Source organism: Paenibacillus sp. S-38, from assembly GCF_049942825.1.
GTDB lineage: Bacteria > Bacillota > Bacilli > Paenibacillales > NBRC-103111 > Paenibacillus_G.
In genome coordinates this window covers 4933245-5048587 of the sequence record NZ_CP187970.1, presented here as the reverse complement: position 1 = coordinate 5048587, position 115343 = coordinate 4933245, and the positions used below count along the sequence as shown (strand labels likewise).

102 protein-coding genes, 4 pseudogenes and 1 riboswitch (2 of these 107 cut by a window edge) are annotated in these 115343 nt (G+C 59.7%); of the genes and pseudogenes, 86 read left to right on the top strand and 20 right to left on the bottom strand.

The genetic code is table 11. The features are described 5' to 3' along the window. The 12 genes from ACP26L_RS22130 to ACP26L_RS22075 form a co-directional block, all read left to right on the top strand. Positions 1-72, top strand: the end of a protein-coding gene (locus tag ACP26L_RS22130; protein WP_426446415.1) for a carbohydrate ABC transporter permease. The gene continues 852 nt to the left of window position 1, outside the view; the window shows 72 of its 924 coding nt (coding positions 853-924); the start codon falls outside the window, past its left edge; the stop codon is at positions 70-72. An 18-nt stretch (positions 73-90) separates the two neighbouring features. After that, entirely contained in the window at positions 91-951 is an 861-nt protein-coding gene (locus tag ACP26L_RS22125; protein ID WP_426446413.1) for a carbohydrate ABC transporter permease, read from the top strand. Positions 952-1002: 51 nt separating this feature from the next. Continuing rightward, positions 1003-2493: an alpha-N-arabinofuranosidase gene (locus ACP26L_RS22120; RefSeq protein WP_426446411.1), complete on the top strand. Its 1491-nt coding sequence runs from the start codon at positions 1003-1005 to the stop codon at positions 2491-2493. Positions 2494-2665: 172 nt separating this feature from the next. Beyond that, positions 2666-4192: a glycoside hydrolase family 43 protein gene (locus ACP26L_RS22115; protein ID WP_426446409.1), complete on the top strand. Its 1527-nt coding sequence runs from the start codon at positions 2666-2668 to the stop codon at positions 4190-4192. Between the two features lie 346 nt (positions 4193-4538). Continuing rightward, positions 4539-5306 carry a YheC/YheD family protein gene (locus ACP26L_RS22110; RefSeq protein WP_426446408.1) on the top strand — a complete coding sequence of 256 codons (768 nt, stop codon included), beginning with the start codon at positions 4539-4541 and terminating at the stop codon, positions 5304-5306. Positions 5307-5575: 269 nt separating this feature from the next. Next, a complete protein-coding gene (locus ACP26L_RS22105; RefSeq protein ID WP_426446406.1) occupies positions 5576-6025 on the top strand; it encodes an RrF2 family transcriptional regulator in 450 nt (149 codons plus the stop codon). Between the two features lie 189 nt (positions 6026-6214). Beyond that, on the top strand, positions 6215-6871 hold the full coding sequence (locus ACP26L_RS22100) for a nitroreductase family protein (protein WP_426446404.1): 657 nt from the start codon (positions 6215-6217) through the stop codon (positions 6869-6871). 11 nt (positions 6872-6882) lie between these two features. Beyond that, a complete protein-coding gene (locus ACP26L_RS22095; RefSeq protein ID WP_426446402.1) occupies positions 6883-7896 on the top strand; it encodes an LLM class flavin-dependent oxidoreductase in 1014 nt (337 codons plus the stop codon). A 216-nt stretch (positions 7897-8112) separates the two neighbouring features. After that, positions 8113-9099, top strand: a complete 987-nt coding sequence (locus ACP26L_RS22090) for a lipoate--protein ligase (protein ID WP_426455048.1) — start codon at positions 8113-8115, stop codon at positions 9097-9099. A 695-nt stretch (positions 9100-9794) separates the two neighbouring features. Beyond that, positions 9795-10070, top strand: a complete 276-nt coding sequence (locus tag ACP26L_RS22085; protein WP_426446400.1) for a CopG family transcriptional regulator — start codon at positions 9795-9797, stop codon at positions 10068-10070. Further along, positions 10070-11260 (top strand): DNA polymerase III subunit beta, encoded by a 1191-nt coding sequence (dnaN, locus tag ACP26L_RS22080; protein ID WP_426446398.1) that lies wholly within the window; start codon positions 10070-10072, stop codon positions 11258-11260. Before ACP26L_RS22085 ends, dnaN begins: the two co-directional genes overlap by 1 nt. A gap of 376 nt (positions 11261-11636) precedes the next feature. Beyond that, entirely contained in the window at positions 11637-12575 is a 939-nt protein-coding gene (locus ACP26L_RS22075; protein WP_426446397.1) for a sugar-binding transcriptional regulator, read from the top strand. Between the two features lie 406 nt (positions 12576-12981). Here ACP26L_RS22075 and ACP26L_RS22070 read toward each other — a convergent pair whose 3' ends face one another. Together ACP26L_RS22070 and ACP26L_RS22065 are read right to left on the bottom strand one after the other, a co-directional pair. Next, positions 12982-13578, bottom strand: coding sequence for a hypothetical protein (locus ACP26L_RS22070; protein ID WP_426446395.1), 597 nt, complete (start codon positions 13576-13578; stop codon positions 12982-12984). 54 nt (positions 13579-13632) lie between these two features. Next, entirely contained in the window at positions 13633-14391 is a 759-nt protein-coding gene (locus tag ACP26L_RS22065) for an alpha/beta hydrolase (RefSeq protein WP_426446393.1), read from the bottom strand. Positions 14392-15376: 985 nt separating this feature from the next. On the opposite strand from ACP26L_RS22065, the gene deoC reads away from it, so the two are divergent. The 8 genes from deoC (at position 15377) to ACP26L_RS22025 (ending at position 22969) form a co-directional block, all read left to right on the top strand. Next, a complete protein-coding gene (gene deoC, locus ACP26L_RS22060; protein ID WP_426446391.1) occupies positions 15377-16042 on the top strand; it encodes a deoxyribose-phosphate aldolase in 666 nt (221 codons plus the stop codon). 33 nt (positions 16043-16075) lie between these two features. Next, the gene (locus ACP26L_RS22055) at positions 16076-16474 is read left to right on the top strand and encodes a cytidine deaminase (protein WP_426446390.1); all 399 of its coding nucleotides are present in this window, start codon (positions 16076-16078) and stop codon (positions 16472-16474) included. Positions 16475-16633: 159 nt separating this feature from the next. Further along, positions 16634-17812, top strand: a complete 1179-nt coding sequence (locus ACP26L_RS22050) for a NupC/NupG family nucleoside CNT transporter (RefSeq protein ID WP_426446388.1) — start codon at positions 16634-16636, stop codon at positions 17810-17812. A 41-nt stretch (positions 17813-17853) separates the two neighbouring features. Then, positions 17854-19041, top strand: a complete 1188-nt coding sequence (gene deoB / locus ACP26L_RS22045) for a phosphopentomutase (protein ID WP_426446387.1) — start codon at positions 17854-17856, stop codon at positions 19039-19041. A 96-nt stretch (positions 19042-19137) separates the two neighbouring features. Beyond that, complete coding sequence (gene deoD / locus ACP26L_RS22040; RefSeq protein ID WP_013918983.1) at positions 19138-19845, top strand: purine-nucleoside phosphorylase; 708 nt, start codon at positions 19138-19140, stop codon at positions 19843-19845. Positions 19846-19877: 32 nt separating this feature from the next. After that, entirely contained in the window at positions 19878-21179 is a 1302-nt protein-coding gene (locus ACP26L_RS22035) for a pyrimidine-nucleoside phosphorylase (protein ID WP_426446385.1), read from the top strand. A gap of 220 nt (positions 21180-21399) precedes the next feature. Next, a complete protein-coding gene (locus tag ACP26L_RS22030; RefSeq protein WP_426446383.1) occupies positions 21400-21918 on the top strand; it encodes a hypothetical protein in 519 nt (172 codons plus the stop codon). Between the two features lie 268 nt (positions 21919-22186). Then, entirely contained in the window at positions 22187-22969 is a 783-nt protein-coding gene (locus tag ACP26L_RS22025) for an SDR family NAD(P)-dependent oxidoreductase (protein ID WP_426446381.1), read from the top strand. A gap of 76 nt (positions 22970-23045) precedes the next feature. Here the strand turns inward: ACP26L_RS22025 and greA are convergent, their stop codons facing one another. Next, on the bottom strand, positions 23046-23519 hold the full coding sequence (greA, locus tag ACP26L_RS22020) for a transcription elongation factor GreA (protein ID WP_426446380.1): 474 nt from the start codon (positions 23517-23519) through the stop codon (positions 23046-23048). A gap of 224 nt (positions 23520-23743) precedes the next feature. Here greA and ACP26L_RS22015 point away from each other — a divergent pair, with 224 nt between their 5' ends. The 4 genes from ACP26L_RS22015 to htpG all read left to right on the top strand — a co-directional run bounded on the left by ACP26L_RS22015 (position 23744) and on the right by htpG (position 28727). Next, the gene (locus ACP26L_RS22015) at positions 23744-25048 is read left to right on the top strand and encodes a hypothetical protein (protein WP_426455046.1); all 1305 of its coding nucleotides are present in this window, start codon (positions 23744-23746) and stop codon (positions 25046-25048) included. Positions 25049-25191: 143 nt separating this feature from the next. After that, a complete protein-coding gene (locus ACP26L_RS22010) occupies positions 25192-25974 on the top strand; it encodes a squalene/phytoene synthase family protein (RefSeq protein ID WP_426446378.1) in 783 nt (260 codons plus the stop codon). Between the two features lie 301 nt (positions 25975-26275). Then, complete coding sequence (locus ACP26L_RS22005; protein ID WP_426446376.1) at positions 26276-26518, top strand: hypothetical protein; 243 nt, start codon at positions 26276-26278, stop codon at positions 26516-26518. 328 nt (positions 26519-26846) lie between these two features. Next, positions 26847-28727, top strand: coding sequence for a molecular chaperone HtpG (gene htpG, locus ACP26L_RS22000; RefSeq protein ID WP_426446374.1), 1881 nt, complete (start codon positions 26847-26849; stop codon positions 28725-28727). 93 nt (positions 28728-28820) lie between these two features. Here htpG and ACP26L_RS21995 read toward each other — a convergent pair whose 3' ends face one another. Beyond that, positions 28821-30470 carry a stalk domain-containing protein gene (locus tag ACP26L_RS21995; RefSeq protein ID WP_426446373.1) on the bottom strand — a complete coding sequence of 550 codons (1650 nt, stop codon included), beginning with the start codon at positions 30468-30470 and terminating at the stop codon, positions 28821-28823. 217 nt (positions 30471-30687) lie between these two features. Here ACP26L_RS21995 and ACP26L_RS21990 point away from each other — a divergent pair, with 217 nt between their 5' ends. The 5 genes from ACP26L_RS21990 to ACP26L_RS21970 all read left to right on the top strand — a co-directional run bounded on the left by ACP26L_RS21990 (position 30688) and on the right by ACP26L_RS21970 (position 34988). Beyond that, the gene (locus ACP26L_RS21990; protein ID WP_426446371.1) at positions 30688-31062 is read left to right on the top strand and encodes an SMI1/KNR4 family protein; all 375 of its coding nucleotides are present in this window, start codon (positions 30688-30690) and stop codon (positions 31060-31062) included. A 52-nt stretch (positions 31063-31114) separates the two neighbouring features. After that, positions 31115-31831, top strand: coding sequence for an HD domain-containing protein (locus ACP26L_RS21985; RefSeq protein ID WP_426446370.1), 717 nt, complete (start codon positions 31115-31117; stop codon positions 31829-31831). A gap of 455 nt (positions 31832-32286) precedes the next feature. After that, entirely contained in the window at positions 32287-33801 is a 1515-nt protein-coding gene (locus ACP26L_RS21980; RefSeq protein ID WP_426446368.1) for an MDR family MFS transporter, read from the top strand. 171 nt (positions 33802-33972) lie between these two features. Beyond that, positions 33973-34368 carry a hypothetical protein gene (locus tag ACP26L_RS21975; RefSeq protein ID WP_426446367.1) on the top strand — a complete coding sequence of 132 codons (396 nt, stop codon included), beginning with the start codon at positions 33973-33975 and terminating at the stop codon, positions 34366-34368. A gap of 197 nt (positions 34369-34565) precedes the next feature. Next, the gene (locus ACP26L_RS21970) at positions 34566-34988 is read left to right on the top strand and encodes an organic hydroperoxide resistance protein (RefSeq protein WP_426446365.1); all 423 of its coding nucleotides are present in this window, start codon (positions 34566-34568) and stop codon (positions 34986-34988) included. 285 nt (positions 34989-35273) lie between these two features. Here ACP26L_RS21970 and ACP26L_RS21965 read toward each other — a convergent pair whose 3' ends face one another. Next, positions 35274-35636 carry a DUF423 domain-containing protein gene (locus tag ACP26L_RS21965; RefSeq protein WP_426446363.1) on the bottom strand — a complete coding sequence of 121 codons (363 nt, stop codon included), beginning with the start codon at positions 35634-35636 and terminating at the stop codon, positions 35274-35276. Positions 35637-35780: 144 nt separating this feature from the next. Between ACP26L_RS21965 and ACP26L_RS21960 the strand changes: the two genes are divergently transcribed. The 4 genes from ACP26L_RS21960 to ACP26L_RS21945 all read left to right on the top strand — a co-directional run bounded on the left by ACP26L_RS21960 (position 35781) and on the right by ACP26L_RS21945 (position 39267). Next, complete coding sequence (locus tag ACP26L_RS21960; protein WP_426446361.1) at positions 35781-36365, top strand: bifunctional transcriptional activator/DNA repair enzyme AdaA; 585 nt, start codon at positions 35781-35783, stop codon at positions 36363-36365. After that, positions 36362-36949, top strand: coding sequence for a methylated-DNA--[protein]-cysteine S-methyltransferase (locus tag ACP26L_RS21955; RefSeq protein WP_426446359.1), 588 nt, complete (start codon positions 36362-36364; stop codon positions 36947-36949). Before ACP26L_RS21960 ends, ACP26L_RS21955 begins: the two co-directional genes overlap by 4 nt. Next, positions 36915-37829: a DNA-3-methyladenine glycosylase family protein gene (locus tag ACP26L_RS21950; protein WP_426446358.1), complete on the top strand. Its 915-nt coding sequence runs from the start codon at positions 36915-36917 to the stop codon at positions 37827-37829. The genes ACP26L_RS21955 and ACP26L_RS21950 overlap by 35 nt, the downstream gene beginning before the upstream one ends. 247 nt (positions 37830-38076) lie before the next feature. Next, on the top strand, positions 38077-39267 hold the full coding sequence (locus ACP26L_RS21945; RefSeq protein WP_426446356.1) for a serine hydrolase domain-containing protein: 1191 nt from the start codon (positions 38077-38079) through the stop codon (positions 39265-39267). 234 nt (positions 39268-39501) lie between these two features. Here ACP26L_RS21945 and ACP26L_RS21940 read toward each other — a convergent pair whose 3' ends face one another. After that, positions 39502-39909, bottom strand: a complete 408-nt coding sequence (locus ACP26L_RS21940) for a hypothetical protein (protein ID WP_426446354.1) — start codon at positions 39907-39909, stop codon at positions 39502-39504. Between the two features lie 238 nt (positions 39910-40147). Then, entirely contained in the window at positions 40148-41839 is a 1692-nt protein-coding gene (locus tag ACP26L_RS21935; RefSeq protein ID WP_426446352.1) for a DUF2339 domain-containing protein, read from the bottom strand. A gap of 285 nt (positions 41840-42124) precedes the next feature. Then, a riboswitch (cyclic di-AMP (ydaO/yuaA leader) is annotated at positions 42125-42271 on the top strand. Between the two features lie 117 nt (positions 42272-42388). On the opposite strand from ACP26L_RS21935, the gene ACP26L_RS21930 reads away from it, so the two are divergent. From ACP26L_RS21930 to ACP26L_RS21880, 11 genes and pseudogenes are all read left to right on the top strand, one after another. Then, positions 42389-42556 (top strand): hypothetical protein, encoded by a 168-nt coding sequence (locus tag ACP26L_RS21930; RefSeq protein WP_426446350.1) that lies wholly within the window; start codon positions 42389-42391, stop codon positions 42554-42556. A gap of 312 nt (positions 42557-42868) precedes the next feature. Continuing rightward, positions 42869-43570 (top strand): annotated as a pseudogene (locus ACP26L_RS21925) (carbon-nitrogen hydrolase family protein); the annotation flags it as partial. A gap of 27 nt (positions 43571-43597) precedes the next feature. Continuing rightward, entirely contained in the window at positions 43598-44206 is a 609-nt protein-coding gene (locus ACP26L_RS21920) for a GNAT family N-acetyltransferase (RefSeq protein ID WP_426455045.1), read from the top strand. Positions 44207-44367: 161 nt separating this feature from the next. Further along, positions 44368-45948 (top strand): spore germination protein, encoded by a 1581-nt coding sequence (locus ACP26L_RS21915; protein WP_426446349.1) that lies wholly within the window; start codon positions 44368-44370, stop codon positions 45946-45948. Then, entirely contained in the window at positions 45945-47144 is a 1200-nt protein-coding gene (locus ACP26L_RS21910) for a Ger(x)C family spore germination protein (protein WP_426446347.1), read from the top strand. Before ACP26L_RS21915 ends, ACP26L_RS21910 begins: the two co-directional genes overlap by 4 nt. A gap of 7 nt (positions 47145-47151) precedes the next feature. Further along, positions 47152-47406, top strand: coding sequence for a hypothetical protein (locus ACP26L_RS21905; RefSeq protein WP_426446346.1), 255 nt, complete (start codon positions 47152-47154; stop codon positions 47404-47406). Positions 47407-47456: 50 nt separating this feature from the next. Next, complete coding sequence (locus ACP26L_RS21900; protein ID WP_426446344.1) at positions 47457-48548, top strand: GerAB/ArcD/ProY family transporter; 1092 nt, start codon at positions 47457-47459, stop codon at positions 48546-48548. A gap of 188 nt (positions 48549-48736) precedes the next feature. Further along, a complete protein-coding gene (locus ACP26L_RS21895; protein ID WP_426446342.1) occupies positions 48737-49459 on the top strand; it encodes a metallophosphoesterase family protein in 723 nt (240 codons plus the stop codon). 24 nt (positions 49460-49483) lie between these two features. Then, positions 49484-50956, top strand: a complete 1473-nt coding sequence (locus ACP26L_RS21890; RefSeq protein WP_426446340.1) for a peptidoglycan DD-metalloendopeptidase family protein — start codon at positions 49484-49486, stop codon at positions 50954-50956. 22 nt (positions 50957-50978) lie between these two features. Continuing rightward, on the top strand, positions 50979-51887 hold the full coding sequence (locus tag ACP26L_RS21885; RefSeq protein WP_426446338.1) for a virginiamycin B lyase family protein: 909 nt from the start codon (positions 50979-50981) through the stop codon (positions 51885-51887). Further along, positions 51884-53038, top strand: a complete 1155-nt coding sequence (locus ACP26L_RS21880; RefSeq protein WP_426446336.1) for an S-layer homology domain-containing protein — start codon at positions 51884-51886, stop codon at positions 53036-53038. The genes ACP26L_RS21885 and ACP26L_RS21880 overlap by 4 nt, the downstream gene beginning before the upstream one ends. 39 nt (positions 53039-53077) lie before the next feature. On the opposite strand, the gene ACP26L_RS21875 is transcribed toward ACP26L_RS21880, so the two are convergent. Then, the gene (locus tag ACP26L_RS21875) at positions 53078-53398 is read right to left on the bottom strand and encodes a hypothetical protein (RefSeq protein ID WP_426446334.1); all 321 of its coding nucleotides are present in this window, start codon (positions 53396-53398) and stop codon (positions 53078-53080) included. 164 nt (positions 53399-53562) lie between these two features. Between ACP26L_RS21875 and ACP26L_RS21870 the strand changes: the two genes are divergently transcribed. From ACP26L_RS21870 to ACP26L_RS21845, 6 genes are all read left to right on the top strand, one after another. Beyond that, positions 53563-54198: a DUF975 family protein gene (locus tag ACP26L_RS21870; protein ID WP_426455043.1), complete on the top strand. Its 636-nt coding sequence runs from the start codon at positions 53563-53565 to the stop codon at positions 54196-54198. Positions 54199-54389: 191 nt separating this feature from the next. Further along, complete coding sequence (locus ACP26L_RS21865; RefSeq protein ID WP_426446332.1) at positions 54390-55811, top strand: hypothetical protein; 1422 nt, start codon at positions 54390-54392, stop codon at positions 55809-55811. Between the two features lie 137 nt (positions 55812-55948). Further along, positions 55949-57334, top strand: a complete 1386-nt coding sequence (locus ACP26L_RS21860; protein WP_426446330.1) for a WD40/YVTN/BNR-like repeat-containing protein — start codon at positions 55949-55951, stop codon at positions 57332-57334. Between the two features lie 411 nt (positions 57335-57745). Further along, the gene (locus ACP26L_RS21855) at positions 57746-58198 is read left to right on the top strand and encodes a nuclear transport factor 2 family protein (protein WP_426446328.1); all 453 of its coding nucleotides are present in this window, start codon (positions 57746-57748) and stop codon (positions 58196-58198) included. Beyond that, positions 58198-59070, top strand: a complete 873-nt coding sequence (locus ACP26L_RS21850) for an NAD(P)H-binding protein (protein WP_426446326.1) — start codon at positions 58198-58200, stop codon at positions 59068-59070. The genes ACP26L_RS21855 and ACP26L_RS21850 overlap by 1 nt, the downstream gene beginning before the upstream one ends. A gap of 216 nt (positions 59071-59286) precedes the next feature. Further along, the gene (locus ACP26L_RS21845; protein ID WP_426455041.1) at positions 59287-59970 is read left to right on the top strand and encodes an HAD-IA family hydrolase; all 684 of its coding nucleotides are present in this window, start codon (positions 59287-59289) and stop codon (positions 59968-59970) included. A gap of 88 nt (positions 59971-60058) precedes the next feature. Here the strand turns inward: ACP26L_RS21845 and ACP26L_RS21840 are convergent, their stop codons facing one another. After that, entirely contained in the window at positions 60059-60667 is a 609-nt protein-coding gene (locus tag ACP26L_RS21840; RefSeq protein ID WP_426446324.1) for a TetR/AcrR family transcriptional regulator, read from the bottom strand. 157 nt (positions 60668-60824) lie between these two features. Here ACP26L_RS21840 and ACP26L_RS21835 point away from each other — a divergent pair, with 157 nt between their 5' ends. The 9 genes from ACP26L_RS21835 (at position 60825) to ACP26L_RS21795 (ending at position 70390) form a co-directional block, all read left to right on the top strand. Then, on the top strand, positions 60825-62366 hold the full coding sequence (locus tag ACP26L_RS21835; RefSeq protein WP_426446322.1) for an FAD-dependent oxidoreductase: 1542 nt from the start codon (positions 60825-60827) through the stop codon (positions 62364-62366). 413 nt (positions 62367-62779) lie between these two features. Then, a complete protein-coding gene (locus tag ACP26L_RS21830) occupies positions 62780-63493 on the top strand; it encodes a 2OG-Fe(II) oxygenase (RefSeq protein WP_426446320.1) in 714 nt (237 codons plus the stop codon). A 263-nt stretch (positions 63494-63756) separates the two neighbouring features. After that, complete coding sequence (locus tag ACP26L_RS21825; RefSeq protein ID WP_426446318.1) at positions 63757-64920, top strand: type III polyketide synthase; 1164 nt, start codon at positions 63757-63759, stop codon at positions 64918-64920. After that, positions 64913-65653, top strand: a complete 741-nt coding sequence (locus tag ACP26L_RS21820; RefSeq protein ID WP_426446316.1) for a methyltransferase domain-containing protein — start codon at positions 64913-64915, stop codon at positions 65651-65653. Before ACP26L_RS21825 ends, ACP26L_RS21820 begins: the two co-directional genes overlap by 8 nt. Next, entirely contained in the window at positions 65650-66786 is a 1137-nt protein-coding gene (locus ACP26L_RS21815; RefSeq protein WP_426446315.1) for an NAD(P)/FAD-dependent oxidoreductase, read from the top strand. The genes ACP26L_RS21820 and ACP26L_RS21815 overlap by 4 nt, the downstream gene beginning before the upstream one ends. Positions 66787-66897: 111 nt before the next feature. Beyond that, positions 66898-67359: a hypothetical protein gene (locus ACP26L_RS21810; RefSeq protein ID WP_426446313.1), complete on the top strand. Its 462-nt coding sequence runs from the start codon at positions 66898-66900 to the stop codon at positions 67357-67359. 105 nt (positions 67360-67464) lie between these two features. Beyond that, positions 67465-68340, top strand: a complete 876-nt coding sequence (locus ACP26L_RS21805) for a nicotianamine synthase family protein (protein WP_426446311.1) — start codon at positions 67465-67467, stop codon at positions 68338-68340. 278 nt (positions 68341-68618) lie between these two features. Then, complete coding sequence (locus tag ACP26L_RS21800) at positions 68619-69407, top strand: formate/nitrite transporter family protein (RefSeq protein WP_426446309.1); 789 nt, start codon at positions 68619-68621, stop codon at positions 69405-69407. Between the two features lie 59 nt (positions 69408-69466). Then, a complete protein-coding gene (locus ACP26L_RS21795) occupies positions 69467-70390 on the top strand; it encodes an L-lactate dehydrogenase (RefSeq protein ID WP_426446307.1) in 924 nt (307 codons plus the stop codon). Between the two features lie 263 nt (positions 70391-70653). Here ACP26L_RS21795 and ACP26L_RS21790 read toward each other — a convergent pair whose 3' ends face one another. After that, the gene (locus tag ACP26L_RS21790; protein ID WP_426446306.1) at positions 70654-71424 is read right to left on the bottom strand and encodes a hypothetical protein; all 771 of its coding nucleotides are present in this window, start codon (positions 71422-71424) and stop codon (positions 70654-70656) included. A gap of 296 nt (positions 71425-71720) precedes the next feature. Between ACP26L_RS21790 and ACP26L_RS21785 the strand changes: the two genes are divergently transcribed. The 5 genes and pseudogenes from ACP26L_RS21785 to ACP26L_RS21765 form a co-directional block, all read left to right on the top strand. Next, positions 71721-71999, top strand: coding sequence for a barstar family protein (locus ACP26L_RS21785; RefSeq protein WP_426446304.1), 279 nt, complete (start codon positions 71721-71723; stop codon positions 71997-71999). Beyond that, positions 71992-72729, top strand: a complete 738-nt coding sequence (locus tag ACP26L_RS21780) for a copper homeostasis protein CutC (protein ID WP_426446303.1) — start codon at positions 71992-71994, stop codon at positions 72727-72729. The genes ACP26L_RS21785 and ACP26L_RS21780 overlap by 8 nt, the downstream gene beginning before the upstream one ends. Before the next feature lie 496 nt (positions 72730-73225). Then, positions 73226-74194, top strand: a complete 969-nt coding sequence (locus ACP26L_RS21775; protein ID WP_426446301.1) for a ring-cleaving dioxygenase — start codon at positions 73226-73228, stop codon at positions 74192-74194. A 139-nt stretch (positions 74195-74333) separates the two neighbouring features. Further along, the gene (locus ACP26L_RS21770) at positions 74334-74690 is read left to right on the top strand and encodes a DUF4306 domain-containing protein (protein WP_426446299.1); all 357 of its coding nucleotides are present in this window, start codon (positions 74334-74336) and stop codon (positions 74688-74690) included. A gap of 46 nt (positions 74691-74736) precedes the next feature. Next, positions 74737-75009 (top strand): annotated as a pseudogene (locus ACP26L_RS21765) (beta-galactosidase); the annotation flags it as partial. Positions 75010-75146: 137 nt separating this feature from the next. On the opposite strand, the gene ACP26L_RS21760 reads toward ACP26L_RS21765, so the two are convergent. Next, complete coding sequence (locus tag ACP26L_RS21760) at positions 75147-76286, bottom strand: VanZ family protein (RefSeq protein WP_426446298.1); 1140 nt, start codon at positions 76284-76286, stop codon at positions 75147-75149. Positions 76287-76755: 469 nt separating this feature from the next. On the opposite strand from ACP26L_RS21760, the gene hemG reads away from it, so the two are divergent. The 7 genes from hemG to ACP26L_RS21725 all read left to right on the top strand — a co-directional run bounded on the left by hemG (position 76756) and on the right by ACP26L_RS21725 (position 87291). Further along, a complete protein-coding gene (hemG, locus tag ACP26L_RS21755; protein WP_426446296.1) occupies positions 76756-78165 on the top strand; it encodes a protoporphyrinogen oxidase in 1410 nt (469 codons plus the stop codon). 139 nt (positions 78166-78304) lie between these two features. Further along, positions 78305-78871 carry a DinB family protein gene (locus ACP26L_RS21750; RefSeq protein WP_426446294.1) on the top strand — a complete coding sequence of 189 codons (567 nt, stop codon included), beginning with the start codon at positions 78305-78307 and terminating at the stop codon, positions 78869-78871. A 108-nt stretch (positions 78872-78979) separates the two neighbouring features. Then, a complete protein-coding gene (locus ACP26L_RS21745) occupies positions 78980-80353 on the top strand; it encodes a cytochrome P450 (RefSeq protein WP_426446292.1) in 1374 nt (457 codons plus the stop codon). 200 nt (positions 80354-80553) lie between these two features. Beyond that, positions 80554-80949 carry a TerB family tellurite resistance protein gene (locus tag ACP26L_RS21740; RefSeq protein ID WP_426446290.1) on the top strand — a complete coding sequence of 132 codons (396 nt, stop codon included), beginning with the start codon at positions 80554-80556 and terminating at the stop codon, positions 80947-80949. Positions 80950-81102: 153 nt separating this feature from the next. Continuing rightward, on the top strand, positions 81103-82134 hold the full coding sequence (locus ACP26L_RS21735) for a LacI family DNA-binding transcriptional regulator (protein WP_426446288.1): 1032 nt from the start codon (positions 81103-81105) through the stop codon (positions 82132-82134). Positions 82135-82564: 430 nt separating this feature from the next. Then, complete coding sequence (locus tag ACP26L_RS21730) at positions 82565-83572, top strand: cellulase family glycosylhydrolase (protein WP_426446286.1); 1008 nt, start codon at positions 82565-82567, stop codon at positions 83570-83572. A gap of 41 nt (positions 83573-83613) precedes the next feature. Further along, positions 83614-87291: a glycoside hydrolase gene (locus ACP26L_RS21725; protein WP_426446284.1), complete on the top strand. Its 3678-nt coding sequence runs from the start codon at positions 83614-83616 to the stop codon at positions 87289-87291. A gap of 177 nt (positions 87292-87468) precedes the next feature. On the opposite strand, the gene ACP26L_RS21720 is transcribed toward ACP26L_RS21725, so the two are convergent. The 3 genes from ACP26L_RS21720 to ACP26L_RS21710 form a co-directional block, all read right to left on the bottom strand. Beyond that, positions 87469-88116, bottom strand: coding sequence for a hypothetical protein (locus tag ACP26L_RS21720; RefSeq protein ID WP_426446282.1), 648 nt, complete (start codon positions 88114-88116; stop codon positions 87469-87471). Between the two features lie 81 nt (positions 88117-88197). After that, positions 88198-88350 carry a hypothetical protein gene (locus tag ACP26L_RS21715; RefSeq protein ID WP_426446280.1) on the bottom strand — a complete coding sequence of 51 codons (153 nt, stop codon included), beginning with the start codon at positions 88348-88350 and terminating at the stop codon, positions 88198-88200. Positions 88351-88565: 215 nt separating this feature from the next. After that, positions 88566-89591: a lytic polysaccharide monooxygenase gene (locus tag ACP26L_RS21710; protein WP_426446278.1), complete on the bottom strand. Its 1026-nt coding sequence runs from the start codon at positions 89589-89591 to the stop codon at positions 88566-88568. A gap of 440 nt (positions 89592-90031) precedes the next feature. Here ACP26L_RS21710 and ACP26L_RS21705 point away from each other — a divergent pair, with 440 nt between their 5' ends. The 5 genes and pseudogenes from ACP26L_RS21705 (at position 90032) to ACP26L_RS21685 (ending at position 96938) form a co-directional block, all read left to right on the top strand. After that, positions 90032-91843 carry a PrpR N-terminal domain-containing protein gene (locus ACP26L_RS21705; protein WP_426446277.1) on the top strand — a complete coding sequence of 604 codons (1812 nt, stop codon included), beginning with the start codon at positions 90032-90034 and terminating at the stop codon, positions 91841-91843. 128 nt (positions 91844-91971) lie between these two features. Beyond that, positions 91972-92930 (top strand): annotated as a pseudogene (locus ACP26L_RS21700) (2-keto-3-deoxygluconate permease). A gap of 105 nt (positions 92931-93035) precedes the next feature. Further along, a complete protein-coding gene (locus tag ACP26L_RS21695) occupies positions 93036-94349 on the top strand; it encodes a four-carbon acid sugar kinase family protein (protein ID WP_426446275.1) in 1314 nt (437 codons plus the stop codon). Next, the gene (gene pdxA / locus ACP26L_RS21690) at positions 94342-95340 is read left to right on the top strand and encodes a 4-hydroxythreonine-4-phosphate dehydrogenase PdxA (RefSeq protein ID WP_426446273.1); all 999 of its coding nucleotides are present in this window, start codon (positions 94342-94344) and stop codon (positions 95338-95340) included. Before ACP26L_RS21695 ends, pdxA begins: the two co-directional genes overlap by 8 nt. 167 nt (positions 95341-95507) lie before the next feature. Next, positions 95508-96938: a DUF5050 domain-containing protein gene (locus ACP26L_RS21685; protein WP_426446271.1), complete on the top strand. Its 1431-nt coding sequence runs from the start codon at positions 95508-95510 to the stop codon at positions 96936-96938. A gap of 133 nt (positions 96939-97071) precedes the next feature. Here ACP26L_RS21685 and ACP26L_RS21680 read toward each other — a convergent pair whose 3' ends face one another. The 5 genes and pseudogenes from ACP26L_RS21680 to ACP26L_RS21660 form a co-directional block, all read right to left on the bottom strand. Beyond that, entirely contained in the window at positions 97072-97860 is a 789-nt protein-coding gene (locus ACP26L_RS21680; RefSeq protein WP_426446270.1) for an SDR family NAD(P)-dependent oxidoreductase, read from the bottom strand. Between the two features lie 74 nt (positions 97861-97934). Next, positions 97935-98865 (bottom strand): annotated as a pseudogene (locus ACP26L_RS21675) (helix-turn-helix domain-containing protein). Positions 98866-99631: 766 nt separating this feature from the next. Continuing rightward, on the bottom strand, positions 99632-100624 hold the full coding sequence (locus ACP26L_RS21670; RefSeq protein ID WP_426446268.1) for a YiiG family protein: 993 nt from the start codon (positions 100622-100624) through the stop codon (positions 99632-99634). Between the two features lie 1018 nt (positions 100625-101642). Then, the gene (locus ACP26L_RS21665; RefSeq protein ID WP_426446267.1) at positions 101643-102341 is read right to left on the bottom strand and encodes a hypothetical protein; all 699 of its coding nucleotides are present in this window, start codon (positions 102339-102341) and stop codon (positions 101643-101645) included. 124 nt (positions 102342-102465) lie between these two features. Beyond that, positions 102466-103503, bottom strand: coding sequence for a DUF4850 domain-containing protein (locus ACP26L_RS21660; protein WP_426446265.1), 1038 nt, complete (start codon positions 103501-103503; stop codon positions 102466-102468). 179 nt (positions 103504-103682) lie between these two features. Here ACP26L_RS21660 and ACP26L_RS21655 point away from each other — a divergent pair, with 179 nt between their 5' ends. The 3 genes from ACP26L_RS21655 (at position 103683) to ACP26L_RS21645 (ending at position 105502) form a co-directional block, all read left to right on the top strand. Then, on the top strand, positions 103683-103991 hold the full coding sequence (locus tag ACP26L_RS21655; RefSeq protein WP_426446263.1) for a hypothetical protein: 309 nt from the start codon (positions 103683-103685) through the stop codon (positions 103989-103991). Positions 103992-104168: 177 nt separating this feature from the next. Beyond that, positions 104169-105254 carry a stalk domain-containing protein gene (locus ACP26L_RS21650; RefSeq protein WP_426446262.1) on the top strand — a complete coding sequence of 362 codons (1086 nt, stop codon included), beginning with the start codon at positions 104169-104171 and terminating at the stop codon, positions 105252-105254. A gap of 74 nt (positions 105255-105328) precedes the next feature. Beyond that, positions 105329-105502, top strand: a complete 174-nt coding sequence (locus ACP26L_RS21645) for a hypothetical protein (protein ID WP_426446261.1) — start codon at positions 105329-105331, stop codon at positions 105500-105502. A 93-nt stretch (positions 105503-105595) separates the two neighbouring features. Here ACP26L_RS21645 and ACP26L_RS21640 read toward each other — a convergent pair whose 3' ends face one another. Beyond that, complete coding sequence (locus ACP26L_RS21640) at positions 105596-107023, bottom strand: PLP-dependent aminotransferase family protein (protein WP_426446260.1); 1428 nt, start codon at positions 107021-107023, stop codon at positions 105596-105598. Positions 107024-107182: 159 nt separating this feature from the next. On the opposite strand from ACP26L_RS21640, the gene ACP26L_RS21635 reads away from it, so the two are divergent. From ACP26L_RS21635 to ACP26L_RS21605, 7 genes are all read left to right on the top strand, one after another. Continuing rightward, positions 107183-108598: an APC family permease gene (locus ACP26L_RS21635; RefSeq protein WP_426446259.1), complete on the top strand. Its 1416-nt coding sequence runs from the start codon at positions 107183-107185 to the stop codon at positions 108596-108598. A gap of 144 nt (positions 108599-108742) precedes the next feature. Continuing rightward, positions 108743-111064, top strand: coding sequence for an ATP-dependent helicase (locus ACP26L_RS21630; RefSeq protein ID WP_426446258.1), 2322 nt, complete (start codon positions 108743-108745; stop codon positions 111062-111064). 322 nt (positions 111065-111386) lie between these two features. Next, positions 111387-111686 (top strand): DUF2325 domain-containing protein, encoded by a 300-nt coding sequence (locus ACP26L_RS21625; RefSeq protein ID WP_426446257.1) that lies wholly within the window; start codon positions 111387-111389, stop codon positions 111684-111686. Positions 111687-111884: 198 nt separating this feature from the next. Continuing rightward, a complete protein-coding gene (locus ACP26L_RS21620) occupies positions 111885-112253 on the top strand; it encodes a WGxxGxxG-CTERM domain-containing protein (protein WP_426446256.1) in 369 nt (122 codons plus the stop codon). Positions 112254-112479: 226 nt separating this feature from the next. Next, positions 112480-113157 (top strand): SOS response-associated peptidase, encoded by a 678-nt coding sequence (locus ACP26L_RS21615; protein WP_426446255.1) that lies wholly within the window; start codon positions 112480-112482, stop codon positions 113155-113157. A gap of 100 nt (positions 113158-113257) precedes the next feature. Next, positions 113258-113476: a hypothetical protein gene (locus tag ACP26L_RS21610; protein WP_426446254.1), complete on the top strand. Its 219-nt coding sequence runs from the start codon at positions 113258-113260 to the stop codon at positions 113474-113476. Positions 113477-113636: 160 nt separating this feature from the next. Next, positions 113637-115343: the 5' portion of an alpha-keto acid decarboxylase family protein gene (locus ACP26L_RS21605; RefSeq protein ID WP_426446253.1), read on the top strand. 9 nt of this gene lie beyond the right edge of the window; the window shows 1707 of its 1716 coding nt (coding positions 1-1707); its start codon is at positions 113637-113639; its stop codon lies beyond the right edge, outside the window.

The following is a 115343-nucleotide window of genomic DNA, read 5'->3' as shown; positions in this document are numbered from 1 at the left end:
ATCGGCATCATCATTATGGTCATCATTCTCCTGAACTTCCTGCTCTCGAAGCGCTGGGTTCACTATAACTAAGAGGGGGGTACACGTAACATGAGTTCATCAACCGCGGTCAAACGCACGGCGAACGGGGCTGAAATCCTGAACAAAGCGGTCGTCTATGTTCTGCTGACGATCGGCGGACTGTTCATGGCGATCCCGTTCCTGTGGATGCTATCGACATCGCTCAAGGACAAAGGAGCCGTCTTCACTTACCCCCCGCAGTGGATTCCGGAAGATATTATGTGGGAGAACTACCGTACCATTTTTGAAGACGCCCATATGATCCGCGGATTCTTCAATACGATGATGATCATCCTCCCGACCATCGTGATCGGCCTGTTCGTCTGCGCCCTAGCGGGCTATGCGTTCGCGAAGCTCCGCTTCCCGGGCCGGGATAAGCTCTTCATGGTGCTGGTTGTCTCCCTGATGATTCCCGCTGCGGTCATGATGATCCCGGCGTTCATCATGTTCAAGAACTTCGGCTGGACCGATTCCTGGAAGCCGCTGATGATTCCGGGCATGCTGGGCGCCCCGATGGTCATCTTCTTCCTGCGCCAATTCATCAAGCAGCTGCCGGACGAGCTCGAGGATGCGGCCCGGATGGACGGATTGAACCCGCTGGGCGTGTTCCTTAGGATCATCCTGCCGCTGAGCAAGCCGGCGCTGATCACCCAGGCGATCTTGACGTACAACGCAGGCTACAACGACTACCTCGGACCGCTGATCTACCTGAACTCGCCGGAGAAGTATACGCTTCAGATGGAGCTTGCTTCGTTTACATCGTACTATTCCTCCGAATGGACGCTGATCATGGCCGGTTCGGTCGTCGCGCTCATTCCGACGCTGATCCTGTTCGCCTTCGCCCAGCGCTACTTCATCGAAGGGATTGCCCTTACCGGTATCAAGGGGTAACCGGCTTATCCGCCGGCCCCCAGCTTACATATAGAGGAGAGAGAAACCATCATGTCACAAAAGGTAGTCATTCACGCCGACTGGTCCCAAGGGACGATTTCACGCCATATCTACGGACACTTCGCGGAGCACCTGGGCCGCTGCATCTACGAAGGACTATGGGTCGGAGAAGAGTCCCCGATCCCGAACACGAAGGGCATCCGCAACGACGTGGTCGATGCGCTGAAGAAGCTGAACATTCCGAACCTGCGCTGGCCGGGCGGCTGCTTCGCCGACGAGTATCATTGGGAAGACGGCGTAGGTCCGCGCGAGTCCCGCAAGCGGATGATCAACACGCACTGGGGCGGCGTGGTCGAGAACAACCACTTCGGCACGCACGAGTTCTTCCAGCTGTGCGATCTGCTCGAGACCGAGCCGTACATCTGCGGGAACGTCGGCAGCGGCTCCGTGCAGGAGATGTCCGAGTGGGTCGAGTACATGACCTTTGACGGCGAGTCCCCGATGGCCAGCCGCCGCAAGGAGAACGGCCGCGAGAAGCCTTGGAAGCTCAAGTACTTCGGCGTCGGCAACGAGAACTGGGGCTGCGGCGGTAACATGAAGCCGGAGTACTATGCGGACCTGTACCGCCGCTATCAGACCTATGTGCGCCAGTACGGCGACAACAAGCTGTACAAGATCGCCGGCGGCGCCAATGTGGACGACTACCGCTGGACGGAAGTGCTCATGCGTGAAGCCGCACCGCTGATGGACGGCCTCAGCCTGCACAACTACACGATCCCGGGCTCCTGGGAAGAGAAAAAGCCGTCGCTGACCTTCGACGAGAACGACTGGTTCGAGACGATGCAGAAGTCGCTGCGCATGGATGAGCTGATCACGCGCCACAGCACGATCATGGACCGCTATGACCCGCAGAAGCGAGTCGGCCTGATCGTCGACGAGTGGGGCACCTGGTTCCTCGTCGAACCGGGCACGAACCCGGGCTTCCTGTACCAGCAGAACACGATGCGCGACGCGCTCGTAGCCGGCATCCATCTGCATGTGTTCCACAAGCACTGCGACCGCGTCCACATGGCGAATCTGGCCCAGATGGTGAACGTGCTGCAGGCGGTCATCCTGACCGAAGGCAGCCAGATGCTCCTCACGCCGACCTACCATGTCATGGAGATGTTCAAGGTGCACCAGGATGCCGAGCACTTAGCGATCCACGGTGAGTTCGGCACCTACGAGAACAACGGTGTGACACTGCCGCAGGTGACCGTGTCCGCTTCCAAGAAAGACGGCCGCATCCACGTTTCCCTGTGCAACCTGGATCCGAACAACTCGGCGGACCTGAATCTCGAGCTGCGCGGACTCGAAGGCTCCTTCGAGCTGGCTTCCGGCCGTGTGCTTGTCAGCGGAGACATCCACGACCACAACACATTCCAGGAGCCGGCGAAGGTCGCTCCGCGCGAGTTCAAGGAAGTGTCGCTGACGGAGAAGGGGCTGCGCGTCAACCTGCCGGCGGCTTCGGTTGCGATCATCGAGCTCGTAGAGAAAGCGTAAGAGAAGTGATTCAAGGATTGATAATGAATAATGATGAAGCCTGGCGGGCGTGCCCGCCGGGCCTTTATTCAAACTGAAGAATGGATATCTCACCAGGGCCCAGTTTTTAACATACCGTTTATTTTGCAAGTTCAGGCCGATGGTTGGCAGGAAGAAGGGGAGAGACAACAAGATGAATACCAAAGCAGCGGTCAAGGTGCTGATTCCGGTGATGTTGGGGGCGGCGGTCTTCAGTGCGGCGGTGGTCGCGGACAGCGATCAGGGGAAACGTGCGTTTCAGCAAAAGAATGGGGGAGCAGGAGGAGGATCCATGGACATCAAGGCTCGGGAGTTCAAAAATGCATCGGTGCATGATCCTTCCGTCATTAAGGCGGGGGATACGTTCTATGTGTTCGGTTCGCACCTAGCCGCAGCCAAGTCGAACGACCTCGTAAGCTGGGATCTCGTCGCGACAGGCGTAACGGCCGGCAACCCGCTGATTCCGAATGTGAGAGAAGAGCTGAAGGAAACGCTCGAGTGGGCGCAGACGAATACGCTCTGGGCTGCCGATGTCATCCAGCTTGGGGACGGCCGGTTCTATATGTACTATAACGCCTGCAAAGGGGATTCCCCGCGCTCCGCACTCGGTGTGGCGGTGGCGGACCGCATCGAGGGGCCCTACAAGGACCAGGGCATCCTGCTGAGGTCCGGCATGTGGGGCGAGCCGAGCAAGGACGGGACGGTGTATGATGCCAAGATTCATCCGAATGTCGTAGACCCGGATGTGTTCTTCGACAAGGAGGGCAAGCTGTGGATGGTCTACGGCTCCTACTCCGGCGGCATCTTCATCCTGAAGATGGACCCGGCGACCGGCAGGCCGCTCCCGGGACAGGGCTACGGCAAGAAGCTGCTCGGCGGCAACCACTCGCGGATCGAAGGCCCCTACATTCAGTACAGTCCGGAGACAGACTTCTATTATTTGTTCCTCTCTTACGGCGGGCTGGATGCGAACGGAGGCTACAATATCCGCGCCGCCCGCTCTAAGTCGCCGGACGGGCCTTACGTGGACGCGCAAGGGCAGGACATGCTGGAGGCGAAAGCCGATCCGGCGAAGCCGATATTCGACGACCGCTCGGTCGAGCCTTACGGCGTGAAGCTGATGGGCAGCCATCGCTTCACACGGGAGGAAGAGACCCCAGGGGAGGGGCCGGGGCTTGGCTACGTGTCCCCGGGCCACAACTCGACCTACTATGAGGAGAAGACCGGCAGGTACTTCCTGATCTTCCATACCCGCTTCCCGGACCGGGGAGAGCACCACGAGATCCGCGTGCATGAAATGTACATGAATGCACAGGGCTGGCCGGTCGCCTCGCCGCTGCGCTACGCCGGCGAAGGGGCAGCGAATACCGGCAGACTGAAGAAGATCACGGCACAGGAAGCCGCAGGCACGTATCAGCTCGTGAACCACGGCAAGGACATCTCCGCAGAGACGAAAGCTTCGGCGGCCATCGAGCTGGCGAAGAACGGCCGGATTACCGGCGCAGCCTCCGGCACCTTCAAGCTGGGGGAGGACGGACGGGCGGAGCTGACCCTGGACGGCGCAGTCTATCACGGCGTATTCGTAACCGGGTGGAACGAGGCGAAGCAGAAGGAAGTGCTGACCTTCACGGCGCTGTCGGATCAAGGCGTGTCCGTTTGGGGCGTACGCAGCGGCAGGTAGGATAGAAGGGAGCGCTGCGCTTACTTCCTGGCGGATCTCCTTGGGCTGCTGCAGGAGCACCGGGGAGATGAGCTCGGAGCGGCATGCCGATAGGCAGTACAGCATCACTTCCGGTACAGAGGTACCGCTAACCAAACATCCGGCCGCTGAGACATTGCTCAGCCGCCGGATGTTTTTTGCTTTACCGATCCATAGAACCCGCTGTCGCCCGCAGAGGTATGCCGCCGCTTCCGAAATGGTGACATGAACCGGACAAAACATCCACCCCTATGAACCTCATGGCGCATATTACTATAGGAGGCTTCGATAAGATAGAAGACGAGAGCGGAAGGGATGAACGGAAGGTATGATTAGAAAGCGGCAGTGGCATGTTCGAAGCAAGTGGAGAAGACATCTGGGACTGATCGGACAGCGAAGACTCCGGCGGCACATTCCACCTACTTCCCTGCTCAGTCGGAAGACGCTCAAAGCTTACCTGAAGCGGTACCCCGTTGTATATGTCAAGCCGGTCTACGGATCGTTCGGCAACCACATCATGAAGCTTGGCAGGAGAGTAAGGGGGCGGGGCTATATCGTCCGCCGGGAGCAGCGGGCTCAGATCATTCCCGCTAAGCAGGTGGAGCGCGTTGTCATGAGACATGCCCGGTCGAGGGCTTTCTTGATCCAGAAAGGAATCCCGCTCCTGCATCTTGGGGGGCATCCGGTGGATTACCGGCTGATGCTGCTGAAGCCGTTCCGGGATTGGAGAATCATGGGCATCATGGGGAAGGTGGCATCGGGAACGAGGATCGTAACGAATTATAATCACGGCGGCCGGGCGATCCGGTTCCGGGAGTCGCTTCGGCGTGCCGGTTTTACAACCAAGCAGATCGATGCGGTATATGCCGAGATGCGCCGGGTGGGACTTCTCGCCGCACGGCAGTTTGGCAGCAAGCACAAGCACTGCCGGAGGCTTGGCATTGATTTTGCCATCGACACGAACAGACGGATCTGGATTATCGAAGTCAACACGAACCCGTTCTACCAGCTGTTCCGCCACCATGAGAACCGGAAGCTCTACGGAAGAATTCATAAGATCATGCAGCACATCCGCAAATCCCAGCTGAATCGCTGACCCGCCTTGCAGGATGCGGCGGATCGAAGCGGCATGGAAAAAAAGCGTCTCCCGCATCCCCGCCGGGGTATGGGGAGGCGCTTTATTCGTATAATCGAGTGAATAACATTTCAGGGTGAGGCTTGTCTGAAGCCCAAACATATACATATCAGGTCATGCCGGCGGCAAATAAGCCCAGACCGCGGGAATGCGATTCTTGTATAAGCCTGCCCGGTCTGCTACAATGCACTCCATAAGATGCTATTCCAGCTGAGGGGAGCGAAACTGCCGTGAAAAAAGAAAAAAACACCTGTCCCTCGAATTTCCGAACGTTCGGCCTTGCGCTTCAGGCAGTCACCGTGCTGTCCAAATATCCGAACCTGTGTCCAAGCGGCGAGATCGCACAGCATCTGAAGTCCGAAGCGACGCTGCTTCGCCGGATACTGGCCCGGCTTGTGCAGGAGAATATCCTGGAGACGCGGGAAGGACGCGATGGAGGCTACCGGCTGAAGCAGGCTCCGGAGACGATCACCTGTGCGCAGGTGCTGCAGGCGCTGCTCCAGGATGAATCGCTTCATGGGGAGATGCTCGCTTCGACGGGGGACCATCCATTCGGTCAGCGGATGAACGGGATGTTCGCCGAAATGATGACGGAGATCGACCGGAGCATTCTCGGCGTACTCGAGCAGTACACCATCGCCGATCTGGCGGAGAAGACGCTGCTGCCGGAAGGGGATTGACAGCGGAATACCGCAGGATTATACTGTGCATATTAACACACAGTATGTGACGGCCGCGGCCTGGCAGGCTGCATGGCCGGCGGCTGTCTTCTGCTTGCGGAGGAAGGGCGCATTGGCATGAAAGTGCGTTTTTTTGAGTTATACTGTGCAAAAATATGAACAGTTCAATTCGGAGAGGATGGATTCAATATGGAAACAACGGTGGATAAAAAGAATGTTCGGGATTACTACAGCGTGGTGCGGGAGCGCCGTTCCGTGCGGCATTACGACCCATCGGTGAAGATTTCGCGTGAAGAGCTTACGGAGATGCTCGAGGAAGCGGTGCTCGCCCCGTCGAGCTCGAACCTCCAGCCCTGGCGGTTCCTCGTCATTGACGAGCAGCCGCTGAAGGAGAAGCTGCTGCCGATCGCCTATAACCAGCAGCAGGTGGTCGATGCCGCGGCCGTCATTGCGGTGCTCGGCGACAAGAACGCTTATCTTCAGGCCGATGCGATCTACCAATCGGCGGTGGACGCCGGATACATGGATGAAGAGCGCAAGCAGCTGCTCGTGGGCAACGCACTCCGTGGGTATGAACGCATAGGGGAAGAGGGACGCAAAGATGTCGTCCTCATCGACGGGGGCCTCGTTTCCTTGCAGTTCATGCTCTCCGCCAAGGCACGCGGCTATGATACCGTACCGATGGCCGGCTACAACGCGCAGCAGTTCCGCGAAGCGTTCGACATCCCGGATTCGTATGCGACGGTCATGCTCATTGCGGTAGGCAAAGCATCCCAGCCGGGCCATCCCACGACCCGCCTGCCGATCGAGGCCGTTACGTTCTGGAACCGTCTCGAGACGAAGTAAGGGGCGGGGATATGAGCCTGCACTTGAGTGTACTCGACCAATCCCCGATTCCAGAGGGGAGTACGGCCGGGGAGACGCTGGCACAGACCGCCCGCCTCGCGAAGGAGGCCGAACGGCTCGGCTACCGTCGCTTCTGGGTGTCGGAGCACCACGCGGCGGGTAATCTCGCGGGGTCGAGCCCCGAGGTGCTGATCTCGCACCTCGCCGCCGTGACCTCCCGCATCCGCGTCGGCTCCGGCGGCGTGATGCTGCCGCACTACAGCGCCTACAAGGTGGCCGAGAACTTCCGGCTGCTCGAGGCGCTGTATCCCGGCCGGATCGACGTCGGCCTCGGGCGGGCGCCCGGCGGCATGCCGCTGGCGACGAAGGCGCTGCAGGAGGGCCGTGCGGCGGACATCGACCGCTACCCGGAGCAGGTGGCGGATCTGTCCGCCTACCTGCGCGATGCGCTGCCGCCGGGGCACCGCTTCGCCGGGCTGAAGGCCTCGCCGCTGATCCCGTCCGCGCCGCCCCTATGGCTGCTCGGCTCCAGCGAAGAGAGCGCCCGGATCGCCGCGGAGCAGGGAACGGCCTTCGCCTACGCCCACTTCATCAACGGCTATGGGGGGCCGGAGGCGGTGCGTTGGTACCGCGATCACTTCCGCCCGGCGGCTCAAGGGAATCTGCCCCAGGCGCTGGTCGCCGTCTTCACGGTATGCGCCGAGACCGACGAGGAGGCGGAGCGGCTCGCCTCGTCCATGGATCTCAGCTTTCTCTTCCTCGAGAAAGGGGTTCAACGCCCCGGCATCCCGTCGCCGCAGACGGCCGCGAATTATCCGTATACGGCGTACGACCGCATGCGGATCGAAGCGAACCGCAGCAGGATGATCATCGGCTCCGCGGCGACAGTGAAGGCGAAGCTGATCGAGATGAGCGAACGCTACGGCACGGATGAGCTCATGATCGTCACGATCATGCATGACTTCGAAGCCCGGCTGCGGTCGTATCAGCTGCTTGCCGAAGCCTTCGGGCTGCCGCGGGCTTAAGCCGTGCAGCCGGCTCGGAAGCGGGCACGGGAGAGAGCCACCCTGGGCTGAGGGTGGCTCTTTGGGCTGCTGTAAGGTGAGTTCGAGCAGCCGCTTCTTTTCCCGCGCCGGCTGCAGGACGGGCCTCATTCGTTAGTGCGCGTGAAGTTGTGGTATGATAGGTTCACTTCATTTGGTCCGGCCCTGATGGGGAGCCGGCGAAAGGACATGGACACGATGCTGTTTATCGATAACCGCGGCGGGACGGATCCCGCCTTGAATCTGGCTCTCGAGGAGTACGCGCTTCGCCATCTTCCGGCGGAGAACGATTATCTGCTTTTTTACATTAACGAGCCTTCGATCATTATCGGCAAAAACCAGAACACAGCCGAGGAGGTCAACCGGGAGTATGTGGAGGAGAAAGGCATTCATGTCGTACGGCGTCTGTCCGGCGGCGGTGCCGTATACCATGATCTCGGCAACCTGAACTTCAGCTTCATTACCCGGGACGACGGGGCGTCGTTCCACAATTACCGCAAGTTCACCGAACCGGTCATCCGCGCACTGCATGAGCTTGGGGTGGCAGCCGAGCTCAGCGGGCGCAATGACATCCAGGTCGGCGAACGCAAAATCTCAGGCAACGCCCAGTTCGCGACCCGCGGCCGTATGTTCACCCACGGCACCCTGCTGTTCGATTCGCACATGGAGAATGTGGCGTCGGCCCTTAAGGTCAATCCGCTCAAAATCCAGTCCAAGGGCGTCAAATCGGTACGCAGCCGGGTGGCGAACATTTCGGAGTTCCTCAAGGAGCCGATGACCATCGCTGCATTCCGGGCGCATCTGCTCCGGTCGGTCTTCGGCGGGGCCGAGCCCGCGGAGTACAAGCTCTCCGAGGAGCAGTGGGAGGGCGTGCGCCGTCTGGCGGAGGAGCGCTACCGGAGCTGGGAGTGGAATTACGGCCTCTCGCCGGCCTTCAACCTGCACAAGGCCGCCCGCCTGTCCGCAGGCACCTTCGATGTGCGGCTGGATGTGGAGGAAGGCCTGATTCGCGGTGCCGCGATCTATGGCGACTTCTTCGGCGTCGGCGACGCGAAGGAAGTGGAAGCGAAGCTGGTCGGGGTCCGGTACGACCGGGGGGCCCTTCAGGCGGTGCTGGAGGGCATCGACCTGCAGCATTATTTCGGCGCGGTGAGCATGGAGGAGTTTGTGGGGCTGCTGCTGTAAGAGAGGCGGTGGACGCTGAAGCTCCCGTGGCCAAGAGCGTACCGGCATGCGGGGACGAGAGAGGGAAGGCTGCCGTGCTGGCGCGCTAGTAGCTGGGGAAGGTGCCGGCAAGCGTCGCGCGAGTGTCACCAGTGCAGCGCGCAGCCCATGTACAAACCGATAGCGTTCCTCTGGCGTGGGGTGCGAAGCAGGATAGCGGAACTCAGATTCGTTAAGCCGGCAGATCGAGGGGGTCAACCTGAAATAGAGGAACTGAGATTCGCTATTTGGTTGGAAATAATGCAGTAGTGGTGAGTTTCCGGCATATAAGAAATCTGAGTTCCGTTATTTCATGGGAAATACCGGGAAATACTCAGATAAGATACCTGAGTTCCTCTATTTTAATTTGGCTGGCGAAGAAGAGGACTTTCGTGCTCTTCAGGCAGCTCGCGAGAGCTGTCCTCCGATATGCGAAGGAACGACCCAGTTTCATCGAATAAAACTGTTATGTGCCAATGTGTGTGGGGATGCTGCATGCACAGCTCCTGTATGCATAGTTCCTGTAGTAATCCCCGATGATTGCCTACATGTAAGGCCGCCAATATTGGTGGTCTTATTTTTGTGGAAATATTTACAAGAACCTTCCAATTGTGATAAGGTGGGTAAGAGATTTATTTTGATAAAAGTAACTCAAATCAAACTATACGAGGTGACGCATGACGGAATTCTCCGGGAACTATTCGATGAAACTTGGGGAGCCTGAACGGGACGGGCAGCTGTCGATGCGATTTATCAGAGGCGGGCCGCGAAGGGGGGCAGGGAGGAAGGGGATCGGCGAGACAAGGAAAGTTTCGCTGACCTTGACTTCCGAAGCCTGGGAAGAGCTCGACAGGCGCTGCCGGGAAAGAGGAGTTTCCCGCTCGGAGCTGCTGCGTTCCATGATCGAAGCTGCTCTGAGTCCTGGAGATTCCGCAGACAGGAGGGAGGAGTGATGCGGGTTCGAGTCACACAAGGAGCTCTTTACCTTGCTCTCAAGCATGTAGCGGCCGCAGTGGCGGCCAAGCCCCTGCTGTCGGTCCTCTCGGGAATCCGGCTGCATGCCGGAGGGGATGGCCTGGTATTGACGGCCGCGAATGAGGTCTCCAGGCTTCAGTATCAGATTCCTGCGGAGGACCCGGCATTGGCCATTCTTGAGCCGGGCGAAGCCGTGGTTCCCGCACTGAGGTTCACCGGTCTCATCCGATATCTTGAGGATGGGATGGTTACGCTTGAGACGGACGGGAAAGGGACGCTGCAGATCGACTCTTCCGGAACGGTCTGCAAGTTGATTCTGGCTGCCCCCGCTTCGGACTTTCCGCCGGATATCCGGCCGGCTGACTGTGCAGAGCTTCGGATCCCCAATAGGGAGTTGAAGAGAATGGTGAAGCAGGTGGGCTTCGCTGCCGATTCCTCTGAAGCAAGGATGGTGCTTACTGGGATTCTGTGCAGAATCGTTGGCCGCAGGATTTGTTTAACGGCGACCGACGGCATCCGTCTGGCCTTCAGCAGCGGGGAACTGGAGAGCTCGCCGGCGAATGATTTCCCGCCGGGCGTGGTTCCTGCGAAGCCGATCACCGACTACGTGAGAAAACTGGCCGACTCCGGTACAACGAATATCACGATGGGCCGTGGCACGATTGAACTCGAGTCGGAGCGATTCAGCATACAGTCGTCCCTGCTGGCAGGGGCTTATCCTTACGTGGACGGGTTGAAGCCGGAAGCAAGTCCTTACTGCGTGAGGGTGGCCGCGCCCTCTCTTCTGCGTGCTGTAGAGCGGGCCGCTTTGTTATCGGGTGACCGTCATGTTGTAACCATGAGGGTAGGTCTGGAGGGGATTGAGCTGTCCGCCGTCTGCGCTCAGGCAGGCGGCGTTCTTGAGGTACTACCGTGCGGCGAAAACGGCGCAGGCTGCTCGGTACTCCCTTTTGCGGTTTCCTTCGACAGCAGGTACTTGAGGGAGATCCTGTTATACATAGGCAGCGGCAAGGTACAGCTCAGCTTCACGGCTCCCGATCGGCCGATGGTAGTTGAGCCGGCAGACCGGGGGCAGGAAGCGCAAGCTTATTATTACCTGCTGACGCCGGTCCGGACAGCGCAGAGTCTCCCAGACACCGGAGCCAGTGCAATAAAATCCAGCGTCTAGTTGGCGCCATGCCTTTGAGAGATAACCATTTTTTCTCACCGGCAGGTGTATATCCGGCTATTCCCGGCGATACTGCTCTTAAGAACATGCTGTCATGACGATGGCCGGCTTCCTTCGACACTGCACGTGCAGACCGGAGGGGCGGGCTGCCCCGCGGACATCATGTTTTTTTGTCGTATCGGAACGATGGGGGATGTATATGGTTTTCCAAACAATTTTACGATGATCCGGAGGTTCGTGCGTCTTTGCCGCCGTAAGCCGGGAAGTTGTCCGGGTCAAACGGAGTGCGAACTCTCGAAATCCGAATGAAGATCCTGTATAATAGAAGGAGAGAAGGCTTTCATACAACATTCATACGGACAAGTGGGTTGAAGTCATGGATAACGAGAAACAGCGCTTAAGCATCGAAGCGGCCAGATTGTATTATCTGTCCGATTACGGACAGCAGGACATCGCCGTGCGGCTCGGGGTATCCAGGCCGACGGTCTCCAGGCTGCTGCAGTATGCCAAAGATCAAGGGTACGTGCGCATAACGATCGTCGATCCGCTCGAGGATCTGGACGCGATGGGGGACCGGCTCAAGCTGAGATTCGGCCTGGATACCGTCCACGTCTGCTATTCCCCTGTGAATGAATACCGGGAGATCCAGAAGCATATCTCCAAGAAAGCGGCGGAGTACATCCAGGAGACGGTGCAGGACACCGATATTATCGGCGTGACCTGGGGAACGACGATGCACGCGGTCGCCCTCCAGCTTCAGCCGAAGTCGGTAAGAGGCGTGGAGGTCGTCCAGCTAAAAGGGGGCGTCAGCCACTCCCATGTCAACACGTATGCGGCGGAGATCGTGAACCTGTTCGCCGAGGCATTCCATACGATGCCCCGCTACCTGCCCCTTCCGGTCATCTTCGATAACACGGAGGTGAAGCGGATGGTCGAGGAGGACCGCCATATCCAGCGGATCATCGAACTCGGCCGGCAGGCCAACATCGCCGTCTTCACGGTAGGCACGGTGAAGGAAGATGCCCTGCTGTTCCGGCTCGGCTACTTCAACGAGGACGAGCAAAAGCTGCTCCAGCGCACGGCGGCAGGCGATATCTGTTCCCGCTTCTTCGATGCGGAAGGGGAGCTCTGCTCCCGCGAGATCAATGACCGGACGGTCGGGATCGACCTGGCAGACCTGCGGCGCAAGGAGAAGGCCATTCTCGTCGCAGGCGGACAGCGGAAGATCGACGCGATCCGGGCCGCCCTCGTCGGCAAGTATGCGAACATCCTGATTACCGACCAATTTACCGCCCAAGCGCTGCTGGGCGAATAGAAGGTTCAGCCTGCCGCAGAAAGTGCGGGAGGTTTTTTTGTCATGTGCACGCCCCCTGCCACATCCCGCGTTTAAGGGAAATATCGCCTATGTCCGGGAGCAAGCGGAGAGAACGATGCCGGAGGTTTACGAAATGGATACAGCATCTATTATTCTTTCTCCGGTTATTGCAATGGAGCAGCTCGCCAGCCTTAGGCTGGCAGTGTGTGCGCAGCTGACGGTACTTTCGCTTGGAAGACAGAAAAGACCCGACCCTAAACAGAGCGATTCTGCTTACGGCCGGGTTTGGCAGGATTGCGAGAAGCCTATGCTATGTCGGGATGCTGCCAGCTGTCAATGCAGCTGGATGATTTTTGTGAATCCCATAGAAAGGGGGGCTGGGTAAGTCAGTGTTTGCCAGGCAGCATTATTTATTGATGAGCTCACCGTCGCTTAGGATGATGTCTCCGCCCACCAGGGTGTGGAAGCGAATGTACCCGCTGTCATCCTTCTGGACGATCGTATTTAGTTTCGCGTAAGTGTTATTCTCTCTGTCGTATGAGTAAGCAATTAGGTTACTTGTATTTAACTTCTTGTCCATCTTAACTGCTGCTTCCATACGCTGACCCCATTCGCCCTTGTGCTCGAAGCGGACAACCATAAGGTCATTTTTGAACCACCTGCCTAACTGGGCACTAAGAGAGTTCGCTGCGGATGAGGTAGATGACGCAAACAGATTCAAGTCTTTCACTGAATCGGCAGGATCAAATGTGATGCGAACATCCGCGGTTTTGCCATTGGAAGACCATGTGTCAGCATGGATTGTAAGCGGCATCCCTGCTCGTACCCTCATGGCTTTGAGGATATTCAGTGTGACGCTGCCTGGCCTGGTTAAGCTCACCGTCGCGGCAGCCAGACCAGCCGCTTTAGCGGCTTTGACACCTTCGTCCACTGCGGCGTTTGCTTGAGCAGGAGTCACATCGACGGGGGCATTGTTTGCTGTAGTTCCTGCTGAAGCTGCCACATTGACTTTGCCCGGTATAGCGCTCTCGTTAGGCCATACCTTTCCGGTGTCCTTCTACAGGTAATCCTTGGCAAATTCGGCGAACCTAAGCTGCCAGAACTCCCAATCATGGCCGCCGGGAATTTCGTTAAACGTATGTTTGATGCCGTTTGCCGCCAGCGTAGTGCTCATGGATCTGCCGCCGGTCACATAGTCCCATTTGCCCAGGGCGATATGTACCGTTGTGGAATCGTTGTATTCCGCGATGTCCGCCAGCTGCTCGGCTGTCGGGTTAATGCCGTTGCTCCAAATGCCGAATTGCGAGAATTGATCGGGGTGGTTCAAGTAGAACCGGGCGGTTGTGCCGGCACCGGCGCTGAGGCCCGCGTATCCACGACCTGAACGCTCGTTGGAGACATTGTAGTTGGACTCCACGAAAGGCATCACATATTGGAGCACATCCGGCTCGATCTTTGCAAAGCTGTGGCTCCAATCCTGATAGTTCATGGAAACCACGACGAATGGCTCCTTGCCCTGCGCCACCAGATTATCCACCACATTCGGCAGGGCGCCCTCGTTCATCCAGCGCATCTCGTTACCGAACTGGTCGCCCGAATTGCCCATGTTGATATACAGGACGTTATAGGGTCTTTTGCTATTCTTGTCGTAGCCGTTAGGCAGGTAAACGGTCATGCCACGGTTGGTCCCGTCAGAGGCCGGGTATGTAAGGGTCTGAACGATACCCTTCCGTCCGTCCGTTCTCGGAAGCTCAAGACTGCGGTCCCTGTATTTGCATGTGCCCTGTTTTTCCGCATTGTACGGCACATAAACCATACTCGAAAGGCTTCGGATCCCTGTTGCGGAGTTTACCATCGACGGGTTCGCGGGGTCGTCAAGCCTGGAGGTGGTGAGCCCACCGCATGTTTTTACCGGAATCGCCGTGCCGCCCTAGGTCGTACATTTTGACGGTACGCCTGCGCCTGAGCAGCTCGTAGGCAGCATAAGCATGCTCAACACTTGGGATGCCACGAAATTATTTGGCCAGTAACATGGCGGCTTCGAGTGCCATCGAGGCTCCTTTGTCGCGAGCTGGGGGAAATGGCGTGCGTCGCATCGCCGGCTAGAATGATCGGTCCTTTGTGCAAGCTGAACGGTTGCTTGGGGAGAGCATAGATGTGAAAAATAAAAATGCAGTCTCCGCACCCTCATTGATTTTTGTAATCAGGGGCGGTTCGTCCTTGTAGATGTCTAGCATCCTCTTTTTGCGCTCTGCATCGGTAAGATCCTTGAACGCATCTCTGGCAGGCTCTCGCTTGGAGCATACCACTGCCATTCCGCCGTGCTGAGATCCCGTTGATGCTCGGTTTCAAGCATGTTCAGCTCGGGCGATGGTATGCACCTCACTCCTGACTTCGCCGCATGGATATCCATTCCCAGGTTCCCGTTCGTTCGTGTCTGTCTCACTTGATTTGTCCCTGCGCGAAATTTGTCCCCGTTCAGGACAAATGTCCTGGATTCCTCTCACCGGACATGCCAATATAAGCTTCACCCGACTTTGAGCCGCAGGTGCAGCCTGTGATCTTCTCCAGAAGGAGAGGCGAAATGGGGCCTGCTGGTGGGGGACACGATGAATAAAAGAGGGGGCTGCGTCGGATGATAGGAAGGAATGGCCATTTGTTCGCCTTGATATGAACGTAATTTCAATGACATATTTACATATGTTCAAGGTCGTGCTATGATGGGTCCATATTCCAATACCCGGCCCTCGTACAATAGAAGCGCAGAAGAGCGGCGGGATCATCCAAAGGAGAGAAAACTTATGAATTTGGCAGGCATGATCGACCACACGTTGTTGAAAGCGGATGCGACGCAGGCGGAGATCGGGAAGCTGACCGAGGAAGCGAAGAAATATACGTTTGCCTCCGTATGCGTGAATCCGACCTGGGTGGCCTATGCGGCAGAGCAGCTGGCCGGCACCGAAGTCAAGGTCTGCACGGTCATCGGCTTCCCTCTCGGAGCGTCGACTCCGGCAGTAAAGGCATATGAAGCGGCTGACGCGATCGCCAACGGGGCCACGGAAGTGGACATGGTGATCAACATCGGCGCCCTGAAGGACGGGAACAACGAGCTTGTGGAGCGCGACATCCGCGGCGTAGTGGAAGCGGCCAAGGGCAAGGCGCTGGTGAAGGTCATCATTGAGACAAGCCTGCTGACGGACGAGGAGAAGGTGCGCGCATGCGAGCTCTCCGTCAAGGCTGGAGCCGACTTCGTGAAGACGTCCACCGGCTTCTCGACGGGCGGAGCCACACCGGAGGATGTTGCCCTGATGCGTCGTACGGTCGGCGAAGCGACAGGAGTCAAAGCATCCGGCGGCGTGCGCAGCCGCGAAGACATGCTGAAGATGGTGGAAGCGGGCGCGACCCGGATCGGCGCAAGCTCCGGAGTTAAGATCATGGAAGGCGGCCAATCGGCTTCTTCTTATTAATAAGGGCATGAGCGAGTCAAGGAGGCATACCGGGTGAAAGATCAGCTGATTCAAGAAGCATTGGAAGCACGGCAGACGGCGTATGTGCCGTATTCGAACTTCAAAGTGGGTGCAGCCCTGCTGGCCGGCGGGAAGGTGTACCGCGGCTGCAACGTCGAGAATGCGTCGTACGGCCTGACGAACTGCGCGGAGCGGACGGCGGTCTTCAAGATGGTCTCCGAAGGGCACCGTCGGTTCGAGGCCATCGCGATCGTGGCGGACACGGAAGGACCCGTATCCCCATGCGGAGCCTGCCGCCAGGTGCTCGCCGAGTTCTGCGAAGCGGGAACGAAGATTTACTTGACGAACCTGCACGGGAACACGGAGGAGTGGACGATGGAGCGGCTGCTGCCGGGCGCCTTCCGAGGTACGGATATGGACTGGAAGGCCTGAGCCGGACAGGCGGTCAGAACAGCACCAACCACCCGCAAAAAAAGAATGATCCCGCCCGGGATGCTTCTTTTCAGGGCATTGTAAGCGCTTAAAGAAAAGAGTGGGCCCGGACGGGAGATCAGCCAGGGATGAATCATCATATCAGTGGGAGAAAATAACATGAAATATGCCATCGCCCTTCTGGGCCTTCTCGTCGTCTTTGCAATGACCTATGCAGCCTCCAACAACCGCAGCGGCATCCGTTACCGTCCGCTGATCGTCATGGTGGTACTGCAGACCCTGCTTGCTTTTGTCCTGCTCAACACGGGGGTAGGAGAGTTCCTGGTCGGCGGCTTCGCCGGATTGTTCTCACATCTGCTGTCCTACGCGGCGGAGGGGATCAACTTCGTCTTCGGCGGCATAGCCAATGAGGGACAGGGCCCGTTCTTCCTGAACGTGCTGCTGCCGATCGTGTTCATCTCCGCCCTTATCGGGATTCTGCAGTATCTCAAGGTGCTGCCGTTTATTATCAAGTACATCGGACTGGCTCTGAGCAAAATCAACGGGATGGGGCAGCTCGAATCGTATAATGCCGTCGCCTCCGCCATACTTGGCCAGTCCGAGGTCTTCATCTCCGTCAAGAAGCAGATGGGGCTGCTGCCGAAGCACCGGCTCTATACGCTTTGCGCCTCGGCCATGTCCACCGTATCGATGTCCATCGTCGGCGCTTACATGCAGATGATCGATCCGAAATATGTCGTCACGGCCTTGGTCCTCAATCTGTTCGGGGGCTTCATCATCGCTTCGATCCTCAATCCCTACACCGTTACGGCAGCGGAAGATCTGCTCGAGGTGCAGGAGGAGGAGAAGCAGTCGTTCTTCGAGATGCTCGGCGAGTACATCCTCGACGGCTTCAAGGTGGCGATCGTGGTCGGAGCGATGCTCATCGGCTTCGTGGCGCTGATCGCGCTGGTCAACGGCATCTTCCAGGGCATCTTCGGCATCTCGTTCCAGCACCTGCTTGGTTATCTCTTCGCTCCGTTTGCTTTTGTCATGGGCGTGCCGTGGGCGGAGGCCGTCGCAGCGGGGAGCATCATGGCCACCAAGATGGTGTCCAACGAATTCGTGGCGATGCTGGATCTCGGCAAAGCCCAGGGCTTGTCCGCACGCACCACCGGCATCGTGTCCGTCTTCCTCGTCTCCTTCGCGAATTTCTCGTCCATCGGGATCATCGCGGGGGCAGTCAAAGGGCTGCACGAGAAGCAGGGGAACGTAGTCGCCCGCTTCGGACTGAGGCTTCTTTACGGGGCTACGCTCGTCAGTGTATTGTCAGCGGTCATCGCGGGGTTGTATCTTTAAAGCAGACACATATCTTGGAAGTACGAAAGGGGTAGGGGCATTTGAGCTCAACATTCCAAAGGATTCATGTGGTGGTTCTGGACTCCGTGGGCATCGGCGAGGCGCCGGATGCGGCGGCGTTCGATGACGTGGGAGCCGATACGCTGGGCGCCATCGCCCGGACCCGCGGCGGATTGAACATGCCGTACATGGCCGCTCTCGGCCTCTCGAATATCCGGAACATTGAAGGAGTGCCGGCGGCCGCACAGCCGAAGGCGTTCTATGGCCTGATGCAGGAAGCGTCGAGCGGCAAGGACACGATGACCGGCCACTGGGAGATGATGGGCCTGCATATCGCCACGCCGTTCCGCGTGTTCGAGCACGGGTTCCCGGATGAGCTGATTCAGCGGATCGAGGAGCATACGGGGCGCAAGGTGATCGGCAACAAGCCGGCCAGCGGCACCGAGATCATCGACGAGCTGGGAGCGGAGCACATGGAGACCGGCGCGCTGATCGTCTACACCTCGGCGGATTCCGTGCTGCAGATCGCAGCCCATGAGGAGATCGTGCCGCTCGACGAGCTGTATGCGATCTGCAAGTTCTGCCGCGAGATCACGCTCGATGATCCGTACATGCTCGGCCGCATTATCGCCCGCCCGTTCGTCGGACAGCCGGGCAAGTTCTCCCGCACGGCGAACCGCCACGACTATGCGCTGAAGCCGTTCGGCCGCACGACGATGAACGAGCTGCAGGACAGCGGATTCGACGTGATCGCCCTCGGCAAAATCTCCGATATTTTCGACGGGGAAGGGGTTACGAAGGCCGTACGCACCGTGTCCAACATGGACGGGATGGACAAGCTCGTCCAGGTGCTCGGTGAGCCGTTCAAGGGGCTCAGCTTCCTGAACCTCGTCGACTTCGACGCGCTGTTCGGCCACCGCCGCGACCCGCAGGGCTACGGCCAGGCACTGGAGGAGTTCGACGCCCGCCTGCCCGAGGTGTATGCGAAGCTGACGGACGAGGACCTGCTCATCATCACGGCGGACCACGGGAATGATCCGACGTTCAAGGGAACGGACCACACCCGCGAATACGTGCCGTTGCTCGTCTACTCGCCGCGGTTTAAGGATGGCGGCCGCGAGCTTCCGCTGCGCCTGACGTTCGCTGATGTGGGCGCCACGGTGGCCGACAACTTCGGCGTGAAGCTGCCGGACCACGGGAGGAGCTTCCTTGCCGAGCTGCAGGGCTGATCGGGCCGCTGCAGCAAGCAGCGAATCAACATACCTTACCATTACCGGGCGGGGGAGAAGCTCCTTCGCCCTCCGGACTACAGGAGGAAACAGAACATGAGTGTACATATTGGAGCCAAACCGGGCGATATCGCCGAAACCGTACTGATGCCGGGCGATCCGCTCCGCGCGAAATATATTGCGGAGACATATCTCGAGAACATCGTCTGCTACAACGAAGTCCGTGGCATGCTGGGCTTTACGGGAACTTATCAGGGCAAGCGCGTATCCGTACAGGGCTCGGGCATGGGCCTGCCGTCGATGAGCATCTACGCCAATGAGCTCATCACGGAGTACGGCGTGAAGAACCTGATTCGCGTGGGCACCTGCGGCGGCATGCAGGAGCATGTGCGCGTGCGCGATGTCGTGCTCGCTCAGGCGGCGTGCACCGATTCGAGCATGAACCGCCATGTGTTCGGCGGCTACGACTTCGCGCCGGTGGCGAGCTTCCCGCTGCTGCTGGCGGCCTACGAGCGCGGTACGGCCAAGGGCATGAAGCTGCATGTCGGCAATGTGTTCAGCTCCGACTCCTTCTACCGTGACGACAAGTCGGTCGTGCAGAAGCTGATGGCCCACGGCGTGCTGGGCGTAGAGATGGAGACGACCGCCCTCTATACGCTTGCGGCGAAGCATGGAGTGAACGCCCTGACGATTCTGACGGTCAGCGATCACCTGATCACCGGCGAAGAAACGACTGCGGCCGAGCGCCAGTCCACCTTCAACGACATGATGATCGTGGCGCTGGATACGGCGGTTTCCCTGTAAGGATATAGAAGCGGAAGCGAGGAGATACGGCGATGAGAATGGTGGACCTGATTCAGAAGAAGCGGGACGGCAGGGAACTGAGCAAGGAAGAGATTGATTTTATTATACAGGGCTATACTCAAGGGGAGATCCCGGATTACCAGGTCAGCGCGCTGGCCATGGCGATCTTCTTCCGGGATATGACCGACCGGGAGCGGGCGGACCTCACGATGGCGATGGTGCACTCCGGCGAAACGATCGATCTCTCGGCGATCGAAGGCATCAAGGTCGACAAGCACTCCACCGGCGGTGTGGGCGATACGACGACACTGGTCTTGGCTCCTCTGGTGGCGGCCCTGGGCATTCCGGTCGCGAAGATGTCCGGCCGCGGCCTTGGCCACACGGGCGGGACGATCGACAAGCTGGAGGCGATCGCCGGCTTCCACGTCGAGATCTCCAAGGAAGAGTTCGTGAAGCTCGTCAACGAGCACAAGATCGCGGTGATCGGCCAGTCGGGCAACCTGACCCCGGCGGACAAGAAGCTGTATGCCCTGCGCGATGTGACGGCAACCGTCAACTCGATTCCGCTGATCGCAAGCTCGATCATGAGCAAGAAGATCGCGGCGGGGGCGGATGCCATTGTGCTCGACGTCAAAACCGGCGCGGGCGCCTTCATGAAGAGCGTGGATGACGCCAAGGAGCTGGCGCAGGCGATGGTCCGCATCGGCAACAACGTCGGCCGCAAGACGATGGCGGTCATCTCCGACATGAGCCAGCCGCTGGGCCTTGCGATCGGCAACTCGCTCGAGGTCAAGGAAGCGATCGATACGCTGAAGGGCCAGGGGCCGAAGGATCTTGAAGAGCTCTGCTTCGCGCTCGGCCGGCAGATGGTGTTCCTGGCGGGCAAAGCGTCCTCGCTGGAGGAAGCGGAGGAGAAGCTGAAGGAAGTCATCGCAAACGGCAAAGCCCTCGAGAAGTTCCGCGAGTTCATCGCGAACCAGGGCGGCGACCCGACGGTCGTAGACCATCCGGAGAAGCTGCCGCAGGCGGCGCACCTGATCGAGGTGCCTGCGAAGGCGGACGGCGTTGTGGCCGAGATCGTGGCCGACGAGATCGGCACGGCGGCGATGCTGCTCGGCGCCGGCCGGGCGACGAAGGAATCCGAGATCGATCTGGCGGTCGGCCTCATGCTGAACAAGAAGGTAGGCGATGCCGTCAAGGCCGGCGAATCGCTCGTAACGATCCATGCGAACCGCGAGAACGTCCAGGAAGTCATGGATATGATCTACGCCAACATCCGGATCGCGGACCAGGCGGAGGCGCCTGTGCTGATCTACGGGACGGTAACGGAGTAACAGACGCGCATACTGGATAGACTTGGTTCCTGTTAGGGGACCAAGTCATTTTTTTGTTTGTGAAATCCTTGGGATGGACGGATTTACCACCGGATATCCGCAAAAAAAGGATGGCAAACCCGGCCGCAGACCGAATATGATAAGAGTATCCGGAAGTAAATACCGGGGTGACTTCACCACACTATGTAAGCGCTGACAAAAAAGCTGGTTTGTTCAGAGTATGACTACAAAGGATGAGGTGATGGCTGTGGGAACCCGCTTGCTTTCCGAACACATCATCAAGAAGCACGCTCCGCACCTGAAGTATGTCCGAATTCATTCCGGCGGCGGCCATACGGCTGTCATCTATGCCTGGAACGAGGACCTGCAGCTGAGCGAGCAGGAGGCGGTGAGGCTGCGGCGTCTTGCGGCCGGACACCTGTCACCCTATGTAAGCTACAAGGTTAAGCCCTACGACAAGCTGCAGGAGGATGGGATCCCGGCCCTGCAGGAGCTCCCGGAGATTGTGGTGGAGGCGGCCATGTCCCGCAGCGTCCAGCAAAACGAGCTGATCGCGCGGATCAACCGCGTGTTCACCATCGGACAGATTGCGTTCAACCGGTATGACGCGATTCGCAGCACCATCCATTTTGACGTCTACCTGGACCCTGGGGTCACTGCGATCGAGAGGGAGCTCTTCCAGGAATATCTGCACGAGATGATTCCGCTCGGTTCTTCCTTCGAATTGGCGTACCATTAATGGCCCGTGCCAAATACCCGTACGTAATCAATGACGACAGCTCCGGCGAACGCCGGGGCTTTTTCAGCTGCCCGTCCATGGAAGATTCCCTGAGAGAAAAAGGAAATGGAGACGTCCGCAGCGAACTCCTACATGATGTGGGATCTATGCAAGAAGCGGAAGGGCCATGCGAAGGATCTTCTGATTCCTGAGCAGGGTCTCCTTGTTCGCAGCGGCTGGAACAGATTGAATATGGGGCACTTGATCTAGCAGGAAGGGGAGAAGGTATATGGAACTCGGCTTGAAGGGAAAAGCGGCATTGATCACAGGAGGCAGCAAGGGCATCGGCTTGGAGACGGCTGTTCAGCTGGTACAGGAGGGCGCGCAGGTAGCGATATGCGGCCGCAGCGAGGAAGCGCTGAAGGCGGCGGCCGCCCGGATCCTTGAACGGACGGGGGCCGAGGTATTCTACCTGGCTGCCGATGTCACGAGGGAAGAGGACTGCAGGCGGTTCGTCGAAGCGGCGGCCGCACGGTTCGGCCGGCTCGATATCGTAGTCAACAATGCGGGCACGTCCGCGGCGAAGCCGTTCGAGCAAGTCGACGCCGCAGCCTGGCAGCAGGATCTCGATCTGAAGCTGTTCGGCGCGATCCATATCTCGAAGCATGCGATCCCGCATCTGCGCCAGGCCGGAGGCGGGGCGATCGTGAACGTGACGGCGTCCGTCGCGAAGACGCCGCCGGCTTCATCGCTCCCCACCACGGTCAGCCGCGCAGCGGGGATGGCCCTGACGAAGGCGATGAGCAAGGACCTCGGCCCGGACAACATCCGGGTCAATACCGTCTGCATCGGCCTGATCCGCAGCGACCAGATCGAGAAGGGCTGGCAGGCGGCCGCCCCGGAGAAGAGCTGGGAGGAGTACGCCCGCGATCCGAAGCACGGCGTCCCGCTGGGGCGGATCGGCGATACGGAAGAGGCGGCGAAGGTTATCACGTTCCTCGTGTCGGACGCGGCGTCGTATGTTTCCGGGACATCGGTGAATATTGACGGCGGGAAGGCCGGCGCGCTGTAGCAGGTTTCCATGCAAATGAGACATGCCGCCCAATGGCAGCATGTCTCATTTGTTTCACCAGGCCGGAGCAGCCAGCTTAGTCCACACGGATCTCGAGCAGCTCATACGTGATGACGCCCATCGGGGCGTTCACGCTGATCTTGTCCCCGACGGTCCGGTTCATCAGCGACATCCCGAGCGGGCTCTCATAGGAGATCCGGTTCTCCAGCACATCCGCTTCGGAAGGGCCGACGATGCGGTACTGGATTTTCTCGGCGAATTCCACGTCATAGAGCACCACAACGGAGCCCACGTTGACCTTCGACGTGTCGATGTTGTCGGCGATCTTGGCTTTCTTCAGCATCTGCTCCAGGGTAAGAATCCGGGTCTCGAGGAAGGCCTGGTCGTCCTTGGCGGAGTGGTATTCGCTGTTCTCCTTGAGGTCGCCGTAGCTGATCGCCGTCTTCAGACGGGTTGCGAGCTCCTTGCGCTTGACGGTTTTGAGCTCCTCGAGCTCCTGTTCTAATTTGGTGAATCCCTCGCGGGTGAGGATTACTTCTTCGTTGGCCATGTGTGCATCTCCTGAATCGTAAAGTAGTCGTGAGTAATGGAATCCTTTCCCTCCATTGTACACTAAAAAGCACCCTTATGCGAAACCCTTCCCGTAAAAATCCGGTTGGGGCCGCAGCGGTGCGGGAGGCAGACATTTCCTTCTTGCCGCCTTGGGCGATATACTAAAGGAATACATTGATCTGCACGTCCAATCCTGCTGAAGTCGAGGTGACCTTACACGTGATGCATCCGGAGCCTGCCGCATTGATCAGGGACGAGGCCGCCCGTACCGGCCGCGACCAATTCGAACTCCGCTTCGCGGCGCCTGGCGCGCGGGGGCTGGACCTGACCCTGCTGGCCGAAATTCTCACGGCGGTCCAGTACGCCGTCTGGACGCTCGATCCGCGCTGGCTGGCCAGCCACAAGAAAGTGCCCGGCGAAGTCAGCAGCGATAATGCGCTGGAGGCGGCGGCCATCCACACCGGGCCGTATGGCTTTCGGCTGGCATCGCGGCACGAAGCGGACCTGTTCGGGGCCACGCCCGCGACAGGCGCCCTTCAGGCGCTGGCGGAGCTCATGCGGGACAGCTCCGAGGAAGCGCGGCTGCGGGCCGGGCTGAAGCACCTGAGCCCACGGGCAGCGGCTGCCTACGAGCGGCTGCTGGAGCTCCTGCTGCGGACGAGGGCGGTCGTGGTGCTGCGCTGGTCGCCGCCGGGCGGCGACGGGCTTGAGGCCGCACTCCGTCCCGGGGTGCTGGAGTCGGCGTACCGTCTGCTGCAGATGACCAACGAGAGCAAGTCAACCTTCACGGCCAAGGGAACCTTGGCTGCCGTCAATATGAAGCGGGGGACCTTCCAGCTCGACAGCGAGGACGGATTTTCTTATGCGGGGAAGCTCTCCGGAGAGATTAAACAGGATATCAACAAGGGTAATAAGATCGTGGTGCCGATGAAAGCGGACGTGCTGCTGGAGGTGACGACCACCTTCAATATCAGCACGGGAAGCCGGACGGAGGCCTACAGGCTGCTTCAGCTCTACAGCCGCAGCGATGTTCTCGGCGAGGCCCAGCAGCTGCGGTTCAAGGAATCCTTGAGCCGCCTGCAGAAAGCCTACGACAAGGTGGAACGCATCATGCACCGGGAGAGCGGCGGGTACGGCGGAGAGGACCCGTATGACTCGGGGGGTGCGAGCCCTTTTACGCCGGGGGACTGTACGGAACTGCGGGAGCTCATCGGCAGTCTGGAGGAGGAGCGGCTGGCGGACGGCACACCGGTCATCAGCGATACGGCCGGAGCCGCAGTGCTGCAGGAACTGCTCGCGCCCGGCCATCCGATCGCACAGCTCGCCGAGACGGCGGAGAGCACGGCGGCGGGTCTGGGAGGCCATGATTACTACGGCGATGAGCCGGATCTCGATCCGAAGGCGCAGTCGATGCTGGCCAAGGCGGCTGATCTTCTGAGGAAGAGGGAAGCGGAAGCCTATCCCGAGCTCCGCACCCTATTGGAGCGTCTCGGCAGCGTGATTGGGGCGCTGGAGAAGCTTGTGTAGCCCTTCTGGAAGTGAAAATGTTTTCATAATTTGGTATCGGCATGCCCGCGTATGGTATCATAAGAAAAAAGCTATGGCTAGTCATCTGAGCTAGTTCCATTTTGGAGGGAACACCCATTACTAACGTTGTCCTGAATGATGCGATGAGCATGCTGCAAAAAACGAGCAGAACTTTTTATATTCCGATCAGCCGCCTGGACCAGGGACTCCGGGAAGCCGTGACCTCGGCCTATCTCTGTATGCGGGCGATCGACGAGATCGAAGATCATGAGGAGCTGGACCCCAGGGTCAAGTCCGAGCTGCTGTACGGCATGAGGGAAGCCTTCCACGGCCCGGACCTGAAGGAAGCGACGACAAGGCTGCTGGCACCTTACCAAGGCATTCTGCCGGCCGTTACGATGCAGGTTCACGAGTGGGCACTGCTTTGTCCTTCGACCATCGCTTCGACCGTATACAAATACATTGCGATGATGTCGGAGCAGATGGCCGAGTGGGTCGACCGCGAGTGGACGATCCGTACGGAAGCGGACCTCGACCGATATACATACAGCGTAGCCGGCATGGTGGGCGAGATGCTCTCGGAACTCTGGTACTGGTATGACGGCACGAAGTCGGACAGGGACAAGGCGGTGGCCTTCGGGCGCGGGCTTCAGGCGGTGAACATTCTGCGCAACCGCGGGGAGGATCTGGAGCGGGGCGTGGACTTCTTCCCGGAAGGCTGGGACTTCAACGAGATGCTGCAGTACACCCGCCGCAACCTGACGATGGCCGATGCGTATATCGCCGACCTGAAGGACGGTCCGGCGCTCAGCTTCTGCAAGATTCCGCTGGCCTTGGCCCATGCTACGGTGAAGCTCATCGCAGGCGGCGGCAACAAGCTGACGCGGGATGCCGTGCTCAAAATTGTGAACCGGCTTGGCGGGTAACCGGACAAGCTCTGGCACGACAGCGAATGCCAAGTGCAGACGGGAAGGCCTCCGTAAGGGGGCCTTTTTGCTTTGCAGAGAGACCGCCGGTCTCTTAGGGCATCGGATCGCTGCAGCCTGCCGGAGGTAAAAAATGGTGCCTGCATTCTAGTAGGAAAACGCTATCTTTTCCTTGCCTGGGCCATCTCCCCGTGATACACTATGCTACAGATTGGATCATCCGTCCGGCGTGCCGGACTGGCGGACGGCTTCCATCATGTGGTACGGCGGAGTGCGGTACAGAACGGACAGGAGCGAATGCATGAACAAGAATCCACAAGTGATGCGGCAGAGCATCGAGTCTTCAAGGCTGAACATCGAGATGTCGGCCATCCAGCTCATCGACCAGCTGTCGGCCGAGCTGGAGAAGGACTATCCGCACATCGTCCTTGATTCGATCCGGGTCCGGATCGCTCAAGTACAGGAGTGGAGAGCGCGCGCGGATGCGGAGCTCGACAGGCTGCTCGTGCTGTACTGTCCGGAGGCGGGAGAGCCCTCCCGGTAGGATCCCGTTCTCGGGGCGGCTTGTCCCGTGCATGGAGGATCGGACAAGCAGGGCGTTCCACGGCAGACCCATTCGGAATCGGGAAAACCGCCGCAACGGCGGTTTTTTTGATGTGCACGCCGTGTCGGTGCGGTACGCTTTCATGGACTTTGTGTAAACGGCTTGACATCAAAAATTAGAATATGATATATAAAAACAAGAAGTGTTAGCACTCCTTAGTTTTGAGTGCTAATGCCGGAGAGGCACTATCCCTCATCATGCATCTGCCCGCAGCCGCCGCAGGGGCGGAACCCTATCTTTTTTTAGAATCTGAAAGGAGCTTTCTTTCATGGCTGTTAAAGAGTTCAAAGCCGAATCCAAACGACTGCTGGAGATGATGATCAACTCCATCTACACCCAGAGGGAGATCTTCCTCCGGGAACTGATCTCAAACGCCAGCGACGCGATCGACAAGATCTATTACAGGGCGCTGACGGACGACAAGCTTGTATTTGATAAGGAAAACTATTACATAAAGGTGACGGCCGACAAGGACTCCCGCACGCTGACGATCGCCGATACGGGCATCGGCATGACGCAGGACGAACTCGAGACGAACCTCGGCGTTATCGCGAAGAGCGGCTCGCTGGCCTTCAAGAAAGAGAACGAGCTGAAGGACGGCCACAATATCATCGGACAATTCGGCGTAGGCTTCTATTCGGCGTTCATGGTGGCGGACGAGGTGACGGTCGTGAGCCGTGCGCTGGGCAGCGACCAGGCGTATAAATGGCACTCGAAAGGCGCGGACGGCTACACCATCGAGCCGTCCGAGAAGGAGTCCGTGGGCACCGAGATCACCATGAAGATCAAGGAGAACACCGAGGACGACAACTACGACGAGTTCCTCCAGGAGTACCGCCTGAAGGCGATCATCAAGAAGTACTCCGACTTCATCCGCTACCCGGTCAAGATGGACGTCAAAGTCCACAAACCGAAGGAAGGCGAGGAGAACGAGTTCGAGGAGCAGGTGGAAGAGCAGACGGTCAACAGCATGGTGCCGATCTGGCGCAAGAACAAGAGTGAGCTGACAGCCGAGGACTACGAGAACTTCTACCAGGAGAAGCGCTATGGCTTCGACAAGCCGCTGACGCACCTGCACATCAGTGCGGACGGCGCGGTGGTGTACCAGGCGATCCTCTACATTCCGGAGAACCCTCCGTTCGACTACTACACCAAAGAGTACGAGAAGGGGCTTGAGCTGTATTCCAACGGCGTGCTCATCATGAACAAGTGTGCGGACCTGCTGCCCGACTACTTCGGCTTCGTGAAGGGGATGGTCGACTCCGAGGATCTGTCGCTGAACATCTCTCGTGAGATGCTGCAGCATGACCGCCAGCTGAAGCTCATCGCAAAGAACATCAAGAACAAGATCAAGTCGCAGCTTGCTTCTCTGCTCAAGGACGACAGAGAGAAGTACGAGCAGTTCTTCAAGGCGTTCGGCCGCCAGCTGAAGTTCGGCGTCTACAACGACTACGGCATGAACAAGGACGAGCTGCAGGATCTGCTCCTGTTCTACTCTTCCACGGAGAAGAAGCAGGTGTCCCTCGAAGAGTACGTTGCGAGAATGCCGGAAGACCAGAAGTACATCTACTACGCCTCCGGCGAGTCCATCCAGCGCATCGAGCGTCTGCCGCAGACGGAGCTTGTGGCGGACAAGGGCTACGAGATTCTGTACTTCACCGACGACATCGACGAGTTCGCGATCAAGATGATCCGCTCGTACAAGGAGAAGGAATTCCGTTCCGTCTCGAGCGGCGACCTCGGCATCGAGCCAACGGCTGACGAGAAGCAGGATGAAGCGCAGGAAAGCGAAACGAAGGACCTCTTCGAGCACATGAAGAGCGTGCTGTCCGACAAGGTGAAGCAGGTACGTGCGTCGAAGCGCCTCAAGTCGCATCCGGTGTGCCTGACTACGGAAGGCGATGTCTCGATCGAGATGGAGAAGATCCTGAAGCAGATGCCGAGCGGCGGCGACGTGTCCGCGGACAAGATCCTCGAGATCAACGTGAACCACGAGGTGTTCCAGTCGCTGAAGAACGCGTTCGAGCAGGACAAGGAGAAGCTGGGCCTGTACACGAACCTGCTGTACAACCAGGCGCTGCTGATCGAAGGCCTGCCGATCCAGGACCCGGTCGACTTCACGAACGATATCTGCAAGATCATGAAGTAAGGATAGTACTAAAAGAAGCTAATAGCGAAGCCCCCGGCGACCGGGGGCTTTTTTTGACTATACAGATAGGCCGGCGATACGGCTGGGCTTATGCTAGGGCAGGTCCCTCTCGGTCACGGTGCCGTCTGGGGCGACGCGGGTCTCGCGGATGGTATCCCCGAGCTTCCGATAGAGGGTATAGCCGCTCATGTTCAGGCTGTCCGGTTCATGGTGTACGAAGAGCTGCAGTGCCAGCTTTCCGCTCATCAGCGCTTCCCGTTCTAAGGCTGCAAGCTTATAGGCCCCTGCGGTATTAGCTTCCGGGACGGCCGGGTCCGAATACAACGGAGAGAGTGGGAATTGGTCGGTGACGAAGCGATATTCCCAGCTTCGGGTGCCATGGGCCGCATCATACACCACCCGCGGGGAGTTGCCGAGCAGTCTTCGCACATCGTTTCGGGAGACGCCCGGTGCCAGTTTCTCGAGGATAGTGCGGGACGGCGGCTTTGTAAGCGTGAGAGTCTTTGCGGAGTCCAACGCAGTGTAGCTGAGCCTATGGCCGGTAAGTTCCGCCAGCTGGTTGATCGCTACGAACACCTTGCCGCGGTGCATCAACAAGCCGGGATAGAGAGTCCGGGGGCGGCCGTTGGAGTCGGATTGGAGTACCCCGTCCAGCGTAACCTGAACCGAATCAATCGAGTCCACCGATACGCTCGGAAGATGTGGGGATGGGGGAACATCCATGCCCTGCGGGTGGTTTTCACCGATCTTTTTGCTTGTTTTCAGAATGAGGTGCTTCGCCTGTTCGTCGTATTCGGCAGTCAAATCCAGCAGTCCGGCACCGACCTCCAGCGGATAGTAGATGTGAGCATAATAATTGAGCGGCATGCTTGTAAGACGGACATATCCGCTGTCGAGCCGTACATTGAGATCGGGCATGACATAGGCTTGAGCGGCTCCCTTGCTCGTCCCCTCGGAAGTGCCCGGGCTGAACAGCGGCTCGGTGACAAGCAGGAACGACTTCCGGCTGGAATCCCATTCCGAACGGAAGCCCATGACCGCGCTCCAAAAATCGAACGGAACCAGCACCTGATTCTCAACCTGCAGCGCCGGTCCGGAGAGCGTGCCGATGACCTGCCGCTTCTCATTGCGGACCTCCGCGCTGCCGGTACTGATCTTCCAGCGGCTTTTCCAAGGGGTGATCAGGGTGACTTCCTTGGACGTGCCGTTCCACTGAGCATCGCCGCCGAGCATCGTCATCAAGCGGTAGACAGGGAAGTAGGCCTTATCATTGAGATAGATCGGCTCCTGAAATTCCTCCCAAGGGCCAAGGGCAGCAAGGCCAGCGTTAAGGGAGATGTCGATCTGCTTGCGGGCCCACATCCGCCGCTCGAGGGGGGCACCCGGTGAAGTAGCCAGCTCCCCACTCGTCAGTTCCATGACTCCATTAATCATGCTGCTATCCGAGTAATATCCTGTCGTATTCGGATACCGCGCCAGCCCCTGTACCAGCTTATTCAGCTCTGTGCGGCTCAGCTTCCGGGAGTGTAGAACGGCTGCCGCCAGCTCCGCACGGGGACCAAGCTTTTCCACAGTCTCCTGCGTGATCCCTTGATCCAGCAGCTGTCTCGCGGCCTCCACCTGCGCGGGTGTGCGCTGATCCGGAAGTGCCTGCTCGGCACGAATTCCTGCCGGCGGAAGGGCAGACATCAGTGCAGCCGCCAGCAGCACGGCGGACAGTCCATTCCTCCTTCGTTTTTTCACAGGCTAACCCCCATTTCCATAAAATACCTACCCCACAGACGGATGCCGGAGGAGGAATGTTGCATGGAATGGGGAGCGGCGGCATCTGCTGGACACTGTCGCGGAAGGAATGCTAAGGTGTAAGGAAATGGCTTCCAAACCAAGGAAAGGGTAAAGAGGCGGGGATGACAAAGAGAAACATGAACGGGGAGGCTGCTGCGTCTTGGAATGTGATGACTTGTACAGAAAGCTGCTGGACGATGGGATTGCCGAGCCGGAGGAAATCCGGGGCTGCAGTGAGGAAGAAGTAAGAGGATTTGAGAAGGAGAACAACCTTCGGCTGCCCGGCCACTACCGGAATCTTCTGCTCATGGCCGGACATGGAGCGGGAAGGCTGCTGCGCGGAACGGATATCCATTGGGGTCAAGTAACCGGCCTGAGAGAAGCGACGGAAGAGCTTCTCTCAGAGAAATCTGATGGGGATCATCCGGCGGTGTATCTCTATGTGGAAGGCAGTGATGCACCACGGAAGATCTATCCCACGTTCGATATGTTCTTGCTCGAAGAACTGAAGCTGGCCAAGCAGGCGGCGAAATGGGAAGCAGGGGACTGAATAATGAAGTCCGGTTTAATGAAACGGAAGGCGGGAGGCGACTGTGAAGCCAATGCATTTCTTATTCCAGAGCGGACAGCGTGTATGGGAGCCGCTGTATCAGCTCCAGATCGAGCCGGAGCCCTTCGAAAGGGAGCTGTTCCAAAGCGCACCGCTGCGCAGGCTGAAGCATGTGCACCATTATGGGGCCGGCTCGCTGATCAGCCGCATGGTGCACTCCCGGCTCGAGCATACGATCGGGGTCTGGACGCTGGCGCGGCACTTTTTCTCCGGGTGGAGAGAGCTCCACGCCGCTGCGATCGTCCATGATACCGGGCATCTGCCGTTTTCCCATTCGATCGAGCGGGTGCTCGGGTTAAATCATCATCAGTACACGGAGAGGGCGATCTTAAGCGACCCGCTCGCCCCAATTCTCAAGCGTCACGGGTTAGCGCCGCATGCCATCATAGATCTGCTGAACCGGGACACGCCGCTGTCCCACCGGTCGGACTTCCTCGGTCTCGATCATCTCGACAGCTTCCTGCGGGATACCTGGTCAGCGGGGCAAGCTGAACGGGCCCCTGCAGAGCTGATGCGGCGGCTGAGCTTCCGCGGACCGTACGCTGAAGCGGACGAAGAGGCCGCGGTGCACCTGATGAAGGCCATCGCCGCAGACCACCGCATCTTCCTGAGCCCGATGTTCCTGGCCGCGGACGAGCTGCTCGGCAGGGCGGCCGCTCTGCATGTGGAGCGGGGGCTCCGGGGGCCATCGATGCTCTCGCCGCCATGACGGACTGCGAGCTGACGGCATGCCTTGCGGACTGTGACTCCCGCGAGGCCCGGCGCTGCATGCAGGTCCTGCTGCAGGAGCCGCACCGCATTGTACCTTGTCCGGCAGATACCCGCGGTGCCCTGCGTGCAGAGGTTCGCAAGGTGTATGCGAAGCGGCCGCTGGTGAAGGGAAGGCCGGCGGAAGAACAGCATGGAATCATCCGGCGGCTGGCGGATGAACTGGAAGCCCCTGCGCGGTTCGCACTATTTTCTAATCGCCGAAGCAGAGTAAAAAGCTGTGGAATAGAATCATTCCACAACTCATAATTGGAAAAATATGTAAAAAGTAATTTGGGGCGTATCCTAGCTATAGAATAACCGATCGGTAAGAATAAGTCTATATTTTTCTGTCTATTCCCCGTATAGTTGCATTACTGCTTCCGCGGAGCGGTAACAACGTAAGGAGCGTGGGATATGAGTACCGAAATGAAAGAACAGCGGCTTATCACTTGGGGGCTGCTGCTGGGCTTGATTCTGTCGTCCATCGACCAAACGATTGTCGCTGCGGCCATGCCTAACGTACTGGGCGAATGGGGAGCGCTCTCGCTGTACAGCTGGGCATTCTCGGCCTATATGCTGGCTTCGACCGTCACGATGCCGCTCTATGGCAGGCTAGCGGATTGGTTCGGACGTAAGATCACATACATGGCCGGGATGGGACTCTTCCTCCTCGGTTCGCTGCTGTGCGGGATGGCCGGCGGCATGGGCTCATTCACCGCATTCCGCGCAGTTCAGGGACTGGGGGCGGGAGCCCTGATGCCGGTCGCCTTCACGATAGCTGCGGATGTGTTCCCCCCGGAACGCAGAGGCCGTTTCATGGGCTTGTTCAGCGCCGTATTCGCAGTTAGCAGCATCGTGGGGCCGGCACTGGGCGGATGGATGACGGAGCTTTGGAGCTGGAGGGGGATCTTCTGGATCAATCTTCCGATCGGTGCTGCCGCCTTGTATTTCGTGAGCAGGGGACTGCAGGAGGGAGACAGAAGGCCGGTGAGGCCTTCCATCGACTGGTGGGGGGCGGTGCTGCTGACGGGAGGGGTCACCTCGCTGCTGCTTGCCCTCGTCATGGGCGGGACTTCGTACCGTTGGGGTTCCGTTCCCATTATGGGACTGTTCTCCGCTTCGGCGGTGCTGCTCGGCGCTTTCATCCGTGTAGAGCTGCGCGTGAAGGAGCCCGTCATTCCGCTCGGGCTGTTCCGGCGGAAGACCCTGGGGTACGGCAGCCTGGCCGGTTTCTTCGTCAGTGCGGGCATGTTCGGGGCGATCATGTATGTCCCTCTGTATGCGCAGGGAGTCATGGGGCTCAGCGCTTCAGCTGCCGGCTCGATGCTTACGCCTCTGATGCTGTCGGCGGCGGTCACGTCCATGGCCTGCGGACGCTGGATGCTCCGTGCCACCTTCCGGGGAATCCTGCTTCCGAGTCTATCGCTGATGCTGGCGGGCTTCCTGCTCTTGAGCCGGCTGGATGCCGATTCTTCCCTGTTGGAGCTCCTGCTGAGTCTCACCGTTACGGGACTTGGCATGGGCGCGGTCTACCCGGCTCTCGGAACGGCGGCGCAGCATGCGGTGACATGGCAGGAGAGAGGGGCGGCGACGTCCTGCTCCCAGTTTTTTCGCTCGATCGGCGGTACGCTGGGGGTCAGTGTCCTGGGAAGTCTGCTGGCAGGCCGGATGACGGTGCTTCTGGAGCCGGCGGCAAAAGGGCAACTCAGCGCAAAGGGGCTGCAGCTTGCGCCGGGCACCCATCTGGAGCAGCTTCTGCTGGACCCGGCCGGCAGAGCATCCCTGCCACCGGAGGCGTTGAAGGCAGCCGAGGCTGCACTGGGCTCGGCGATCGGGGAAGTCTTCCTCGCGGGGGCGGTGTTCGTGGGTATCGGGCTCACGGCCTGCACCCTGCTCGGCAGAGCCCGGCTGGTTCAGTCGTCCTCATAAGATCAAGAAGATGAGTTCAAGCTCGAAGGGAAGCGGAGAAGCACCCGCATAATTCCCGTATCCATCCGCTGCCGGACAAATTCTAAGCGGGCCGCAAGTTCCATACGATTAGAGTAGAGAGGGAGCGGTCTGGGCAGGGCAGCCACGGAGGCGGAAGGCGGGTGCATACGGATGTCATTTTTCGAGAAAGTGAAGCAGAGTGCGGCGGAAGCGGCAAGACTGGCGCAGATAACCCTGGAGGTCACGAAGCTGCAGACTCAAATCTCTTCACGTGAAAAAGAAATCGAGAGAAAGCAGCTCCTCGCCGGTCAGGCGGCGGTGGATGCGTATAAGGCTGGCGACTTGAAGGCGGCGGAGCGGGTGGTGGCAGGTCAGTCTGCCGCGATTGCCGCCCTGCAGAAAGAAATCCTGCGGCTGCAGGCGCAGATCCTCGCGGTGAAGAACGAGAAGGTATGTCCATGCGGCAGCCACCTGCCGCAGCATGCGCTGTTCTGCTCCAAATGCGGGCATAAGTTCACCGGAAGTGGATCCGCTCTGCCGGGAGCGGGTGGACGCGATCCGCTGTAGCAGGGGAGGGAGAAGATTAGCCGGGAAGGACGGAATCGTGTCCCTATTCCCGGCTTTTTTTGCTGCAGTGTCATGTACAAGCCGAGGACAGCTTATTTGAATTGTAAACAATTTAATTTGACAAAATAAAATAAGTCGTGTACGATTACATTGTGAACAATTTAAATCAGAATCAGAATCGGAAACGGGGAATGAACATGAGCGCATTGTATACAGCGGAAGTTACGGCCACCGGGGGCCGTCAAGGAAAGGTCGTATCGGCGGACGGCGTGCTGGATGTGGAGATCAAGATGCCGAAGGCGCTTGGAGGTCCGGGAGGGGAAGGCACGAATCCCGAGCAGCTCTTTGCCGCCGGGTACGCAGCCTGCTTCGATTCGGCGCTGAACCTGGTCATCCGCACAAAGAAGGTGCCGGGAATTACCCACACCTCCGTAACGGCGCATATCTCGATCCTAAGCGACGAAGCGGACGGAGGCTTCAAGCTGGCCGGCGTGCTCGAGGTTTATATCGAAGGGGCGGACCGCGAGACGGCACAGATGCTGCTCGAAGCGGCCCACGGCGTGTGCCCGTACTCGAAAGCGACCCGCGGCAATATTGATGTGGAGTTAAAGCTGGTTTAACGGCCGCCGGGCGGGTTAAGTGAAGAGTCTGACGCTGCTGCTTGAGATCTATGGCGCGGGCCGAATGGTGCAGCGGTGGGGATTGTCAGTCAAGAGAGCCGCAACGGATACGAGTTAGGAGAGCCGGCAGCCAAGTTGGTAGAGAGCGGCGGCCTAATAAGTCAGCGCCCCGAAGCCGGCTCAGCAAGGCCGGTCAAGGCTGCCGGCGATGAAGCTGCCGCTGTAAAGCGGACATCCCGAAAACCCTCAAGGCATGAGCCTTGAGGGTTTTCGCCGTTTGCATGTTTAGAGCACCGAGATCAGGACCAGAATCCACCCGGCCAAAAAAGCCAGGCCGCCCAGCGGCGTAATCGCCCCCAGCTTGCGGATTCCGGTAAGGCAAAGCGCATATAGGCTGCCTGAGAACAGAACGATGCCCGCGAAGAGCAGCAATCCGGCCGTCTCCAGCAGTGACGCATCCGGCATTTGTCCGGAGAGCACGCCGATCAGCAGAAGCCCCAGCGCATGGGCCATATGATATTGCACCCCGGTCTGGTATACTTTCATGGCGTCTTCGGACAGCTTGTTCTTCAGCCCGTGTGCGCCGAACGCCCCGAGGGCGACGACGAGGAACATATTCAAGCTGCCCAGTACGAGTAATGATGTCATGACTATAACGCCTCCCAACGAAATACTACCGTTTTTGGGCGCCTTCCGTCAACGCCGCCGCGCTGTCGAAATCTTGCTGTCGTAGCCGGCAGGCATGTCAAACGGCGGGCCCGCGGGTTATACTGGCGGTAGGAGGTGGGCTTCATGGAACCCGAGCTGTTCGACCGAGTCTACGAGACGATCGCAAGAAAAGAGGACACCTATGACGGTGTGTACTATACAGGCGTGCTGACGACGCGCATTGTGTGCCGGCCTTCCTGCCGTGCGCGCACCCCGAAGAAGGAGAACATCCGGCTGTACCCCAGCGTGGAGGCCGCCGTCCAGGCCGGCTTCCGGCCCTGCAAGCGCTGCAGGCCCGAGACGCCGGGACCGCATGGCCCGGATCGAGCCCTGGCGGCACAGGTGGATGCCCTCATCGCAGCGGGCTATGGGGGCCCGCTGACGCTGAAGACGCTGGCCGCGCAGCTGGCGGTTTCGCCGTTTCACCTGCAGCGGACCTACAAGCGGGTGACCGGGCACAGCCCGGCGGTTCAGCTCCAGAGGGTGAGGCTGCAGGCGGCCCGGGACCAGCTGGCGGACCCTTCCGTCTCCATGGCGCAGGCGGGGGCGGCGGTAGGCTTCCGGAGCCCGTCGCATTTTGCCGTGTGGTTCCGGCAGGAGACGGGACTGAGCCCCACGGAGTACAGGGAGCGCCACGCAGGCGGACACCTAAAGGAGGATCAGCAGTGAAGACAGACCAAAGGGATAGAACAGAAAACGCTAAAGACGGAATCGTTTATTACACTCCGTTCCAGGCGCTCGATGAGACATGGACTTTGTTCGCCACGGAGGGGGGGCTCTGCCGCATCCATTTCCCGCATGAAGGGCTGGAGTCGGCCGCCGCCTGGCTGAAGCGCCACCTGCCCCAGGCGGTTCTCACGGAAGACCGGGAGGCGTTCCTGCGTAACGGCACGGCGGAGACACTGGAGGCTTACTTTGCGGGGAAGCCGGCGCGCTTCGAAGACATGGCGCTGGATCTGCGCGGCACACCGTTCCAGCAGAAGGTGTGGCGGGAGCTTGGCCGGATTCCCGCCGGCACGACCCGAACCTACCGCGAGATCGCGGAGGCGGTCGGCAGCCCGCAGGCCGTAAGGGCTGTGGGAGCGGCCAACGGCGCGAACCCGCTGCCCGTGATCTTCCCCTGCCACCGGGTCATCGGGGCGGACGGCAGGCTGACCGGCTACCGCGGCGGACTGCGGATCAAGCAGGCGCTGCTGGAGCTCGAGGGGGTGAAGGGCCTTGTCGCTGCAGGACACGCGCGATTTGACTTTTAGGCTGGCGGTGCCGCCCGACTTCCGCTTCACTCCCTGTCTGGATTACATGGCCCGGTCCGACAACGAATCCCTCTTCGAGGTCAAGGACGGCGGGGTGAACCGACTGCTCTGCCTGGCGGGCGGACCGGTGGTGCTTCGCATCACAGAGGAGGAAGAGCAGCTATTGACGGTCCGCATACTGGCCGGAACGTGGAAGGGAGCGGAGGCAAGGGAGGAAGCCGAGCGCTATATCCGCGACTGGTTCGACCTGGAACGGGATCTTGCGCCGTTCTACCGGATGGCGGAGGGCCACGGCGTTCTGGGCGGCCTGACGCGGGAGTTCCGCGGCCTCCGGCTGGTCGGCGTGCCCGATCTCTTCGAGGCGTTGTGCTGGGCGATCGTCGGCCAGCAGGTTAACCTCGCGTTTGCCTATACGCTGAAGCGCCGGCTGACTGAGGCCTACGGAAGCTCGCTGGAGTGGGAGGGGCGGGTGTACCGCCATTTCCCCAGCCCTGAGCAGCTGGCCGCTGCGGAGCCGGACGCGCTTGGCGCGCTCCAGCTTACGCGGATGAAGTCCGCCGCAATGCTCGATGTTGCCCGGCGGATGAGCGAAGGGACGCTGTCGAAGGAGCGGCTGCTCTCGCTCGGCAGCTTCCGGGCAGCGGAGGAGCAGCTGCTGCAGATCCGCGGGGTAGGGCCGTGGACCTCGCAGTATGTGCGGATGCGCTGCCTGCGGGATCCGGAGGCCTATCCGGCAGGGGACGTGGGGCTGCATAACGCAGTACGCGTCCTGCTCGGGATGGACCGCAAGCCGACCCTGCCCGAGCTGGCGGAGCTGTTCGCGGCTTGGCCCGGCTGGGAGGCCTATGCTGCCTTTTACTTGTGGCGCTCGCTGTACTAGCGCGGGCGGGCAGCCGGGAGGCCGGCCTATAGGAACCGCTGCATAGAGGAATTTCATCTCATGCCTGAGAGGCGCATGCCTCTCTTTTTGGCGTCTGCAGCGGTTATTTTTCATACGGCGTTAAGGTTATTTTAAGGTAATTTTTAAGTGGCTTTAAGGTTCCCGTCATATTCAATTCATAAGTAAAGTGTAAAATTTTGTCTGAAACCCTAGAGAAAGATAAGTGGATACGAGAGGATTCGAGGCAATGAGAGAAACCAATGGTAAGGATTCCGGCAGCGGCAGTCCGCATGAATGGAGGCATCATGCGGGAGAGCTGTTCGCTGCGGAGCACGGTCCCGACCAGGGACTGAACCGGGCGGGGGAGTGGCCGACGGCAGGCTGGAGATCGGCTGAGGCGGAGACGCAGGGCATGGATTCCGCCCGGCTCGCAGAGGCCGTCAGCGCCCTCAGGGAGCGGCAGGTACGCAGCCTTGTCGTTGTGCGCGGCGGCGTGCTTGTCGCCGAAGCCTACGCGGAAGGCCTGCAGCCGGGTACGCCCCAGGATGTACGGTCCGTAACGAAGAGCATCGTCTCCATTCTGACCGGGGCCGCGCTGGCGGACGGGAAGCTGAGGAGTGTGGAACAGCGAATCTCCGAGTTCTATCCCGAGCTCAAGAGGGACCCCAAGACCGCGCAGCTGCGCATCAAGCATCTGCTGTCGATGACCTCCGGGCTCCAGTGGAACAATGCGGGGGAGCAATCCTCGTCCGAGATGATGCATTCGGCGGACTGGGTAAGGTACGTCCTTAGCCGGCCGGCACTACATACGCCCGGTACGGTGTCCACGTACAGCAACGGGGACGCCCACCTGCTGTCCGCGGTGCTGCAGCAGGCCGTAGGGATGCCCCTGTCCGGCTATGCCCGGACCCGCCTGTTCGGACCGCTCGGGATCGCGGATTACAAGTGGAATGCCGATCCGCAGGGAATCAGTATCGGGGCATGGGCCATGGCGCTGACTCCCCGGGACATGGCCAAGCTTGGCCTGCTCTATCTGAAGGGAGGCGAGTGGGAAGGCGTGCGGCTGCTGCCGAAGAAATGGGTGCGCGAATCGCTTCAGCGGCGCATTGTCCACAACTACAGGGACGGCCGCAAAGGCGGATACGGCTATTACTGGTGGCTGAAGCCGCTGGTGCCTGGACTGACGGATGCCGGCTCCCCCAAACTCGATGCCTTCTATGCGGCCGGCTCCGGTGGACAGCGGATCTTTGTCGTTCCAGGACTGGATCTGGTGGCAGTCCTTACCGCCGAATCCCCGGACGGGGAAATGCCGGAGGAGCTGCTGAACGGGATCGTGCGTGCCATCCGCTCCGATGCGCCGCTCGCCGCCAACCCGGAAGGTGCCTGTAGACTGACGCGGGCGGTAAGCTCATTCCAGACGGAGCACCAGAACGTCTGAATCGGGAGGCTCCGCCCGCGTCTGTCCTCCAAGAAGCAACTCCATCATGAAAAAAGCATTCAAGGCAGGACCGGGGTCGAAGCAAGCCGGCTCCGGTCCGCTTTGGAAGCTTCCTTACTGCCTGTCGTTATTACCTATCTTTACACAGACGCACAGAAGCCGCTTCCCGGCCAGGGAAGCGGCTTCTGTCTTGTACCGGCTTAGGCCGGCATTTCTCATGTTTCTTTCCGGCGGTCAAGCTTGGTTCACACCGTAAACGCTCCGCTCGACGATCTCCCGGAGCTCCGCTTTCTGGGCGGCATAGGCTTCCCAGGACAGCGAGCCTTTGGCCAGGCGTGCGTCAAGCTGTTCGGACAGCTCGGCGGTCTGCAGATCGATCAGCTGACGGACGTCACGGCCGTTGTCTTCGGCAATCAGCGCAAGCGGCTTGCCTTCCAGCAGCGCATCGTAAACTTCCTCTTCCGAAGAAGCGCCGAGCGTCTGGAGAAAATCGGCAGGGTGGGCGGTATGTATGTTCTTCGAAGCGGAATATTCAAGGGCGGTACGCAGCGGGTCGGCTTTGGAATCTTTGCTCCACAGGCTTCCGCCGATGGTGATGGTAAGCACCATCGTGCCAACGACGAGCACCAGTTTCGGTTTCATGGCTTTGCCTCATTTCTTAAGATATAAGAATATATATCGGGGTATGCTCGATTTAGTTAACCACTATCATCATACCTGAATCACCGCCCTGCGGCGTCGGACCCGCGCCGAGTTCCGAACTGGACTTTAGTCCAGGTTCGGCGGATGCTCGCAGAGGAGAGGCGCGGCGGATCGGGGAGCAGGGCGGCCCACCGGTCTCTCTGTCAGAAGGGAGGGATGGATGAGCCCGGCACCGTCCTCACTCCTTTTTCCCGCTGCCGTAGAACATGCGCGAGATCCCGATGCCGGCAGCTCCGAGCCCGATAAAGAGCACCGCTTTGACCCACAGGGCGACGGTCGGGAGGTCCAGGAAGATGACCTTGATCAGCGTCAGGAAGAGCAGGCAGAGTCCGGCAAGCCGCGCCTGCTTGCGGTCCGTACGGATCCCGGCGAAGAGCACCGCCACCGCGTACAGGGCCCAGACCAGGGAGACAAGCAGATGCTGGATCTGGTCCGGCAGCTGCGCCGACGCAGCCAGCGTGAAGTCTGCGAGGAACAAAAGCAGGATCACGGCCATCGCATACGGGATGCCGGCGGCCGCGGTGCTCAGGTAAGCTTCGCCGCCATGGCGGACAACCAGCCTCCGCAGGGCGCCAAGGCTCAGCAGTGTTCCCAGCCAGGTCAGCGTCTGCAGGGACCATGGGGAATCGATTCCGCCCGAGAGATAGCCGGCGGCGAGCAGAAGAGCGAGAATATAGATGAGTAAGCCGTTTAACTGCTGAAGCCTGCTCCGGACCTTGATTCCAAGATGAATGGCGAGGATCCCCTGCAGCTCGAGCGCCAGAGGAAGCGTCCGTCCCGGAATGACGGCAGCCAGGTAGGCTAGCAGCGCGTAAGAGACGATCGTCAGACCGTACGGCAGGGATGCGGGGTCCCGCGGACGAAGGAACGCCCAGGACAGGAAGGCATAACCGGCTGTGAAGATCAGAAGTGCCGTCTCGAACACGAACGGCTCGAAGACCAGCTTGAACCACACGCACGTAATCGCGAAGCTGACGACTAGAATCTTGGTATGATGCCTAAGCAGGGTCTGCCCCGAGAGCAGGGCCGCCAGCAGAATGAGATGCTGCGCCAGTACCCCGGCCGCCATCTCCTCCGAGCCTGTTCCCGTCAGCAGAGGGAAGAGCAGGAACGAGAGGTGCTGCAGGACGAAGATCGTGTAGAACAGCTTGGCGAAGCGATACTTCACCGAGAACAGCAGGAAGGCCGTGAACAGGAGCGTATCGTAGGCCGACAGGAACAAGGGGGAGGGCTCGCTGCTGTGCACAAGAAACGGTGCCAGGATGCCGGCAAGGCTGGCCAGCACCGCCAGCGCCTCCGACTGCAGACGGCGGGCGAAATAGAGGCCGGCCAGCACCCAGAGCACATTGAGGGCGAAGGCCGGCGCGGCACCGATGTAGCCGTACAGATCATGCGCCGCGAACGTGCTCAGCATGAAGACGCTGACGGCGCCGCCGAGCAGTACATGGGAGAGCAGGACCCGCTCTCTGCGCTGCTGCCGGAAGCCGGCATATACACAGGCGGCTCCTGCCGCGAAGCCCAGCAGGCAGCGCAGTCCCGGGGAGAGCAGGCCGACTTCGGCGGCTGCCTTGAAGCCCCAGAGCAGGCCGATGAGCAGAACGAACATAAAGATGCGGGGCAGCCAGATCTTGGCGATGAGATGCTCCCAGTCCACAGACTGGTGCGGCGTAGTGCCGGCGTCTTCCGGCCCCGGAGCAGCCGCGGTCACCGCAGGTTCCGCAGCGGACGGGAGGGCTGTGGCGGCCGCGGTGCTCCTGGCGCTGCCGGAAGGCAGCCCGCTTCCCGCAGGAGTCCGGCTCAGTCTGCGGACCTCCCGCTCGAGCTCCAGCACGCGCCGTTCCAATTGATCTACGCGGTCTTTCAATTCCATAAGGGTCACCTCAAGAGCCGGATCCCTGCGAAGCAGGGGGAGCCGGCGGATTCTGTCTTCCTCTAGTTAACCATGAATTCCCTCTTAATGGAAGAAATCAACGCAATAATGGGGTCAGGGATCGACGCGAGACCCCATCTAAGGAAAGATTTCGGCAGGTTCAGCCTGATCTTGGGACAAGCATCTGCAAAAAAAAGATTAAGTTTGTCTAAATTGCTTGTTTCACGTCTTGCTTTCACGGGTAAAAAGTAGTAAACTCCTTTTTGTACCTGTATTTTACAATTGAATAATCGATCGCTGAATTTTCTGTAAGAAAAGCGGGGGAACCAAGTTTCCTGGGGTGAATCGGTCCGACTGCAAGTCAGGGCTGAAGGGCGCATTCTCACTGCCCGAATCCGACAGCTAACCTCGTAAGCGAAGTGGGAAGGATAGATGTGTGTTTGGAGACACAAGGCTAGCCTTGTGTTTTTTGGCTTTCAAAAAACACCGCTTTCATTCCAAAACAGATGGGAGACCAACCTATTCATGACCTGATTGGAGGATGAACACATGACTTACAAAGAGAAGTTGTTTCATTTGGTAGACGGGCTGGATGAGAAGGATCAAAAATCTGCTTATGAATATCTGCAGTCCCTGGCAGGCATGAACGTCGACGAGCTCGACCATGAAGACGAAATACACATTCTGGGCAACCGGTTCTTCGTCGTCCCGGATTAATACACGGAATTGCCCGACTGGAGAAGCCCAGCTCTCACGGGGACAAAAAGGAGTTTGCACCAGGCACGGATTCCTGATGTAGAAGCCTCCGCCATAGAAGCCGGAAGACGGGCGTCTTCCTTAATCGTCGAAACCCGCACCGCTGCGGGTTTTTTTGAGTTGTTCGGCTTGCCTGCCTCCTCCGCACAAGAGCTTCGCTTGCCGGGCCGCCCCTCGAAGTTGTAAGATAACTCCATCGCATGGATGAGGACCTGGCTCCTATGCCCGGAACCGATCCCATGAATCGCGAGGCAATCGGAGGGAGGGGATGGCATGAGAATCGGTTTGGCCCAAACGAGATTCCCTGGGTCGCTGCAGGACGGATTGGCCGCTGTCCGGGAGATGATGGAGAAGGCGGCCGCAGCAGGGTGCGCCATCGTCTGTTTCCCCGAGTCGGTCATTCCGGGACTCCGGGGTGTCGGGTATGAGGTGGCCCCCTACGACCATGAGTCGGTTGCCGCCGCCGTGGAAGAAGTGAGAGCGGCTGCGGGACGGCTCGGCGTAGCTGTGATTCTGCCCGCCGAGTGGGAGGATGAGCTGGGCCAGCACCTGGTGGCCTTTGTGATATCCGCGAAGGGTGAGCTCCTCGGTTACCAGACGAAGAATCAGATAGACCCCGGAGAAGATCAGTTCGGTTATGTTCCCGGTACCGGGCGCCGAGTCTTCGAGGTCGGCGGGGTGAAGCTGGGCATTGTCATCTGCCACGAAGGCTGGCGGTACCCCGAGACGGTGAGGTGGGCCGCACGCCAAGGGGCCGCGGTGGTGTTTCATCCGCAGTACACGGGGGATTCGGGTAGTTCAGACTTTTACAAGGCAGCCCTGCGGTGCCGCAGTCTCGAGAACGGCATCTTCTTCGCAAGCGTGAATTATGCCCTGAAGGAGCAGGGCTTGGCGTCCCAGCTGATCTCACCGGACGGCGTGAAGCTGTGCGAAGCGCGTCTTCAGGCGGAGGAGCTGACGGTCTGCGATATCGACCCGGCTCAGGCCGATGCCAGGCTGGCGATGCGTCTGCGGCCGGAAGTGCTGGTGGATGACCTGCTCGCCGCCCCGGATGGAACGGTTCTGGCGGGAGAACGTGTTCGTCTCCGTGAGCTTCAGCTGAAGGATGCGGACAGGCTGCTGCAGCTCGAACAAGCCAACCGCGAGTTCTTTCCTTTATTCACGGGGACGCGCAGGGAAGACTTTTACACGCTTCAAGGGCAGCGGAACCGCATTCAGGACCTCCTCAGGAAGAAGCAGAGGGATGAAGCCTACTTCTTCGGCATCTTCGAGCCTGCCTCCGGTGAATTGATCGGTACGATCACCCTGATGGAAGTGCTGAGGGGGGCGCTGCAGAGCTGCTTCATCGGCTATATGCTGAATCAGGCGCATAACGGACAGGGGCGCATGAGCGAAGCGGTCCGGCTGGTGGTGGGCTATGCCTTTGGGGAGCTGGGTCTGCATCGCATCGAAGCGGGCGTCATGCCGCACAATGCCGGCTCGATCCGGGTGCTGGAGAAAGCCGGCTTCGTGCAGGAGGGGCTGGCGAGGAAGAATGTGAACATTAACGGCGAGTGGCGGGACCATCTGGTACTTGCCGTGGTGAATTCGTGTGACAGAGGACAGAACTGATCCATCATGATCCTTTTCGCATAAAGCCGGTCAAGGCAGACGCTGCCTGCCGGCTTTTTTGCTGTCCTTCGTTCGAAGAAAGGCGCTTTGCGGGTCCGCTGTTTAACCCCCTGAGCCTCTGGAAAGAATGGGATATATTGAAACGACTGGAGGGTGGGCGCGTGGGGCTTCGATCGACATTACGCAAATGGATCAGCACATCCAAGCGCCCTGTGAAAGGGCAGGCGGCTCCGAGGCCGAAGGCGGAAGAACCGATTCCCGCGGAGCTGGGGCCGGCCTTGAAGCAGATCCGTTCCATTCTGGGCGACAGCCCGGATATTATATACCGGGAGGTTACCTTCGGTCCGCTCGATGTCCGGCTGGTCCTGATCTATGTGGACGGGATTGCGGAACCGTCGCAGGTGCTGGAATTCCTGCTGCAGCGAGCGTCCGATCCCGAGTTTTACTCTGCCGCCGTGCAGGCGAATCTCTGGACTCTGCTGAACGAGAAGCTGCTGGCCGTCGGTGAACTCAAGAAGGTCACTTCGCTGCAGGCTTTGTGCCATTCGGCCTTGTCCGGAGAGACGGTGCTGCTCCTGAACGGGTGCCCTGTAGGCCTGTCCCTCGGCACGAGAAAGTGGAAGGACCGGGCCGTCGAGGAGCCGAGTTCGCAGACCGTAGTCCGCGGCCCCCGCGACGGCTTTACGGAATCGCTCCGGACCAATACGGCCCTCGTCCGGCGGAAGATCAAGAGCCCGGAGCTGCGGATGGAAGCCCGCACGGTCGGCCGGGTGACCCAGACGGACGTGGCCATTCTCTATATCCGGGGCATCGTGAATGAAACTGTACTGGACGAGGTCCGCAGCCGCATGGACCGAATCGACATCGACGCGATCCTCGAAAGCGGTTATATCGAAGAACTGATCCAGGATGAGGCCTGGACCCCTTTTCCGACCGTTTACAATACGGAGAGGCCGGACTCACTAGCTGCGGGGATACTCGAGGGAAGGGTGGCGATTCTCATGGACGGCACGCCCTTTGCCTTATTGGTGCCGGCCTTGTTCACCCAATTTTTCCAGTCCTCCGAGGATTACTATCAGCGGGCGGATTTTGCCACCCTGCTCCGTATCCTCCGCTATCTGTGCTTCTTCATCACGCTGCTGGCCCCCTCCATGTATGTGGCCGTTACGTCGTTCCATCAGGAACTGCTGCCCCCGGAGCTCCTGATCCGGCTGGTCGCGGCAAGGGAGGGCGTTCCTTTTCCTGCGTTCGTCGAAGCGCTCTTGATGGAGATCACCTTCGAGATCCTGAGGGAAGCAGGGGTCCGGATGCCCCGGACCGTCGGCCAGGCGGTATCCATTGTCGGCACCCTGGTCATCGGCCAGGCGGCGGTAGAGGCCGGGCTCGTCTCGCCGTCGATGGTCATCGTGGTGGCCATTACCGCGATTTCCAACTTCGTGATCCCGGCGTTCAATATGGGGATCTCGCTGCGCATTCTACGTTTTATTATGATGATCCTCGCCGCTTCGTTCGGTCTCTTCGGCATCGTCGTGTGCCTGATCGGCATCGTGCTGCACCTGTGCAGTCTGCGCTCGTTCGGTGTGCCTTACATGAGTCCCTTCGCTCCGTTCATCTCCGATGACCAGAAGGACTCGATCTTCCGCCTGCCCCAGTGGGCGATGTTCGCCAGGCCCCGGCTGATCTCCCAGAACAACTCGGCACGGGAGCGGTCGCCGCAGCCGCAGCCGGAGGAGCCCGTATGAGGCGCCGCCTGCTGCTGGGCTGTGTCCTGGTGCTCTTCCTGGTGAGCTTAACCGGCTGCTGGAACCGCAGAGAGCTCAACGAGCTGACGGTCGTGGTGGCCCTCGGGATCGACAAGACGAAGGACGGCTATGCGGTCAGTGTACAGCTGGTCAATGCCCAGGAGATCGCGGCCAAGGGCGGCTCGGGGTACGCCACGCCGGTCACGGTCTATCAAGGAAAGGGGGCTACCGTGTTCGAAGCCCTGCGGCGGTTGACGATGAAGCTCAACCGGAGGCTGTACCTCTCCCATATCCGGGTCGTGGTCCTGGGCGAAGAGCTGGCACGGGAGGGGATCAGGGACGCGCTGGATTTTCTGTCAAGGGATCATGAGCTGCGGACCGATTTCTACATGCTGGTGGCCAAGAGCTCGCGAGCCGAAGAAGTGCTGACGGCGTTGGCCCCTCTGGAGAAAATTCCGGCGAACAAAATGTTCTCCGCACTCGAAGTGATGAAGGAGAACTGGGCCGGCGTGGTGGAGGTCACATTGGATGAGCTGCTGGCCGATATGCTCAGCGAAGGGATCCAGCCTGTCGCAACCGGTATTCGGCTGGCCGGAGATCCGGCGTTGGCGAAGAGCAAGTCGAGTGTCCAGAAGAGCAAGCCGGAAGCGGTCATCGAATATGAGGGGATGGCGGTGTTCCGGCAGGACCGGCTGGTCGGCTGGCTGAACGAGGAGGAGAGCACCGGCTTCAATTATGCCATGCGCGGCCTGGAGAGTACGATCGTGTCCCTGGCCTGTCCGGAAGGCGGAGGCAGGGTGGCCATTGAACTGCGGCACGTCAAGAGCAGTATACATGCCCGCGTGCAGGACGGAGCTCCGGCCATCGGGATCCGGGTGAAGACGGAGGGGAATATCGGTGATGTGGAATGCCCGATGAAGGTGACGGATCTGCGAAGCGTGCCGCCGCTCGAAGAGAGGCTGGAGAAGGCCATCCGTGCCAGCGTGCAGGCCGCGGTAACCAAGTCCAAGACCAAGCTCAAGACCGATATCTTCGGCTTCGGCAATGCCGTGCACCGGGATCAGCCGAAGCTGTGGAAGCGGATCAAAGGCAGCTGGGATCAGATGGTTCCCGCCGTACCGGTGGAGATTCATGTGGACGCAAAAATCCGGAGAGTGGGCACGGTAACCGAGCCTATCAATCCGCCGAAGGAGTAAAGAGACGATGTGGCCGATGCTTGGCGTGCTGATCGCTGCCGCCCTGATCCTGCTGTATGAGGCCCCCGGCTTATGGAGGAGCCGCCGCTATCGGGAGCTCGCCGTCTTCCTGTTTCTGCTCGCACTGGGTACAGGCGCGGGCATGGCCCGGGCGGCGGATGTCCCCCTGCCCAATCCGCTCGATTGGATGAATTTCATCTTCGGGCCGGCGGGGGAGCGGCTCGAGCAGGTGCTCAGGCTGCCCGGCGAACAGGGAGGATAGAGAAGAAGGCAATGGCCGGCGGGAAGGCATGCCGGAGATCAAGGAGGAGCATGAACAAGACGGTAATCAGTGTCTCCCAGTTTCAGCTGCTGGTCATGTTATATACGATCGGGACAACCATCCTGATCACCCCTGCGGGGCTCGCGATGGAGGCGAAGCAGGATGCCTGGCTTGCCGCCGCGGCCGGGGTGGCCGTCGGCCTGCCGGTCGTGTGGCTCCATTCCCTTGTAGGCCGCCGGCTTCAGGGAAGGGATTTTACCACCTACTGCCAGGATGTGCTCGGCAGATGGGCCGGTTCCGCAGTCATCGCTTTTTTTGTGTTCTTCTCCTTCATCTCCTCGGCGACGCTGCTCGCTTATGTGGGGAATTTTCTGACGACGCAGATTCTGGTGGATACGCCGATCGAGGTGATTCACCTCGTGTTCGGAGCCCTGATTGTGATGGCCGTGCGGCTCGGCTTGGAGACGGTGGCGAGGACGGCGGAGATCTTCTTCCCCTGGTTCCTCGGACTGTTCGGCGCGCTGTGCCTGCTCCTGCTGCCGCAGGTCGAGATAGATAACGTCAAGCCCGTATTCGATACGGAGCCGATGGTGCTGCTGCGTGCGGGCATCACGCTCGTAGCCACGTCAGCCCTGCCGCTGATTTCCTTCTTCACGGTGATTCCCTCGGTCCGGCGGCCCGAACGCATCCGGGGGGCGATGCTCTCCGCCAACCTGGCCGGCGGACTGTTCATTCTCATCATCTCGTTCATGAGCATAGCGGTACTGGGGGCGGAACTGACCGAACGGCTGATGTACCCAAGCTACGCCCTGGCCAAGAAGATCAGCGTGGGCAAGTTTATTCAGCGCGTCGAGATTATCATCGCAGCACTTTGGTTCATCTCGATCTTCTTCAAGCTGACCGTGTACTTCTACGCGGGTCTCGTCTCTCTTGCCAAGCTTGCGAAGTTGGACAGCATCCGTCCTTTGACACTGCCGCTCGGCATGCTGCTGGTCATCTACGGTCAGGTAGTGTATCCCAATGTGCATTACATGCTGGAATGGGATAAGAAGGTCTGGGTGCCGATGATGATCCTGCTCGGATTCCTTCTGCCGCTGGTGCTCCTTACGGTGGAGACTCTGCGTAAGAAGTGGAAGGGTTGATTCTCTTCCGGGCACAGACCTGTGCAGGGGGGAAGAAAAAGAACGCGTGCCTTGTGCCCATCCGCAGGTGCCGATCTGTCCTGGCGCCGGTTCAGACGAACCGGCGCCTTTCTCTCTTTTCGCACGGGGTGATATAATAGCCTACAGGAAGACATGGAAAAAAGAGGATAGAAGGGAGAGGGATCAAGATGAAGCTGGCATTTATCTCGGACATTCACGGCAACGCCGCCGCCTTGGAAGCGGTACTGGAAGACATCGGGAGCAGGGACGTGGAAGAAATCTATGTTCTCGGCGATCTCTGCTATCGCGGTCCCGAGCCGAAGCGTTCCCTGGAACGGATTCGTGCGCTGGAGTCTCCCGTCATCCGGGGCAACGCAGATGAATGGGTGGTGCGCGGTGTGCGGCAGGGCGAGGTGCCGGAGCATGCCGTCGATCTCATGAATCTGGAGCGGCAGTGGACATTGTCCAGGCTGGATCCGGATGATCTGGAGTACCTGGCGGGCCTGCCGTCAGAGCTCCAGCTGAACCGGGAAGGCGTCGGGATCCGGGCCTTCCACGCCACGCCGGACAGCTTGTTCGAGATCGTGCCGCCGGGAGCCGGGGATGAAGAGCTGCAGACGAAGCTGATGAACTCCGGGGAGGCTGACGTGTATATTTATGCGCATATTCACAAGCCCTACATCCGGTATCTAGGCGGCAAAGTGATTGCCAATACCGGCAGTGTCGGCCTGCCCTTTGACGGCCTGCCCGAGGCCTCTTACCTGGTCCTCGAGGTGGAGCGGGGCAGGGCTGCCGCCACGATCCGGCGCGTGCCGTACGATATCGAAGCGGTGATCCGCCAGTATGAAGAAGGCGGGTACCCGAATACGGAGACCCTGGCGAGGATTCTGCGAAACGGCCGTTATTCGTGAGGGGACAAGGGAGGGGGAGGCCGCATGGCAGGCAGGAATGACGGCCGGGAACCGGCGGGCCTGCGGCACCGGCGGAAAGGCCCGAAGCGGCCGAAGCCCCTGCCACTGTTGGGCTGGGCACTGGCTGCGGCAGGGGCATCGGTGGTCCTGGCGATTCTCGTCCGGGAGCCGGAGGCGATCCGGAGCCAGCCTGAGCAGGAGGAGGCCGCCTACCCGGCGGCTGCGGCAGTGGCCCCAGCCCGGCGGGAGCCGGTCGAGTTCCGGATGACGGATCTCGACCACGGCTGGATCCGGTATAAGGACGTCGTCCGGACCACCTCGGACGGGGGCGTGACCTGGACCGACCGGGGTGCGGTCCCGGCAGCCAGGGAGCCGGACGCCGGGACGGAGGGGCAAGGGCTGCCGGGGGGTGGAACGGAAGCAGAAGCCGGCGCCGATGCCGGGCACAGGATGAGCTCCCTCCGGTACCACGACAAGGACTATGCGGTGAAACAGGTCCAGTTCCTGACCGAGGAGATCGGCTGGGCGCTGGTGCAGGACGACGGTGAGCTGGGCGGAGGGCTGCTGGTCTCCGGCGACGGAGGCCGTACGTGGCAGCAGGAGGTTACCGGACTGGTCCGGGACGCGATCCGCCGGGCGAAGGAAGAGCTTGCGGGGAGGCGGAAGGAAGCTCCCCTGTACGCGTCGGCCGAAGCCGCACAGCTTGCGTTCCGGTCGGAGTGGCTGGTGATGCCGGAGACGGCCGTTCCGGGCGGCGTGGTGCTCATCCGCCACAAGAAGCCGGGCTCCGTCTACTGGAACGGACGGACCTATCTCCTTGAACCGTACGGGGCAGGCTACTTCACTTATCTGCCGATCGGGATGGACGTTGCGCCGGGGCGCTACCCGATCGGGGACAAGACGCTGACGATTGCCCCCAAGCGCTATCCGTCCCAGTACCTCGAGGTGACGGAGGAGATGAACCGGATGCGGCAGGACACGAAGCGGATCGCCGCCGACCAGGCGCTGATCAACAAGGCGCGCAGCGTGTCGCAGACGGAATTTCTGGCGGACGGCCCCTACGTGATTCCGGTCGATGGCAGACTGACGACACCCTACGGGCATACCAGGTATGTCAACGGGAAGTTCAGCGGAGCCCACCTCGCCGTGGACCTGGCGGCGCCCGAAGGCACGCCGGTCAAGGCGGCGAACGACGGGGTCGTTGCGCTGGCGGACTCGCTGTATCTGACCGGGAACTCAATCTATCTCGACCACGGTATGGGGCTGTTCTCGCAGTATGCCCACCTCTCCAAGCTGCAGGTGAAGGCTGGGGATCGGGTCAGGAAGGGCGAGATCATCGGACTTGTCGGCACGACCGGCTTCTCCACCGGTCCGCATCTGCACTTCGCCTTCTGGGCGCATAACGTGCAGGTGGACCCGAATCTGTTCTTCGGCCGGAGTCCGTTTCACTGGCTGCTGGGGACGGAAGCAGCCGGAGAGGGAAAGATCGGCCAATAAATCGACGGGAGGCGATGAAGGCGTGCAGGTGAGCATTCAGGAGTATCACATAGAGCCGGAGGGGACGGCCCCTTACGGCATAACGGCAGGGCCGGACGGAGCGCTGTGGTTCACGGAGCAGAAAGGGAACCGGATCGGGCGCATTACCGTGGACGGGGCAATGACCTTCTTCCCGGTGCCTGTGCCGGAAGCGGGGGTGTCCTGCATCATGTCCGGTCCGGACGGCGCCCTGTGGTTCACGGCCTACAAAGCCGGCCGGATCGGGCGGATTACGGTGGAGGGCGCGATTATGGAGTATGAGCTGCCCGAGGCGGGCTCGGCCCCCTTCGGGATCACGCCGGGTCCGGACGGTGCCCTGTGGTTCACCCTGACCGCGGCCGGCCGGATCGGAAGAATCAGCGTGGAGGGGGAGATGACGGAATTCCCTCTCCCCCATACGGGCTGCTTTCCTTCCTTCATCGTCGGGGGCCCGGACGGCGCCCTCTGGTTCACCGAGAATCAGGCGAATGCCATTGGCCGGATCACCACGGAAGGTGAGGTCCGGGAATTCCCTCTGCCGCAGGAGAAGTCGGGGCCCGTGGGCATGGCCTGCGGCCCGGACGGGGCGCTCTGGTTCACGGAGCTGCTCGGAAACCGGATCGGCCGGATCACCACCACCGGGGAGATAAGGGAATATGTGCTGCCCGGGGAAGGGGCGAGGCCGCATGCCATCGTCGCCGGCAGGGACGGTGACCTCTGGTTCACGGAGTGGGGCAGCAGCCGGATCGGCCGCATTACGCTCCAGGGTGAAGTAACGGGGTATGCGATCCCAGCGGATAAGGCCGAGCCGCACGGCATCGCGATCGGCTCCGACGGGGCGGTCTGGTTCGCCGAGGAGTGCGGCCGGATCGGGCGGCTGAACTATGATCTTCCAAGCAGGCCGGCGCCATGATGGGGCTTAGGGGGGAAGACGTGAAGCGGCTGCGGCGCGGACTGCTGGTATCGGCCGCTGCCGCCGGGCTTGCTGCCGGGTGCGGGAGTGCATATGCAGCCGAAGAAGCGAGTGCGGCATCACTGACCGACATCCGCAGCCACTGGGCCGAACAGCCGATTGCCGCGATGGCGGCGGCAGGAATGATCGGAGGCTATCCGGACGGGACCTTCCGGCCCGAGGAGGCGGTTACCCGCGCCCAGTTCCTGAAGCTGGCGGTCACGGCAATGGGGCTCAGCCCTGTGCATGAATCCGCACAGGGCGGGAATCTGTTCGAGGATGTGCCAGCCGGGCAATGGGCGGCGGGGTACGTGGCGGCTGCGCTCAAGCGAGGCATCATCCTCAAAGCCGACTATGCGGAGGGCCATCTCGTTCCGGACGGGGAGGTGACCCGTGCGGAGATGGCCGGCATCCTGGCGAGGGCGCTCGGGCTGAAGGAGCTGACGGACGCCGGAGGCTACACGGATACGCAGGGGCTTCCCGGGGCCGGCTGGATCGGTGCCGCCTCCCGGGCGGGGGTCATGAACGGCTATGAAGACGGTGCCTTCCGGCCCGGCGCTCCCGCCACCCGGGCCCAGGCGGCCGTGACCATCGCCCGGATGGCCGAGTACCTGGAGACAGGCAGCGTGGGGAACCTGCAGGCGGTTCAAGAGGCGGAGGAAGGGGATGGGGCCGAGCTGCTTGATCGCGCGTCCCTTGGTGTCGGCAGGCTGTACGGCACGGAGCTCTTCCTCGGCATGAAGAAGAAGGAGGTAGGGGCCGCGTACGGCGCTCCGCTGTCCAAGGGGGCCAGTGAAGGGGCTTATACGCTGCAGTACCCGCGGATTCTCCAGGGCCGGACGGTGACCCTTCATTTTCCGTATCACTTCGACGAGCTGGAGGAAGAGACCGTCCGGGCGTATTCGCTCCCGCTGGGGGTGAACAGGGAGACGATTACCGGCCGGCTCGGCGAGCCGGAGCGCGAGGGGGAGGACGAGGCGTACGGCGGCTATTACATCTACTACCGGTTCGGAATGTATGATGTGTTCTTTACCTCTGCAGAGCCCGAGGGAGGCGGCCTATTCACGATGAAGGTGATCGACAGGAGCGCTCCTCAGCAGACGGACAAGTGAATGCGTCTGGCGTGAAGCGCCTTATATCGTTCGTCCATATTAATCGTACTTATCCTCGTCGATCCGGCTGACATTCTCGAGAATAAGCTCGGCCTCCGTCTCAAAGTTGAGATGCAGCGGGCCGGGCAGCCGGCCGGTTAAGCTCTCCACTTCCGGCAGCTCCATGAAGGCTTCGAGCGTGCGCGGTGGGTTCTCCAATGCCTGATACCATTCCCGGACGGCATCGATCAGGCGGTAGAAGGAAGACTCGAATTCGCTGGCTTCCGCTTCCTCCCCGCCGCCCCCGGCCCCGGCCATGGCGTTCCAGTTCTCCAAGGTGGTGTGAAGCAGGGATTCGACTTTCTGGTTCATGTGTTTCATGGTCACGCCTCCTTTTCCCCCTATTATATCAAGCCTTAGGCAGAAGTTCACAGGCTCGCGCATGGAAGGGGATGGTAAAAAAGTGCGTGACAAACCTTCGTATATAGCTTACAATATAGGCCGAACAACCTATTTTTTGAAGCAGGGAGCGAACGGTTTTGATCATGACGAACAGCGACATTCGCAAAAGCGCAAGAGAAGCGCTCACGGGAAACTGGGGGCACGGGGTCTTATTCGTCTTTATTACCACTTGTGTTAATGGCTTTTTTTCGTACTTGAGCGATGACCGGGTAGAGGTGTACTGGCTGCTCGCTCTGGTTATCTTCCTGGCAAACGTGTTTTTTTCCACGATGATCACTGTGGCTTACGAAGCTTATTACCTGTCGGTCTCGCGCGGGGACCGGCTGGGGATCGGGCAGGTGACCGATTACAGCTTCAAGCATTTTTGGCCCTTCTTCAAGCTGACGCTCGCCATGGGCATCAAGGTGCTCGCCTGGACGCTGCTGCTCATCATCCCGGGCATTATTGCGGCCATCCGCTACGCCCAGGCGATCAACATCAAGATTGATAATCCGCAAGTCGGCTCCTTCGAGGCGATCCGGATGAGCAGCGGGCTCATGCAGGGGAACAAGTGGAGATATTTCTGCCTGCAGCTCAGCTTCATCGGCTGGGGACTTCTCGCACTGCTGACCCTCGGGATCGGGTATCTTTGGCTGGTATCGTACTACAAAACATCGATGGCGGAATTCTACAACCTTCTGATCTCAAGAGAGGGAAGCCATTCCTCCATCGAACAATAAGGGCTGCTGCACGGATGGAACATGTGAGCGGTGAAGGGAGTCAGCTGTGCTCAGCATCAGCTGACTTTTTTTTGCGGTTTGGGCCATTCCTGACAACATTCGGAGGGGCTGCTGCGTCAATAGATTTATCAACGGGGAACCAGGGGAGGATTTTAGCTATGCATATAAAGCAGCTGCTGCTGTTAGGTTTGATGTCCGCAGTTCTGTTCGGGGGAGGCGCACCGCTGCCCCGGGCTCAAGCTGCAGTGGAGTCGACGCTGAGTCTTCCGTTCTCCATTCAGCTGACCGACCCGTCCACAGCCGTATATCTTGAGCCGGGAGGCAGTCCGCTCTTTGCACTCGCTCCGCAGTTTGTCAAGGTCATCGGGGCGGAAGACGGCTGGGAGCGAAAGCTGATCTATGGGGAGCGGGCCGAAGCCTGGTTCCGGATTGAGACTTACGCGGGAGAGAGATGGATCCGGGTTCAGAATCCTGTACTGGATGACTACGTCTACGAGACGATTCTGCTCACTGGAAATGAGAAGCTGTATGATAGCCCCCTCGGGTCAGGGAAATCCGCCGGGACGCTTGGCGCACAGGCTGTCAGGGCCATCCATGAAGAAAACGGCGCCTTCCGGATTCTCTCCTACAACGGGTATAAGTGGATCTGTCCGGTGCACCGGGTCATCCGGGGATTAGGGCCGCACTCCGTTAACGAATCGTCGATCAACCTAAGTACACGCACGCCTTTCTTCAAGGAACCGGATGCCGGCGGGCCGGTCCAAGGGTGGCTGACTCCTCAATTCCTCCGGACCTATGAGAGCTATGGGGATTGGTTCCTGGCAGACACCTGGAAGGGGACTTATTGGGTCCATTGGCAGATCGGGGACCCCTGGGATTTGAGACAGGAAGAGACGAAGCTGGCGCTTCGGCAAAAGACGGCGGTCTACGAACATCCGGATCACCGGGCACGGAAGCTCGGCGAGCTGTCACCACAGACGGTCGACGTGCTCGAGAGGGGCAGCGGCTGGCACCATATCCGGAGCTCCTGGCTTGGCGATGCATGGATATACGATCCGGGTACCGCCTCCGATCCGCTGACTTACCGGGCCCCGGCGGAGGGGACGACCGTAGAGGTGAAGGGGACCTGGGCTGCACTGCAGCTGGATTCGGGGTCGAACTACGTCTCCGGCTATCCGATCTCGCCCACGCTTGATGTAACCTACGATACGGGCCAGGGGGGGCAGAATGCGGCCTTTCCCTACGGTAATCCTGTTAAGGTTCGCGTCATGGTCTCGAATTCGTCGGAGGAAGCGATACGGCTGGAAGCCTCACAAGATATTCAGGTGGAAATCGTGCGCTTGGACTTCGGGCGCAGCGATGCCGCTGTCGTCTGGACGGGAAGACTGCCGGCCCTGACCGCCTCCTTCACGGGACGGATGGCTTCCCAGGTGCTGGAGTTCGAGTGGGACCAGAAGGACGCCGAAAGGGAGCAGGTGCCTTTCGGCAGGTATGAGATCCGGATCAAGGAAGCGCCGGTTACTTATGTGGAGGAGCGTACGAAGGAGAAGAAGACTCAGCAGCTCCAATCCGATATGCGCTCCCGCAGGCCTATAGGGATTACCGCACCGTAAGGGTCAGCCGGTAGCGTCCTGCGGCGATTTACCCGCTAAGCGTTCCCGCTTTGGGTAAATAGAAGGGAAGGGAGAATTCGTACTGGAATACCGGCACATGAAGGATGACACACCAGGGAAAGAAAGGGGCTTACACCATGCAGAACGATACTACAGCCACTAGCCGTGCGCGCCGCCTGCTCTCCGCCGGATCGCGGCTTCCAAGGGGGCGTCTGCGCCAAGGCAGAACGCACCTCCGGTTCACTCTGCCGCTGCTGCTGCTGGTCCTCGCCGGCTGCACGCAGACGGCGGGCATGACGCCGGACAGCACCGCCGTGCCTCCGCCGAAGACGCCGGACAGCACCGCCGTCACGCCGCCGAAGACACCGGACACCCCATCGGCTGCCGGCGGGGCCAAGGCTCCGGCGGGTGAACCGGCACCGGAGGGGCAGCGCAGAATTCAGGCGCGCCTGACCGGCTTCCATGCCCTCGACGGCCAGACTGCTTATGTCTGGGGGCTGTCTTCGGGGCGGCAGCTTCGGCTCTACAAGACAGCGGATGGCGGAAGCACCTGGATCGAAGCGTCCTCCCCACTCGCGGCCGAGTCCAAGGCCGATCCGGGGCCGGAAGCCTTCCAGGTGCTGGACCGCGAGCATCTGGTCTACACGTCGGCAGGGCACAGCCTGCCGGCCGCGATTGCGATCTCAGCGGACGGGGGGAAGAGCTGGAAAAGCGGTGCCCTGCCGGAGGAGGCCTACGGCGGGGAGACGGTGTTTACTTCGAAGCAGCATGGCTTCCTCGTAGTCCAGCCGGATGCGGCGATGGGCAGCTCGCACAAGCGGGTCTATGAGACAGGGGACGGCGGGCAGACTTGGGCCCTTGTCATGGATAACTCCGTTCTGACGCAGAAACTGTCGGAGGCCGCAGGCGTGCTTCCTTTAGCCGGCTTCGCGAACCGGGGAATCGCGTTCCGAGGCGAGCGTGACGGCTGGCTGCCGCTGGAGTCGCGGGCGCCGGGCAAGGTGACGCTCTTCCGGACGACGGACAAAGCAAGGACGTGGCACGAGGTGCCGCTTGAGGTCTCCTCCAAGGATGTGCAGGGGCAGCCTCAGATCTCTGCTCCGGTATTCTGGAGCGGCGGAGAAGGGGCCGGCTGGATGCCCTATGAATTCTGGCATGAAGATATCGTCAGCCTGGGCGCCTATTTTACTTCGGACGGAGGGGAAACCTGGAAGCTGAAGGCCTTCGGCCCGGAGACGGATGTGCTGTCGGCGATCGGCAGCACCGGACTTACGTTCCAATCCGCCCGGGAGGGCTGGATGTGGAATGGAGCCCATCTGCTCCATACTTCCGACGGGGGTTCCACCTGGGAGCCGCTTGCCGGCAACCGGGTGTGGGAGGACACACTGAAGAGCTTCCCTGAGCTGATGGAGCTGCAGTTCGTGACGCCGGAGAGCGGCTGGGCCTTGGTCCGGAGCGCTAAGGCGGATGCCTCCAGACTGCTGAAGACAGAGGATGGAGGGAAGAACTGGATCGTCTTGTAAACGGCGCCCTGCGGACAGCCGGGAATGAAGGGGCTTGCGTTTGCATCGTTCGAACCGGCCGGCGAAGAGGGATGGAACGGTCACAAGCCTTAGTCGGCATCTTGTGCATCCTATCGAGCTTTGGGAGCAGCGGAATTCGCTGCTCCCTTTTTTCGTTGCACGGAAGAGTTCAGAAGTATACCCGGGCTGGAACTGCTTTGGGAAGGGGATCGGGAAAGGCCTTCAGCCGTGCCCTGATCGTCTCCGCCCGCTTGTCATCGTGCAATTGGGGCGCCTCTCCCTGTAATCAAGCAGGAGTAAAATTTGGCGGATGGTTCCTCTCTTATTTTATTGGACTAATCAGTCAAGAAAATACTTGACCAAATGGTCCGGAAAGAGTAAGATAAAGGCATCACAAAAGGAAAGGATTGGATGACAATGACGGTTAGAGAGGTAGTAACGGCGCAAAGCGGAGGAACGGGAGCCCTGCAGGAGATCATGCGGGGATTTACGGAGTCGCTGATCGAGGGAGATCTCGACCGGTGGTTGGCGCTTTTTCACGAAGATGCGGTGTTCGAGTTTCCCTATGCTCCGGCTTCCATGATCCAGAGGCTGGATGGAAAGGCGGCCATTGAGGCGTACATTCGTCACTTCCCGGAGATGCTGGTCATCCATGAGTTTACCGAGCCGGTGTTTCTCCCTTCGTCCGATCCGGAGTGCGGGGTGGTAGAGTTCGGCTGCCGGGGAGAGAGCGTGCGGAACGGCAAACCGTATGTTCAGAGCTACATCTCCGTCATCCGTCTGAAGGAAGGCCGGATCATTCACTATAAGGACTACTGGAATCCGCTTGCTGCAATGGAAGCTATGGAAGGAGGAGAAGTGTGATGATCCTTGTAACGGGAGCGGCGGGCAAGACGGGAAGCCGGGTGGCGAAGCGGCTGATGGAGCTGGGTTATTCCGTGCGGACGGCGGGGAGAAGCCAGCCGCGGCAGCCGGGGGCGGCAGGAGAGCATGTGTACTTTGATTGGAACGATGCTGGTACGTATGAGGCGGCGCTTCAAGGAGTGGATGCCGTGTATCTCGTGGGACCGCTGATGGTCATGGAACCGGAGAAGATGATGCTGCCTTTCCTGGAGCTGGCATGGAAGGCGGGCGTACGCCGGGCCGTACTTCTCAGCAGTGCTTCCGTGCCGGAAGGCGGTCCGGTGTTCGGACAGGTGCACCGCGCCCTCCGGGAGTCTGCCCCCGAGTGGGCGGTGCTGCAGCCGTCGTATTTCATGCAGAACTTCACGGAGGGCCCGCATGGAGCGGCGATCCGGGAGGGCGGGGATTTGGTGACCGCCGCCGGGGAGGGGCGGGTCGCCTTCGTGGATGCGGACGACATTGCGGAGGTCGCCGTCCGAGCCTTGACGGACCCCGAGCCGCATAATACCGCGCATGTCATCACGGGTCCCGAGGCGCTGACCTACAGCGAAGCGGCGCAGCTCTTGAGCCGGGAGGCGGGAAGAGCGGTACGGCATCTCTCCATCAGCCCCGGGGAGCTGCAGGCCAGGTGGATGGAGATGGGCATGCCCGCAGATTACGCCGGATTCATGGCCGGCCTTGATGAAGGGATCCGCGACCGGGGCGCGGAGAGCCGGGTGACGGATACCGTGGAGCGCGTAACGGGCCGGCCGCCCCGCTCGCTGGAGGCGTTTCTTTCCCGGGCTAACGGGAGGACGGAAAGAAGCGCCGCAGAACGGACCGCAGCGGTCTAAGCAGTGGAATACGGTTTGGAGGAACCTCATTACGATTCCTTGGAAGTGCCGCCCTTTGAGCGGCATTTTCTTTTTTGCCGCCCGCCCTCGCTCTGGAGGTGAACGGGGAGTATGGCTCAGCCAAGCGCAGGCGTGTGGAGTGGAAAGGGACTGTCCTGAGAAGGCGATGTGGTTTTAGTCTTACATAATAAGGGAAACTGCGGATGGAGCGTGGTTATGAATTATTCAGTTATTTTTGATATGGATGGGACGTTGTTTCAAACCGATACCATTCTGGAGCTTTCTCTTGAAGAAACCTTCGATTACTTGAGAGGGGTGAATCAGTGGGAGGGCGAGACGCCCCTTCAGCAGTACCGTGAGATTATGGGGGTTCCTCTGCCGGTGGTATGGAATACATTGATGCCGGATCATTCGGATTCCATCCGCCGCGAAGCAAACGCCTATTTGCAGGAGAAGCTGATCGCCAATATTCGCAGCGGGAAAGGCCAATTGTATCCGGGAGTGCATGAGCTTCTCACCGATCTTAAAAGGAAGGGCCGCTCCCTCTACATTGCCAGTAATGGGGAAGTGGAATACTTGCAGGCGATTGTAGAGCACTATCAACTGGATACTTGGGTTACGAGGACCTTTAGTATCCGGCACGTAGAGACCCAAAGTAAGACGGACTTGGTCGCTCATATTCTCCAAGCTTACGATATCCGGGATGCCGCCGTAGTCGGAGACCGGTTATCGGATATTCAAGCAGCTAAAAAGAACGGGCTCCTCTCGATTAGCTGCCGTTTTGATTTTGCGCAGGAAGAAGAGTTGAGAGAGGCCGATTATGTCGTGAATGATCTTCTGGAGGTTCGGGATTACATAGATGAGGCGGCCTCCCTAGATAAGCGGGGCGCTGTGCGATGAGACGGCTGTGTGAAGAGTCAGCTGTGTGAAGAGACATCGGATGAGAAATGCAAATAAGCTGCCCCCCAAGAGGGGACAGCTTATTCGTTCATGTCCCCGTCCCCCAGTCCAGAACGGAGAGCGTGACTCTGGCGATATCCTGAAGCGTCTGCGGGTCAGCCCCCGAACGGGCCGTGAACACAAGCGACATCCGCGTGTGGTGCAGATAACGGGCGAGGGAGCGGAGCTTCTCATCCGGATACGCATCGGGAGGAAGCTCGCCCTGCTCCCGCGCGCGGAGAAGCGCCCGGTAATGCGCTTCCTCGAGCAGTACCGTGCTCGCCTCCACGATCCGGGCGATCTCCGGATCAAGCGGCGCCTGCTCTACCGCGCTGTTGACGATATAGCACTCGTTGTACAGCTCGGGCTCCTGCAGCACCTCCACCGTTTGCTCGAACATGATGGTGAGCGCCTCCCGGACCGAGGGCGACTCGCTGAGGATACGCACCACTTCGCTGTTTTTTTCGTCAATATACCGGCTGAGCGCCGAGACGAACAATCCCCGCTTCGTACCGTATGTATCATAGAGACTTTGCCGCGCGATCCCCAGCTGGTCGAGCAGCTGCTGCAGCGAGGTTCCTTCGTAGCCGTATTGGCCGAATACTTTCATAGCTTTATATAAGGTTTGCGTCGTATCGAATTCTTTGTTCCTGCCCACTTGACGTCCCTCCTGACTCTCTCATTGTAGCTTCGAACGGTCTGAGCTTCAATAGGAGGGGCTGCAGGTAACGGAGGGATTACCAAATAACGGATAATTTTGGGTTCTAAGGGGAGACTAGCGGGTAAATGCATGTAAAAAAGGAGATTGTGCACAAATGACAACAAACGACGCATCCACCGCACTTCCCCAGTACCCCGAATCCTATTGGCTCGATTCGGCTGACGTGCCGCAGTATCCGAAGCTGTCCCAGGATCTTCATGCGGATGTGGTGATCGTCGGTGCGGGCATCACGGGAATCCTGACCGCCTATCTGCTCGTTCAGAAGGGGGTCAAGGTCACTGTCATTGAGGCGGGACAGGTCCTCTCCGGGACGACGAAGCATACGACGGCCAAAATCACGGCTCAGCACGATCTCATCTATGACGAGCTCATCTCCCACTTCGGCAAAGACAAGGCCCGCCTGTACTATGAGGCGAACCGGGAAGGCCTGGAGCTCATCGCACGGACGGCGGAGGAGCTGGGAATCGACTGCGGGCTGACCCGGGAGGACGCCTATGTCTATACCGCTTCGGACGAGTATATAGACAAGCTGAAGACAGAGGCCAAAGCTTATGAGGAGCTTGGCATACCGGGCGGCTATGTGGAAGGGCTGAAGCTGCCTTTTGCCACCAAGGGAGCCGTTGTCATGAGGAATCAGGCACAGTTCAACCCGGGGATCTTCGTCGCGCAGCTCGCCAAGGAAGTTACATCCCGCGGGGGGCAGATCTTCGGGGAGACGACGGCCGTGAAGGTGACGCCGGGGAATCCGATCTCCTTCACCACGGACAGCGGTCACAAGGTCACCTGCAGCCAGCTTATCTCGTGCTCGCATTATCCGGTCCATGATGCCGGTCACTTCTATTTTGCCCGGATGCATGCCGACCGGTCGTACGCCATGCTCGCCCGGACGAAGGAGGCTTACCCGGGAGGCATGTACCTGAGCGCAGAAGAGCCGAAGCGTTCCCTGCGATCCGTGACGGTGGACGGGCAGCCGATGGTCCTCTTCGGGGGCGAGAGCCACAAGAGCGGGCAGGGCGTCTGTACCTTCCGGTACTATGAGGCTCTGCAGAAGTTCGGGGAAGAGACCTTCGGGCTGGAGGAGATCGCTTACCGCTGGTCGGCCCAGGATCTGACGACGCTCGACAAGGTGCCATATATCGGCCGCATGGGAGAGGACGAGGACAAACGGAATTTGCTCGTGGCGACCGGGTTCAAAAAGTGGGGCATGAGCCATTCGGCCGCAGCCGCCCTCCTCAACAGCAAGCTGGCGACGGGCGAGAGCAGCCCTTATGAGGAGCTGTTCACTCCGTCCCGGTTCCATGCCGATCCGGAGATCCGGGAGTTCGTCACCCATAATGCCAACGTGGCCAAGGAGCTCATTACGGGCAAGTTTCAGTTCCCGCGCGCCAGCGTGGAGGAACTGAAAGCCGATGAGGGCGCTGTCGTCCGGATCCGCGGCCAGCGGGCCGGCGCTTACCGCGATCCTCAGGGGGAGCTGTATCTGGTGGACACGACCTGCACCCATATGGGCTGCGAGGTGGAGTGGAACGAAGCGGAACGCTCGTGGGACTGTCCCTGCCACGGCTCCCGGTTCGCCTATAATGGCGATGTGATCGAAGGGCCGGCGAAACGGAGCTTGGGGAAGGTAGAGCTCTGAGCGAACGAGGCAGCATGGCAGTAAACGAAGCGATAAACGAAGCGATAAACGAAGCGATAAACGAAGCGAAAAACCATCCGGGGGTACGGATGGTTTTTCGTTTGCAGCGAAGTGCGGGCAGGGCCGCCTGGGCAGCCGGACTGAAGTGTACCCTCCTGCAGAGCAGGCGAACGATTATTCATTACGTCAGCCGGGTTTCACCCATTCGAACATCCCCGGACGTTGGTCGCAGGGAGATCATCGGCTTGAGGAGGCCGGGAAGAGGAAGGAAGCGTGGATTCGGAGGAAACCTCGGGAAATCTGTCGATAAGCTGCTGTCATAGCCGGAGACGGTATTCGCAGGGGAGGCCGGGAGGTATACTGGAGCGCAGAACGGGAAGAGACGACCCCGTCACGGAGAAAAGAGGGAGAACATGACGCAAGCATGGGCAGAACGCATCGAAGGCATGGATTGGACCGCGATCGGGCAATCGCTGGAGGAAGAGGGATTCGCCAAGCTGCCCGCACTGCTGGATCAGGAACAATGCAGCCGGATCATCGGCTTGTACGGGCAGGAGGCCTGCTTCCGCAGCACGATCGATATGGCCAGATACCGGTTCGGGCAGGGAGAGTACAAATATTTCGCATCTCCGCTGCCGGAGGAGCTGCAGATCCTGAGGGAGGGGTTGTATCCCGGGCTGGCCCGGACGGCGAACGGTCTCCGTGAGAAGCTGGGGCAGGGTCCCGAGTATCCCGCTGCGCTGGGGGACTTTTTGGAGCGGTGCCATCAGCAGGGGCAGGCGCGCCCCACGCCCCTCATCCTGAAATATGAGCAGGGAGGCTATAACTGTCTGCATCAGGATTTGTACGGCGAAGTCTACTTTCCATTCCAGGCGGTGTTCCTGCTCAATCAGCAGGGAGAGGACTTCACCGGCGGGGAATTCCTGCTCGTCGAGCAGCGGCCCCGGGCCCAAAGCAGAGGCCATGTCATCACCCTGAATCAGGGAGAGGGACTGATCTTCCCTACACGCGAGCGGCCCGTGCGGGGGACACGGGGGTACTACAGGGCCGCACTGCGCCACGGCGTCGGCACCATTGCCTCGGGAACCCGGTACAGCCTGGGGATCGTATTTCATGATGCCAAATAAAAGTAGAGTGAATCACTAGAAATCCTCCAATCCTTGTTTTGATTATAGAGGCTAAACCAGGTTTCAGGAGGGTTATTGGATCTGTATCCTGTAAATACTTGGTGATACAGGCTGGATGTGGTGAATTTGGGTCTGTTCTCTATGGGTCATATGAACAAGGCTGAAGGCCGCCGGAGCATCCGTCTGCTGAGTAAGCAGCATACACATAGGCCTGGTGAATGGAAATCAAGGAAAAACCTACGGCGGAAGAGGAGAGTGCGGACATGCAACAGTCTCAGGCACCGGCTCAGGGAGGTGCGGCGATCCTCGGGATCGGCACCGCGATGCCGGACAATCTTATCGATCAGAAGGTTGTGCTGCAGACGCTTTCGGAGATTATGGGAGAGCGGTCGGACGGATACCGCTGGGCCAAACGGATTTTCAAGCAGTGCGGCGTGGAAACCCGCTATTCGTGTGACCCACGCATTCTGCAGGGGGCCGGCAGCAATCCCTATTTTCGCGCCAGGGAGGAGGGGGACACTCTCGGCACGAAGGAACGCATGGAGGTGTACCGCCGGGAGGCGCTTCCGCTTGCCAGGCGTGCTGCAGCCGAGGCGCTGCAGGACAGCGGGACGGAAGCGGGGGCTATCACCCACCTCATCACCGTGAGCTGCACGGGCCAGTTCCTCCCGGGACTGGACGCTCTGCTGGTGCGCGAGCTCGGCCTGTCCCCGCGGACGAACCGGATTCCGCTGCATTTTCTGGGCTGCGCCGCCGGTCTGAAGGCGATCGCTCTCTCGGGGCAGCTTGCCGCAGCCGATCCGGCAGCCCGCATCCTTGTAGTCAGCGTGGAGCTGTGCAGTCTGCACATTCAGCCGGGCCTCACCCGGGAGGATCTCTTCGCGGCTTCCTTCTTCGGGGACGGAGCCGCTTCCTGCGTCATCGGCCGCCCGAACCGGCGGCATGCGGGCGTCTTCCGGCTGGACGGGGACCGGAGCGTCCTCTTTGCCGGGACGACAGAGGCCATGACCTGGGATGTCGGCAACCACGGCTTCGATCTGTATTTGTCGCAGGAGATCCCGCGACTGCTCGGCGGGAACCTGCCGCCGGAGCTCGAGCTCTTCCTTGGAGGCGGCGAGAGGCCGGCATTCTGGGCGATCCATCCCGGCGGAAGAGGCATCGTCGATACGCTGCAGGAGATGCTGGACCTGACGGACGCCGAAACGGCGTACAGCCGCGGCATCCTGCGGGACTGCGGGAATCTCTCCTCCGCGACGATTTTCTTCGTCCTGCGCACCATGCGGGAGGATCTGCAGAGCAGGGGCAGCGGGCCGGCCGCAGGTACGGCGATGGCCTTCGGGCCGGGCCTAACCGCCGAGCTGGTGCGGCTGACGTATCTGCCGGCCGAAGTACCTGCCGCCGCCAAGGGAGAGGACGTCTATGTATAATGCGCTGAAGGAGCGGGATCTCCGGCCGGAGCTCATGGACGATTTCTCCGAAGGCGGGGAGGACCTGCGGGAAGCGCTCCGCCATCTGAGGCGGCTGAACCGGGTGTTCCGGGCGGCCGCCCCGACCCTGTACGGCGTTCGGCGGCTGTGGGAGGGGGCTGGCCGCCCCAAGACCTTCAGTGTGCTGGACGCGGGCGCGGGCTCCGGCGACGTGAACCGGCGGCTGCTGAGCTGGGCGGAGACCGGCGGGATCGACATGCGGATCACGCTGGCGGACATCACGCAGGAGGCGTGCGACGAGGCGGCGGCCTTATACAAGGACGAACCCCGCATTGAGGTAAGACGCTGCGATGTCCTGGCCTTGGAAGAAGGCTGCGCGGACGTGGTGACGGCCTCGCAGTTCCTGCATCACTTTGACCGGACCGAGCTTCCCGGAGTGGTGGGAAGGATGCTGCAGGGGGCCAGATACGGCGTCGTCATCAACGACATCCACCGCCACTGGATTCCGTGGTCCGCCGTGTGGCTGGCTTCGCGCGTGCTCTCGCGCAACCGCTACATCCGGCATGACGGACCGCTGTCGGTCGCCAAGGGCTTTCGCGCCGGGGACTGGGAGTGCCTGAAGGAGCAGCTGGGCTCCGAAGCCTTTCACTACACCTGGGTCCCGCTCTTCCGCTATGCCGTGGTCATCGGCAGGCCGGCCGGTTGCCCGCCGGAGGGGAGCGGCGCCAGATGAGCGGGATGCGGGATGTAGCGGTGATCGGCGCCGGCATGGGAGGCAGCGCTGCGGCCATGGCACTTGCGGGCGGCGGGTGGGAGGTGCTCCTGCTCGACGCCCGCCGCTTCCCCCGCCACAAGGTCTGCGGCGAGTTTCTCTCGCCGGAGTCCCGCTCGATGCTGGACGCGCTAGGCTTTCGGGAAGCGATCGCTTCCCTCTGTCCTGTCGAGCTCACGCGGGCGAAGCTCTATTGGGGCGGCGGCCCGCCGCTTGAGGTGCCGCTGCCGGGCGGGGCGATCGGGGTTAGCAGACATGCCATGGACCCGGCGCTGCATGCCGAGGTGCGCCGGGCCAGGGCCGAAGTGTGCACGGAGACGGCCGTCACCGCTGTCCGCAGGGAGGGGCAGGGCTATCGGCTGGAGACCCGGTGCGGCGGGGAGACCGGCGTCATCCATGCCCGCGCCGTGATCGGGGCCTGGGGAGGAGGCCCCTCCAGGCTGTCGGCGGTCCGGGCCGCGGATTCCCCTTACGTCGGGGTGAAGGCGCATTTCGAGGGCGTGGCGATGGAGCCGGCCGTCGAGCTGTTCGTGTTCCCCGGAGGCTACCTCGGCATGGCCCCGGTGGAAGGGGGCGGCGTGAACGTGGCCGCTCTGCTGGACAAGGAGGCGTTCGCCGGAGCCGCTGCAGGCCCCGGTGCAGCCGGGCTTTTGCTGGAGGCCGCCGGCCGGCATCCGCAGCTGAAGGCCAAGCTCGCAGCGGCCGCCCCGCTCCCCGGCACAGAGGCGGCGGTCGTTCCGAACCTGCGCCGGCGCCCGCAGGCCTGGGGGGACTTCGCGCACGTCGGCGACGCCTGCGTGACCATTCCGCCCCTCTGCGGGGACGGAATGTCGATGGCGCTCCGCTCCGCCCTGCTCTGTGCCCGGCTGGCCGACGGCTTCCTGCGGGGAAGCCTGACGGAGGAGCAGTGGAGACGGCAGTATGAACGCGGTCTGCGGAGCGAGTTCTCCGGCCCGCTCAGGTGGGGGCATCTGCTGCAGGCGCTGTTCGCCCGGCCGTCTTTGGCTGGACCGGTCATGCGGCTTGCCCGCACCGTGCCCATCCTGCCCGAGCGGCTGCTGCATGCTACACGTCTGAGAGACGCAGGGCTGTAGGGAGTGAAAGAAGCTCAGGACCGCAACAAATCCGGCACGGTGTACGTTGGTTAGATAGAAACGCTGCACACACATCGTTCACTAACTTGCCCCCGGCCGGAGGTGGTCCTCTTGTTCTTCCGCAAATGCCTCGCCGCGTATTTTACCGCGTGGACGCTCGTATATCTCTTCTCCTTCCCGTTTCTTGGGGGGATGGGCGGCGGTCATGCCCTGTCCGACTATATGACGTGGGTGCTGCTTATCGCCGCATACGCCGTGCCGGGCTGTCTGTTCTACGCTGCGCCGTTATCGGCGCTCCTTGAATCCGCCGAACGCAGATGGCTGCCGGGCCATCCCGTCTCCTGGCTGGTGACCGGCAGCCTGCATGTGCTCTTCGGCCTGCTGTGCGGGTTCCCGCTGCAGTCGTCGTTCTTCAGCATTCTGGGCGGTACGGCCGCCGTGGTCTATTACGGCTTCGACCGGCTCATCGCCTGGAGGGGGCCGCATACCGCGAAGCGGGCCCGGGCGGTCTGGGCTGCCGTGCCGATGGCTGTCTTCGGTATCCTGGTGCTGGCGCTGTATGCCGCATCGTGAATCCGAGGCATTTCAGATCCATACTGCGCGTCTAAAAGGCGGACAAGGCGAATATATTGGGGTACGCCCTTCGGGAACGTTAATGGATCGGAGGTTGTCCGCCCCTTGGAATACAATATGCTGGAACCGGCTCCGTGGAGCCTGCCGGATGAAGAAGACCGGCAGGTCGCGGAGCTCATCAGGGTCATCGGAGAGACCTGGGCCAGTCTGAGGAGTGCTCCGCATGGCATCCCTATCCTCCCGGCTGTCAGGGAGGCTGTGGAGAAGCTGAGGCAGCACGTCAGGCAGCCTTATTCGCCGGAGCAGGTACGGCAGGTTCTGGAGCACGGCGACGTATCCCGGCTGCATGCCGGACTGCTTGCGAAGCTGGCGGCCGCCGAGGGGGGCATGGAACTGTCCGATGCCCTGGAGCTTGGCGGCCGTCCCCGGCTGAAGCTGGCTGATCTCGGGGAACTCATCAGCTGGAAAGTCTACGAGACCTTGGTCGGACAAGAAATGGAGCTGCTGGAAGGGCTTCGGCCGGAGCCCGGCCTTCCCATCGCCTTCGTCGGCAGCGGACCGCTGCCGCTGAGTGCGCTGCTCCTCCATCTGAGACTGGGGTGTCCCGTAACCTGCGTCGACAGCGACCCGGAAGCCTGTGACGCCTCTCGGCGTCTGATCGGGAGGCTCGGCCTGGAGGAGGGGATCCGGGTGGTGCGGGAGGAAGGAGCCTTCTTCGACTATGCGCCTTATTCGGCCGTCTTTGTGGCCAGCCTGGTGACCGGGAAAGCCGGCGTGCTGGGGCGCATCCGCAGCACACGCCCGGATGCCGTCCTGGCTGTCCGGACGGCGGAGGGCATGCGCAGGCTGATGTATGAATCCGTGGATGAAGCGGCTCTGGCTGCAGGCGGCTGGGTGCTGCTCGGGCGGACGCACCCGGCCGAGCGGGTCGTCATCAATTCGACGCTGTTCTGCCGGAACAGCGCATGCCGCCAGGTCTAGCCGGACGGATATGTGCAGGAGAAGGGGGGCGTCCGCAAGCGCGTACAGCCGCCTTGGGCCCGGGAAGCCGGGAAAGCTGGCTGGAATCCGCTCCTTGAAGCCGGACGCCCTGCCATGATGTCATGGAACCAATTCACTGGCTGTGCAGACCTCCGGAATCCCAAGGGAGGTCTATTTTTTGTCCGTATACCGTTACGGAATCTTAACGTCACCTGCTGAATAGCCCATGGTATCCTTGGGTAATATATGGCAATCCTATTTGGTTTGGCGGTGAAGCCATGGAGCAAGAACCGCTGCTGAAGGTCGAGCAGCTGGCGCTCAAGAAGCGGAAGATTTATAAGCAAAGCCTGCTGCGGTATCTCTCAAGATCGGCGCTTGCCAGCATGTTCATCGGTTTTGGTGTCATCGTGGCGTTCCGGACGGGCAGCTTTTTCTATCTCGAGCACTCCCCGTTCACCTACCCGATGGCGGCCCTTACGTTCGGGGCGGCGATCATCCTGATCGCCTACGGAGGAGGGGATCTGTTCACCGGCAACACGTTCTACTTCACGTATGCGGCCCTGCGCCGCCGGATCCGCTGGATCGAGGCGGTTAAGCTGTGGGCGGCGAGCTACGCGGGCAACATTCTCGGCGCTGCGGTATTCGCGGGGCTGATCTACCTTACAGGGTTGTTTCGGGACAACAGTGTCAATGCCTTCCTGCTCAGCGTGGTCGACAAGAAGATGCATGCGCCGGTGCTGGAGCTTTTCTTCCGTGCGATTCTGTGTAACTGGCTCGTCTGCCTGGCCTTCTTCATTCCGATGTCCTTCAAGAATGACGGTCCCAAGATGTTCGCCATGATGCTGTACGTCTTCTGCTTCTTCATCTCGGGCTATGAGCACAGCATTGCCAATATGTGCACCTTTGCCATTGCACTGGTGCTCCAGCATCCGGGCACGATCTCCCTGGAAGGCGTGATCTATAATCTGATTCCGGTGACGATCGGCAATTTTATCGGAGGTTCGCTGCTGATGGCGGCGATGTATTATTATGTCAACAAGCCTTTCCTGGACGAGCAGGAAGGGTAGTGGCAGGAGAGAAGGCGGCCGCAGACGGGTCCGCCCCGATTTTGAGCTGGAAAGGATGAATGAATGTGAAAAAAGCAACCCGGATTGCAGTAATCGGCGTAGGCGCGGTAGGTTCGACTTCGGTGTATACCCTGCTGCTGCGCGAGAGAGCGGATGAGCTGGTGCTCATCGATGCCAACCATGAGAAGGCAGTCGGCGACGCGCTGGACATGAACCACGGGATGCCGTTCCTGGGCCGCACGAAGGTATGGGCCGGCACTTACGAGGACTGCCGGGACGCTGAGATTATCGTGATTACGGCGGGAGCCGCCCAGAAGCAGGGCGAGACCCGGATCGATCTGCTGAAGCGCAATGCCTCGATCTTCGACAGCATCCTCAGTGAGGTGACAAAGGTCAATACCCACGGCATCCTCCTGATCGCCACGAACCCCGTGGATGTGATGAGCTACCTGTCGCTCAAGAAGTCCCAGTGGCCAGCGCACCGGGTTATCGGTACGGGCACCCTGCTAGACAGCGCCCGCTTCCGTTATTTGATCGGCGAGCATCTCAGCATCGATCCACGCAGCGTGCATGCGCATATCATCGGAGAACACGGAGATTCGGAGGTGCCGGTATGGAGCCTTGCGAATGTAGCGGGGACCGAGCTTGGGATCGGAGAGGAAGCCAAAGAGGGCATCTTCACGAATACCCGGGATGCCGCTTACCAGATCATCTCGGCCAAAGGGGCTACTTACTACGCCATCGCCCTGGCGATCGACCGGATCTGCACGGCCATCCTCCGGGATGAAGGGGCCGTCCTGAACGTATCGACCCTGCTGGAGGATTACCATGGGGTGTCCGATGTCTATCTTGGAGTCCCCTGCATCGTGGACAAGCAGGGGGTGCGCTCGGTCATGAAGCTGAAGCTGTCGGATGAGGAGACCGCGGGGCTGCATCGGTCGGCGAAGAAACTGCGGGATATCCTGGATTCTATTGAAGTGTAGGAGGCAAGGCGGATCGGCGGAGTAGGGCAGGGGGTCAGCTCGGAAGTGAAAAAAACGCGAGACCGCAAAAGTCCGGCCCAAGCAGGCGGTATGCCTGCTTGGGCCGGACTTTTGGTGTACGCTGACGAGAAGGGTTAAATTCCAGGATATTCGGCAGCTGGGCCCTGTCGGGACCGGCGCGGATGGTCTTCCCTGATGGAGAGGCCGGTTATCCCTGTGTTTGAACGAGGACAGGCGGCTCCTGCAGGACTCCTCCGAGCTCTTCAGCCCGTGCGGGCAAGCAACTCCTCGGCCAGCTTCGTATAGAGGCTCGGACGTGAAGCCTGTGCCGCAAGCCCCAGATGATGCCGGGCTTCCGCCGGCTCCCCGGAGGCCAGATAGTATCGGCCGAGCAGATACTGCTCCCATTGGACGGAGAGCTGTTGATCGACCACAAGGAGGGTGAGCCCGGTGAAGAACCGCTTCCGGTTCTTGTGGGCGAGGAAGAAGCGGATGGAAGCTTCGGCTTCCCCTGCTCGGCCGAGTTCCCTCTCGATGACCGCCAGCAGCAGGTGGTTCTGGGGGATGCGGAGAAGCTTCAGCGATGCCAGAAGATCCTGATGCGCAGCGGTCAAGTCGCCGCCGGTCATGAAGGTATTGAACGACTTCAGGCCAAGACGCATTCCTTCCGCATTCTTGTCCAGCCTGCCGCTTACGCCCTCCAGCATCTCGCCGGATTTCCCGTACTCCCCGAGATTCGTATAGAGCTGGGCCCGATTCAGCTGCAGGCTGGCCTGTATCCGTGGGTTCCGCGCATAATTTCGCTCCCGGCGTGCCAGTTCCCGGAAGGCATCTTCTACTTTTCCCGCGTGGAAGAGCCGCTGGAACTTCAGTCCGTCCCACAGGGCGAGCGGTATGGCTGCCAGGAACACCAGAGGGAGGAACCAGATCAGCCAGCTTTGGCGGCCAGTTAACACGAGCAGCAGTGTTCCGAGGAAGGTTACGGCCAAGTAAAGCGCGGGTCCGGTAGTCACTTTCTGTTTTCCCACTTTCATAGAGTCTGAAAGAAAAGAATAATAGAGACGCCCGCAGCTGTCAAATGCGTACGACTACTATGCCGGTTCCGAACCCGGGCCCGCCCGGCTGCCATTTTCCGGCCTGTTTGTCGAGCTGACAGCGAGCACAGCCCGTGCGGCTCAGAATGGGAAATACGGAGGGGAGAGGTGAAGGGAAGCAGGGCAACCGCTTCTTCGTCCTTGTTAAGATCCTGTGAAGCTTCCAGCCCCCCCAAGGGGTTGTATGCTATAATGGCCCGGTGAACATCACCACCAGGAGCTGAGGAGGAGGAGCCGTGCGGAGGATTACACTGGACGGAACGAGAATGGCCACCAAGGAAGAGCTGCACCGCGAACTGAAGGACAAGCTGCGGCTTCCGGAGCATTATGGGAACAATCTGGACGCGCTGTGGGACTGCTTGACAGGTGAGGTGGAGCTGCCGATCGAAGTGGATTGGAAACACTACGGGGCGGCTGTGCAGGCACTCGGCACCTATGGCGAAAGCACGGCAGAGCTGCTCGAAGAGGCGGCCAGACAGCTGGGGGGCCGCTTCCGGTTTAGTAAGGATGCGTAGCCGGGCGGAGCGGGAGACGGGCGGCGTGAAGCTGGAGGTGATCGCCACGAGCGTGGAAGAGGCTGAAGCCGCCGCCCGCTTCGGTGCGGACCGGATCGAGTACATCGCAGCCTTCGAAGAAGGAGGTCTGACACCGGAGCTTGGGAGCATCCGGGAGGTCGTGGGCGCCGTGCCGATCCCGGTCCACGTGATGGTACGGCCGCACAGCCGCTCGTTCCGGTACGGACCGGACGAGCTTCGGGATATGGCGGAAGCGGTCCGCAGGATCCGCGAGGCCGGGGCGAACGGGGTGGTGCTTGGCGTGCTGACCCGGGAAGGCACCGTGGATGAGGAAGCGCTGAAGGTGCTGCTGGAGGCGGCGGGGGACTTGTCCGTCACCTTCCACCGGGCGTTCGACGAGATCGAGGACCAGCCCGGAGCCCTGCGGACGCTGCTCGCCTACCCGCAGATCCGCCATGTCTTGACCTCCGGCGGCCGGCCGAGCGCGCTGGAAGCGGCTCACCGGCTCCGGGAGCTGACGGAACTCAGCCGCGGCACGCATCTGACGGTGCTCGCCGGCAGCGGCCTGCGTCCCGAGGGGCTGGAAGCGTTCCTTCGCCGCACGGGCGTGCGGGAGGTTCACTTGGGGACCGGGGTGCGGTACGGGGGCGATCCCGCGCAGGGGATCGATCCGGCACGGATGCAGACGGTGAAGGCCATTCTGGAGCGGTATCACACAGAAAGGGAGTAGGGCGACCTAAGCGGAGAGTCCGCGAAGATGGGGAGGCACAGGGCGGACCGGTCCAAAGCTGCTGCCTCACCGTGCTGCCCCTGGCGCGCGGGTATTTTTCTTGGGTGCCGATTTCCAAACAAAAAAGCACTGTCCTTGGACAAGTGCTTTTTGTGTTACTCGTTCGTATCCAAAGAAGACGCTGCGGTCTCGTACATGTCTTCGTCCGGTGCATCGTAGGGCACGCGATCTTCCTCATAATACATCTGTGATCCACCTCCTATCTTTTGTCAGTATAGGGAAATAGATTAAACGGGGTATTAACCCGGTGTTAAAGATTCGTAAAGGTCCTGTCCTTCGCGAAAGGGAAGCAGGCTGTCTGGGGAATAAGATGCGGACCAATATATTAACTATTCTAAAGTTAGTTATGTACAAATATAAAGTTTGAGACTATACTGGGGGGTAAGCTAGCACCGAAGTCTCTTAAACGAACCTCTTCAGGAAAGGAACCAACATCATGAACGTAAAAGGCATACACCACTTATCCGCCATGACCGGTGACGCGCCGGGCAATGTTGCATTTTATACCGAAGTGCTCGGCATGCGTCTCATCAAGAAAACCGTCAACCAGGACGATACGTCCGCCTATCATCTCTTCTACGGAGATGAGCGGGGCAACCCCGGGACGGAGCTGACGTTCTTCGACTTCCCCGTCATTCCGAAGCACATACCCGGGTTGGGCAGCATCTCGGGCATGTCCCTGCGCGTACCGTCGGATGCCGCTCTGGCCTACTGGTCGGAGCGCTTCTCGGCCCATGGCGTGAAGCATTCGGAGATCCAGGCCTTCGCCGGCCGCCGGGTGATCTTCTTCGAAGACCCGGAAGGCCAGCAGCTGAGCCTCGTCTCCGACGAGACGAATGCCGGTGTGCCCGGCGGAACGCCGTGGGAGCGCAGCCCGGTGCCCGTACCGCTTGGCATCACCGGTCTTGGCCCCGTAAAGCTCACCGTCCGCAATCCCGCTGGGACGCTCGCAGCCCTGCGGCTGCTCGGCTTCACGGAGAAATCCCGGGTCCCTGCGCTGGCCGAAGGTCAGGCGGATATCATCATTATGCAGACAGGCGAAGGGGGCTCCGGTGCGGAGGTGCAGGTGGAGCCGCGCACCGATTTGTCCGTCGGACGGCTGGGGTACGGCGGGGTGCACCATGTGGCCTTCCGCGTAGAGGATAAGGAAGAGCTCCTTGCATGGATCGAGATCCTGAACCGGGAAGGCCTGCGCAACTCAGGGTTCGTCGAGCGGTATTACTTCCGTTCCCTGTACTTCCGGGAGCCCGGCGGCATTCTTTTCGAGCTGGCCACGGACGGCCCCGGTTTTGTGACAGACGAGCCGTTCGAGACGCTGGGCGAATCGCTGGCGCTGCCTCCGTTCCTGGAGCCGCAGCGGGCGTCGATCGAAGCGAAGCTGAAGCCGCTGCATACCAAGCGGTAAAAGCTGTAATCCAATTCAGGGCAGCCTCCGGCTGCTCTTTTTCTTGCACATAAGCCTCCCAATTCATACAATTATTGGTATAATAGAGCTGTATCTTCACAATCAAGGTCGATGCCGCCAATCGAACGAAGGAGGAACCATGCGTCCCGTTTGGTACATGTTCCAGCTGGCCCTCGCAGGGAGCACGCTGTTCATTCACCTGATCCTGGCCCTCTGGCAGGGCGGTGATCTGTTCCGTCATGGGGACTGGAAGGAGCATACGGTCTTTACTCCCCAAGGTGAGGACTATCCGTATCTGGCCGACCGTCTGCTCTATGCCGCCAAGCATTATCCGATGACCCCGATTATCATCATCGTCTGCTCCGTCTACACAGGCTGCGTCCTGCTGGCCGCTCTCCGCTGGCTCGAATCCGAGCTTTCATCGGAGCCGGCACAGCCCACTTGGGATTCGGATTCGGGCCTCCCGTGGGAGGATTCCTGGCCGGAACGCCCCTAATCCCGGCGGATTCATCGAGGCGGCCATGATCGACGTGGCCGGGCTTTTCTACCGGGCCGCCTTCGAGGTGGACGAGCCGGCGGATACCTTCGTTCGGCTCGACGGCTGGACCAAGGGCGTCGTCTTTATCAACGGCTTCAACCTCGGCCGGTGCTGGGAGCGGGGGCCGCAGAAGACGCTCTATCTGCCGGGACCGCTGCTGCGCCGGGGAATCAACGAGCTCGTCGTCTTCGAGCTGCATGGGGCTGTCAGCCCGGAGCTGCTGCTGACGGAGGAGCCGGATCTCGGCAGCGCCGTGCCGGTGGTGCCGGAATTCTAGCTTGCCGGCTTTCGGCAACTCAGCTCCATCGAACAACGAAGAACGCCCTGCCTGTGGGAAAGCGTGAGCTCTCGCATAGGCAGGGCGTTCTCATTTGATGATTCGATTTCAGCAGCAGGGAGAAGCGGCACAGGGGCCTATGTTTCGCTCTCAGTCCCAGCCTGCGGCTGCTGCTGTGCCGGCCCCTTCGCCGGCCACGAGATGCGGTGCGAGGTTCCGCTGAGCGTCTCATAGAAGAGAAGCGACCCCTTGGTGAATAGCCGCGAGAGCAGGTGCAGGAAGAACACGAGGCTCGCAAGGAACAGGAGCAGCTGCAGGGCAAGCGAGGCCCAAGGGTACAGCGTGTCCTGCAGGACGGGCCCGCGGAAAGCGAACAGGCTGCCGAAGAAAACCCAGTAGAGCAGCCCGTAGCGGATCACAAGATCCCGCAGGGAGACGCGGCCGCCGGGTCCCCGCAGCTGAATGCGGACGAGCCACTTGCCGAACGTGCGGCCGCCCGTTACGAACGGAACCAGTATGAAGTAGATGCCGGTAGCGATCCAGTAGGCGCCGGGCAGCCCGGCGTAGTCCAGCACCGGCAGGACGAGGGCCAGGCATAGGTTATCGACGGTGAACGCGGCGGCGCGGCGGGTGTAGGACACACGCTTCGATGCGACGTCCACATCCTTGTCGAGCTGCTCGATGCGCGGCAGCAGCCCGGACAGCCACTCGGCGAGAAGGAAGCCGACGACCCCGCCGAACGTGTTGGCGATGAGGTCGTCCACGTCGAAGATCCGGTATGCGCTGGCATAGTAGCCGTAGATCCCGGTGACCTGGGTCACCTCGAAGAAGAGGGAGAGCCCGAAGGACAGCAGCAGGCAGCGGATCCACGCCGCACGGAAGTAGTAGCGCAGGAACATCCCGAAGGGCACGGTCAGCCCCACATTGAAGAGAACCTGCAGGAGCGCACGCTCCTGCAGCAGGTGCCAATAGGTGGCGGGCTCGGAGAAGCTCACCTTCGTCTCCGCCAGGATGTCATGCACGAAGTACAGCGGGATGAGCTGCAGGCTTCCTCCCGGGAGCGGCGCGTTGTCCCGCGAGGCGGGAAGCGGCAGCATCACGAGGAACAAGGCGTTCATCAGGTACAGCAGCATGAGGTACAGCAGCACGGCCCGCACTTTGTTGACATAGCCGTAACGCCGGTATTGGATCAGCAGGAACGGGAGCGTGAAGAAGAACGCTGCGACGGGAAAGGCCATGAAGGCATAAGCGATAGGAAATAGATATGCTTGGAGCATACGATAGCCACCTGCCGGGTAAGGATTCGTCCTATTGTACCTTCTTTTGCCTCGGCAGTAAACAAGGGCGGTGCCTATTCTGAAGACGCTCGACGCTTCGGCGGCATCAGCCTCCGTCGTAGGCTCCGGTCAGGGCTGCTTGTCCACGGCTGCCGTGCGAAGCTGAGCTCCCGCCGGGCTGATCCGCCGTCCGCGTATCTGACCGTCCGGACTACCTTCCGCTGGAGCCTATAGCCGAAGGAGTGGACGGTATTAGGCCGTTTCCGTTACCATCGCTCCGCGGTTCATTCTCTCGAAGGCGGCGAAGACTCCTGCCGCCGGCTGGCGGGCAAGCTTCATGGAGCTCCTTCAACCTCTTCATCATTTTTCCATACGGGTGTGATCCAGTTCATTTGGAAGAACGGCCAAAGCGTAGTAGACTATACGTATCCTAATTGTCCGTCCATTCCAACATCCGAGGTGCATGGTATTGAGAACAATCGCTGTTATCGGCGGGGGCATTACAGGCCTGTCCGCCGCTTATCATTTGCAACAGAACATGGCCGCCGGGGCCGGAGAAGTCCGGATCGTCGTCATTGAAGCGGCTGACACGCTCGGAGGTAAGATCAGCACCCTCCGGGACGGCGGTTTCATCATGGAAACCGGAGCCGATTCGATCGTCACGCGCAAAATGAACGAGGGAGGCCTGATCGAGGAGCTCGGCCTTGGAGACGAGGTCGTCTACAACGCGACAGGCAGGTCTTACATACATGTGGACGGCGAGCTGAAGCCGATCCCCGATGACACCGTCTTCGGCATTCCGATGAGCCTGGAATCCCTGGCGAAGAGCACGCTGGTGTCCGCCGAAGGCAAGGTGGCGGCGCTTAAAGATTGGTACACGCCGAACGAGACGTTCACGAAGAACGATTCGGTAGGGAGCTTCCTGGAGCATTTTCTCGGGAAGGAGCTGGTGGAGAAGCAGATCGCACCCGTTCTTTCGGGCGTGTATTCGGGGAACCTGGCTGATCTTACGATCGCCTCGACGCTGCCGTACCTCATCGAGTATAAGAACAAATATGGCAGCATCATCCGCGGCTTGTCCGAAAACAAGGAGAAGTTCAAGGGGAGGGGGGACGCCAAGTTCATGTCCTTCAGCAGGGGCATGTCGGACCTGATCGACGGGCTGGAGCAGCGCCTGCACGGGGGGGGCGCCGAGATCCGCAAGGGCGTCCGGACCGAGCGGCTTGCCCGGGAAGGGGAGCGGTACCGGCTGACCCTGGCCGACGGCAGCAGCCTCGCGGCGGACGATGTGATCCTGAGCATCCCTCATGATGCGGCGCAGGCTCTGCTGCAGGATGAGGCCTTGGATGCGGAGTTTGACCGGTTGAAAAACAGCTCCCTGATCTCCGTCTACATGGGCTTCGACATCCCGGACGCCCGGCTGCCTGCCGACGGCACCGGGTTCATCGCTTCAGAGCACAGCGAGCTATCCTGCAACGCCTGCACCTGGACTAGCCGCAAGTGGGAGCATACGTCCGCGGGCCGGCAGCTGCTCGTCAGGCTGTTCTACAAGAGCTCGAAGCCGGTCTACGAACGGCTCATGCGGATGACGGAGCAGGAGCTGCTCGAGGTGGCGCTGGAGGATATGCGCCGAAGCCTCGGCTTCACCGGAGAGCCGCTGACCTACAATGTCCGGAAGTGGCAGGAGAGCATGCCGAACTATCATATCGAGCATCCTGCAGTTGTGAAGTCGCTGGAGAGCAAAACAGCCGAGCGGCACCCGGGTGTCATCCTGGCCGGCTGCTCCTACTACGGCGTCGGCATCCCCGACTGCATCGCCAGCGGCGAAGCCGCCGCCCGGCAGATCATCGAGAGGATCGGCAGCGAAGCCGCCGTCTGATCCTCCCCTCCTTAGATCCCGCCCGGCCGCCTGCCGGTGCGGGGTCTTTTGGCATGCAGACGCGCGGACATTTGAATGGCGACTCCCATCCGTATAGAATGAAAGAGAGCTTTTTTTAGATATAAGGGCGGGGTTGGGTATGAGTATAGCTGAAGCCATAGAGAAGATCCGCACATCGCTGGACAGGGTATCCGCTGAATTGGACCCCTGGTTCGAGAAGAGTCCGGCTCTGCTGGACTACCGGCCGGAGAGGGGCTGGAACGCCGCCCAGATCCTGGAGCATGTCTCGCTCACCAATCACTTCCTGCTCATCCTCATCCGCAAAGGGACGAGGAAAGCGCTGGAGCGGGCGGAGCGGGACGGCCTGCCGAAGGACCCGGGGGCGCTGACCGTAGATCTCGAACGGCTCGATCTCATCGCATCGCACCGCTCGTTCCGCTGGGAGCGTCCCGCTCATATGGAGCCGGCGGGGGAGAAGTCCATGGACGAGGTGCGTGTGCTGCTTCACGAGCAGTTCGGCGATTGCTCCGCGTGCCTGGAGCAGCTGAAGAACGGCGAAGGCACGCTGTACACGACAATGATGTCGGTGGGCGGCCTGGGCAAAATCGACGTGTATCAGTACTTGTACTTTCTGTGCCTGCACGCTGAGAGGCACCTGGGACAGCTGCAGCGCGTGGAAGCGGAGTATCTTGCTTCTGCCGGGTGATCCTCATGATGTGATATTCGCGGACGGTGCACATATCTTGTTCGTAGGCCGGAATATCCTTCTTCCAGCCCTCTGATGAATCCTATCGTTTGGAAAAGGGGAGTTGTCATGATCAAGACCCAGTCCGGCGTTCCCGGACCCAGGCCGATTCCGGTGCTCGGCAACCTGCTCAGCGTAGGCAGCGAGCCGCATGTCTTTTTTGCTAAGTGTGCCGAGCAGTACGGTCCGGTCGTCCGGATCAAGCTCGACCCCCGGCGCGATACCTTCCTAATCACGAGTCCGCAGGACATCCAGCATGTGCTGAACCAGACCCAGCGGTACTTCGCCAAGGGCTATCACAAGGACCCGATTCTGAGCCGGGTGCTCGGCAACGGGCTCGTGACGAGCGAGGGCGGCTTCTGGCTGCGGCAGCGGCGGCTGAGCCAGCCGGCGTTCCATCATCACCGCATCCGCAGCTATGCGGATATCATGACGGCGTATGCGCAGCGGATGATCGCCGCCTGGGAGCATGGGCATAGCCGCGACATTCATGCGGACATGATGCAGTGTACGATGGAGATCGTGGCCAAGACGCTCTTCGATGTGGATCTCCATACGGAGAGCGGGCAGGCGAATCCGGTGGGCGAGGCGCTGGACGCCGTCTTCCACGAATACGTCAAGCAGTATACGAGCGTCATGCGCCGGCTGCTCGACCTGCTGCCGGTCTCCGTGCCGGTGCCCGGGGACAAAAAGCTGCAGGAGAGCGTCGAGCAGCTCAACCGGATCATCTTCGACATTATCGACCGGCGGCAGGCGGAAGGGACGGAGGACCGCGGCGACCTGCTCTCGATGCTGCTGCTCGCCAGGGACGAGGACGGCACTGGGATGACCCGCGAGCAGCTGAGAGACGAGGTCATGACCCTGTTCCTGGCGGGCCACGAGACGACGTCGAACGCGCTGTCGTGGACGCTGTACCTGCTCGCCCGGGAGCCGGAAGCCGAGGAGCAGCTGCTGGAGGAGCTGGACCGGGTGCTCGGGGGGCAGCCGCCGGCATTCGAGCACATCCCGCTGCTGACCTGCACACAGCGCGTCGTCAAAGAATCAATGCGCCTGTATCCGCCGGTCTGGCTGATCTCCCGCGAGCCGGTCGAGGACGTGGAGATCGGAGGGTACACCCTGCCGGCCGGCTGCGAGATCTCGGTCTGCCAGTGGGTCATGCACCGGCTGCCCGAGTACTTCGAGGAGCCCGATCGCTTCAAGCCGGAGCGGTGGACGCCCGATTTCGAGAAGAGCCTGCCTGCGGGCGTCTATATCCCGTTCGGCGCCGGACCGCGCGTGTGTATCGGCAGCCAGTTCGCGATGATGGAAGCCGTGCTGCTGCTGGCGTCGGTCGGGCAGCGGTTCCGGCTGACGCTGGAGCCGGGGCACAAGGTGACCCTCGAGCCCTCGATCACGCTTCGGCCCCAGGACGGCATCCGGGTCAAGGTTTGGAAGCGGACGTAAGGCGGAAGGAAGAGGGGGCGGGCTCTTCTCGTGAACGGCAGGCAGGAGGTATGGCCCTTGTAAGTCCCCGTCCGCTTGGCGGCGATGCAGGAGAAACCTGCGCTAGAGTCGAACGTATGATCATGGAAGCATAGTAAGATAGCATTCATTCCCTACTTTGATTATGAACAGAGGAGCTGGCAGCCTTGTTTTTGCACTTTTTGCAGACGAAAGAACAGAAAGAAACCTTCCTGGAATTAGCCCATCTTGTGGCCGGGGCCGACGGATTCGTGAACCGCAACGAGCGGGAGATTCTGCGCTCTTATATGGCGGAGATGGATCTGAAGGAGGGGGAGTTTACTCCATCCGGCCGGCGCGAGCTGCGTGAGCTTCTCGGGGGAGTGGCCGACCCGCAGGTGAAGAACATCTTCTTAGCCGAAATGCTCCTGCTGGTCTTCACGGACGGCGATTACAATGACGAAGAACAGGGCATCGTCCGGGAGATGCAGCGGATCTTTGAGATCCCGGAAGAGGCCTTCCAGACGTTCCGCGACTGGGTGATCCGGATGGACCAGCTGAAGATCGAAGGCGTCAAGCTGATCCTGAACCGTCGATAGGCGGTACGTTTCAAGCGAGTAGGAGCCTGATGCTGTTCGGGCTCCTTTTTGCATCTGCAGCCCGGCTGTCCCCCAAGAAAAATGAAACGGGTTTCATAACGAAATCACATCTGTTATCATGGAGTATAGAAACGACGCCGAAGGTGGATCAGGATGAAAAACATAACCATTTACGATATCGCAAAAGAAGCGGAGGTATCGGTATCGACCGTTTCACGGGTATTGAACAGCACGGCTCCCGTCAAGGCCAGCACAAAGGAAACGATCATGAGGGTCATCGAGAAATACCGGTTTCAGCCTAACGCATTGGCCAGGAGTTTAATCAAGAAGGAAAGCGGCACGATTGCCATGATTCTTCCCGACATTACGAATCCCTTCTTCCCTGAGGTGTTCTGGGGGTCCGAGAATGTGGCCCGGGAGAAGGGCTATACCTTCTTTTTGTGCAATTCGGCGGGGGAATACAGCAGGGAGAGCGAGTACTTGTCTATCCTGCAGGAGAAGCGGGTGGAGGGAATCATCTTTGTCGGCGGCCGCATCAATTTGGCCGACTGCCCGCCCCAATTGATTCAGGAAGTAACGGAAGCCGCCGAATCCATCCCCATCGTTCTGGTGAACGGGAATCTCTCCAAGAGCAATCTGCACCGGATCTACACCGATGAGGCTGCGGGGGCGGCGATGGCCGCACAGCATTTGGTTGACCTCGGACACCGGGATATTGCGTTTATCGGCGGTTTGGATCATATCACAACGACGATTCAGAAGGTCAAGGCCGTCAAAAAGAAGCTGAAAGAGCACGGACTGCCGCTGCGCAGCGAATGGCTTCACTTTGGAGAGTTTTCCATCACGGCCGGGCGCGAGCTCATGAACAAACTACTGGATGGGGAAGAAAGACCGTCGGCAGTCATCTGTGTCAATGATTTCACTGCCATTGGCGCCATCAAGGCCGCGACCGAACGCGGTCTGCGGATCCCGGACGACATCTCGATCGTCGGCTTCGATGATTCCCCCTTGGCGACCGCCGTCATTCCTGAACTGACTACAGTGACGCAGAACACCTTTGAGCTGGGCAAGCTTGCCGTCGAACGCATATACCAGATGATCAATGGATTACCGGCGAAGCGGACCACGGTCCTGCAGCCGGAGCTCGTTGTTCGGCAGAGTACGGGGACTGCACGGCGCAAGTAGGCTATTGACAGGTGTCAAATTCTAGGAATATAATGATTTCCAAGGCGATGAAACCCCTTTCACTAAATCGGTTTGCATACTCTAAAGACGGACCCCGCACCAGCGGGTTTCATTTTGAAGCATACTGAAACCCATTTCATGAAATGGGTTTCAGTAATTCGTTCGACAGCTGAAACGGGCCTGAGCAGCCTGCGCTGCCGTCCGCAAAGCCCGTCTGATGAAGTGCTGGTCTGCCGTCCAAAAGACCGCTCATCAGAGTGAACTGGAAAGGAGGCTGATATATACCTGTTACACCGGATTCTATTGTCATTCCTATGCTGGAACGGTTCCGCACTCGGCGGTCAATGGAGGTGACAGTGACAAAAGCGGGTCGAATCGAAGATCCACTGGCAGCACCGAATAAAAAGGAAGAAGGAGATGCGCTGATTTCATGACAATAAAACCAGGTTTAGTCAAGATGAGGACTCTCGGTGCCTTAGCCGTCATCGGTTTCCTCTTAATCTCCTCTCTTGGGATTGACGGCTCCAAGGCATCGGCGGCCACAAATTACCGAGGGGTCAACTGGGCTGACGGCCGGGACAATTATGTGAACGGCTGGGTCATTCCTTCCGGCTTGACCGCATCGGAGTCTTACTCCAGCGCCGCCGCGGTTGCCGACAAGGTGATCGGCGGATTCCAGACGAATCTGGGAGCGAACACGGTGCGCATACCGATCAATGAACCCAGCGTACTGGAATCGTGGTGGGGAGCTTATACCGGGGCGATCGATAAGGCGCTGGGCAGGAATATGAAAGTCATCCTGTGCTATTGGCCTTGGCATAACGGCAAGCCGGATGATATGGCCCGGTTTTACTCCATGTGGCAGACTGTGATAAACCAGTACGGGACGAACGCCAACGTATATTTTGAGATCATGAACGAGCCTTATGGCTACAGCCAGACCGATTGGCTGAACGTGGCGGCGGAGTGGCTCGGCAAATTCCCGAGTGTGAAGAGAGGCAGGGTCCTGGTCAGCGGCACCGGCTACAGCGATACCGTAGTCGCCGTCGGCAATGACAGCCGCTTCAAGGATTGTCTCTTGTCCCAGCACATCTACTGGTACTGGCATACGGATAAAGTAACGGAGCAGGCATGGAAGGATGAGCTGGTGAGACGGGTAGGCAGCCACTACGGCCGCACGATTGTGACGGAGTACGGTGCCGATATGACGACAGGAATCAATTACAACGGTCCGATTAACGGCAATCCGAGAATCGCGTTCATGTACGGGGTTCCCAATAAAATGCGGGAGCTCGGCATGGGAAGCGTGTACTGGCCGGGTCTCCGGGACGGAGATACGTACAGCATCCAAACCCGGTCCGGCACCGGATCCCAGATTACTCTAAGTACCACGAACAGCTCAGGAAGGGTACAGGTTCGATGGGCCTGGGGGTTGTAGAAGCACTCATTTATTTTGACTAAGGGGGAAACCTGGAGAACATGAAATCATTCGCGAAATGGACTTCCGCCATTCTTACCTGCTCCTTATGTGTGGGCCTCTCCGGCAATGTTCCGAATGCAAGCGCTGCCAACAGCCGGCAAGGCGCAGCGGTCGACGCGTTCCTCACGATGGATGCCTCCGTGAAATACCAGAAGATCGATAACTTCGGCGCATCCGACGCCTGGTCGATGGAGCCGCTGGGGAGATACTGGACGGAGGAAAATAAAAACCGCGTGGCCGATCTGCTGTTCTCGCGAGAGAAAGGCATCGGGCTGTCCGCCTGGCGATTCAACATCGGAGCGGGCTCAACCGAAACGGACGAAGCGATTATCACCAATCCATGGCGTCGCGCCGAAGCATTCAAGTCATCCGAGAGTGGCCGTTACGACTGGAACAAGCAGGCGGGTCAGCAGTGGTTTTTGAAGGCGGCCAAGGAGCGGGGCGTGGATACCCTCATCGCTTTTGTCAACAGTCCGCCCATCTGGATGACCAAGAACGGCCACGCCCAGCCGGACGCCTCCGTCGGTTCCACCAACCTCAAGGACGGATACGAAGACGAATTCGCCGCTTTTGTAAGTGATGTGCTGGAGCACTTCGAGGAGCAGGGGATTCCGTTTGATTATATCTCTCCGATCAACGAGCCTACCTGGGATTGGAACCGCGCCGGGCAGGAGGGCAACCGCTACAATAACGATGATCTGAAGCGTGTCATCCTGGCGCTGTCCGGGGAGCTGAAGGCCAGAGGCATTCCGGCCCACATCAGCGCGCCGGACGGTGTGGAGATCACGGCCCTGCTCGATGACGAATTCTACCAAAGATTCGCGAACAAGGAGCAGTATACCGGCGGAGCCAACAGCCTTGGCACCGGCAAGTACCGCGAGTACATTCAAGATCTGCTTGGTGACCCGGAGCTCAAGGCAGCGGTCGGCAATAAGATCGCCTCCCACTCGTACTGGTCGGATTACAGCAAAACCGGGGATGACCGACTTGGCCTTCTCCGGGACCTGCTCGAGGAGAACTTGAAGAAATACGACCCCGACGCGAAGTATTGGATGTCCGAATACTGCATTCTGGGTGACTACGGTCCGGGGCGTGACCTGGGCATCGATCCTGCGCTTCACGTCGCCCGTACGATCCACTTTGATCTGACGCGCGCAAATGCGGCGGCATGGCAGTGGTGGACCGCGGTATCGAAGGAGGATTACAAGGATGGCCTGATCTACACGGATTTCAACAAGGCCGGTGACGAGCAGAACATTCTCCCTTCGAAGATTCTCTGGGCACTGGGCAATTACAGCAAGTTCATTCGTCCGGGCGCCGAGCGGATCGAGCTAGCCGGACTGGACGAAGAGGCCCGCAGCGGCCTGCTGGGATCGGCGTACAAGGATGAGAAGGAACAGACCGTAACGTCGGTGCTGGTCAATGACAGCACGGTGGATAAGCGGGTCAAGCTGTCCATTCAGGGACTGGATCCGAAGGATGCCGTGTTCGTGCTGAAGCCGTACATCACATCAAGGGATCAGGATTTGGCCAAGGGAGAGAGCGTGGCCCGTCAGCCGGACGGAACGTTCGAAACCGTGATTCCGGCCCGCTCGGTCGTGACGTTATCCGGTGATCTCGTCAAAAAGAACAAGAAGCCGGATGCGCCGGAGAACGTACGTGTTCTCTCTGCGAATAAAGGGCTGCAGATCGAGTTTACCCCTCCCAAGGGCGCCTATGAGTATGAAGTGACCTATGCAGAGAAAAAAGGCAATCGCGAACGCAAAGTGAAAGTCACTGCGGATGATGTCATCACCCTCTCGGGTCTTACCAACGGGAAGGAATACGCTGTAACCCTGCGGGCAGGCAATGCAAACGGATTCGGTCCGCCGTCCAAGCGTGTCTATGGTGTGCCTAAGCTGCTGGCTCCAAGCCGTGTGACGGCTGCAGGTACGGACGGCGGCTTTACGGTCAAGTATGACGCCGGCGTGGGCGTCCCTGCCTATCGGGTGCGATTCGGGACGCAGCCGGGTTCCTATACCCAGGAAACCAGCGCTGCACCGAGCGAAACGATGGAAGTGGACGGGCTGAAGAACGGAACGGTCTACTATGGCGTGGTGGAGGCGGTGGACGGCAATCAGGTCAGTCCTCCATCCCCCGCTTTCCAGGTGAAGCCGGACATCCCGGCACCAGGGAAGGTCCTTGCCATTGCAGGGGATGCCAAGGTGCATCTCGAAGCAGCGCCGGTTCAGGGGGCGGCAGGCTACCGGTTTGAGATCACGACCGGTTCGAAGCCTGCGGCATCGGAGCAGAGCGTCAGCGGCGCTCTGGATCTCGAGCACTTAACCAACGGTACTCCCGTGGCCGTCCGCGTATACTCCACAGGCAAAGGGGGCAGCGGCACGGCCTTCTCGGGGACGGTGGTAACCCCGAAGGCGGAAGAGGTCCGGTTCGAGGACGGCTTTGAGGCTGGCGGAATGGAACGCTATCAGCAGGATGTCAGCCAATGGCTCATCGAGGACGGACGGTTAAAGCACGCATCGGGTGCGGACAGCCAAGGTGAAATCGGCATTAAGGATCTGCGCATCATTGATGGGACCCTGACCGCCATTGCCAGGCACTCCACGGCCGGAGCGGATTGGGGGATCGCCTTCCGGGGCACGAGCTATGACAAGGGCTATATGTTCGGATTTGAGAATGGCAGTTTAGTGATCCGCAAAGACGGGCAGAACCTGGCGGCGTCCGTGCCTTTTACGGCCAGACTGGGCGAGCTCTATCTGCTCGAGGTGCGTCTGCAGGGAAAACGGATCCAGGCGCTCATCGATGGGGAACCCGTATTTGACGTGACGGACACTGCGTACACCGGCGGGCGTGTCGGTCTTCACAGCTGGGGGGATGCCGAATTCAGCTACCTCAAAGCTGCCCGCGAAGCGGCCGCCTCCCTCGCCAGGCCTGAAATCTACCTCGTCAAAGGAGGAGACCGCCAGGTCGCGCTTAAATACAGTGAGGTCGACGGTGCGGAGTCCTATACGATCCGATACCAGGCATTGGACGGGAGCGGCACGGCACCGGTGGAAATTCCCGCGGGCCCTGGTTCGACGCTGGTGACCGGGCTGAGCAATGACGTAACCCACTCCTTCACGGTGGCCGCCAAACGGGGGACGGAGGAGGCGGACTCGGAGCCGGTCACTGCCGTACCGGCCGGCGGCGCGAACGGGATCTTGTTCTACGCGGACGCGGGGGATGGCACGCCTTCCCAGCTGGAGCCCGGGGAGCAGCTTGGCGCCCTGCAGACGCTGGAGGAACAGCCATATGGACCGGACCCGGTCACAGGGATCAAGTGGGGATACGAAGCCGATGACGGACTGACCTGGGCTCACACCTCGCCGGTAGAAGCTTATCAGACCATCCGCCAATATGACGGGAACGAGAACGGCAAGGGGCTTGCCTACCGCTTCCAGCTTCCGAACGGGTCGTATAAAGTCAGGGTCGGATTCTTCGATCCCTGGGCGGCCGACGACCGAAGAATGAATCTGACTCTTAATGGAGAGACCCGGTTAACGGACTATGTCGTCGGGAAGCAGCAGGAAGAGAAAGCCTTCGATGTGGAAGTGGGCGGCGGCGAACTGATCGTGAAGGTCGTGAAGGCCGGCGGTTCGAAGCCGATGCTTAGTTATATCACTGTGGAACAGAGATAAGCTGCCCTGATCTGTTCGGCAGCGCCAGGTAATCCACATTACACGCCAAAAAGACCGCGGACAGCGGTCTTTTTGGCATCCAGCCATCCAGCCGGCAGGGAAAGCTGCAGCTGCCGGCTGGATGGCGGCTTTGGTTCAACCGGCCTCCAAGAACGCCGCCGTGCCTCGCTTACAGGTTCATTCCTGTACAACCAGCTTGATGGCCAGCGCCCAGGGGGCACCCGGGAGCACATCCTGAGGAAGGGCTCCCGGGTGTAAAGGACCGCCTTCCGGGGTGACGGTAAGCACCATGACATAGGCTTCCTGACCCGGCTGCAGGGACAGCTTCCGTTTCAGCGGAACACTCTCCCAAACGCCGCGGGGCGGCCGATCCACCCGGCCGAGGAGCGTCCGGATCGCCTCCCCGTCCTTAGGGGAGAGCGAAGAGTGGACGAGCAGCTGGTCGCCCTGCCAGTCCGTGCTCATGTCCAGCACGGAGTAGACGAACTCGCCCTGGGCAGGCGGACCTCCCTCCTGAAGAATGTCCTCCCAGCTTGTGGAGTAGGGAGTCATCGCGAGCCGGCCGTCCTTCCAGATTTCGTAGTCGACGAGCAGGTTCCTTCCGGAGGCCACCGTGAAGTCGATTCTGCCGGCATTCGGGCCAAGGAATGGCTGGTAGCGGCGCTCGCTGCCGGAGAAGAGCTCTGCGGGCGTCAGCGTGAAGCCGGTACTGCGAGACTCCGGTGCAAGCCCGGGCCGGGAGAGCGCGAATCCGATGAGGAAGGTAAGCAGCAGGGCGATCAGCAGGGGGACCGCTTGTTTCTTCACTTGTTTCAACTTAGGCATGAAGAGAAACCCTCCTTTTGATCCCAGTGGAGCCGGGGGAAAGCCCGGTGTGAGCCTTAATCCGCGAAAGGAAACTCATAGTCATACCACAGCCTGGAATGAAGGTAGGGTTACCGTTACCGCCGGAGCTGCGGCCGCATGGACAGCAGGCACGGCTCCTGCGAGCTGGGCCGCGAGCAGCAGGGCGGCGGTGCAGGTGCATAGGGAGGTGCTGGGTTTGTACCATTTTTTCATCAAGAGAACTACCTTATGGGAAGAGTCACATAGATATGGACGCAGAATTCCCCCAAAAGTTGCCATTTCCGGACACAAAAAGACTGCAGAGCTCATGCGTTCGACATCATCCAGCTTAGGTAAACAAAACAGCAAGGCCGGAATCCCTGACGGCATGAGGGCTCCGGCCTTGCTTATCAAATAGGGGCTAATTTGAGAAGCCGCAGATCTTGAGACTACGGAATCACTTTCCAGACGCTGCTCGCGGCGCTTGGGATCTCTCCTTGTGTCCACCATCTCGCTTCATAGTTGACGCCGTTGTAGGTCACTTTGCTGCCGCCTACATAGGCGGTCGATGCGTTCCACGCGGGATAGGCCGTCGTGGAGCTGCCTGTGGTTTTGACCGCAAGTGCGCCGGATGGGCCCGACCTGCCTGCGGAGCCTACCGCGACGACGGTGTACGTATACGTTGTGCCTGCCGTCAGGCCCGTGTCGGTATAGGAAGGGGAAGAGGTCGTGCCCACCCGGGTGCCGCTGCGGTAAATCTCATAGGAGGATGCGCCGCTTACCGCAGACCAGGTCAAGGACACGCTCGTCTGGGTCTGGGAAGGGGAAGCCAGGTTCGCCGGTGCCGCGATCGTCGTTCCTCCCGTGCCGCCGCCGAAGTTGACGTCAATCACGTTGTAGAAGGCGTTGGCTGTGTCGGCGACCTCCCATACGGCCAGGATCACATGATACCCTGTCTTCGCCGGGACGCTGCACGTGTCGGAGTAGGTGAACGGCGGCTGCTTGCCGCCGTAAGGGACGGAGCAGAACGGCGTCAGGTCGAACGAATCACGTGTCAGTGCCGCATTCGGGTTCCACCCGTCCTTCGTGATGTAATACTTCCAGCTTGCCGTGGCGTGGGCGGCCGACAGCTTCCATGTGAACGTGTTCGTGCCTGAGCTCATGCTGACCTTGGCCCAGCGGCTGGATGACTGTTCGTCGAGCTTGGGGAAGATGCCGCCGGCGCTGGCGATCCTGCCGTCCGCCGGACCTGCGGCAGGGAAGCCCTTCGGCGCTTCCAGGCTCTGCGGTTCGTAGACGACCGCGCCGCAGTCTGTGTTGGCTCCGGATTTGCACAGCCCCGCGCGGCCGTTCTCCACATAGCCGTGGGCGGACGCGCTGTCCGCGAAGAGGACGGAAGAGACGCTGAGCAGCGCCATCATGCCGCCGGCCGCGGCGATCCATTGCAGCGGTTTGCTTTGAGTGCGAAGTGTCATATCATCTTTCCTCCTTGGGGAATGGAATGGACTTGCCTGCTCATTAAAATGGCAAACGCTTACAATGCTAAACTTGTTCCTGCGAATCACCTTCCTTCCTCATGGCTTAAGGCAGCCTGAAACGGGACATTTGCGCCGTGGCGTGCTCACCTCCTTGGTGGAGGAAAGAAGCCGATGAACCAGGCAATGGCCTTCGTCACTCCTTGATTATAGCCATCCGTGAGCAGGAACCAGGAGGTGTTCATTTGTGGCATGAGGGGATAAATTTCGTTAATGCAGCGCCAGAGGGAATAGGTTATTAGAAGACGGCATCATGTCTTCTAAGGCACATGGTGTATAATACCTGTAGCAGATGATGGAAAATGCATCAATTCATACCGGGTAAGTTTGAAGGAGATCATATGAAGATAAAAGTGTTGGCAATTGCCCCATATCCGGGGTTGAAAGAACTGCTTGAAGCGGAGGCACATGAGGATGCCAGGCTGGAGCTGGAAGTTCATGTTGCGGATCTGCAGAATGCCCTTCCCATAGTCCAAGCGTCGAGAAGCCGTTCGTACGACGTCATTCTCAGCCGGGGCGGCACTTCATCCCTGATCCGTAAGCATGTCTCCACTCCGGTCGTCGACGTCCCTGTCTCGGGATACGACATTCTGCGTGTGCTTACCCTGGTCCGCGGCGCCAACAGCAAGGTGGCGATCATCGGCTTTCCGAATATTTGCCGGGGGGTGGCCGAGGTATCGGGCCTGCTCGATTTTGACATCTCAAGCTACCCTATCCAAAGCGCCGGAGAGGTGGAAGAGGCGCTCCGCCAGGCCTTCGGGGACGGAGTGCAGCTTGTGCTCGGGGACGTGGTCACCGTGCAGGCGGCCGAGGCCATGGGCTATAACGGCATCCTGATTACCTCCGGCCGAGAGTCGGTCCTGGAGGCGCTGGCGGAGGTCAGGCGGATGTACAGCGTTGTGAACCGGGCGCAGGCGAACGAGCGGCTCTATAGCCAGCTGCTGGAGCGGCACCACGCCGGCGTGCTGGCCGTCGACGGGAAGGGAACCATCCTCTACGCCAACAAAGCCGCGGCCCTGCTGCTCGGCTATGATCCCGGCGTCATCCGCGGCATGAACCTGCGGGGAATCGACCCCTTGTGGGCCAGGTATATCGGGGAGCCTGTACCTGGAGTGGAGGGAACGGCCGCCGGCCCGTCCAGACGGTTCCAGCGGCGGGGACTGAATATCGAAGTGGCTCCTGCGGATCCCGTGAATGCGATGGACTGCCGTTATTTTGTCTATATGGTTCCCCTCGGAGAGAGCGCAACCAATCCGGCTTTCGCGGGCTATGAAGTGACCGAACGCATCGCCACCTTCGCCCAGATCATCGGGGGAAGCGGCGAGATCCGGGGGGCGGTCTCCCGGGCCAGGGCGCTCTCCCGTTCGGACAGGCCCGTCTGGATCGAGGGAGAAGCGGGGACAGGCAAAGGGCTCTTCGTGCAGGCGATCCATTCGGCGAGCCGCTCCGGTGCCGAAGGTCTGTTCATGCTTCCCTGCGGCTCCTTAAGCGGCGGGGAGCTGGAGTCCCTCTTGTTCGGCAGTGAATCCTACGCGGGTCTGCTGCATACCGAAGCGGCCGGCACGGTGGGCCTGATGCAGATCGAGCAGACCGGCTCTCCCCTGCAGCTGAGGCTCGCTGAGTATCTTCAGGGGAAGGGCGGGGTCCGCCTTGTGGGCACGTCCCTGCAGCCCGTGAAGTCCCTGCTGAAGAAGGGGGAGATCGAACCGGAGCTGGCCCGTGCCTTCCAGGATTCCATCCTGCATCTGCCGCCGCTGCGGGAGCGGCTGGAGGATATTGAAGACATCGCCCGGGTGGTGATCGCGGCACATAACTCCCGCTATGGCAAACAGATCGCAGGCATCCGCCCGGATGTAGTGGAGGAGGAGCTGCAGCAGATCCTGTGGCCCGGCAATGTGCGCCAGCTGAAGATGGTTCTGGAGCATATGCTTGCCGCTTCCAAGGGACCCTATGTAGGGGCGGCGGAAGCCAAAGAGGGTTGGCGGAAGGTGCGCGAGACGCTTCGGATGGAGGCGGAGAGCCAAACGGTGCAGCTGAATTTGTCCGGAACCTGGGATGAGATCGAGCGGAGAATCCTGCTGGAGGTGCTCCGCGAGGAAGAGATGAACCAGTCCAAGGCGGCCAAGAGGCTCGGTATTAACCGGTCCACGCTGTGGAGGAAGTTGAAAGAAGTGTTGCAAAATAAAACGTAATTGGCGTTGAAACCGTGTTTTTCGGTGGACTATAATGACCTTGTAAGCGAATGGCACAGAATGCATGATGCAAAATACAACAGTTATTCGATCGCAATGGAAACTACAAACAACTAGGAGGAAACATCATGAGAATCAAAGCGTCCATCGAAAAAGTTCCGGGTGGCATGATGATCGTACCGCTTCTTCTGGGGGCTATCATTACAACGCTGTTCCCGACTTTGGGCAAAACGTTCGGCTCCTTCACCGGCGCCCTGATGACCGGCTCTCTGCCGATTCTCGCCGTTTTCTATGTCTGCATGGGAGCTACGATCAATTTCAAGGCTACGCCGTATATTCTCAAAAAAGGCGGCACCCTGCTCGCCACCAAGATCGTCACAGGCGTCATCGTCGGTTTTATCGCCGGGCAGTTCCTCGGCAACGGGATGATCAGTGAAGGCTTCTTCGCCGGGCTGTCGGTTCTTGCGATCGTCGCGGCGATGAACGATACGAACGGCGGTCTGTATATGGCCCTGATGGGCCAGTTCGGCAAAAAGGAGGATGTGGGTGCTTACTCGGTCATGAGCCTGGAGTCGGGTCCCTTCTTCACAATGCTGAGCCTCGGGATTGCCGTCTTGCCGCGTTCCCGTGGCAGACCTTCGTCGGTGCGATTCTTCCGCTGGTCGTCGGGATGATCCTCGGCAACCTCGATAAGGACATGCGTGAGTTCCTCGGTAAGGCCGTACCGGTTCTCGTTCCATTCTTCGCCTTCGCGCTGGGAGCCGGCCTGAACCTGCAGGCTGTATGGAAGGCCGGCTTCCTGGGCGTTCTTCTCGGCGTGGGAGTCGTTGCCGTCACCGGCATCACCTTGATCCTCACGGACCGCCTCATCGGCGGCAACGGGATCGCCGGCATCTCCGCGGCTTCCACGGCCGGCAACGCCGCCGGTGTGCCTGCTGCCGTAGCGGCCGCCAATGCGGCCTATGCGCCTCTCGTGCCATCGGCCACGGCGCTCGTGGCCTCCTGCGTCATCGTGACGGCGATCCTTGTTCCAATCGTAACCGCCTGGTATGCCAGATTGATCGGAGTCAAGAGTCAGATAGACTGAGGTATCAGGCCGTAGGCTCCCGGATGTCTTATTCCGGGACCTTGTGCTGCCGCAGGATTGTAAGGTGCCCATCCGGCAATGAGAGACGGGGAGAGGAGAATACCGATGATGAAACATATTGCCATTATCGCGGATGATTTGACCGGGGCTTCCGATTCGGGCGTGCAGTTCGCCAGGAAAGGGCTTCATACCCAGGTGATCTTCGACCTGAAGCGCTTCTCCGGCGAAGGCAGCGGGGGGGAAGCGGTCGTGATCGACACGGACAGCCGCTCCGTTCCCCGGGAGGATGCCTATAACCGCGCCAAGGAAGCGGCGGCGGAGGTCCGCCGCTCGGGCTTCCGGCATGTGTACAAGAAGATGGATTCGACGCTGAGAGGCAATCTTGGCACCGAGCTGGACGGCGTGCTGGACGAGATGCCTTTTGATTTCGCCGTCGTCGCGCCCGCTTTTCCGCGCATCGGAAGAACGACGCAGCACGGCGTGCACTGCCTGAACGGGATACCGGTTCACCAGACCGAGATTGCGAACGATCCCAAATGCCCGGTGCGGGAATCCGACCTCGTGAAGCTGTTCTCGTCGCAATCGAAGCGCAGGGCCGCCCTGATTGGGCTTGACACGATTCAAGCTGGGGAAGAGGCGCTGGCCGCGGCGGTCCGCTCCAGGCTCGGGGAAGGCGCTGAGCTGCTGATCTTCGATGCGGCGGCCGAGGAAGATCTGGAGAAGATCGCACGTTGGCTGGCTGCATCCCCGCACCGGATCCTGTGGGCGGGCTCGGCCGGCCTTGCGGATTATCTGCCGGAGGCTCTGGCGCTGCCGGTCCGCTCAGGCAGCGCCGCAGCTCTGCCTGCTTCAGACAGCCCCGTTCTGCTGGTGGCCGGCAGCATCTCGAGCGTCACCCGGGCCCAGGTGGCCGCCTATAATCGGGACCCTGGCGTAACCGCCGTGGAATTCAACACGGTCAAGGGCATCGGATCGGAGGCGGGGGAGCTGGAGGAGATCGAACGCTGCCGTTCGGAGCTGCTCTCAGCCTTGTCTTCCGGCAGGGATGCTTCGCTCTATGCGAGCTCCTCGCCGGAGGATGTCCGGTTGTCCAAGGAGGCTGGCGCGAAGAGAGGCTATGGTTCCACCGAGGTATCCAACCGGATTGCACACCTTCTCGGCCGCGTGGCCTCGGGACTGATGCAGGAGACGGCCCTGCAGGGTGTGATCCTGACCGGCGGGGATACCGCCAAGGCGGTCTGCCGGCACCTGGGGGTGTCGGGCATTCAACTGCTCCGCGAGGTGGAGCCTGGGATTCCGCTGGGCCGGCTGGTCGGCGATACCCCGCTCCCGGTCGTCACCAAAGCCGGAGCCTTCGGCAGCGAGCTCAGCCTGTCGCATGCCAAAACTGCACTTAAAGGAGAGGGATTCCATGAATAGACCGATCATCGGAATTACGATGGGGGATGCCGCCGGCGTCGGCCCCGAGATTATTTTGAAGTCGCTGAAAGACGCGCAGGTATACACCGTGTGCAGACCCTTCGTGATCGGGGATGCCAAGATTCTTGAGCGTGCCGACGGCTTCGTCAACACGGGACTGCGGGTGCGCAGCATCGCTTCAACAGCAGAAGCCGGATTCGAGGCCGGCACAGTGGACTGCCTGGACCTGAACCTGGTTCCGGCGGATTTGCCGATCGGACAGGTGTCGGCGGAAGCCGGGCATGCGGCCTTCAGCTATCTCAAGAAGGCGATTGAGCTGGCGAATGCGGGGGAGATTGACGCGATCTGTACGGCTCCGCTGAACAAAGAGGCGCTGCACAAGGGCGGCCACATCTATCCGGGACATACCGAGATTTTGGCTGACCTGACCGGGACGCAGGATTTTGCCATGATGCTGTCCGCACCGAAGCTTAAGGTCATCCATGTGACGACTCACGTAGGCATTATCGACGCGGTGCGGATGATCGAGCCCGAACGGGTATACAAGGTCCTCCGGATGGCGCATGAGACGCTGCAGAAAGCCGGCTATGCGGCTCCGAAGATAGCCGTCTGCGGCATCAACCCGCATGCGGGGGAGAACGGTCTCTTCGGGTACGGCGAAGAGGAAGAGAAGGTCGTTCCTGCGGTAAAGCGGGCGCAGGAGGAAGGCATTCAGGCTGTGGGGCCGCTGCCTGCCGACACGCTGTTCTTCCGGGCGACCCGCGGCGATTTCGATATCGTCGTGGCGATGTATCATGACCAGGGCCACGGTCCGATCAAGGTGCTCGGGCTGGAAGCCGGCGTGAACATCACGGTCGGTCTGCCGATCATCCGCACGAGCGTCGATCACGGAACGGCATTTGATATCGCGGGCAAAGGGATTGCCGATGAGATGAGCTTGAAGGAAGCTCTGAGACAGGCAATCGAGCTGGCGCCGAAGCGCGAGCAGTAAGCGCGGGGCATGTTATTCGAATAGCTGGTGAGAAAGCAGAGGGGCTCCGGTCCGTCTGCTTTATTGCATAGGATCCTACCATTTTGGCTTCACCGGATAATTCAGGTGGAACATCCTCTTTGTTATTTGCGTTAAGAAGGCAAGACAAACAAAAAGGAGTCCTGCTCATGATTCGTCATCTCCCAACCTGGACGGCCGCAGCGGCTGCTGCCTGCCTTCTTCTCCTTAGCCCTGCTGCAAATGCCTCCGCAGAGGCTGTGGAAGCCACTTATCCTCCCTTTCCGGTTACCGTGAATAAAACGGCGCTGGATGGGGTGCACAGCGTCTATCCCCTCCTACTGCACAAGGGAGTCACTTATTTTCCGATGACCTGGAATTATACTTCCGCTCTTGGCTTAAGTGTCAGCTGGGATACGGAGAAGGGTTTGTCTCTGGACAAGGTTAAGGGGACCTGCGGTCCGGTTCCGCAGACTTTATTGGCGGAGGTTCAGAACAGCGGTGCCGCAGAAGGCGCCATAAGGGTACCCTTTCCCGTCACTGTTAACGGGAAGGAGATCGATGCCTTGAATGAGCCGTATCCAGTTCTGCTGTACCGCAATATCACTTACTTTCCGATGACCTGGAGGTTTACGAAGGAGGAATTCGGCTGGCAGTCGGACTGGGAGGACGTGCACGGCTACAGCATTCAGTCCTGCATAGGAGCGGACACCGCTAAGCAGCAGCAGGCTGCGCTGAACTTATCGAACGGCGGCCAGCTCGCTGTCGATGACGAGTGGATCTACCAGAATCCTGTCCGGGATTCGGAGGGGCCGCACAGTCTAGTGAGGACAACGTTAGACGGCGAAAACCTGATGAAGCTGTCGGATGATAACGCTGTGCATATCAATGTGGCCGGAGATTGGCTGTATTATATTGCAGACGGTAAGTCCGGCGGCATCGTCAAACTCCGCAAGAACGGGACGGAACGGACGGTATTGTCGGACTCGCGGGCGGCGGAGCTCTGGTCGGATGGGGATTGGCTGTACTTCACGAAATGGGCTCCGAATCCGGAAGGTCAAGCAAACGGCTATGCTTCGCCGTCCGGAATCTACCGGATGAAGAAAGACGGAACGGGGGAACACCAGCTGGCCGCGGATGGGGAGGTCAAGAACCTGTATGTATACCATGACAGGATTTACTATATAAAGGGAACATCCGGAGAGGAAACGCTGTACTCCATGAATCCCGACGGCTCGGATGCCAGGAAGATGCATGAGGGTGTCACCGAGTTTATCATCGCGGAGGATTGGATCTATTATGTGCGGGAGAACACGGATTTGCGCAAAATCAGTCTGGACGGTTCCGTCGACATGGCGGTGCTCCAACAGGACAAAAATCCCCTCGGAAGGCTCTCCTACCGGGAGGGCTGGATTTATTTCGCTGCAGGCTCCACAGGTCATCATGGCTCTCTTCCCATCGAACGGATCCGATTGGATGGAACCGGGCGTGAGGCGATTGTGGAAGCCCGTCCGGTGGCCCTTTACTGGGCCGGTGAAGAGATGTACTTCGCTCAATGGAACCTCGGGGCCCATGTGATGGAACATCTTGAACGTAAGTAGAGCCGGGCACAGGAACACAGGGGAGCTGGGCAAGGGCATGACAATGAGCCCCATAGCTGGGGCACCGGGCTAGAGCATCTGCCGAGGAAAACTGCTGCAGGATCGTTCAACTACTATTTGACATTACATAAAATTACCATATTGTCGGTACCATTCCTCCGTCCATGCGGATCGGAGAGCCTTTGAAGGCGGAGGCCATCGGGCTGCAGACGAAGGCAGCCAAGCGGCCGATTTCCGCAGGTCTGATCAACCGTTCGATTTCGGATTGAGGCAGGTTCTTCGTCATAAAATCTTTCTCTTTAGCCTCGAAGGTGATTTCTTCGTTCGAATCAATGCTCTCGATGATCTGCTGTACGTTTTCAGTGAGTGTCGGTCCTGGCAGGATCGTGTTCACGGTAACCTCGGTGCCGCGAGTCAGCTTGGACAAACTCTTTGACAACGACAGCAGCATAGATTTGGTCACGGCGTAATGAGGCATCTGTCCCGAAGGCATGACGGCTTCCTCGCTCGCGATAAAGAGAATTCGGCCGTATTCGCGGCTTAGCATGGATGGCAAATAAAACTTGGTTAAGCCGTTGGCGGCGAGAACATTCGTGCGGAAATACTCCTCCCATACGGTATCGTCCACGTTCTCATAGGACATGATCTTATAGATGCCCATGCTGTTGACGAGAATGTCGACGTGGGGGAACTTCGCGAGTAAAGCCTCTCTTTGCCGTGTATCGACGAGATTGGCGGTTGCGTTACGAGGTTTCGTCTCCGGGAAGGACGCTTCGATCTCAGCGACCGTTCTCTCTACGTTTTCGTTGTTCCGGCCATTTATTAGAACGTGAACTCCTTCTCTGGCCAGCTCGATGGCGATCGCTTTGCCGATGCCTCTGGTTGATCCCGTTACTAATGCCGTCTTATTCTTCAATCCCATATCCGTCTGTCTGCACTCCTTATATTTAGGATAGGGATAATGATACTGCGTTTCGCCTAATCAGTAACTAGCGCTTAACGACAACGCTCTTGCGCGAGGCGCCAACTGGCGGGAGTCTCCCCTTCCCAGGAGCGGAAAGCGCGATAGAACGAATTCTGATCCTCGTAGCCGACGAGAAAAGCTACCTCTTTGATCTCCAGCGACGGGTCTGCCAAGTAAGCGAGGGCCTGTTCGCGCCTAGTTTGCGTTAACAACTGCTTAAAGCTTGTGCCTTCGTTCATCAACCGGCGCTGCAAGGTACGATCACTCATCCCCAGTTCGCCGGCTATGGTTGGAATGTCGACTCGCCCTCGCGTCAAGCATCGCGACAGAATCGAGCAGCTCTTCGTTGTACGAAGCGAAGGGACGGTCCAGGTCGGCGCGATTCAATGTTTGCCGATTGCAGTCCGCTCCTGTCCGAACGCGACAGCCGAAGTAACTTTCAAGGGCTGGGACATGGCCCATGGAGGGGACGAACTCTGCGGAGAGGGCTGTCAGATGACGGCCGGTTCCCCGGCGACCGAGCTCCAGCAGGTAAGCAAGCGTAATGCCGATGAGCACCGGAGGTCTGGGTTGATCGGCATACTGCCAATCCAGTTCAATGACGCACTGCCCGCCTGCTTCTCGAATGCGCAAGCCTTCCGGAGGGCACATGCGCTTATAGCGCGCCATTCGATGGAGAGCGTTCCGGTAGTCGAGAGCATGGAAGGTCGCCAAGGCAGCCGGCGGGTATTGTGCGGTCTCGAAGGCGGTCACGAGCTTGACGATTCCCGCGGCAGGGTCTCCGACCAGCTCGGAATAGGCTTGCCAGATCGCGTAGTAATGCGCGCTCAAGACGAACGTTTCATGGATGACGGTTAGCGGCAGCTGGGCATGACGCACTACGTCCTGAGTAGCTATTCCTAATTCACGTAAACCAGTCCAGAATCCTGGCGCTAACTTGACACGATCTGCGAAAGGAGCCATCGTTGTCGACCTCCTGATATCCAATGGCAAAGGGTCCACGGGTTCCGTGGACCATAGATTCTTCTGAATTATAGCTTAACCGTCGAGCAACGTCATCTCCTCTTTCAGGTATCGCGTGCCGTGAGCAGGCCGCTTTTTGAGATCTGAGCGGGAAAATGGCCTTAGTCTATGGTGGCCTGATCATCCTTTGCCTGTATGGCGGCAGTGAAGCTTCCGGTTTTTTCGGCATGTCTGAGAATCGAAGCATAGAAGTGACCTCAGCATCCAGAGCCTCCACATATAAATCGACGGCCCCGTTGGGTTCATTCTCCACGATATATTCGCCTTGTCTTTCCCGGAGATCGCTCTCAGTATTGGACGCAACGAAGCCGCAGCGGTACAGCTTGCGAGCCGCGCTCGTCGCCGATTTTAGGGCGCCGAATCGCCTTCAGAAACGGCGGGGCCCCAGCGAAAAAAAGGGAAACGATCCTGAGTTCGCACCAGTCGCAAATGCGCCGGTTGTTCGCGGTTCAGAGGCCGTGGTCAAGCAATTCACCGATCGTGCCCGGAGCATGATCCCGGTGCTCGTGAACGGATCATCGGCAGGTGCGATTGCCGGCTAGACACGCCTTCGCGAGCTCGACATCGCCGCTTTGAACGATTGGTTGGCTGAGAGCGTTTTTTCTTACTTCCCAAAACACAACAAGCCTTGTCCGCGATGGGAACGCGGATAAGGCTTGCTCGTCAGCGGGACTCCGTATTCCGAAGCCTAAATCGTCAGATACGCTTAATTCATTTCATTATATCTTTGGACTGCCTTGCTTAGCAGATAATAGAAATTCTCAGGTGTACCATCCGTAGTGTTCAGGAACTGGCCGTTCAGGTCAGAATCAGATACAGGCTGCTTCTTATTGATGCGTTCAATGATTTTCGAAGCGGCTGCTTTTGCCTCAGTAGCTGAATGAATATAGTTCTCGATGCTGAAGCTGTTAACCCCTTCGGTTTGTATTCGTTTCTTGTCTTTTGCGATGGTCACGAGCGCATTCAAATCTTCAGTCATCATGTCGTATTTGGCTTTAAACTTCGTCATATCAAGCTGCAGCACATTGCCGGCGGTGATTCCCTGCTCATCCATTTCAATGGCCGTAGCCTCAGCATCTATCATGAATTTCAGGGCATTATACCTGATCTGCTGGTCTGCATCCTTGAGTTTTTGCAGTTCAGCCTGACGCTGCTCGTTACCCAATTTTTGCATAGCGGTGAAGTATTCTTTGGCGACAGTCCCATAAGCGAGATTGGCGCTTACCAGCTTGGTATGCAGCTGTTTTCCTTTTGCGAAATCATCATCCACGTAGCCTTTGCTATCATAGTAGGCTTTCATATCGTCCAGGACGGACAACAGATCTTTGATGACGGGTGTCAGTTGAATCACTACAGGATCCGCGTTCGCAAAAGCAGGTTGGCTTGCGGTATAGCCGTTCGCCTTATCAATAACTTCCCGCTCAGCTGCAGCAACGCCGATCATGATAAAGCTGAGGTTCTTCTCGATTACAGGCTGTTGATCAACTCCGAACTTCTCGAAATAATGATCCATAACCTCATTGATTCGGCCCGTCATCAAGTTATTGAGCCCAACGTACGCATTGTATTTCTCGATTTTTTTGCTCTCGTCAGACGTAACGCCTGCAACCGCTTGATCCGCGGTGGATGAAATGGCAGAACAAGCGGACAACATGGCACCTAACCCAATAATGGCAATAAAGAATGATAGCTTTCTCACAAAGTGATTCCTCCGACTAAGTAATTTATCGTGCTTTTCCTTCGTATGGCGTCTGAGAGCAGCTGGAATCTTATGGTCGATTTAAATCCCTCTTCTCCGCACCTCAATGTTGATTATGCAACATATCCATTGAATTCTAGAGTGATTTGGTGGGTAGGTCTTGAGTCTTGAGTAGCAAAAATGGGTACAATGTCAAAAACTTCTTTCAATGGGACTTACTTTAACGTTAAAATGAAGAAGAGAGCAGCAGCCACGCGGCGATCTGCTCCCTGGTCATTGCGCTATCGTTACTCGTTAGAAGGCTTTGACAGTTTACCCTCATACAGCAACTTAAAGTACCAGTGACCTAACACAACAATAACCAAAAAAAACACCAGTTGTTTAATGATAATAGGTACATGAATTGCTTCTGAGAAAAACCATACGATGAATGCCGTAGTCAGAGTAAGCTCATAAACAAGAATTTTGGCTCTAAGCTCCGGTCTAATCCACCATAGCTTGACTAGTAACGATATGCTCCCAACAAAGGTGAGCAGCAGCCAGATATAAAACATGTCCTTGTTTAGCGTATATCCGAATAGTGGACCGTATTGTAATCCGAGAGAGATTATTGAAATTTTCTGAAGCTTCCGCTCCATACGGTTCAGATCATTATAGACTTTTGTCATATTACCAGATCCCTTTATTTTAGCATCGGCTTGTGTTATAACTCTGCTTTAATGAGAGTTTTCGATAGCTTAATTTGAATAAACTGTACCATATCAATGGTTACCAGCCACATCGCAAGAAGATCATGAAGTAATAACACCAATCGTAACGGTATTCGGTCTAGGTTTATTTGCATCTGCCCACCTAACAAAATTCACCATATATTATAACTGTACTGCTCGGCAGCTTAATAAAATCACCCCAAAAAGGGATGCCCCTCTTGCATCATCCGGAGAGCATCCCATTTTTCGTGTATGGCTTATCGGGCGAATATTCGAAGGTGTCGATGTCCGCTACCTCCACGCCAGCCCTACAATGAGGCCTTCTCGGACCACAGGCCGTTCCGCTGGAAGTAGTTCTGCAGGAGAATCGCTTCTTCCTTATACTGGGCGAGCTTGCGCCGGAGGATGTCGAAGTCGTCATCGGGCACCTTTTTGGACCGGCGCAGGGAGAGCGTCCATTTTTTCTCCACGGGAATGATCATCACGAACGAATGGCCGCCCACCGCGGTGGAGATCGTCTGGTTCTCATAGCTCAGTTCGATGAGCTGGGCGGGATGGAAGATGCGGGATAAGGTGAAATAAGAGCTGTCGCCTTCGGGACCAAGCGCTTCTTCAAGCAGCTTGTTCGTCTGCGTGCGGTTGAAGGTCGGCGGCTGCTCAAGCTGCTGCGACCACAGCAGAATCAGTCCTTTGTCCTCATAGGTGAACATGAAAGCAAAAGCATACAGGGTATAAATCCGGTGGAGGTACATCTCGAGCATCAGATCCGTCTCGAGTTTGCCGATGGGGCGCAAGCGGGAGCAGTCGACCACCTTACGGGCGCCGTCCTTCAGAACCGGCGCGGTCAATGATTCGGGGGGAGCCTGGAACAGCGCGTAGGCGGGCTCTTTGGGGTTCTGAATGACGAGCGGGCGGAACTCCGCAAGACGATCCAGCTGTTCCAGAGGAAGCTTCAAATCTTCATTCGATTCCTGGCGTACCTTGTTCATGATTGCATCCTGCAGCATAGAAGCCCTCCTAACCTAGTGGCATTTATCCTATCCATGTAAGTCTTCTCTATATCTATGGTGTGGTGAAAATATCATATCATAAGAAAAGCTGATTTTTAAGCGGGGTGGAGATGATTTCCTTTCATTGTGACAAGGTTTGGGGAATTCTCTGCCTCTCGGTGTCAGCAAAGAAGTTGAGGGAGGCCGTCGCAAAGCGGCGCGATCCGGGTTTGACTGTAATCTCCAACAGACGGAAGAGGTTGTTCTCCTTGGTTGCCACACCGTGAGTCTCGTACCGCGGTTCACGGTCCTTGAGCGAATAGCTCACAAGATCCAGGCTGATGGGGATGCGCCTCGCAAACTCGCGGGAGGGCCCTTCCAGGATGTAGCCCTGTTCCTCCGCCCATTTCGCCATCTCCGGGAAAAAGGTCGCGATATTCGGAACGACACAGCCTTGGCAGCCTCCGCTGTCGCTGTAGACGATCATCTGCTTCGGATCCTTGGGGTGCTGAACGCTGAAGCCGACCGATCCGTTCGCTCCCATCACCGCTTCGAAGACGGACCAATCCGCGGGAGCGAGCAGGGAGATGCCGCCGCCATAGCCGGTGCTCATCCAATACATGGCCATCCCGCGTGCTTCGCGCACAGTAAGCCGATAGTCCTTGCATGTCAGCGGCTCCGGGGGACACAGGGTGACCCCTTCAGGGTCAGCGCCGTAATTCGCCTGGACGCAGACGACGGGGACCTCGAACTTCGCTTCCCCTTGGGGAAGGAAGGAGGCCGTTCCGCTCACCAACGTATGCGGCAGCTCTCCATAAGGGCGCTGCAGTACGGGCGGTGGGGAGGGGGGCTCCGGATGGGCCAGCGGGGGAGAAATCTTCTGCTCCCGCTCGGATGCTCCGGGAGGAGAGGAAGAAGGAGTTTCGGCAGCGGGCGCATCGGCGGTAGAATCCACAGGCGCAGCAGCATGATGAGCTGCTTCGGCAGATTGTACTGCCGTCGGTAACGATGCCGGTTCAGCCGGCGCGGCGGCAGAAGAAGCCGCAGACGAGAGGGAGGCCGGCGGATCGGCCGATGGACGGCCGAGCGGACTGCAGGAGGCAAGGAGCAGCACCATGCCCGTGTTGATCAGCCTCCAGACGGACAGGACATGGCGGGAGCGCCCCGGGAAGGTTGGCATCGTTTCACTCCATGATTCAGGATGCATACTAGACGACGGAGCCAGGCCCTTGGTTCCATGCTCTGCTCAGGTTGAATGACAATTTTTGTGCAGCCTGTGAGAACCGTCATACGGGGATTTCGTCAACAATGCTATTCTATGTGTATACGAAGCGGAAAGCATACACAGTAAGGGGAGACATGATGATGGGTATTTTATTTGAGGTCGTTGGGGTTTTGCAGGAGAATAAGGTCGGCTTTCTGTTCAAACAGCATACGCCGTTGATCGACAATCAGGTGTTCTCGATCCTCAAGCTGCCGACCGGGAATGTGAAGACGATTCACAAAAGCATGCTGGGCCATCCGGTCCGCAACATGAAGCTGGAGTCCGGCAGAATCCAGATCTGTCACGGCTACTGCCAGGAAGCCCAGGTCGGCACGATGCAGGAGCGCATTGAACGCATTCTGATGCCTCAACCGCAGGGCGAGTATGCAGCACAGGCGAACTGATTAGTCAAACAGGTGCAGCCTCTCGATAGAATCAAGGTCCCGGTCCCGAGCCGGGACCTTTTTGCACTGCTCATATTCTGATATTCAAATGGCCCAATCCGGAATATAATGAGGGGGATCACCGATTCGAAAGAGCTTTCTGAAAGGGATGCAGCCCAATTGACCAACACGAACATCATGGCACGAAACCAAGTACGGAAGACCGTGCTCTCGCTGGCTCTGGCAGCCGTACTTGCCGCAGGGACAAGCCTGAGTCCTGCAGTCGTTTCGGCCGAAACTTACGAATCAGGAGCAAGCTACACCATCAGGGAGCAGCCTGTCACTGTGGACGGCAAATCCGCCAGGATCCCCGTCATTTATTCGGAGGGCAGCACATACATCGGACTGCGGGCGCTGACGGAGCACCTTGGCCTCGCGATCGAATGGGACGGGCAGGAGAGAGCCGCTTCGGTCACAGGCCGCGGACGAACGCTGAAGGTCTATCCGGACACCGGGGTCTATACGCTGAACGTGAACCGGCTGTATGGAGAGTATCCGATTCTCCAGGACGGCTCCCTGTATGTGCCGCTGCGCTTCCTGCTCGAACGCCTTGGGTACGGCGTCTCTTATGACGAGGCGTCCCGGACCATCGGAGTCGAGACGATACAGGAGAACCCCCTGAGGATCGTTACCGTGACCACGGACGGCGGCCATCCGCTGGTGGATGCGCAGTACCCGCAGATCGAGGGCTACGCGGATGCGGCGGTGCAGCAGAAGATCAATGACACGCTGAAAAAAGAGAATGAAGCCCGGATCGCCGAAGGGATCAGGCAGCTGAAGGAAGCGGATCAGTGGAACAGCGAGCTCAAGACGGACAACCCGGAGCTCGAGATCCCGCCGTCCGCCTACAGTGCCTCCTACGTCGTAACTTATAATGAGAACGGCCGGCTGAGCCTGTATTCGGATTATTACTTTTACGGCGGAGGGGCTCACGGCTCAACGGTGCGGCAGGGTTATACGTTTGATCTCAAGACCGGCGAGTCCATGTCGCTGCAGGAAACGGCTGGGGGCAGCGGAGATTATGTCGGCATCATCAACCGGGAGATCCGGAAGCAGATCGCAGGCAGCGGGCTGTATCTGCTTACTCCGTTCGAGACGGTGGAGCCGGGCCGGGATTACTTCCTGACACATGAAGGCGTCGTGATCTACTTCCAGCAGTACGAGTACACGGCGTATGCCGAGGGCATGCCGGAGTTCATTATCCCTTATGATTCCTTCAAATGAACAGCGTTCGGCGTTTAGAACAGGAGTCTACCGGGTAATCAAAAGCATGTCCTATAACCGGGAGGTGTCTGGAGATGACGGCCGGATCGAAGAACGAGCTTGTCCGCAAGGACGGCAGTGCTTCCGACATGAGAGCATTCGTCGAGCGCACCGCTTCGGCGGACGGCAGACAAGATCAGGAACCGGAGAAGAACCGCAAGCCGGATGAGCAGAACAAGCTCACGGACCAGCATAATCTGCGCAAGTAACAAGACAGCGGCCCTGCCGTCCTTCGGGACAGCAGGGCCGCTTTTCTATGGATGCGTAGGAAGGGCAGGCCCTACCATAGGGGTCACGCGTCGTTAGTCCCAGACGTTCGCCCAGGCCTGCTCCAGCCGCTTTAGTCCCTGGCGGATCTGCGTTTCGGTGAGGCCTCCGAAGCCGAGATAGAGACGGGGAGGTCCCATAGGAACGGGCCGGGTCCAACACTCCTGCAGATCATATACGAGCACACCGTGCGCCGCAGCCAGCTCCAGCAGGCGGCTCCCCGCCAGCCGGGTATGAACCGTGATCTCGAGATGAAGACCGGCGCTGTGGCCGGTGATCTCCACCCGCCTCCCCTCCCAGAGGGAGCGGATGCCGTGCACCAGCTCCCCGTGTTTGCGTCGGTACAGCCTGCGCATCCTCCGGATATGCCGGTACCAGTAGCCCTCGGCGATAAGCGCATGCATCGCCCACTGCTCGATGCGGGAAGGGGCATGAAGCAGATGCGGCCTGCTGCGGGCAGCCTGGGCGAGCGCCTCCGGCAGAACCATGTAATTCATCCGCAGGGCCGGCGTGAACACCTTGGAGAAGGTGCCGATATAGATGACCCTGCCGTCACGGTCGAGGCTCTGCAGCGAGGGCAGGGGTTTGCCTTCATAGCGGAACTCCCCGTCGTAATCGTCCTCGATGACATACGCACTCCGGGAACGCGCCCAGCCGAGAAGCCGCTCACGCTCGGCATATGGCATGACGGCCCCGGTTGGAAAATGGTGGGATGGGGTGATATAGACGGCCTGCGCAGCGGCTGCCTCCAGTTCATCCACTGACCATCCCCGCCTGCCGACCGGCCAGGAGAGGACCTCAAACCCGCAGTGCCGCCACTGCTCGCGAACCGGAGCGTAGCCGGGGTCCTCTGCGGCGAGGGGCGCTCCGCCGGTGAACAGCTTGGCCAGGATGCCCATGCTGTAAGAGATGCCGGAGCCGATGACGATCTGCTCCGGCCGGCACACCACGCCGCGGGAGGTCCGAAGGTAATCGGCCAGCACGCAGCGCAGGCCCTCTTCGCCCTGCGGGTCGCCGTAGCGGCCGATCTGCCCGGCGGCGCGGTCCGCCGCCTGATGCAGCAGGCTTCGCCAGGTGCGCAGCGGGAAGCTGTGCGGATCGACGGCCGAGGGCCGGAAGTCGATCCGGGCGTCCCGCGGTTCCGCCGCAGGCGGAGCAGGGGCCGCATTCCGGCCGGCCTGCTGCACCGCAGCGCTGTACGGAGCGATGCCCTGAGGGCTTACGGCGTACAGGCCGGAGCGCGGCCGGCTTACGGCGTAACCCTCGGCGACGAGCATCCCATAGGCGGTCTCGACCGTAACCTTGGAGATATTGAGCTGCCCTCTCAGGGAACGGAGGGAGGGAAGGCGCGTACCGGCTGCAATCCGGCCGTCCCGGATGCCCTCGCGGATTTGCTCATAGAGCTGCCTGTACAGCGGCTGGTTGTCTTTATTCGTCAGGCTGAGATCGAATATCCCGCTCACCTGCTTTCTGACCCTTAGATCTGTACTGAAACTGACCCTTACTGCAGGGTCAGTTTCAGTATAAGCTTCAGAGGAAGAGTCAGGCAACCGGCCGGCCATGGGCGGGTGCAGCACCTATAGAAACGGGGAGATGTCATGAAAGATGGGATGAAGGAAAGGATGAAAGGAAAAAGTGCAGTTCGGGAGGCTTTGACACGATCGGGAAGCCAGCCAGGCTCCGATGCCTTCCCGCGGTCTCGAAAGCCTATGGCAGCGGCAGATTGTACACAGCAGGAAGGAGGCAGGGCACCGGAATCGGACGGGCCGGGGGAGAAGCGGACCGCTGCCCTTCGCCATGCGGGTCTTCGTCCGAGCCTGGGGCTGCCTCAGATCGTGGCGCTGTATATCGGCTCGGTGATCGGCTCCGGCATCCTGCTGATCCCCGGCCTGGCCGCAGAGCTGGCGGGCCCCGCTTCCATCCTGGCCTGGCTCGCGATGTCCGTGCTCGTGGTGCCGATGGCCGTAACGATGGGCTGGCTGGCAGCCAGGTATCCGAACTCGGGCGGGGTATCCCACTTTGTCCGTCTGGCTTTTGGGGCTCCCTACGGCCATCTCGTCGGCTGGTTCTTCCTGCTCTCGGTCCCCTTCGGCGGGCCGGTGCTGGCCGTGACCGGAGCCCGTTATCTGGCGGTGCTCCTGCACTGGAACGCGGAGCAGGTCTACCTGACGGCAGCCTTGATCGTGCTGCTGCCGCTGCTGCTGAACGTCTATGGCCTGCATCTCGCCGGCAGGCTGCAGATGGTGGTCGTCGCGCTGATTCTGGCCGTGCTCGTTCTGGCGGTCACCGTGTCCATCCCGCACGCCGACACGGCTCATCTGACACCTTTCATGCCGCACGGTCCGCTGAGCGTCGTACAGGCGGCAGGGCTGATGTTCTGGTGCTTCATCGGCTGGGAAGCGGTGACCCACCTGTCGGGCGAGTTCGTCGACCCAAGGAAGAACGCGGTGCGCGGCATTCTCTGGAGCGCTGGGATCGTGGCGATTGTCTACTTCTCCGTGGCGTTCATGACCGTGGCGACCGGCAGCTACGGCGGGGATGCCTCCGCAGCATCGCTGAGCGTGATGGTCCAGCGCTCGCTGGGCGAAGCGGGAGGCTGGGCGGTCGCCGCAGCCGCCTTGTTCATCTGCTTCGCTGCCCATAACGCGTATTCGAGTGCCGCATCGCGCACCGCTTATGCGCTGGCCCGCGAAGGGGCTGCGCCCAAGTGGCTCGGCGCCCTGCATCCGAGGTACGGCACCCCGGTCGGCGGCCTGCTCTTTATCGCGGCGGGCAGCATGGGCGCCCTGCTCCTGCTGTACAGCGGAGCCGTGCCGCTTGCGGAGCTGATCGGGCTGCCGAATGCGGCCTTCATCGCCACTTATATCGGCGGGTGCATGGCCGGTGTGCGGCTGCTCCGGGACAGCCGCTGGGGCCGAAGATGCGCTTTCCTCTCACTGGCGGCGGTTCTTGCCCTATACCCGTTCCTCGGCTGGCCCGCACTGTTTCCGGCAGGAGCGGCACTGGTGCTGTATGTCTGGCGGCTCCGTAAAGCTTGAAGCAGCATAGGATCTGAAACGAAGGGAGGGGGCGCCGGCTCCTTCCTTTTTCTGGCGCAAGAGGGGAACTGACGTTTCGGGGGGAGAGTGCTATAATGGGAAAGTGCATACATACCTAAGGTAAAGCAAGAGAGGTCGCAAGGCATGCAGCAGCGGATCGATTTTTTTACAAGCAAAAAAGAGGAGCTCGGCGTTTCCTTAAGCGAGGTGCAGAAGCAGGCCGTCCGGCAGACGGAAGGGCCGCTGCTCCTGCTGGCGTCGCCCGGCTCCGGGAAGACGACGACGATGATCATGCGCATCGGCTATCTCATCGAGCGGATGGGCGTCGAACCGTCGAGAATCAAGGCGGTCACCTTCAGCCGGGCTTCGGCGTCGGATATGAAGGAGCGCTTCGCGCGGTTTTTTCCGGGCCTTGAGCCCGTCAAATTTTCAACGATCCACAGCCTGGCCTTTCAGGTGCTGAGGGAGCATTTTTACAAGACAAGAACGCCGTATCATCTGATCGAGGGGCAGGTGGACCTGGAGGAAGAGACGGAAGGGGACGGCGCCCAGCCGGCGGCGGATCAGCCTCCGCTGCACAAGAAGTTCATCCTGCGCCACTTGTACAAGACGACCACCGGAGAGAACATCACGGACGAGCAGATGGAGGAGCTTACAACCTATATCTCGCTCGTCAAGAATAAGATGATACCGCCGGAGCAGTGGGAGTCGGTGAAGACCGATGTGCCGCAGGCGCACCGCGTGCTGATCGCGTACGAGGAATACAAGCGGGCCGGCAGCGGCAAGGGGCTGCTCGTCGACTTCGATGACATGCTGACGATCGGCAATGAGATTCTGGAGCGGGACCGGGAGCTGCTGGGCCGCTATCAGCGAAGATACGATTATGTGCTCACCGACGAAAGCCAGGATACGTCGCTGGTACAGCATGCGATTATCGAGAAGCTGGTGCGGGAGCACGGGAACCTGTGCGTGGTCGCCGACGACGACCAGTCGATCTACAGCTGGAGAGGGGCGGACCCTTCCTATCTGCTGAACTTCAAGGCGGCCTATCCTGCAGCCGTCACGCTGTTCATGGAACAGAATTACCGCTCGAGCCGGGATATTGTGGATGCTGCGAACCGGTTCATCCGGCGCAACAAGAACCGGTACGAGAAGAACATGTTCACCCGCAATCCGCGCAGCGCCCCGCCTCAGATCCGCACTTTCGCGGATTACAAGAGCCAGGCGAAGTACCTGGTGGAAGAGATCCGGGGCCTTCCGGAGCTTGGCGAAGCGGCGGTGCTGTACCGCAACAATTCCTCCTCCATCACGCTGATCAACGAGTTCGACCGGGCCGGAATCCCTTTTTTCATGAAGGATACCGACAACCGGTTCTTTTCCCACTGGGTGGTGGAGGATGTGCTGAACTTCATGCGCATGTCGTTCACCGACAGACGGGCCGATCTGCTTGAGACGATTCATACGAAGTGCGCCGGCTATATCACCAAAAGCCAGATGGCCCAGCTTCTCGGAATCAACAGCCAGGAGTCCGTCTTCGATACTCTGCTGAAGCAGGTTCCCCTGAAGGAGTATCAGGTGAAGCCGATCGAGCTTCTCCGGGACAACTTCCGGCGGATGAAAGGGATGCCGCCAAAGGAAGCGATCCGGCATATCCGGGGCAAGCTCGGCTACGAGAAGGCGCTGGAGAGGCTGTGCGAGCGGCTCGGGTTCCGCAAGGAGCATCTCTTCGGAATTCTGGGTACGCTGGAGGAGATCGCCGATACGCTCGGCACCATGGAGGAATTCGCCGCGCGGCTGAAGCATCTCGAAGGCGTGCTCAAGAGCTCGAAGCACAAGAAGGGACAGAATGCCGTCACCTTCTCTACCCTGCACAGCGCCAAGGGGCTTGAATTCGAGCGCGTCTATATGATCGATCTGGTCGACGGGATCATTCCGTCGTCGGAAGACAAGCAGGGCGTGACGGCGGAAGAGGCCTCGCTCTCCCTGGAGGAAGCCGTCCGGCTCTTCTATGTCGGCATGACGCGGGCGAAGCGGCATCTGGAGCTGCTCACCTACAAGTCGCGGGAAGGGGAGAAGGTACAGGAATCCCCGTTCGTGACGGATGTCCGGAACATCCTGAACCCGGGCGGGCCGGAGCACGGAAAGAAGGCGGCTGCAGGTGGGGCGGCCGGCGGAAGGCCTCAGGCCTCCGGCAGTGAGGGAACCGGCAGGGCGTCAGCTAGTGCTAAGGCAGCTGCCCCTGCCCGCCGGAGGAATCCGAACGCGGTCCGCGCGGCTTCGGAGCTGGCCGTAGGCCGGGATGTGCTGCATCCCGTATTCGGCTCCGGCACGGTTGTGAAGCTGGCCGGGGAACGGATTCACATCCGCTTTGGGACGGCTGACAAGGTGCTGTCGGTGGCGACCTGCCTGGAGATGGGGCTGCTCGAGCTGGAGAAGCCGCAAGGCAAGCCAGGGAGCGGCCGGTGAAGCGCCTTGCTTTTCCATTGCCCAGTGAGGATGTATGGTTTTGAAAGCGACCTTTAAAGCGGCTTCCCGCCGCTCGGGCGGCTAATCCCAACAGAAACCGTATGCAATCGGGAGAAGGCTCTTGCTTTTCCATTGCCCAGTGAGGGTGTATTGTTTTGTAAGTGACCTTTGTGCGAAGCACAACGGAACACAAAACAATACACCCGAACGCCCTTAATTCCGATAAAACTTATTGACTTAAATGGAAATTGAGGTATCATAAAACTATCAGACAAGGAACAGCGGAGATTCGATCAGCCATTTGACAAGGGGGACATGCGAAATGAAAAGGAAGACGGTAGCGATTATCGGAGGAAGCCAAACGGATACGTTCAAGAAGCTAGGCGAGAAACGCGGGCTGCTCGTCGAGCATCACGACGGAAAAACCGGCGGGGGTTCGATCGATGTGTACTTTCAGCGGATTATCAACAAAGCCGACGTGATTATTGTCCTCCGCGGGGCAATCAAGCACACTTCCATGTGGGCGGTCCGCGAGCTGGCCGAGAAGAAGGGAAAGAAGATCGACTATCACGACGGCTTCGGCGCGTCCGGCGCGTTGGAGAAAGCGCTCCAGCTCGTGTAAGTGCAAAAATGCGATAGGCTATCCCTTATAAGGCAGGTGAAAGGCATACTTCAGCCAGGACACAGAATAGAGTAGACCCCATCCGGCGTACCGGGTGAGGGTCTATTTGGCGCTTGGCAGCCTCCGCGGATAAGTCCCCCTCTTGAAGGAAAACCTAGAAGAAGAGGGATGGAATTCTGCTGACAAGGAGGGGTTCGCATGATCAAGACCGTAGGGCTGGGACTGCTCCTGGCTCTGAACCCGGCAGCGGGACAAAGCCCACCGCAGGAGACCGGAGTGGTGGATTACTACGGAACCAACCCGACGCTCTGGGATACGAGCTTCGCCAAGACGGTGGCCCCCCATGCGAACGTTCCGCAATTCCGGGTTCAGGGAACGGACGGTGAACTGGGGCAGGCCGATCTGACCGACGGGCGCTGGGGGGATCCGGGCGGCACCCCGTACCGGGCTGCAGGCACTGCACCCGGGAAGCGGGACTCCCATTGGCTGGGCCTTGCCGGCCTGCTGGGGCTGCTTGGTTTAAGACGCAGAGCGGAAGTGTCATCTGAGAGATCACGTGAAGATTGATCATCACCCCATGCATACGGCCCCTCCTGATCATGGGAGAGGGCTGCATTTTTTTTGAAGGATAGCTACGATCGCCGGCTGATTGGAGTAAGAGAGCCTATCCCCTTTTGGAGCGCGGACAAACGTGCGTAATCCCATACCGGTCACCGGTCATGTTGTGAAGACAGGCCGCGCCGGGTAATAAGAGGGAAACCACTGTGATCAGGCGGGAAAAGGAGGCGTTCGTATGTGCGGCCGATTTACACTCACGGTATCTCCGGAAGTGATCCTGGAGCATTTTGACATAGCCGGGGGACTGGAGGAGTATCATCCGAGGTATAACGTGGCGCCGGGCCAGCAGGTGTGGGCGGTCGTCCAGGACGGACAGGCCAGCCGGATCCGCTCTCTCAAATGGGGACTGGTGCCGTTCTGGGCCAAAGATCCGAAGATCGGGTACCGTACGTTCAATGCCAGGAGCGAGACGGCGGCCAAGAAGGCGGCCTTCCGGGAGCCGATGAAGCATTCGCGCTGTCTCATTGTGGCGGACGGGTTCCTCGAGTGGCGTACAGGCGGGGGCGGGACCAAGCAGCCGGTGCGCTTCCGGCTGAAAAGCCGGGAAGTCTACGGCTTCGCCGGTCTCTGGGAGACGTGGAGAGGGAGGGACGGAACAGAGCTTGCCACCTGCACGATTCTGACAACGGAGCCCAATGACATCGTCCGGGAGGTGCATGACCGGATGCCGGTCATTCTGCCGCGGGAGGCGGAGCAGGCGTGGCTCGACCCGGGCGTAGAGAATCCCGCGGACCTGCAGCAGCTTCTGCGGCCGTATCCTGCGGAGGAGATGTACGCGTATGAAGTGTCGCCGCTGATCGGGAATGTGAAGAACGATTCGGCTGACCTTCTGGAAGAGTTGAATTCGAAGTAAGGGGTACCATGAATCTCTCCTTTGCCTGGAGAAACCAACGGGAGTTCTCTTCAGGATTTGTAATTATTTGTCGATAAATAACTACAAAGGGGGGAAGGGCATGCGGCCTTTGGTTAATGATATGGAGCTGTGCACGGCTCTCGTCTATCAAGCCGAGATCTTGGTGTTCGCGGGCAGGGAGATGGTGCAGCGGGGGAGAATCTTGGCGATGACCGAGCATTCGGTGCAGATTGGAGAAAAGCGGTTCTCACGGGCCGACTGCTCCTTCTGGATGCCGCTGGAAACGGAACGGGAGGAAAGCATCGCCGCTTGCGGGTAGGACCGCAGGCGGGATGCTTTTTTTCTTAAGTTGGGTGCATTTTCAGATGGATGCACTTACTCGAGAGGACCTCAATCAGGTGGGCTTATCAGCGCGATTCGGGTAATAGGAGTAGGTAACGCAAACCAGATCCGTCAGGGATAGGAAAGGAGTGTGCAGCATGTCCGCCAAAACAGAGAAAGACGGCCGCCAAGCAGAAGGGAAGGCGGAGCAGGCAGTCTCCCTCGGCAGGTTTCTGTTCGAATGTCTGAAGCGGGAGGGAGTGACCGAGGTCTTCGGTGTTCCCGGGGACTACAACTTCACCCTGCTCGATGAGCTGGAGAGGGTGCCGGGGATTCGTTTTCTAGGCGGCCGCAACGAGCTTAACGCCGGTTATGCCGCAGACAGCTATGCGCGGCTCAAGGGATTGGGCGCGCTGATCACCACCTTCGGCGTCGGGGAGCTGAGTGCGGCCAATGCCATAGCCGGGGCGTACAGCGAAAGCGTGCCGGTCGTTCACATTGTCGGCTCACCGAAATCCTCGGCCCAGCGGGACCGCCGCCTCCTGCACCATACGCTGCTGGACGGGGAATATGACGTGTTCCGCACAGCCATTGAGGGAATCACGGCTTATACCGCGGTGCTCACCCCGGAGAATGCGGCGGCTGAGATTCCCAAGGCGATCCGAACGGCCAAGGAAAAGAAGAAGCCGGTGTATCTGGTCACCGCCATCGATCTCGTCGACCGGCCGGTCGGACAGGCCGGGCCGGTGACGACGGCACCACCGCAGCATGCGATAAACCCGGCTTCGCTTGAAGCGGCCGCGGCCCATGCGCGCCGTCTGCTGGAGAGTTCGCACAGCGCGGTAATCCTCTCCGACCTGCCTGTGCAGCGATATGGGCTGCGGGAGCAGGTGGAGCGTCTGGCTGAGGCGATGAACGTCCCGGCGGCCTCAACCATGCTCGGCAAAGGTGCGTTCGACGAAACGCATCCGCATTACATCGGCGTGTACGGCGGCGCTTTCGGCAGCGAGGAGCTGCGTAACGCTGTGGAAGAGGCCGGATGCGTGATCGCCATAGGGCTCATCCGGTCGGACGGCAACCTGGCGAACTTCACCGCGAAGCTGGACTCCCCGCGGCTGATCGATATTCAGCCGGAAGCGGTCCGGATCGGGGAGGCACTCTACCCGGGGATTCCAGCCGATGTGATGCTGCGGACGCTGCAGGAGAGCGGATTCCGCTTCGGCAGCCTGCCGCGGATCGGGCATCCCTATGAGGAAGTTACTGGTGCCCCCGAAGAAGCGGTCTGTGCGCGCTCGTATTATCCGCGCTTTCAGCGGATGCTGAAAGAGAGGGATATCGTCGTAGTCGAGACGGGCACGCTCGCCTACGGGATGTCGGAGGTCCGTCTGCCGAAAGGAGCCGACTACATTCACCAGGGAGGCTGGCAGAGCATCGGGTATGCGGTGCCGGCCGCCTTCGGTGCGGCAGCGGCGGACCCGCAGCGCAGGGTGGTGCTGTTCACCGGCGACGGGTCCCTGCAGCTGACGGTGCAGGAGATCAGCTCGATGCTCGCTTACGGCTGCCGTCCGATCCTTTTTGTACTGAACAACCGGGGCTACACGATCGAAAAGTACCTGAACGTAAAAACGGAGGGACAGCGGTACAACGAAATCCCGGAATGGTCGTATACGCGGCTGGCCGAAGCGTTCGGCGGGGAGGCCTACACGGCCCGGGTCCGGACGAACGGGGAGCTGGATGCGGCGATCGCCGAAGCTGAGGCCCAGTGCAGCCGCCGGTTGTGCCTCATCGAGCTCATTCCCGAGGATCCTCTGGACGCGCCTCCTTACCTGCAGCGCAAGAGAAGCTATCTGGAAGCGCAGGAGGGC

Bases quoted from the DNA above. Each gene is read 5' to 3' on its own strand.
- ACP26L_RS22125 (WP_426446413.1), top strand. From the start codon at position 91: ATGAGTTCATCAACCGCGGTCAAACGCACGGCGAACGGGGCTGAAATC.
- ACP26L_RS22120 (WP_426446411.1), top strand. From the start codon at position 1,003: ATGTCACAAAAGGTAGTCATTCACGCCGACTGGTCCCAAGGGACGATT.
- ACP26L_RS22115 (WP_426446409.1), top strand. From the start codon at position 2,666: ATGAATACCAAAGCAGCGGTCAAGGTGCTGATTCCGGTGATGTTGGGG.
- ACP26L_RS22110 (WP_426446408.1), top strand. From the start codon at position 4,539: ATGATTAGAAAGCGGCAGTGGCATGTTCGAAGCAAGTGGAGAAGACAT.
- ACP26L_RS22100 (WP_426446404.1), top strand. From the start codon at position 6,215: ATGGAAACAACGGTGGATAAAAAGAATGTTCGGGATTACTACAGCGTG.
- ACP26L_RS22095 (WP_426446402.1), top strand. From the start codon at position 6,883: ATGAGCCTGCACTTGAGTGTACTCGACCAATCCCCGATTCCAGAGGGG.
- ACP26L_RS22090 (WP_426455048.1), top strand. From the start codon at position 8,113: ATGCTGTTTATCGATAACCGCGGCGGGACGGATCCCGCCTTGAATCTG.
- ACP26L_RS22085 (WP_426446400.1), top strand. From the start codon at position 9,795: ATGACGGAATTCTCCGGGAACTATTCGATGAAACTTGGGGAGCCTGAA.
- dnaN (WP_426446398.1), top strand. From the start codon at position 10,070: ATGCGGGTTCGAGTCACACAAGGAGCTCTTTACCTTGCTCTCAAGCAT.
- ACP26L_RS22075 (WP_426446397.1), top strand. From the start codon at position 11,637: ATGGATAACGAGAAACAGCGCTTAAGCATCGAAGCGGCCAGATTGTAT.
- ACP26L_RS22065 (WP_426446393.1), bottom strand. From the start codon at position 14,391: ATGGTTTATGTGCCGTACAATGCGGAAAAACAGGGCACATGCAAATAC.
- deoC (WP_426446391.1), top strand. From the start codon at position 15,377: ATGAATTTGGCAGGCATGATCGACCACACGTTGTTGAAAGCGGATGCG.
- ACP26L_RS22050 (WP_426446388.1), top strand. From the start codon at position 16,634: ATGAAATATGCCATCGCCCTTCTGGGCCTTCTCGTCGTCTTTGCAATG.
- deoD (WP_013918983.1), top strand. From the start codon at position 19,138: ATGAGTGTACATATTGGAGCCAAACCGGGCGATATCGCCGAAACCGTA.
- ACP26L_RS22035 (WP_426446385.1), top strand. From the start codon at position 19,878: ATGAGAATGGTGGACCTGATTCAGAAGAAGCGGGACGGCAGGGAACTG.
- ACP26L_RS22030 (WP_426446383.1), top strand. From the start codon at position 21,400: ATGACTACAAAGGATGAGGTGATGGCTGTGGGAACCCGCTTGCTTTCC.
- ACP26L_RS22025 (WP_426446381.1), top strand. From the start codon at position 22,187: ATGGAACTCGGCTTGAAGGGAAAAGCGGCATTGATCACAGGAGGCAGC.
- greA (WP_426446380.1), bottom strand. From the start codon at position 23,519: ATGGCCAACGAAGAAGTAATCCTCACCCGCGAGGGATTCACCAAATTA.
- ACP26L_RS22015 (WP_426455046.1), top strand. From the start codon at position 23,744: ATGCATCCGGAGCCTGCCGCATTGATCAGGGACGAGGCCGCCCGTACC.
- ACP26L_RS22010 (WP_426446378.1), top strand. From the start codon at position 25,192: ATGAGCATGCTGCAAAAAACGAGCAGAACTTTTTATATTCCGATCAGC.
- ACP26L_RS22005 (WP_426446376.1), top strand. From the start codon at position 26,276: ATGAACAAGAATCCACAAGTGATGCGGCAGAGCATCGAGTCTTCAAGG.
- htpG (WP_426446374.1), top strand. From the start codon at position 26,847: ATGGCTGTTAAAGAGTTCAAAGCCGAATCCAAACGACTGCTGGAGATG.
- ACP26L_RS21985 (WP_426446370.1), top strand. From the start codon at position 31,115: ATGCATTTCTTATTCCAGAGCGGACAGCGTGTATGGGAGCCGCTGTAT.
- ACP26L_RS21980 (WP_426446368.1), top strand. From the start codon at position 32,287: ATGAGTACCGAAATGAAAGAACAGCGGCTTATCACTTGGGGGCTGCTG.
- ACP26L_RS21975 (WP_426446367.1), top strand. From the start codon at position 33,973: ATGTCATTTTTCGAGAAAGTGAAGCAGAGTGCGGCGGAAGCGGCAAGA.
- ACP26L_RS21970 (WP_426446365.1), top strand. From the start codon at position 34,566: ATGAGCGCATTGTATACAGCGGAAGTTACGGCCACCGGGGGCCGTCAA.
- ACP26L_RS21965 (WP_426446363.1), bottom strand. From the start codon at position 35,636: ATGACATCATTACTCGTACTGGGCAGCTTGAATATGTTCCTCGTCGTC.
- ACP26L_RS21960 (WP_426446361.1), top strand. From the start codon at position 35,781: ATGGAACCCGAGCTGTTCGACCGAGTCTACGAGACGATCGCAAGAAAA.
- ACP26L_RS21945 (WP_426446356.1), top strand. From the start codon at position 38,077: ATGAGAGAAACCAATGGTAAGGATTCCGGCAGCGGCAGTCCGCATGAA.
- ACP26L_RS21940 (WP_426446354.1), bottom strand. From the start codon at position 39,909: ATGAAACCGAAACTGGTGCTCGTCGTTGGCACGATGGTGCTTACCATC.
- ACP26L_RS21935 (WP_426446352.1), bottom strand. From the start codon at position 41,839: ATGGAATTGAAAGACCGCGTAGATCAATTGGAACGGCGCGTGCTGGAG.
- ACP26L_RS21930 (WP_426446350.1), top strand. From the start codon at position 42,389: ATGACTTACAAAGAGAAGTTGTTTCATTTGGTAGACGGGCTGGATGAG.
- ACP26L_RS21920 (WP_426455045.1), top strand. From the start codon at position 43,598: ATGCGTCTGCGGCCGGAAGTGCTGGTGGATGACCTGCTCGCCGCCCCG.
- ACP26L_RS21910 (WP_426446347.1), top strand. From the start codon at position 45,945: ATGAGGCGCCGCCTGCTGCTGGGCTGTGTCCTGGTGCTCTTCCTGGTG.
- ACP26L_RS21905 (WP_426446346.1), top strand. From the start codon at position 47,152: ATGTGGCCGATGCTTGGCGTGCTGATCGCTGCCGCCCTGATCCTGCTG.
- ACP26L_RS21900 (WP_426446344.1), top strand. From the start codon at position 47,457: ATGAACAAGACGGTAATCAGTGTCTCCCAGTTTCAGCTGCTGGTCATG.
- ACP26L_RS21895 (WP_426446342.1), top strand. From the start codon at position 48,737: ATGAAGCTGGCATTTATCTCGGACATTCACGGCAACGCCGCCGCCTTG.
- ACP26L_RS21890 (WP_426446340.1), top strand. From the start codon at position 49,484: ATGGCAGGCAGGAATGACGGCCGGGAACCGGCGGGCCTGCGGCACCGG.
- ACP26L_RS21880 (WP_426446336.1), top strand. From the start codon at position 51,884: ATGATGGGGCTTAGGGGGGAAGACGTGAAGCGGCTGCGGCGCGGACTG.
- ACP26L_RS21875 (WP_426446334.1), bottom strand. From the start codon at position 53,398: ATGAAACACATGAACCAGAAAGTCGAATCCCTGCTTCACACCACCTTG.
- ACP26L_RS21870 (WP_426455043.1), top strand. From the start codon at position 53,563: ATGACGAACAGCGACATTCGCAAAAGCGCAAGAGAAGCGCTCACGGGA.
- ACP26L_RS21865 (WP_426446332.1), top strand. From the start codon at position 54,390: ATGTCCGCAGTTCTGTTCGGGGGAGGCGCACCGCTGCCCCGGGCTCAA.
- ACP26L_RS21860 (WP_426446330.1), top strand. From the start codon at position 55,949: ATGCAGAACGATACTACAGCCACTAGCCGTGCGCGCCGCCTGCTCTCC.
- ACP26L_RS21855 (WP_426446328.1), top strand. From the start codon at position 57,746: ATGACAATGACGGTTAGAGAGGTAGTAACGGCGCAAAGCGGAGGAACG.
- ACP26L_RS21850 (WP_426446326.1), top strand. From the start codon at position 58,198: ATGATCCTTGTAACGGGAGCGGCGGGCAAGACGGGAAGCCGGGTGGCG.
- ACP26L_RS21845 (WP_426455041.1), top strand. From the start codon at position 59,287: ATGAATTATTCAGTTATTTTTGATATGGATGGGACGTTGTTTCAAACC.
- ACP26L_RS21835 (WP_426446322.1), top strand. From the start codon at position 60,825: ATGACAACAAACGACGCATCCACCGCACTTCCCCAGTACCCCGAATCC.
- ACP26L_RS21830 (WP_426446320.1), top strand. From the start codon at position 62,780: ATGACGCAAGCATGGGCAGAACGCATCGAAGGCATGGATTGGACCGCG.
- ACP26L_RS21825 (WP_426446318.1), top strand. From the start codon at position 63,757: ATGCAACAGTCTCAGGCACCGGCTCAGGGAGGTGCGGCGATCCTCGGG.
- ACP26L_RS21820 (WP_426446316.1), top strand. From the start codon at position 64,913: ATGTATAATGCGCTGAAGGAGCGGGATCTCCGGCCGGAGCTCATGGAC.
- ACP26L_RS21815 (WP_426446315.1), top strand. From the start codon at position 65,650: ATGAGCGGGATGCGGGATGTAGCGGTGATCGGCGCCGGCATGGGAGGC.
- ACP26L_RS21800 (WP_426446309.1), top strand. From the start codon at position 68,619: ATGGAGCAAGAACCGCTGCTGAAGGTCGAGCAGCTGGCGCTCAAGAAG.
- ACP26L_RS21795 (WP_426446307.1), top strand. From the start codon at position 69,467: ATGAATGTGAAAAAAGCAACCCGGATTGCAGTAATCGGCGTAGGCGCG.
- ACP26L_RS21790 (WP_426446306.1), bottom strand. From the start codon at position 71,424: ATGAAAGTGGGAAAACAGAAAGTGACTACCGGACCCGCGCTTTACTTG.
- ACP26L_RS21780 (WP_426446303.1), top strand. From the start codon at position 71,992: ATGCGTAGCCGGGCGGAGCGGGAGACGGGCGGCGTGAAGCTGGAGGTG.
- ACP26L_RS21775 (WP_426446301.1), top strand. From the start codon at position 73,226: ATGAACGTAAAAGGCATACACCACTTATCCGCCATGACCGGTGACGCG.
- ACP26L_RS21770 (WP_426446299.1), top strand. From the start codon at position 74,334: ATGCGTCCCGTTTGGTACATGTTCCAGCTGGCCCTCGCAGGGAGCACG.
- ACP26L_RS21760 (WP_426446298.1), bottom strand. From the start codon at position 76,286: ATGCTCCAAGCATATCTATTTCCTATCGCTTATGCCTTCATGGCCTTT.
- ACP26L_RS21750 (WP_426446294.1), top strand. From the start codon at position 78,305: ATGAGTATAGCTGAAGCCATAGAGAAGATCCGCACATCGCTGGACAGG.
- ACP26L_RS21745 (WP_426446292.1), top strand. From the start codon at position 78,980: ATGATCAAGACCCAGTCCGGCGTTCCCGGACCCAGGCCGATTCCGGTG.
- ACP26L_RS21735 (WP_426446288.1), top strand. From the start codon at position 81,103: ATGAAAAACATAACCATTTACGATATCGCAAAAGAAGCGGAGGTATCG.
- ACP26L_RS21730 (WP_426446286.1), top strand. From the start codon at position 82,565: ATGACAATAAAACCAGGTTTAGTCAAGATGAGGACTCTCGGTGCCTTA.
- ACP26L_RS21725 (WP_426446284.1), top strand. From the start codon at position 83,614: ATGAAATCATTCGCGAAATGGACTTCCGCCATTCTTACCTGCTCCTTA.
- ACP26L_RS21720 (WP_426446282.1), bottom strand. From the start codon at position 88,116: ATGCCTAAGTTGAAACAAGTGAAGAAACAAGCGGTCCCCCTGCTGATC.
- ACP26L_RS21715 (WP_426446280.1), bottom strand. From the start codon at position 88,350: ATGAAAAAATGGTACAAACCCAGCACCTCCCTATGCACCTGCACCGCC.
- ACP26L_RS21710 (WP_426446278.1), bottom strand. From the start codon at position 89,591: ATGACACTTCGCACTCAAAGCAAACCGCTGCAATGGATCGCCGCGGCC.
- ACP26L_RS21695 (WP_426446275.1), top strand. From the start codon at position 93,036: ATGATGAAACATATTGCCATTATCGCGGATGATTTGACCGGGGCTTCC.
- pdxA (WP_426446273.1), top strand. From the start codon at position 94,342: ATGAATAGACCGATCATCGGAATTACGATGGGGGATGCCGCCGGCGTC.
- ACP26L_RS21685 (WP_426446271.1), top strand. From the start codon at position 95,508: ATGATTCGTCATCTCCCAACCTGGACGGCCGCAGCGGCTGCTGCCTGC.
- ACP26L_RS21680 (WP_426446270.1), bottom strand. From the start codon at position 97,860: ATGGGATTGAAGAATAAGACGGCATTAGTAACGGGATCAACCAGAGGC.
- ACP26L_RS21665 (WP_426446267.1), bottom strand. From the start codon at position 102,341: ATGCTGCAGGATGCAATCATGAACAAGGTACGCCAGGAATCGAATGAA.
- ACP26L_RS21660 (WP_426446265.1), bottom strand. From the start codon at position 103,503: ATGCCAACCTTCCCGGGGCGCTCCCGCCATGTCCTGTCCGTCTGGAGG.
- ACP26L_RS21655 (WP_426446263.1), top strand. From the start codon at position 103,683: ATGATGATGGGTATTTTATTTGAGGTCGTTGGGGTTTTGCAGGAGAAT.
- ACP26L_RS21650 (WP_426446262.1), top strand. From the start codon at position 104,169: ATGGCACGAAACCAAGTACGGAAGACCGTGCTCTCGCTGGCTCTGGCA.
- ACP26L_RS21645 (WP_426446261.1), top strand. From the start codon at position 105,329: ATGACGGCCGGATCGAAGAACGAGCTTGTCCGCAAGGACGGCAGTGCT.
- ACP26L_RS21635 (WP_426446259.1), top strand. From the start codon at position 107,183: ATGAAAGGAAAAAGTGCAGTTCGGGAGGCTTTGACACGATCGGGAAGC.
- ACP26L_RS21630 (WP_426446258.1), top strand. From the start codon at position 108,743: ATGCAGCAGCGGATCGATTTTTTTACAAGCAAAAAAGAGGAGCTCGGC.
- ACP26L_RS21625 (WP_426446257.1), top strand. From the start codon at position 111,387: ATGAAAAGGAAGACGGTAGCGATTATCGGAGGAAGCCAAACGGATACG.
- ACP26L_RS21620 (WP_426446256.1), top strand. From the start codon at position 111,885: ATGATCAAGACCGTAGGGCTGGGACTGCTCCTGGCTCTGAACCCGGCA.
- ACP26L_RS21615 (WP_426446255.1), top strand. From the start codon at position 112,480: ATGTGCGGCCGATTTACACTCACGGTATCTCCGGAAGTGATCCTGGAG.
- ACP26L_RS21610 (WP_426446254.1), top strand. From the start codon at position 113,258: ATGCGGCCTTTGGTTAATGATATGGAGCTGTGCACGGCTCTCGTCTAT.